Origin of the sequence: Paenibacillus albicereus (genome assembly GCF_012676905.1) — a bacterium.
In the GTDB taxonomy this organism is placed as follows: domain Bacteria; phylum Bacillota; class Bacilli; order Paenibacillales; family Paenibacillaceae; genus Paenibacillus_O; species Paenibacillus_O albicereus.
The window spans coordinates 1,906,339-2,018,373 of the sequence record NZ_CP051428.1; the positions used below are offsets into that span (position 1 = coordinate 1,906,339).

Sequence of the window (112,035 nt, forward strand, 5' to 3'; positions counted from 1 at the left end):
AGCTCGCTGCTCGACAACAGCCCGCTGGAGCTCAGGCGGGTCGACGACTTCTACATCGCCGGCAACGGCGCTGGCGAGTCCTCGGTGCCGGGTCTTTACGCGGCGGGGGACATCCTCATGCAGGAAGGCAAGCTCCATCTGATCGCGGGCACGTTCCAGGACGCGGCCAACGCCGTCAACCGGGCCAAGATGCACCTGAATCCCGAGGCGGACAGCTACGCCATGGTCTCCTCGCACAACGACGTGTTCAGCAGCCGCAACAAAGAAATCGTCAAGCAGCTCCTCGGAAGCTGATCGCTCCTCCCGCTTTCGCCAAGGCCGTCCGCATCTTCAAGCGGACGGCCGTTTTCGTTTTGCCCGCTTCTTCGTTAAGCGATAAAGGCTTCCTGCCCGTCCCTGCTTTTAACGTTCCGTTGACGAATCGCGCGGCTGGTTTTAACCCGCTTTGCGTAGACTTGAGCCACTCGAGAGCAAGCAGGACTTCAGAGGGGGAAGGCATGATGAGCTTATTCAGGATAAGCGGCTGGAGGGACATGCGGGCGAGGCTGATCGCCAGCTTCGCGATCGTCTCGCTGCTGCTGGTCGGCCTGGCGCTGTATCAGTTCGAGCGGATCGACGAGGTCCGCAGCTCGATGACGGAGCAGAAGCGAGAGATGGACAAGCGGCTGTCGAGCGCCAAGATCAGCCAGTTCCTGCAGGAGCTGGATCGGCTGGAGGGCGAGCTGAAGCGGGAGAACGACGCCGAGCGCGCCGAGCCGTTCCGCACGATCCACCAAGCGATGGAGGCGGAGCTGAGCAGGCTGGATTTTGCCGGCAGCACCGCTGCCCAGGAGGATCTGTTGGCGCTGCGGGAGAAATCGGCCCACTATGCCGGCGAGGTGGAGAAGATGGCCGCGCTGCTGCTGGACGAGAATGCCGATCCGCTGGAGCTGCTGGAGCAGATGGATGCGCTCCATTCCCGGACCGCCGCGGAAAATCAGACGATGCTCGACATCAGCGGACGCTTGAGCGCGGCGGCCGACCGCAATGCGGCTGCCGCGCAGGCACGTTCGTTCGAGCGGCTGCAGGATACGCTCACGATGACGGGCGCCGCCGCGCTCGCGGTCATCGCGCTCACCGCCATGGTGGCGTTCCTGCTCGTCCGCTCGTTCGGCGGCAGCGTCGGACGGCTGGAGCATGCGGTCGGACGGCTGGCCGAGGGCGATCTGCGGGAGCGGATCGGGTCCGGACGGACGGACGAGCTCGGGCGGCTGAGCCGTCAGTTCGACGTGATGGTCGACCGGGTGCACGCGATGCTGCAGCGCAGCCGCGGCGTAGCCGCCTCGCTCGAGCGCCAGTCCGGCGCATTCCGGGAGTCCGCTCGCGTGACGGCCGGGGCGAACGAGGAGATCGTGCGGTCGATCCGGGACATTGCCGCCGGGGCGGAGATGCAAAGCGGACTGTCCGAGGAGACGAGGAGGCTGATGGACGGGCTCGGCGCGGATATGGAAGCGATCGCCGGCCTGGCCGACGGGATGCTGAAGCTGCGCGGCACGGCCGTGAGCGATACGCGAAGCGGGCAACAGACCGTCGCGCGGCTGCAGGAGACGTCGGTGCAGACGGAGGAGGGAATCGCCCGCATGTTCGAGGAGCTGGAGCGGCTGGACGGCTTCTCGCGGCAGATTTCCGGCATTACCAAGTCGATGATCGACCTGTCGTCGCAGACGCATGTGCTGGCGCTCAACGCATCCATCGAAGCGGCTCAAGCGGGCGCATACGGCAAAGGCTTCGCCGTCATCGCCGAGGAGGTGCGGAGGCTGTCAAGCCAGACGAAGGATTCGACCGCCGTCATCGGAGGGCTGATCGGCCGCCTGCAGCAGGGCATGGAGCAGTTCCGCGCCTCGATGGAAGGCAGCCGCAGCCTCCTGCGGGAGCAGCAGGAGCAAGTCGCGGCGACGCTCGGCAGCTTCGAGGCGATCGGCGGATCGATGACCCGCATCAGCGCCAGCATCGGCGAGGTGCATGCTCAGGTCGACCGCACGCGCGAGGCATGCGGCGGTCTCCGGCAGCTCGCCGCCCAGGTGTCCGGCATCGCCGAGAGCGCGGCCGCGGCGGCGCAGCAGGTGCTCGCGTCCGGGACGCTGCAGGACGAGGAGATCCGCCGGATGGCCCTCCAGGCGGCGGATGTGCACGAGCTGTCGGAGCGGCTCGCGGCAGACATCCGATTGTTCCTGCTGCGCGAGGAGGAGAGCCGAGAGGAAGCGGAAGGCGGCGGACGGGCGCAGCCGGACGGAGACGGCGAAGCGGCGGCATGACCGCTGCCGAGTCCGAAAGCCGATCAGGCACGCGGTCCTGGACGCGGACGCGCATCCGCCTGCGGCTTCGGCGGCCGATTCATCCGCCGATCCCAAGCCTTGCGTCATCATCAGCAAGCAGCCCGCCCCGGATTCCTGGGCGGGCTGCTTGCTCGATGCGCATGTGAGCCGCTTAGCGGGCGGAAGGAATCTCCACGACCGGATCGGCGTCCTGCTCATAGTCGACGCCGTCCGTCTCGAAGCCGAACAGCTGGAAGAATTCCTTGCGGTAGCCTTCGAGATCGGTCAGCTCCCCGATGTTGGCGCTGTCGACTTCGGCCCAGATGCGCGCGACCTCGTCCTGCACGTCGCCGCGCAGCTCCCAATCGTCGATGCGGATGCGTCCCTTCTCGTCGAGCGGGGTGCCGCCATCCGCATAGAGCAGCTCGAACAGGCGCGCCGTCTGCTGGATCGTACTTTCGTGCAGGCCTTTGTCCTTCATGACCTTGTAAAGCGCCGACACGTACAGCGGCACGACCGGGATCGCCGAGCTGGATTGGGTGACGAGCGCCTTGCTCACGCTGACGTAGGCGCGGCCGCCGAGCGGCGCGAGCTGCTGCTGGAGCTCGAGCGCGGTCGCCTCGAGGTCGTCCTTGGCCTTGCCGATCGTGCCTTCCCGATAGATCGCCTGCGTGATCGAGGACCCGATATAGGAGTAGGCGATCGTAACCGCGCCTTCGGCCAGCACGCCGGCCTGCTGCAGGCGGGAGATCCAGCGCTGCCAGTCGGCGCCGCCCATGACGGCGACCGTCTGCTCGATGTCTCCGTCCTCCGCGGGCTCGATCGTGACCTCGCTCACTTCGCCGGTATGGAAGTTGACGGTCTTGTTCGTATAAGCATCGCCGATCGGCTTGAGCGTGGAGGTGTACGTCTCGCCGGTATCGGGATCGGTGCGGCGAGGAGCGGCTACGCTGTAGACGACGAGGTCGACTTGTCCGAGCTCCTCTCGGATCGTCTCGATGACCTTGTCCTTGGTCTCGTCGGCGAAGGCGTCGCCCGTCACGCTGATGGACGTCAGGCCGGCTTCGGCGGCCAGCTGCTCGAAGGCGGCGGAATTGTACCAGCCGGGCGAGGCGGTGCGCTTGTCCGTCGCGGCGGACGGACGGAATACGCCGACGGTCGCCGCTCCTGCGCCGAAGGCGAGGGCGATGCGGGCGGACAGGCCGTAGCCGGTCGAGGCGCCGAGCACGAGCGCGCGCTTGGGCCCTTCCCATTTGGGCTGCTGCTGTATGTAGTCGATCTGCTCCTGAACCTGGCGCGCGCAGCCTTTCGGATGGGCGGTCGTGCAGATGAAGCCGCGTGTTCTCGGTTTGATAATCATGAATCAGGCATCCTTTCTCCTAGCGGCGGGATCAAATGGATCGAAAAGCCGATGAAGCTGCGTTCCGACTTTCATTGTAAGGGATTCGCGAGAAAAGGGAAACCGTGCGGAATCGCCTGATGGAGAAGCGGGGCGCAGGGCAAGCTACCGGATGCGGCGCCGCGGCCCTGCGGGGACTGCGGGTTCAAGCCGGGGGAAGGAGGCGGAAGGGAAATGGCCAAAGGTGGCAAGCACGGCTTCGAGAGCAAGCAGCAGTCGCTGGCGCAGCGGTCCAAGGAAGCGGAAAACAACGCGGCGGCCGGCAGCGAGGAGAACCGCAATCAGAAGGGACATGTGCCGAACCAGCCCTCGACCGGTTAGAGCGGAGGCATGACGGGGCGTTGGCCGGCGGAGGGCCATGGCCGCATGCCGGTCGATAGAGCGGCGGGGCAACGGGGTATAAAGGTACATCCCCCGGGCTGCCTCGCGGCGAGCCCGATGCGAAAGCGAGGACGAGATGGAAATGAACAATAGCATGCGGAGGGCGGACAGGACGGTCATCACGGGAGCGGGTTCCGGCATCGGCAGGGCGCTTGCCCAAGCCTATGCCGGCAAAGGAGACGAGGTGCTGCTCGTCGACCGCGACCGGAACGGGCTGATGGAAACGCTGCGCCTGATCGAGGCGCCCGGCGGCAAGGCTGCGGCCCACGAGGCGGACCTGAGCCGTCCGGAAGCGGTGAAGGAGCTGTTCGGGCGCGTCCGGGAAAGCTGGGGCGCAGCCGACGTGCTGGTGAACAATGCCGGCATCAGCGCCTTCAAGCCGCTCTGGGAGCTGGACGTGGAGGAATGGGACGACGTGCTGAACACGAATCTGCGCGGGACGTTCCTCTGCAGTCGCGAGGCGGCGGTCCAGATGCGGGAGAAGAGCGTGCGAGGACGGATCGTCAACATCGCCTCGACGCGCGCGTTCATGTCCGAGCCCGGCTCGGAGGCCTATGCCGCCTCCAAAGGGGGCATACTCGCGCTGACGCATGCGCTCGCCCTCTCGCTCGGACCGCACGGCATCCGGGTCAACTCGGTCAGCCCCGGCTGGATCGAGACCGGCGACACGGCCAAGCTGAGCGTGCGCGACCACGAGCAGCATCCTGCCGGCCGCGTCGGACATCCGGACGACATCGCCCGAGCCTGCTTTTATCTGACCGATCCGGCCAACGACTTCGTCACCGGCGAGAACATCACGGTCGACGGAGGCATGACGCGCAAGATGATCTATGCCGATTAGCCTTCGGGCGATCGCGACACCTGGCCTTTCTTTCCCGTCGCACGGGAGAGGAAGGCTTTTTTGCCGCCTCTTCGTGTGGATAAAGCTTCCGATCCAGGGAAAATCTATCCTTGAAAGAGGTGAGAAGAGATGAACTCGAACGCTGTATTCGGAAAGCTGCCCGCGATCAGCATCCTGATCCTCTCGGTCGGCCTGGCCAACCATGTCCTGATCGTCCCGCTGATCCTTCAGGTCGCGTCGAGGGACAGCTGGATGAGCCCGCTGCTCGTCTGCCTGATCGGCTTGCTGTGGGTCACGTTCCCTCTGTTCGGGACAATGAAGCGGCTCGACGAGCCGTTCTGGTCCGTCGTGGACCGGGTTATGGGGAAGAAGGCGGCCTGGCTGCTCAAAGCGCCGATCCTGCTGCTGCTCGTCTGCGTCGCGTTCAACACGCTGGTCGACTCGGTCTCGTGGTCGAAGACGACGTATCTGCCCTTGACGCCCAACTACGTATTCGCGCTGGCCATGCTCGGCGTCTCGCTTTATGCCGTAAGCAAGGGGCTTCGGACGATCGCGTTCACCTCCGCCATCCTCCTTCCGTTCGTCCTCCTGCTCGGGGACTTCGTCATGTCGGCGAACATGCCGCACAAGGACTATCATTACTTGAAGCCTTTCCTCGAAGAAGGATGGATGCCGGTGCTGGCCGGCGCGGCCCTCTGCGCCTGCACGATGCTGGAAATAAACACGCTCGTGCTCTTCCAGCATCACGTGCGCAATAAATTCAAGCTGCCGCAGCTGCTGCTGCTCATGCTCTGCCTCGTCCTGCTGACGCTCGGCCCGCTTACGGGCGCGATCGTTCAGTTCGGACCGGATGAAGCGGCCAAGATGCGCTATCCGGCGTTCTCGCAGTGGCGGCTCGTGCAGATCGGCAAGTTCGTGGAGCATCTCGATTTCTTCGCGATCTACCAGTGGCTGTCGGGCTCGCTCATCCGCATCTCCCTGAGCCTCTACCTCGTCAAGGAGATGCTCGGCATCAGCAAGCCGAAAGCCAGCGCGTGGTACGGCTGGACCTTTCTCGCCGGACTGACGCCGCTCGTTCAGTTCGTGACCGACCATATGGTGCCTTACCGCAAGGTCATGAGCCTGTACTTCCCGATCTCCGGCCTGGTCGTCCTGATCGTCAGCCTCGCGGGATGGCTCATCGCGGTGCTTGCCGCCAAGCCGCGCAAGGACGCGCCGCGGCGGCAGCCGCAGGAGCAGGCGCCATGAGCGCGCCGACTTCGGGCAAGGGCCGTCCTTATCGCTCGGCTGAGGAAACGGTCGAAGAGTCGGCGTCCGGAACGGCTTCCCCGGGCCTGCTGAAGCGGCTGCTCGACAAGCTGGAGGGCTGCGGAGACGTCGAGCGCATCGAGACGGTGCTGGTCGACGAGCACGGCCGCGACGCCGGGATGACGCTGATCTACTGCCCGGCGCTGATCGACGCCACGATCTTTCAGCTGTCGCTGCTGAAGGAGCTGCGCGGCAACGGGGAGAGCCTGCAGCGCGGCTGGGATACGGAGCTGCTCCATATCCAGCCCGCCGGCGACGAAGGGCTGTACCAGGCGCTGTTCAGCGGCGCCGTGCTCATCTTCGTCCAAGCGGACGAGGAGGAGAGGATTTATCGGAGCGACATCTGCAGCCTGTCGGTCCGCCAGCCGGACGAATCCGTCATGGAGGTGTCGCTCAAAGGACCGCGGGACGGCTTCGTCGAGAACATCCATCAGAACGTCAGCCTGGTGCGGCGCCGCCTCAAGACGCCGGACCTGCAGGTCGAGCTGATGGTGCTGGGCTCCCAGTCGCAAACGCAGGTGTCGCTGCTCTACATGGCATCGCTGGCCGATCCGTCCGTCGTGGAGACGGCCAAGAAGCGGCTGAAGCAGATCCAGGAAAGCCGCGTGTCGATTGAAAGCAGCACGCAGATCGAAGCGCTCGTGTCGGATGTCCGGACGACGGTGTTCCCGCTCGTCCACTATACGGGGCGGCCCGATTTCGCGGCGTCCGCCCTCATGTCCGGCCGGGTCGTCATCATCGTCGACGGCAATCCCGCCGTCATCCTCGCGCCGGTGAACCTGGCCTTCCTCATCAAGTCGCCGGAAGACCTGCACATGCCGTATTATTTCGTGTCGCTGGAGAGGATCTTGCGGTTCTTCGGCCTGTTCATGAGCATCTTCGCGCCGGGCTTCTGGATCGCTCTGTGCGCATTCAATACGGACCAGCTTCCGTTCAGCCTGCTGGCGACCATATCGATCTCGCGCAACGGCCTGCCGCTGTCGACGACGATGGAGATGTTCCTCATGCTGACGATGTTCGAGCTGTTCAAGGAAGCCGGGGTCCGTCTGCCGCGGGCCGTCGGCCAGACCGTGTCGGTCGTCGGCGGGCTGATCGTGGGCAATGCCGCAATCGATGCCGGCTTGACGTCGCCGACGATGCTGGTCGTGGCCGCCGTCACGGCGGTCTCGACGTACGTGCTCGTCAACCAGACGCTGAACGGCTCGGTGCTCGTGCTTCGCTACGTCGTGCTGATTCTCAGCTCCGTGCTCGGCATGTTCGGCTTTTTCATCGGCATGTTCCTGATCGCGGTCCACGTATGCTCGCTCGAGAGCTTCGGACGCCCGTACATGGCCCCCCTCGCGACGGTGGACTTCAGCCAGATGCTGCCGAGCTTCCTGCAGCTGCCATGGAAGAAGCGCCGCCTGAAAGGGGGAGATCAAGGTGCGGAAAAAGCATAAGCGAATTCCTCTGCAAGCGCGGCTTCCGCTCCTCCTGCTGGCGGCCTTGTCCTTCTGCCTGCCGATCTCCGGCTGCTGGGACGAGATCGATCTGACCGAACAAGGCTATGTATCCGCCATAGGCGTGGACTACAGGGACGGTTTTTACGAGATCTACGCCCAGCTGATGCAGTTCGCCTCCATCGCCAAGACGGACAGCCAGACCAAGGAAACGCAGGTGTGGGTCGGATCCGGCCGAGGACGCTCGGTGCTCGGCGCGATCGCCGACCTGCAGCGCTCGGCCCAGTTCGTGCTCAATCTGGAGCATCAAAAGGTGCTGCTCGTGCATGAGCGGGCGATGCCGCACATGGAGGACATCCTCGACGCCAACAACCGGCAGCGGGCGTCGCGTTACACGAGCTTCGTGTTCGGCACGAAGGAACCGATCGAGGAGCTGTTCAAGTCCAGCACATTTTTCGGCCATTCCCATCTGATGAGCACACTGTACAACCCGAAGGCGCAATACGAGCAGCGGAGCTATATCCGGCCGCTGAGCATGCAGGAGATGGTCCGCCACCTTCACGAAAAGGGCTTTACCGCGCTCTTGCCCTCGCTCGGCATGACGAAGGCCGACTGGTCCAACGCCAATCAAAGGCTGAACGTGCAGCAATACGACGGGCTGTTTGCCTTCACCCAGAAGCGGTTCATGACATTCATGCCCTTGTCCCGCACCAGCGGCATGCGCTGGCTCGATCCCCGGTTCAAGCAGTTCACGCTGGAAGTGATGAAGGAAGGAAAGGAAGAAGAGACGATCGCCACGGTGACGATCGACGGCGTCCACCCCCGCTATCGGCTCGTCTCCGATGGGGAAGGGAGCCTGAAGTATCGGATCGAGCTCGGACTCAAGGGGCATGTCGTCGAGCTGAACGCGCCGATCGATGCTGCGATCATTGAAAAAGGCGTCGAGGAGCAGATTCGGCTCGACGTCGAGAAGACGTATGCGTACGGCTACGCCCAAGGCGTGGACCTGTTCTTGATCCTGGAAGACCTCTATCGGAACCACCTGCGCGAATGGCAGGAGTGGCAGCGGTCCGGATCCCGGCTGGCGAAGCCGGAGGATGTCGAGGTCAAGGTGAAGTTCGATCTGGTCCACACCGGCAAATTCGACTTGACTTGATTGCGGCGGACGGGCGGACGAACAAGCCTTTGGCGGCATGCGAGCATATCCTGTCCTATCCCCAGAGATAGAGGAGGAATGCGCCATGAAAGACGGATTGGCCGTGCCGCTCGCCGCCGTCATCGGCTCGATCGTCAGCTTTGCCTTCGGCATCTGGCACGAGTCGCTGACGCTGCTGCTCGTCTGCATGGCGGTCGATTATATCACCGGCATATCCGCTTCGATCAAGGAAAGGCGGGGGCTCAGCAGCATCGTCGGCTCCTGGGGGCTCGCCCGCAAAGGCCTGACGCTGCTCATCATCCTGATCGCGCATCGCATCGACGAGCTGCTTGGCGGCGGAAGCGCGGTCATGAGCGCGGCGATCTATTTCTACATCGGCAACGAACTGCTGTCCATCGTGGAAAACTGCGGGCGAATCGGACTGCCGATGCCGGAAAAGCTCAAATCGGCGATCGAAATCTTCCGCCGAAAAGACGAGTGATCGACACGATTTGTTCAATGAATTGTCAAATTCTTGCCTTCCGTGTCCGCATGGAAACGGTTAAAGCTTGTGAACGCCCCCCCTTATTCGGTATAGTATCAGTAGTTATGGACAAAACTGGATCATCATCAATGCACAAAGGGGAGCAAGAACCTCATGAAATGGATTATGTCAATTCTGCTCGTCATCGCCACTGGCCTCGGCATCTACATGCTCACGCTCGGCCTGCCGGAGGGTCCCAAGGATGAGACGGCGGATCTGCCGGAGGGCGTGGAGCTGCTCAAGGTGACCGCCTCCAACGACTTCGTCTTCGACAAGGAAGAGTACGTCGTCAAGGCTGGCCAGAAGTACAAGATGGTGCTGCATAACAAGAGCGGCATCCACGGCGTCGGCATCGAGGAGCTCGGCATCGACCTGCAGGGCGATACGATGGAGCAGGAAGTGACCTTCGACAAGCCCGGCCGCTACGAGATGCACTGCTCCGTCATGTGCGGCATCGGACACACGGACATGAAGGCGGTTCTCGTCGTCGAATAGTCCGGCGCGCCGGAAAAAAGCGTTCCCCTAGGGGAACGCTTTTTTTTTATCATTCGATCCTCCGACGCGGCGGGATGGAGCTTTCGCCTCGCGGTCCCAGGAAAGATCCGCGAATGACGGCCGCGAGCCTCTCCGCCATCCGCTGAAAGCCGAAGTCGGTCGGATGGATGCCGTCCACGGTGCAGTCGTGATAATCTTCGCCCAGCAGCTCGCCGCCGTCGCAGAAAAAGACGTTGGGATCGCCGCCCGCCCGGCAGGCGTCCACGACGGCACGCTGAATCGCTTGGCGATCCAGCCGGAGCGCGAGCAGCTCCGGCTGGAAATGCTCCTTCGCGAACCGAATCTGCGAAACGATCCAAATCGGCACATCCGGATGGCGGCGGCGAAAAATCCGAATGAACTCCGGCAGCGTGGCGCGGAGAGAGTCGGAGCTGTCGCAGTTGGCTTCATAATCGAGCACGAGCAGGCCGGGATTGGCGATGCCGCTGATGACCTCGGCGACTGCGGCTTCGCCCTTTCCGCTGCCGGAGAAGCCGAGATTGCACAGCTCCGCGTTGATGGCGCGGCTGACGATGTTGGAGTAGGCCATCCCGGGCCGGGACGCGCAGCCGCCTTGCGTGATGGAGGTGCCGTATAGGAGGATTCTCCGGTCGCTGGCATAAGGCAAGGGAGGGAGGACGTCCGCGCCAGGCTCCAGCCCGATCTGCACGTCCTCGATCCCCATATAAAGCGGGAAGTACAACGTGATGGAACGAAGGCGGCCGTCGAGGTTCTCGCATACCTGGACCTCGTAGTCCCGCTTGGAGCGGTCGTACACGGTCGTCCCGTAATAGCGCTGCTCTCCGGGGCCGCCGATATAGCAGTCGAATGCGCATTGACCCGTTGCCGGCATATGGTTCATGTTGGCGACGCCGCTCAACCGGACGTTGACGGACAAGCTCGCCGAGTTCGTCTGAAAGCGGATCTGCCCGCCCGCCGTATGGTTCGCCAGCTGGTCGACCATCGGCGGGATCGGATGCGAAGGCGTCCTCGGCAGCCTCCGGTACAGCTTCTCTTCGTCGAACCAGGCGAATCCGGCGATGTGAAAAGGCGGTGCAAGAGGCGAATGCCACTCCAGCGTCATCGTCTGCTCCTCTCTTTCATCATGCTCCATAACGACGGACGGCCTCGCAGGCTGTTCCGGCATGCCGTCGCTCCTCATGCTTCCTCGTCGTAGACCGTCGTCCCTTCCGTCACGATGCCCAAGTCCGCTTGTCCCGGATGCTCGCCTAGCCACGCTCCTTGCTCGATCAGCCTGCGCTGCAGCTCCGGTACGCGGATGCCTCGGAAGCCGACGCCGGCTGCGGCCGACATGGCCGCGGCCGTGCCTGCCGCCTGACCCATGGCAAAGCAGTTCGGCATGACGCGCAGCGAGCCTTGGACCGGGCGGTCGGAGGAGACGGAACGGCCTGCGACGATCAGATTCGATCGGCCCGCCGGCAGCAGGCAGCGGTAGGGAACTCCATGCGACTTGCCTTTAGGCAAATATTTAATCGCCATCGTACCGGAAGCATGGGCTAGATGGAGATCGATGTAATACGAATTGCGGGCGATGTCGTCCTCGAACGAGCGCATGGATAGGAAATCCTCGATCCTCAACGTATAGTCGCCCTGGATGCGCCTCGTTTCGCGGATGCCGATCTGATCCCCCGAATGGACGAGCTGCGCCTGCTCGAAGCCCCGCACATGCTTCTGCAGGAAAACGAGCTGCCGCTCGATCAGCCTGCGTCCTTCGATCGCCGCACGCGTCAGATCCTCCGCCTTGGTGCCGTCAATGCCGAAGATATGGCCGAAATTAAATCCGGCCACGGATTCCGACAGCCACGAAATGCCCGAAATCCGCTTGCGCCCTTCCGGCAAATCCCCGCTTCGCTGCGCTTCCGCCAGCGTCTTTTCGAGCCCGGCGCTCTGTCCGGTATCGTCCAGGAAGCGCAGGAATCGAGACTTGTCGGCATGGCAGACCAGGAAGCACATCGTGCCGGGCTGAAGCTCGCCCGCTTCCCCGCCGAGCTGGAACGGCACGCCGGCCAGCGCGGCCAGATCCGCGTCGCCCGTCGCGTCGACGTATGCGCTCGCCTGCACGACCGACCGTCCGCTCTTGTTGCTGACGACGATGCCCGCAATCCGGCCTTCGTCCGTCAGCACCTGATCCACGAACGTATGGAACAGCAGCTCCGCGCCGCTCGCCAGCACTTCTTCGTCATACACGCGCTTCAGCGCCTCCGCGTCGATCGGCACCCAATCGAGCTGCTCTTTGTACGCGCGAAGGAAGGATTCTCCGGATGCGAGCTTCATCTTCTCCATCAACTCAAGCCCGATGCCGCGAATGACGGGCTTCTCGCCGTCCGTGAACGGACAGAAAGAAGGAACGAGCGCAGCGGTGGCCATGCCGCCTAAATAGCCGCGCTGCTCGATCAGCAGCGTTCGCGCGCCGCTCCGCGCAGCGGCGATCGCGGCCGCGACGCCGGCGGCGCCGCCGCCGGCGACGACGACGTCGGGAGCATGCGACAGGGGCAGCGTCTGGGCGGGAATCGTGAAAGCGGCTTGCGGGAATTCAGTTTTCATTACCGTCTCTTCCCTTCTGATGATGTGAGTTAAACATTTATTAAACCGGTTTAGAAGAGATGCTAATGCAGGGTTTCGCAAAAGTCAATCCTTTCCTATTCCGCATTGCGAGCCGGCTCTGCTGTCCCTTACAATGAATGGATACAAAACCGGAAGAGGGGGATTCGCTTGCCGACACTGAAAGATATCGCCAAGCTCGCGCAGGTTTCCAAAGCGACGGTCTCGCTGGCTCTTGCCGGGGACAAGCGCGTTTCAGCCGAGACGCGCGACAAAGTTGCGGCGATCGCCAAACAGCTCGGCTACATTCCGAACCGGATGGCGCAAGGCTTGAGCCGCGCGCGGAGCCAGTCCCTCGGCGTGCTGTTCTACGGCGGGCTGACGAATCCGCTGGAGGATTTTTTCAGCGACACGCTCATGGGCATCGGCCACGAAGCGCTGCAGCTCGGCTACAACGTCGTCTTGCTCGGCTTTTCGCGTCAGATGGACGGGGAACGGACGGACTGGACCGATCACGTGATGCGCTCGGGAGTCGACGGCGTGATCGTCATCAGCATGACCTCGCCGCTCTATGGATTCGAGAAGCTGCTCGCCATGCGCTTTCCGATCGTGTTCATCGGCAAACGCCAGGTATCGGGCTCGTCCACGCTCAAACTGAACGAGGTGTCGACCGACCATTACGGCGCGGGTAGGGCCGCTTCCGACTATTTGCGTCGTCTGGGCCATTCGGAGCTGGCCGTAGCGGCGCCTGAATCCGCCTCCGCCTGGATGGAGGAGCGCATTCACGGGTTCTTCTCCGGCGACCGCAAGCTGCTCGCGGAAATGAATGAACGCGTGTACGATGTCTCGGAGGGGAAAGAGGGGGAAGCGACGTTCTCGCGCATGCTCGCGCAAGGCTACACCGCTTTTTTCGCCATCGCGCCGCATCTTGGCCTGTCCTTGCTGCAAGCGCTGCATCGGCAAGGAATTCGAGTCCCCGAGGACGTCTCCTTGCTCGTCTATGACGATTTTCCGTCCGCTGCCCTGCAGCGCCCGCCGCTCACCGTCTTGAAGCAGGATATGAGAGCGCTCGGACGCCTCGCCTTCCAACGGATGATCGAGTTGATCGCCGACCCGGAAGAGGAGCCGAAGCAGATCCTCCTCTCGGCTACGCTCCTGGAGAGGGAGTCGTGCGCCGTGGCTCCTCGCGCAGACGGATGATCGCGCGCGAGGCTTGAAGCGGCTTTCGCCGTCGAATCCCCGTTCATCCGCCTCGATCAGGGCCGTCCATCGCGACCAGGCTCGATCGGGGCTTTTCAGGTTGATCGGATTTCGCGGGGCAGACTCGTTTTTTGATGCATTCCTTAAAAGAGTTGTGTGTCCCACTCCTCATCCGCGGAAGTAGAATGAGAACAGAAAGTCCACAAGAACGTTCAAGGGGGAGTGGAAGTTGAACCAGATAGGGAAGCGCTTTCTTGGTTCCATGGCGATTATTCTGGCCTTCTCGGCTTCGCTGGCTGCATGCTCGTCGGACAACAAGCCGAGCGGAGGCGGAGATGCGCGAAACAAGACGCCGGAAACCGTATCGCCTGCAGCGGAAGAAGTGAAACCGGTCGATCACGCGCAGCAGGCCAAAATCAAGTTCGATCCGCCGGTGACGATTACGACGGCGATCGTGCAGGAACAGCTGGACAATGCGTTCAAGCCTGGCGAAACGATCGAAAACAATGTGTTTACGAAGTGGATGAGCGATCAGATGGGCATCGAGGTCAAGTTCGACTTCATCGTCGGCAAGCAGGCAGACTTCGATACGAAGCTTCGCCTGCTCCTCGCCAGCGACGAGAAGCTGCCCGATGTCTTCACGGGATCGTTCGCGGCCGATCTGATCGATGCCGGCAAGCTGCTCCCCTTGAACGACGCGATCGAGAAGTATGCCTCGCCGAATTTGAAGCAGCTGTTCGCCAAGTTCCCGCAGGCATTCGAGCCGGTCACGCGCGATGGCGTCATCTACGGCATTCCGCGTTTCCTGTCGGCGGACGAGGGCGGCGTCATGTGGGTCCGCGAGGACTGGCTGCAGAAGCTCGGCGCAAAGGCCCCGACGACGATCGAGGAGCTGGAGAAGCTGCTGGAAGCCTTCACGAAGCAGGATCCGGACGGCAACGGCAAAGCGGATACGTTCGGACTTGCCGTATCGCTGAAGGACGGCATGTATACGTGGATGGCCAGCGCGGACCCGATCTTCGGGGCCTACAGCGACTATATGGCGCCGGAATTCCGCTCGATTACGCAGTTCTGGAATCCGGACGCGGATGGAAAGCTGGTCTACAGCGCCGTCGATCCGTCCGCCAAGCCGTTCCTGGAGACGATGGCCAGATGGAAGAAGAACGGGTATATCGATCCCGAAGCCGGCGTCAAGGATGCCATGAAGGCGGTCGAGCCGGCGGCGAAAGGCACGGCCGGAGTCGTGTTCGGGCCGAACTGGATGGGGCAATGGCCGCTGGAGGATACGTTGAAGGCGAATCCAGCCGCGGCATGGAAGGCTTACCCGATTCCAGCCGGTCCGGCCGGCAAAGTCGGGCGGGTCGTGAACTTGACGGGCGGCTCCCTCGTCTTCAGCAAGGATTTCGAGCATATCGACGCCTGGTTCGCTTACTTGAACAAAATGTATGCGCGTCAATTCGGCCCTGCGGATCCGTATTATGATCCGGCCTTCGACGTCGGGTTCTTCGAGGGCTACGATTACGTGAAGCACGACGGCAAGATCGTCAAGAATGGCTTCGAAGAGAGCGGCGTCCCGCAGGACAAGTGGCCGCTGGCCAGCGGCAAGTCGATGGAAATGAAATATGCGCTGTACGCCTTGCATGGCGCATTCACGCCGACCGTGCCCTATCTGGGCGATCCCGGATATTCGAAGTTCGCCGCCGATCCGAATGCGCCGGCCGCCAACTCCGCGGAAGAGCGGGTGAAGAGCTTGACGAAACCGCAATTGGAAGCCGGCAACGTGCGCCAGACGCAGTCTGCGGCCGACAGGTTCAACGCCTTCCAGGGAGCGCCTAGCGAGACGATGCAGTCGAAAGGGGCGCTGCTGAACAAGCTGGAATCGGAGACGTACCTGAAGATCATCTACGGGGAAAAGCCGGTAGACTACTTCGATGAATTCGTCCAGGAATGGAAAGCCAGCGGCGGCGATCAGGTCATCGCCGATGCGAACGAATGGTACGAGAGCACGAAGAAAAAGTAACACGGACCGAGGGGCATAGGAGCCGGCGGGCTGCATGCTCCGACCGCCCCTTCGGCCTATAGGAGAAGAGTGAAGAGAATGAACGAGACAAGCAAACTCGCTTCCTATTGGAAGAGAACCTGGCCGCTCCACCTTCTGCTGCTCCCCGCATTCCTGATTACGCTCATTTACCACTATGTTCCGATGCTTGGCGCGGTCATCGCCTTCAAGGACTACAAGCCTTGGGTAGGCATCTGGGACTCGCCATGGGTCGGATGGGACCACTTCGAATACTTGTTCACATTTCCCGACAGCAAGCAAGTCATCTGGAACACGCTGGTCATCGCGTTCAGCAAGCAGATTTTCGGCGTCATCGTGCCGGTCCTGTTCGCGCTGCTGCTCAACGAAGTAGCCAAGACGGCGTTCAAGAAGACGATTCAGACGCTCGTCTACATGCCTCATTTCCTGTCATGGGTCATCTTGGGCGGAATCTTCGTGGACGTGCTTGCCGTCCAGGGAGGCATCGTCAACCGGCTGATCGGCCTGTTCGGCGCGCAGCCGATCTTTTTCCTGGGCAGCAACGACTGGTTCCGGGCGACGGTGGTCGTCACCGACGTGTGGAAGGAATTCGGCTTCGCCGCGATCATCTTCCTGTCCGCGCTGGCTGCGGTCAACCCGAATCTGTACGAGGCGGCGGAGATCGACGGAGCGAACCGGTGGAAACAGACGCTCCATATCACCCTGCCGGCCATTACGCCCATCCTCATCGTCGTGGCCACGCTCGCGCTCGGCAGGATCATGAACGCGGGCTTCGATCAAATCTACAATCTGTACAATCCGCTCGTATACGAGACCGGGGACATTATCGATACCTTCGTCTACCGGGTCGGACTCGAGGGAGGCCAATTCAGCTTCGGCACGGCGGTCGGATTGTTCAAATCGGTCATCGGCTTCACGTTGATCGTGGCCTGCTACCGCATTCTTTACAAGCTGGCCGATTATCGGATTTTCTAAGGAGGTGTGGCGACATGCGGCATCGATCCCCATCCTATAAGCTGTTCTCGATCTGCAACGCGGTTGCGCTTGCCGCATTGGGCTTGCTGTGCGTGCTGCCGGTGGCGCATGTATTCGCCGTCTCGCTCAGCTCCAGGGCGGCCGCGACGGCCAATATCGTCAATTTTTGGCCGATCGGCTTTACGCTGGACGCGTATGGGCAGACGCTCGCGAACACCCATTTTCTCCGCGCCTTGGCCAACGGCATCGGGCGGACCGTGCTGGGCACAGGCATTTCCATCGTCATCTTGATGCTGGCCGCCTACGCGCTGTCCAAATCCGACCGGAAATTCGCGGGACGCAGCGTTTATGCCTGGTTCTTCGTCGTCCCGATGCTGTTTGGCGGAGGCATGATTCCGACCTACCTGGTCGTGAAGGAGACCGGGCTGCTCAATACGATTTGGGCGCTGGTCATCCCGGGCGCAGCAAGCGCCTATCTGCTCATCCTGATGCTTAATTTTTTCCGCACGGTTCCGATCGAGCTGGAGGAAGCGGCCTTGATCGACGGAGCGGGGCATTTCACCACCTTGTTCCGCGTCTATCTGCCGGTGTCGATGGCGGGCATCGCGACGATCAGCCTGTTCGAGATGGTGGCGCATTGGAATTCCTGGTTCGACGGGATGATCTATTTGAAGAATCCGAAGGATTATCCGCTCGCGACGTTCCTGCAGTCCGTCATCGGCAAGGAGAACTTCCAGGAGGCCGGCATCCAGGCGGAAGACGTCGCGAACATTTCCAGCCGTACCGTCAAAGCATCCCAAATCTTCATCGGCGCTCTGCCCATTCTCGCGGTGTATCCGTTCCTGCAGAAGTACTTCGTCAAGGGCATTGTCCTCGGTTCCGTCAAAGGCTAACATAAACAAACAAGACGGATAAAACGAGGGGATGCGAGACGTGCCGTTCAACCTGAGCATATTCAAGAAGATGCTGATCCTGCTGTGCCTGCTGCTCGTGCCGATCGTGCTGCTGTACAGCTATTCCCATCAGGTCAGCACCGAGGTCATCGAACGGGAAATCAACCAATCGAACGGCAGCCGGCTTTCGTTCTTCATCGGACAGCTGGATGCGACGGCGGACCAGCTGTGGAAGGCCGCGTTCAATCTCGGCAGCGATCCGGACGCGGCGAAGCTCATGTTCAAATCGATCCGCAACGCCTCGTACGACGTCCTCGTCACCAAGGAATTGATCGCGGCCAAGGCCGACCTGCAAAGTAATACGTTCGGCTGGAACAACGAGCTGACGATTTTCGCGCCGGGCACGGGCCAGACGATTACGACCAATTCATCCCTTAGCTACGACGTTCATGAATTGCAGTCCGATCAGACCCAGACGTGGACCTATCGGCGCATCGCGACCGACCATGGAGAAGGAGATCACTTCATCCGCTATCTGACGGAGCCGTACATGAAGAAGCTGGACTTGAACAAGGCGAATCTGATCGTGGAGGTCGCCTTCTCGGCGGACAACATCTCGAGCATGCTGGACCAGCTGCGTCAAGGCAGCAGCGGCAATCCGATCCTCTATCATCCGGATTACGATCCGATCGCAGGGACCGCTTATGATCGCGTGCTGCTCGGACAGGTCGTCGAGAAGCTGCATGCGCTTCAGCTCGATTCGTCCGGCCATGCCGAAGTCGACATCGACGGAAAGCCGTACCTGTTGACCTACCAGAAGTCGAATGCGCTGGGCTGGCATCTCGTCGACTACGCTCCCCTCGACGAAATGCTCCAGCCGATCACGGACAGCCGGAATCTGTTCTACGCCTCTACCGGGCTGCTGCTCGCGCTCAGCCTGCTGGCTGCCGCTCTGCTGTACCGCAACGTGCAGATGCCGATCCGCGAGCTCGTCCTCAGCGTGAGGAAGCTCAAGCGGGGCGACTACTCCGCCCGAGTCTCGGCCAAGACGAACAATGAATTTCAGTACTTGTTCGACCAGTTCAACCACATGATCGAAGAGATCCAGCAACTAATTGAAAGCGTTTTCTCGGAAAAGCTTCGGGTTCGGGAGGCGACGCTGAAGCAGCTCCAATCGCAGATCAACCCTCATTTCCTCTACAACAGCTTCGCGTTCATCCAAAGCATGGCCCAGCTGGAGAACAAGGAGGCCATCATTGCCGTCACGCAGCGCCTGAGCAAGTATTACCGCTACACGACGAGGGTGGACAACCAGACGGGCAGCTTGGGCGAAGAGCTCGACCTCATCCGCAACTATCTGGATATCCATGCCATGAAGATGCACCGGCTTCACTACGAGATCGACATGCCGGACGAGCTGCTGTCCATGACGCTTCCCCGGCTGCTGCTCCAGCCGATCGTGGAGAACGCGATCGTGCACGGCATCGAGCGCAAGCCCGGGACGGGGCGGATCCGCATCACGGGGGCGAGGAAGGACGGGATGACGGAAATTATCGTGGACGACAACGGCGCGGGACTCGATCCGGATCGCCTGATGCTGCTGAGCGCCAAGCTCCAGAAGATGATCGAGGAGGACATGGGCTGCGGGCTATGGAACATCCGGCAGCGGCTCGTCCATCAGTTCGGAGCGGGGTCGGACCTGAGCCTGGAGCCTTCGCCGCTCGGCGGGCTCCGCGTCGCGATCCGCATCATGTAAGCGGCCGGCATTCGCCCGAAAAGGCTGCGGAGAGGGAGGACATCATGTTTCATGTGCTGATCGTAGACGATTATCCGGATCAGGTGGAGAGCATGGTCTCCACGATTCCATTCGAAAATCTCGGCATCGGCGAGGTCTATAAAGCCTATTCGGGCATGGAAGCGCTGGAGATTGTCCAGTCCTGCACCGTCGACATCGTCATCACGGATATCCGCATGCCCGGCATGAGCGGCTTGGAGCTGCTGCAAAGCATTCGGGAAAGCTCCGGCAAGACGAAATGCATCTTCATTTCCGGCCACGCGGATTTCGACTACGCCCAGCAAGCCATCCAGCTGCAATCATCGCATTATCTGCTCAAGCCCGTCGAAACGGAGGAGCTGATCCGTACGCTGGCCGGCGTCGTGGCCGAGCTTCATGCGGAATGGGAGGAGGTCGCCTCCTATCGGCAGGCGGAGCATGCGTTTCGCGAGCATATGTCGCTGCTCAAAGGCGAGCTGCTGAACCATCTGCTGCAGGACAGACGGTACCCGCAGCCGGTGATCGCCGGCCGGATGCGCAGGCTTGATCTCCCGTTCCGAATCGGCGATCGGACCGGCATGTTCCTGATTCGGCTGGAGGACGGCTTCGAAGGCTTCGATGATTACGAGCTGTCGCTGATGGAGTTCGCCGTGGCCAACATGGCCGCGGAGCTGTTCGGGGACCGCTATCATCTCTGGCACGGCAAGGATGCCTACGATCATCTGGTCTTCCTCCTGAAACCGAAGAAGGAAGAAGAGGCGGACGAGGCGCAATGGCGGCAAGTCGAAAAGCTGGCGGCGAGCCTCCATCGAAGCGCAGGCGCCTATCTGAAGCGGAGCGTATCGATCGCCGTTTCCGAACGATTCGAGGCGTTTCCCGAGCAGCTCTCCCGCATGCATCAAAGCTGCCTTTCCGCCATCCGGCGGCAGATCGGAGACGAATCCGGCTTTTTCGTCACCGCTCGGGACGACCTCGACCAGCCGATAGCAGGCGGCCTTCGGGTCCCCTATCAGCCGCCGCTGCTCCTCCATTTGCTGGAGACAGGCAGCTGGGAGAGGGCGGCCCGCAAGCTGGACGAGATCTTCGCGGAGCTCGCGGAAAAGTGGACAGAGTCCCCCGAGTACGCCCAGGAAGTCTTCTTCTCTGCGATGGGCTCGTTCCATTACATCGCGCATAAGAACGGAAGGCAGCTCGGCGAGATGATGGGCGGCGGACCCTACGGATGGAAGGAGGGCGCTTTTGCGGTTCCGACCTACAAGCAGCTGCGGGACGCGGTCTATCTTTCGTTTGCCAGGCTCGCGGAGGATGCAGAGCGCAAGACGAAGGACTCCCGGAAGCGGCTCATCAAACGCATCGATCATTTCATCGAGGACAACATCGCCAAGGATTTGACGCTGCAGGCGATCGCCGATCATGTCAAGCTGCATCCCGCCTATCTCTCCAAAGCCTACAAAACGGGAACCGGGATGACTGTGGGCGATTACGTGCTGAAGCAGCGGATGGCGCTGGCGGCAAGGCTGCTTCAGGACGGAAACGATAAGATTTATGAGATCGCCACGAAGACCGGATATTTGACGACCCATTATTTCAGCAAGGTGTTCAAAAGCCATTTCGGCATGACGCCGCTGGAATTCAGGGAAAGGAGCAGCTCATAGAGGGGGTGGTCGGCTGCCCTGCGAAGCGGCGGAGGAGAGAACCGGCACGATGCGGAACGCTCTGGTCGTGCGCGAGCATGTATCGAGTCTAGGAGGGATGAAGGATGGAGATTCAAATGGGTTCATGGAGACGGAAGCTGAGCGGCTTCCTCGCCTGTCTGGTGCTGATCGCGGCATGCGGGTGGGGCCCGGCAGCCGCCTATGCCGCTCCGCAAGAGGGATACGAGTGGCAGAACGTGCGCATCGGCGGCGGAGGCTTCGTCACCGGCATGGCCATTCATCCGACGGAGCCGAACCTGGTCTACGTCCGCACGGACGTCGGCGGCGCTTACCGATGGGATGAAACGAACAAGAAATGGGTGCAGCTCTTGAGCGAGCTGCCCAGAGAGAAGTACAACCTGTACGGCATCGACAGCATAGCGATCGACCCGTCGAATCCCGATATCGTCTATGCCGCTGCGGGCAAGTTCAATTGGCCGGGCTCGCTGTCGGACATCTTGAAGTCGACGGATCGAGGAGAGAGCTGGACGCAGACCGGATTCTCGCCTCCGAATTTCGGCAACGGGACCGGACGCGATGCAGGCGAGCGGCTCGCGGTCGATCCCAACAACGGGCAGATCATCTACATGGGAACCCGAACGGAAGGGCTGTGGAGAAGCACGTCCGGCGCCAGCACGGGCTCTTGGCAGCGGGTCGCCGCCTTTCCGGCCGTCGGCACCTCGCCGTTCGGATTGAATTTCGTCGTGTACGACAAAACCACGGGCGCCTCGGGCAGTCCGACCCAGACGATCTACGTCGGCGTCGAGGACGGAGGCGTGTACCGCAGCACGGACGGAGGCGCGTCATGGGCCCAGATGAACGGCAGCCCGCTGAAGCCGAACCGAGCGGTCGTGGCGACGAACGGCACGCTGTACGTCAGCCACGAGACGGGCGTCGCCAAGTTCGCCGGCGGCGCGTGGACCGACATCACGCCGCCGTCGGCGGGGAAATACAACGGAATGACGGTGGATCCCGGCAATCCGAACGTCATCATGACGGCGATCGCGACGGGAACGAATTTCCCCGCGCCGATCTACCGATCTGCGGATGGCGGAGGGAACTGGACGCAGGTCGCGTTCGCCAAGCATCCGGATGTTCCATGGTGGACGTCGAACTGGTTCGCGGCCAACACGGCGAGCTTGACGATCGATCCCGTGCAGCCGAACCGAGTCTGGCTGACCGACTTCTTCGGCATCTGGCGCACGGACGATATAACGGCCAGTCCATCCCACTGGTATTCGTACGAGGAAGGCCATGAGGAAGTGGTCAACTTCGCGCTTCGCAGCACGCCGATCGGCGCTCCGCTGCTGAGCGGGCATGCCGATGTCGACGGCATGCGCCATACGTCGCTCTCGGCATTCCCAAGCGCCAAGTTCGGCGGTCCGACTTTAGGCGATACCGTCTCCATCGACTTTCAGGAGAGCAATCCGAATTTCGTCGCCCGGGTCGGCTCCACCCGCTATCAGAACTCGGGCGGCGGCGGCTACAGCACCGACAACGGCGCGACTTGGACGGCGTTCCCGAACCCTCCCGGCATCGCAGGCCGCATCGCCGTGTCGGCAGGCAGCGAGACGATGGTCTGGGTGCCGCAATACGGCAGCCCGCTCTACTCTACCAATCGGGGATTGACGTGGACGCCGAGCGCGGGCGCGCCGTCCGGCTTGATCCATGACTTCTGGGTCTGGTACCAGCCGCTTGCCTCCGACAGAGTCAGCAGCGATACCTTCTATCTGCTGGAACGCGCGACGGGCAGATTCCTTCGCAGCACCGATGGCGGGGCGAATTGGTCGCAAGCGTCGATCCTGCCGTCGTCGACCGCGAATCTGGCGTTCTTCAGCGTGAAGGCAGCCCCCGGCATCGCGGGCGAGGTGTGGGTCAGCTTGGATTCGGGCGGTCTCGCCCGTTCGAGCAACGGCGGCGACAGCTGGACGCAAGTGGCGGGTGTGCAGCAGGCGAAATTGTTCGCCTTCGGCAAAAACCGGCTCGGTTCTCCTTACCCGACGGTATTCGTCTATGGCAAGGTCGACCAGGAGACGGGAATATTCCGCTCCGACGACTTCGGCGCCACGTGGGTGAAGATCGACGTGCTCGATCCGGCGATCGGAGATGAGGCGAATACGATGGAAGGCGACCGGCAGAAGTGGGGCCGCGTCTATATCGGCACGAACGGCACCGGCGTGTATTATGGGGACACGCTGGCGAGCGAAGGAAGCGATGCCGAAGCGCCGACGGCGCCGACGAACGTCGCTTCGCCTTCCCAGACGGCTACGACCGCAAGCTTGTCCTGGACCGCTTCGACCGACAATACGGGCGTCGCGGGCTACAACGTCTATAACGGAGGCGTGTTCGCAGGTTCCACCACGTCCCCGTCGAGCACTTCCTTCGTCGTGCGCGGACTGACGCCGAGCACCGCCTACTCGTTCACCGTGAAAGCGAAGGACGGCGCGGGCAATCTCTCGGCTGCGAGCGCCGCGCTCAGCGTGACGACGGCGCCGCCGCCAGCCGCGCCGACGAATGTCGCGGCAACGTCGGCGACCATGACGAGCCTTGGCCTGAGCTGGAGTCCGCCGTCCAATCTGTCCGGAGTGGCCGGCTACAACGTCTACAGCGGCACGACGCTGGTCGGCTCCACGACCGGCACGGCCTATACGCTGAACGGACTGCTGCCGGACCGGACCTACTCGCTGACCGTCCGATCCTTCGACAGCGCGGGAGCCTTGTCGTCGCCAAGCGGCGCGCTCTCCGCCTCGACCGCGCCCGGCCCGGGCACGCCGGCTTTCAGCGACGACTTCCAGGACGGAGCGGCAGACGGCTGGACCGCTGCGAACGGAACGTGGGCTGTCGTCAATTCAGGAGGCTCCAAAGTGTACAGGCAATCGGCCTGGACGACGGTGAATGCGTTCAGCACGGTGGATGCCAGCACGCATGCCGACTACAGCGTGGAGACGAACATCAAGCTGACGCAGAACGACATCGACTTGGCCGCAGGCATCACGGCGCGCTACCAAGACCCGAACAACTTCTACTACTTCCGCATCAAGGCCGGCAAGCTGCAGATCGGCAAGTCGGTGAACGGGACGGTCACGATTCTCGCGCAGAAGAGCTTCCCGATGGCCACGAACGTCGGCTACGTCTTCACGGCCGTCTTGAACAACCGTACGCTGGACTTCTATGTGAACGGGTTCAAGGAATTGTCGGTCGTGGACGGCAGCCATGCCGCGGGCAAGATCGGCCTCTACGCCTTCAAGACGGGCGTCGAGTTCGACAATGTCAAGGTGGTTCACGACCGCGACTTCGCGCCGCCGACCGCGCCGGGCAACGTGACGCTCGCAGCCAAGGAAGAGACGACGGTCGAGTTGTCCTGGCAAGCGTCGACGGACAATGTCGGGGTCACTCAGTACGAGGTATATAAAGGCGGCGTGCTTGCCGGAACGACGGCTTCGACCTCGCTGGCCGTGACCGGACTTGCCGCGGATACGGCTTACGCCTTTACCGTCAAGGCGAAGGATGCCGCAGGCAACCTGTCCGCAGCCAGCGCCCCGCTTGCCGTCACGACGGAGCCGTACCTGCTGCAAGCGAAAAAGACGCTGTCCGCCGTCACGGTCGACGGGGCGTTGAACGAGAATCTATGGTCCATGTCGAAACAGGCGAAGCAAGCGATCATCGGGTCCCCGAACAATACGACGCGATTCGGCGCGCTCTGGGATGACCAGTACCTGTATGTCGGAGTCGACGTCATCGACGGCACGCTGCACAACGCCGCCGCCCTGCCCTATTACGACGATTCCGTCGAGCTCTATATCGACGGCGACCATAATAAAGGCTCGGCCTATGACAGCAAGGACCGCCAATATGTCAAGGGCTGGAACGACAGCTCGCTGTGGGAGCAGGGCGGGCGGACCAGCGGCGTGCTCCATGGATGGGCCGCCCGTCCGGGCGGCTACAGCGTGGAGCTGGCCATCCCTTGGAGCGCGCTCGGCATAGCGCCGACCGCCGGCATGACGATCGGCTTCGACGTTGCAGGCAATGACACGGACACCGGCAGCGGCCGGCAAAGCCAGCAGATGTGGGCGGGCACGAACGACAACTGGAGGAATACGTCCGCCTTCGGCAGCCTGGTGCTCTCCTCCGGCACGGTCGGGGATGCGCAGCCGCCGACGGCGCCGCAGCATCTGGTCTCGCCGTCGCATACCGACCGGACGGCGGCGCTGTCCTGGACCGCGTCGACGGACAATGTAGGCGTCACCGGATACGAGATTTACGATGGCGCCAATGTAGTGGCGACAGCAACCTCGACGACCTATACGGTCACGGGCCTGACGCCGGGCGCAAGCTATGCGTTCAGCGTCAAGGCCCGGGATGCGGAGCACAACCTGTCCGCGGCCAGCAACACGGTCAACGTCGCTCTGGATGCCTCGTATACGATCATCGAGGCGGGCAAGGCGACCTCCGCGATTGCGATCGACGGATCCTGGAACGAACCGGCATGGTCGTTGTCCAAGCAGGCCGGCAAGGCCGTGAGCGGAACGGCGAACAATACGACGAGTTTCGGCGCGCTATGGGACGACGATTACCTCTATGTCGCGGCGAGCGTCGTCGACAGCCAGCTGTTCAACAACTCGTCGGAGCCGTACGCCGACGATTCCGTCGAGATCTACATCGACGGCAATCGTAATCAAGGCGTCGTCTATGACGCATTCGACCGGCAGTTCATCAAGGGCTGGAACGACAGCTCGCTGTTCGAGGCCCGCAGCCTGACGAGCGGCGTGCTCCATGCCTGGTCCGCGACGACCGCCGGCTACAGCGTGGAGCTGGCGATTCCGTGGAGCTCGCTCGGTGTGACGCCGACGGCCGGGATGACGATCGGCTTCGACGTGGCCAACAACGACGAGGATGACGGCAACGGCCGGCAGAGCCAGACGGTGTGGGCGGGAACGGCCGACAACTGGACGAATACGTCCGCCTTCGGAGAGCTGCGTCTGCAAGGGCCGTAAAGGATTGCGCTCGGCCAGAGCGGAACGGGTCCATGGAAGCTCCGTTGAAACGACGGGGCTTCTTTTTTTACGCGAGGAAACCAGGCGCCGGGAGGGAGCTCCCGGAAGGCTTCTACGGCAGGGAACGGCTAGAACAGGGAGAGGTGGAAAGCTCATGGCGACAGCAACGATCAAGCTCGACCGCTTTCCGGGCGGACGGCGCAAAGCGGCGGCGTTCAGCTTCGATGATGGAAGGGACTGCGACCGCCGGCTCGTGGCGATGATGAACCGATATGGGTTGAAGGGGACGTTCCATTTGAATTCCGGCGTCCTCGGGAGGGAAGGGCATGTCCGCGCGGATGAGGTCGCGGGCCTGTACAAGGGGCATGAAGTATCCGCCCACACGGTCAGCCATCCGTTTCTGGAGCAGTCTCCGGACGATCAGATTGTCCACGAGATCATGGCGGACCGCCAGACGCTCGAAGGGCTTGCCGGCTATCCGGTGCGCGGCATGAGCTATCCGTTCGGCACGTACGACGACCGGGTCGCGGCGCTGCTGCCCGCGCTCGGCATCGAGTATGCCCGCACCATCCGGAGCCACGGCGGCTTCGAGCTGCCCGCCGATCCGCTGCGCTGGCATCCGACCTGTCATCACAAAGGAATGGTGGAAGCGGCCGAGCGGTTTCTGCGGTCGCAGCCCTACCGCGAACGGATGGAGCTGCTGCTGGTCTGGGGCCATAGCTTCGAATTCGAAAGCGACGGCAATTGGAGCTTGATGGATCAGGTCGGCGCACTGCTGCAAGGCGAGCCATCCATCTGGCATGCCACGATGAGCGAGATTCTCGCCTATATGCAGGCGCTGAAGGCGCTGCGCTTTTCCGTCGACCGCAAGCTCGTGCATAATCCTGCCGCCACCTGCGTCTGGTTCAGCGCGGATGGCGAGCCTGTGAAGGTGGAGGGCGGAAAGACGGCCAGCCTGTAGAACAGTCCGCATCCGATGTAACCGCCGGTTCACGCTCCGTTCATACGCCGTCCCTAAGCTGAAGGCATAGAGACAAGGAGGCGATGAAGGATGTTTTTGGCGCTTCGGGAGATGAGGCATGCGAAGCTGCGCTATGCGCTGATGGCGGCGATTCTGATCCTGGTGTCGTTTCTCGTGCTGTTCGTGACGGGGCTGGCCCGAGGACTGAGCTACGCGAACGCGTCCTCGGTCGTCCACATGCCGGCGGACGGATTCGTGCTGTCGGCCGATGCCGAGCATCGGCTGGCGCGGTCGGAGCTGGACGCGGCGCGCACGGAGCGGATCGGCGAGCTGGCCGGGGCGGGACATGCCGAGGCGCTCGGCGTACGGATGGCTACGGTCGCGGTCGATGGGGGCGGCAAGGCCGACGCGGCGGTGCTCGCCGTCGACCCGGACGGCTGGCTGGCTCCGCCGGTCGCGGAGGGCGCGCCGCTCGGACCGGACGATACGGGCCTGGCCGTTGCCGACGCCAAGCTGAAGGATGCGGGAGCGCGGATCGGCGGCGTGATGACCGATGCGTCCAGCGGACGCAGCTGGAAAATTATCGGCTTCACCGAAGAACAATCGTTCAGCCACACGCCGGCGCTGTTCGTCAGCCCGGCCGAATGGGAGCAGCTGGCGCAGTCCGCTCGCGGGGGCACAGGCGCAGAGGGCGGCGAGCCGGCGTTCAACGCGATCGCCCTGCAGGGCGATCGGGAGCGGCTGGAGGCGATCGCGGCCGAGATGCCGGACGCAGTGCTTTTGAGCAAGCAGCAGGTGATCGAGGCGATCCCCGGCTATTCGGCCGAGCAAGGCTCCTTGACGATGATGATCGCGTTCCTCTACGTCATCTCGGCATTCGTGCTGGCGGTATTCTTTTATGTCATGACGCTGCAGAAGCTGGGCCAGTTCGGCATCCTCAAGGCGATCGGCGCCCGCACCGGCTATCTGGCGCGCAGCGTCGCGGGACAGGTGCTGCTGATCGCGGCGGCGAGCCTGGCCGCAAGCCTGCTGCTGATCGCGGGCTTCCGCGCCGTGCTGCCGGACGCGCTGCCGTTCCGGCTGGACGAGTCGACGCTGCTCGCGACCTGCGCCTTGTTCCTCGCGACGTCGGCTGCCGGCTCGCTCCTATCGGTCATCAAAGTCGCCCGCGCGGACGCGCTGGAAGCGATCGGGAGGTCTGCGGCATGAAGAAGATCGGGGCTAAGCTTGTTCTGGACGGGGTCACGCATGCGTTCAAGGACGGGGAGAAAGATAGAACCATTCTGGACGGGCTGTCGCTGGAGGTGGGAGAGGGCGAGCTCGTCGCCGTGACCGGGCCCTCCGGCTCCGGCAAGAGCACGTTCCTGTCGATCGCGGGGGCGCTGCTGTCGCCGGACGGGGGCGAGGTGCGCGTCGACGGGCAGCCGCTGTCCGGCATGGATGCGGCTCGGCTCGCGGAGCTGCGGCTAGTCAAGCTCGGCTTCATCTTTCAATCGGCGAATCTGATTCCGTACTTGAAGGTGGAGGAGCAGCTGCTGCTCGTCGCCAAGCTGGCCGGGATGCCGCGGACGGAAGCGGCGGCGCGCTCGCGGGAGCTGCTGGAGCGGCTCGGCCTCGGCGGCCGGCGCCGGGCGTACCCGGAGCGGCTGTCGGGAGGGGAGAAGCAGCGGGCGGCGATCGCCCGGGCATGGATGAACCGGCCGGAGGTCGTTCTCGCCGACGAGCCGACGGCGAGCCTGGATGCGCCGCGCGGAGCGGACATCATGGAGATGCTGCAAGCAGAGGTCAAGGCGCAGCGCAAGGCGGGGGTCGTGGTGACGCATGACGAGCGGGTGCTTCCCTACTGCGACCGGGTGCTCGTGCTGGAGGCGGGCAGGCTGAGGCCGGCCTGAACAACGGGAACCAGCCCGGCAGCGCGCTCCTTCTCGCGAGGGGAGGAGCATCGCTGCCGGGCTGCTTCGCGCGTCATGCGCGGCACGGCGAGGGTCGGACGGCGCCTGGACAGGCGGGCGGGTCAGGCGCGCCGGCGCCTGCGGCCTTCCGCGATCAGCCGATCGCAGACGTAGCCGATGACGGCGTAGCACAGCACCGTCAAAGCATACATGACGAGAATCGGCGTCTGATGGATGTCATAGAAGACGTCGGAGATCCAGGCGACCGGACTGAACATGAAGAAGAAGACATTATGGGGGTCATAGCCCGTCGAGCTGAACAGGCACAGGATCAGGCCGAGGGCAGTCGCAGCAAGCGTAACCGGATAGCGCATATGGGCAAAGCTCCCTTCTGCCGGCATTGCCGAATCGTACGGCTTGCGTTATTATGGGTCAAAAGGGCGCCGGACATGCAGACGGCGGACAAGGCCCTTCCGCCTGCGGGCACAACTGGATTGGAGGATACGCGGCAATGTTGACTCACATCGTCTTTTTCCGCCTGAAGGACCGCTCCCCCGAGAGCGTCGAGGCCACGGCGGCCGTACTGCGCGCCATGGAGGGCAGAATCGAGGTTCTTCGCCACCTGGAGGTCGGCAAGGACGTCGTCCATTCGGAGCGCTCCTACGACATCGCGCTCGTGACGAAGTTCGATTCGCTCGAAGCTCTGGGCGAATACCAGGTCCATCCGGTCCACCAGGAAGTCATCCGCCATATGAACGAGGCGCGGGAGTCGTCCGCAGCCGTCGATTACGAATCCTAAGCGGAGCCGGGGAGGAAGCATTCATTCATGGAAGAGCAGCAATCGCTCGGGGAAGACTTCTATATGATGATTACCTATCTGTTCGTCGTCGTCATCAGCAGCATCGTCATGATCGTCTGGCTGAAGCGTCGCGGCAGGAAGAAGAAATAAGCAATCATGGAGGCGCTTCATGTATTATGTGAACGTGCAGGACATCCGGCTGCGGCTGGATGCGATACCGGACTTGGCCGAGGCGTTGGACAAGCTGTCGGCGGACTGGAACGGCTCGACGCTCCAGGGGCTGGCGCAGGAGCGGCTGCTCCATCTGGCGATCGAGACGGTGACCGACGTCGGCAGCTGCCTGATCGACGGCTACATCATGCGGGATGCGAGCAGCTACAGCGACATCATCGAGATCATCGGCGGCGAACAGGTGCTGGATGCGGAGCTGGCCGAACGGCTCAAGGCGCTGACCGCGCTGCGCCGTCCGCTCGTGCAGGAGTACTACAGCTGGCCGCGCGGCGAGCGCCATCCATACACGCCGGAGCTGGCGGGCTGGCTGCGGCGGTTCAGCGAGCAGGTCGAAGCCTATTTAAAAAAAGAACAGTAGCGGCGCTAGGCCGCATCGACGTTCCGCGGAACGTCGATGCGGCTTTTTTGCGCCCTCGGACCCGAGTTTCGTTTTTTTTGACGCTGCCGAGTGTCACTCGGCGCCCATGGCGCATCTACTGAGAGCAGGAACTGGGCTCCCGCCCGGTCCGGAATCCGATTGCAGCGGGGAGGCGAGGCGGAATGGAATGGTGGTATGCGGGCTGCGCGGCGCTGCTGTGCCTGTCGGCGGCTGCGGCCGCGTGGCAGGCGAGGGCGCTGATGCGGCGGCTGGCCGAGACGGCGGCGGAGCTGGAGAAAGCGGCGGCGCGGACGCTCGGCGAAACGGCGGAGCTGGCCCGCGAGCTGCGCGGAGCGGCCGGCAGAGCGGAGCAGGCGGCCGCCGAGGCCGGCCGGCAGCTCGGCAAGCTGGCTCCGCTGGCGGATGCGGCCGGTTCGCTGCAGGCAGCGGCGGACGCGGCCGGCTCGGCCGCGCGGCGGATCGCCGAGCAGGCCGCCGGCACCGCGGAAGCGGCGGCCGAGCGAGCCCGCTTGGCCGCAAGCAAGTACCGCCCCCGGCTTGAGGAAGCGATCGCCATCGCCGACGCCGCGCTCGAGGGCTGGATGTACGTGCGCTCGGCGGCCTCCCGTCTTCGATCGCCTGCATGTTCCGACGGGCAACAAGGGAACCCTACTCACGAAAGGAGAGATTGAACATGGTCAAATGGCAAACGAAGAAACGCGGCGGGGGCTTCCTGCTCGGAGCTCTGGCCGGGGGCATCATCGGCTCGGTCACGGCGCTCCTGTTCGCGCCGAAGTCCGGCAGCGAGCTGCGCAGCGATATCGGCGATCGCGCCACGCGCGCGGCAGACAAAGCGGGCGAGATCGGCTCGCGGATCGGCAGCTCGGCGGCCGAGGCGGCCCGGCATACGGCGGACAGCGCGGCTGTGCTGAAAGAAAAAGCGATTCACACGGCCGACCAGCTCGCTTCCGGCATCAAGTTCTGGGAGCGCAAGACGGAGGAGCCGATCGTATCGATCGCCTCGGTGAATTCGACGTCCGTGATCGAAGCGGCGGATACGATCGGGGAGCGGAGCGTTTCCCTGCAGCCGGAGGATATCCTGGACGAGGAAGAAGCGTCCGCCTTTCTGACGGACGAGGACAACAAGGCGTAAGACGGCAGCGGAGCCGCGCATCGGCAGCCTGCGGCTCCGCCTGACCCAACGCCGGGCCAAGAGAGAGGCCGAGCTAATCCGTTCGGCTGACGTAGCGGGAGGGCGGCGCGCCGTGCGCGCGGCGGAATACCCGCTGAAAATAGGACACCTCCCCATAGCCGAGATAATCGGCTATTTCTTCTATCGTCAGGAGCGATTCCGACAGCATGTAGACGGCCGTCCGCATGCGCTGGGCATGCACGTACTCGCTGATCGTCTGTCCGGTACCCCGGCGGAACAGCGTGGCGGCATAGTTGGGCGTGCGTCCGATGCAGCGCCCCAGGTCTTCTTTGGTGATCTTCTCGCGGTACTTGTCTTGAATATAGGCTTTCATCCGCTCCAGGTGGCGGGCCGCGACGGGAGCCGGCTGGCCGGCTCGGGCTTCGCGGCTCCAAAGCGCGGCGATCTCGAGCGCGATCCCTTCGCCGCGTACCCGGTAGCCCGGCTCGCGGTCGCTGTCTTCCTCGAGCAAGGTCCGCAGCCGTCCCATCATCCAGTCGAGCCTCTGCGTGCGCAGCGAGGCTCCTTCCTCGGGCAGGCGCAGCTCCCGCATGGACGGGCTGCCCGCTTCGAGCCCCAGCACGAACAGCTCCTGCATGCGCCCGCTTCCCGCGTGCAGCGTAGGACGCGAGCCCGGCGGCGCGTAAGCGACGTCGCCTCGCTTCAGCTCCAGCTCGGTCCCGTCCGGCTCCATGCGCAGGATGAGGCTGCCGTAGGCCATCAGCAGCAGCAGTCCCATGCCGGAGCCGGCTTGCGTCGGTTTGCCGGAGCTTGCGTGCGGCGGTTTGCCGGAGCTTGCGTGCAGCGGTTTGCCGGAACTTGCGTGCAGCGTTTTGCCGGAGCTTGCGTGCAGCGTTTTGCCGGAGCTTGCCTGCGGCGGCATGCCGGAGCTAGCGTGCAGCGGTATGCCTTCGAGCTTTCCCTGCAGCCTCCTGATGGTCCACTCCACCCCTGTCATCTCCATTCCAGCATCTGAAATCGTACTATAGGTTTTTTATTATACTATAGCATGTCGAATCCTGGCGAAGGGAGAGGTACAATAGGAGCAGAAGAATGAGGAGGCTGTATCTGTGACGTTACGCAAAACGAAAATTGTCTGTACGCTCGGCCCTGCGAGCGAATCGCCGGAAGTGCTCGTGCAATTGATCGAGGCCGGCATGAACGTGGCGCGCATCAACATGGCGCACGGAGAGCTGGAGGATCATGCCGGGCGCATCCGCGCCGTGCGGGAGGCTTGCCGCGTATCGGGCGCTGTCGTTCCAGTGCTCATGGACATCAAAGGTCCCGAGGTCCGCATTGGCAAGCTGAAGGAGCCTTACGTGACGCTCGTGCCAGGCGGAGAGCTGACGCTCACGACCGTGGAGCTCGAAGGCGACGCCTCGCGCATCTCCGTCAACTACGCCGGACTGCCGGATGATGTATCCGAGGGCAGCACGATCCTGATCGACGACGGCCTCATCGAGCTGTCGGTGCTGGAATCGGGCGGCACGGACATCCGCTGCCGCATCATCAGCGGCGGCGCGCTCAAGCCGCGCAAGGGCGTCAACCTGCCCGGCGTGCGCACCCGCCTGCCCGGCGTGACGGAGCGCGACGTGAAGCATATCGGTTTCGGCATCCGGGAGCAGGTCGACATCATCGCCGCCTCGTTCGTCCGCAAGGCCGAGGATATCATGGAGATTCGCCAGATTCTGGAGGAGCAGGGCGCGGGCCACATCCAGATCATCTCCAAGATCGAGAACGACGAGGGCGTCGAGAATCTCGACGCGATCATCGAGGTGTCGGACGGCATCATGGTCGCGCGCGGCGATCTCGGCGTGGAGATTCCGGTCGAGGACGTGCCGGCGCTTCAGGAAGAGATGATCCATAAATGTAACCTGGCCGGCAAGCCGGTCATCGTCGCGACCCATATGCTGGAGTCGATGCAGGTCAATCCGCGTCCGACGCGCGCCGAGGTGAGCGACGTCGCCAACGCCGTCATCCAGGGCACGGACTGCATCATGCTGTCCGGCGAGACGGCCGCAGGCAAGTATCCGGTGGAGTCGGTGCGCCGCATGGCCTCCATCGCCGCCAAGACCGAATCGCTGGCGGATCACCGCGTGCAGTTCCGCACGCGCCAAGTGCTGCATGCGACGACGACGACCGAGGTCATCAGCCAGGCGGCGGTCGGGTCTTCCCTCGACCTCGACGCCAAGGCGATCCTGACGCCGACGGAGTCGGGCTTCACGGCCCGCATGGTGTCCAAATATCGGCCGAAGGCGCCGATCATCGCGATTACGCCGGAGCCGACGACGATCGCCAAGCTGTGCCTGCTGCGTGGCGTCATTCCGGTGCTCGGCGAGCGCGCGGAGTCGACCGACGCGATGTTCGAGTCGGCTGTCGACGGCGGACGCCAGACCGGCCTGCTGCAGGACGGCGACTTCGTCGTCATCTCCAGCGGCGTTCCGGTCGGCAAGGCCGGCGCGACGAACCTGATTAAGATCATGCAAGTGTAAGACGCTCGGATTGCTTTTTGCAGCGAGTTAATGGAAAGCCCCTCTCGATCGATGCGAGCCGTTTCGGCTAGCAGATGTCGAGAGGGTTTTTTTCGTTGCAGACTAGCGACTGCTTCGCCGAGCTGAACCGCTGTGGACGAACAGGCCGCTGCTCGAGCCGAGCCTTCCTGGGCGAACAGGCCGCTGCGGGAGCCGAGCCTTTCTGAGCGAACAGGCCGCTGTGCGAGCCGAGCCTTTCTGGCTGAACAGGCCGCTGTGCGAGCCGAGCCTTCCTGGCCGAACAGTTCGCTGCGGGAGCCGAGCTTTTCTGGACGAACAGGCCGCTGTGCGAGCCGAGCTTTTCTGGCCGAACAGGCCGCAGTGCGAGCCGAGCCTTTCTCCGATTCCACTGGAAGCCGGATGCCTGGATTGCCCAACCTCCTATTCGGAGGGCATCCGTCTTCCAAGAGGACCGCTGCCGCTTCTCCGAAAGGCATCGGCTCGCTCCGCTTCTTTCGTCCCGTCGCCTCCGAATCCCCCCTTTTTTTGAGGGAGAGGAACATCTTCCTATACCTAGAAGATGGCAGATTCCTCGACAACAGAAGTACATATTGACGGAGTCGTGACTACCGTCGCAAGTTCGAAGCCAGTTGAACCGTCCGAACGAAGGGGTCGGGACCACCTTCATGAGCGAGAAGCTGGCCGCCCCGTCCGAACGAAGGGGTCGGGACCGCCTTCATGAGCGTGAAGCTGGCCACTCCGTCCGAACGAAGGGGTCGGGACTACCTTCAAGAGCGCGAAGCTGGCCGATCCGTCCGAACGAAGGGGTCGGGACCACCTTCAAGAGCGCGAAACTGGCCGCTCCGTCCGAACGAAGGGGTCGGGACCACCTTCAAGAGCGCGAAGCTGGCCGTTCCGTCCGAACGAAGGGGTCGGGACTACCTTCATGAGCGCGAAGCTGGCCAATCCGTCCGAACGAAGGGGTCGGGACCGCCTTCATGAGCGTGAAGCTGGCCGCTCCGTCCGAACGAAGGGGTCGGGACTGCCTTCATGAGCGTGAAGCTGGCCGCTCTGTCCGAACGAAGGGGTCGGGACGACCTTCATGAGCGTTTTATATGCAAGGTTATGGAGCGACGGGAGCGAGCGCGAGCTTTTAATGAAACGGGGAGCGTAGCGGACGGGGAACTCGTGGAGAAGCGACAGCGGTTCCCTTGGAGGCTGGATTTCTTCCACTTTGGAACATAAAATCAAAGAAATCTGGGCTCCAGGGAGATCGGAACGAGTCCCCGCTCCGCGAAGCGGAGCAGGTTTCATCGTTGCTCCCCGCTCCGCGAAGCGGCAGCAAGTTTCATCGTTGCTCCCCGCTCCGCGAAGCGGCAGCAGGTTTGATCGTTGTTTTCCGCTCCGCGAAGCGGCAACAGGTTTCCTCGTCCATTCCGCTCCGAGAAGCGGCAATAGGCTAAGCCTTCATCCTCATCCGCGGACTTATTCCAGACCCTGCCGGTAAGCCGTAGGCGACAGGCCGAAGCTGCGGCGGAAATGGCGGGAGAAATAGAGCGGGTCGCTGTACCCGCACGAAGCCGCCACCTGCTCGATCGTCAGGTCGGTGGCGAGCAGATCCTTGGCCTGGCTCATCCGCAGCTGTCCCAGATACTGCATCGGCGAAAGGCCAGTGAACGCGCGGAACAGCTTGGACAGATGCGTGCGGTGGTAGCCGAGGCGCCGCGCCAGGTCCTGAATGGACACCGGCTCGGCATAATGCGTCTGCAGCCAGCGCACCGCCTGATCGATCTGGCGCATCGCCGCGTCCGATGAGCGGGCAGGGGGCCGCACGCGCTCCGGCTGAAGCCGCGCCAGCTCGCACAGCAGCAGCCGCAGCCAGCCGCCCGCCTCCAGATCGGACAACGCCGCGCTGCTGCCGCCCGCCAGCGCCTCGCGCAGCCGGCTGTACAGCAGGGCCGCCTCGCCGCAGCCTCGTCCGGCCACCACGGGGCTCGACGGGTCCAGTCCGGCGGCCGCCAGCAGAGGCAGAACGGCATAGCCGCGGAAGGCGACCCATTGATACGTCCAAGGCTCGTTCCCGTCGGCCTCATAAAAGAACAGCTCGCCCGGGAAGATGACGAACGTATCGCCCGCTTGCAGGCGGTACTCCGTATTTTTCCAGCGGAAGCATCCGTGTCCGCTCGTAATCGTGTGGATCAGCGCGTAGTCGTGGATGCCGGGTCCGGTGCGATGTCCTGGCAAAGGGCTGCCTTGGCCGCTGAACAGCACGGACAGCTCGCCCGCCGATGCTGCGCTCGGATTGTCCCACACCTGAAAGGAATAGTGGTCGGGCATAATGGTCGTCTCCATGGCTTCCCCTCCTGCTTCGGCCAAGCGGCCGGGTTTCTTCTACAGTAGCGAAAAGGAAGACATCTGTCCATGCCGATCCTTCTTCCAGCCCTATCCACGGCATCGGCGGTTCCGTATGATCGAAGGGAGGCGCAAGGCGTCAACGGCCGAACGGAATGCGCTCTCAATCGGCGTGGATCAGAGGCGGGAAAAACGGATTCCAGGCGGCTCGCAAGAAGCCGGAGCAAGGCCGATGCAAGACAATCATGAAGGTCAGGGAGGCTGGATCATGAAAGCGAAGATTACGTTTTTAGGCGCGGGCAGCACGGTGTTCGTCCGCAACGTGCTGGGCGACGCGATGCTGACGCCGGCGCTGCAGGAGTTCGAGCTGGCGCTGTTCGATATCGACAAGCAGCGGGTGAAGGAGTCGGAGCAGCTGCTCCGCGCGATCAAGCGGACGAGCGGCAGCCGCTGCGACATCAAGGTGTACGCGGACCGGAAGGAAGCGCTTCGCGGCGCGAAGTACGTCATCAACGCCATTCAAGTCGGCGGATACGAGCCCTGCACGGTGACCGACTTCGAGATTCCGAAGAAATACGGTCTGCGCCAGACGATCGCCGATACGATCGGCATCGGCGGCCTTTTCCGCAGCCTGCGGACGATTCCGGTGCTGGACGGCTTCGCCGCCGATATCCGCGAGGTGTGTCCGGACGCGCTCTTTCTCAACTATACGAATCCGATGGCCGTCCTGACGAACTACATGAATACGTACGGCGGCGTGCGGACGGTCGGGCTCTGCCATAGCGTGCAGGTATGCGTGCCGCATCTGTTCCGGGACCTCGGCCTCGATCCGGCCGGCGTCCATACGCGCATCGCCGGCATCAACCATATGGCCTGGCTGCTGGAGGCGACCCGGGACGGAGAGGATCTGTATCCGGAGATCAAGCGCCGCGCGGCCGAGAAGCAGAAGGAGAAGCACCACGACATGGTCCGCTACGAGCTGATGCTGAAATTCGGGCATTATGTGACCGAATCGTCGGAGCACAATGCGGAATACCATCCCTACTTCATCAAGAGCCGCTACCCCGAGCTCGTCGAAAAGCTCAACATCCCGCTCGACGAATACCCGCGCCGCTGCGTGGAGCAGATCGCGAACTGGAACCGCCAGCGCGACGAGCTGCTCGGAAGCGCCGGGCTCGAGCACGAGCGCTCGCATGAATACGCCTCCTACATCATGGAGGCGATCGAGACGGACGTGCCGTTCAAGATCGGCGGCAACGTCATGAACACGCACGGCCTCATCCCGAACCTGCCGCGGGAAGCATGCGTCGAGGTGCCTTGCCTCGTCGACCGCGGCGGCATCCAGCCGCTGCAGGTCGAGGCGCTTCCGCCGCAGCTCGCCGCGCTCAACCGGACGAACATCAATACGCAGCTGCTGACGCTCGAGGCGGCCGTCACCCGCAAGCGCGAGCATATCTACCATGCGGCACTGCTTGACCCGCATACGTCGGCGGAGCTGTCGATGGACGACATCGTCTCGCTGTGCGATGATCTGATCGAGGCGCATGGAGAGTGGCTGCCGGAGTACCGCTGAGCCCGCGAGTCCAACTTCCGTTCACATAGGCGGGGTAGACTTTGGGCATCCGCGCGATAAAAGGAGAATGTCATCATGCCCCATCTGCTCATCGTCGACGACGACCGCCATATCCGCGAGCTCGTCGTTCATTTCATGGCCAAGGAAGGCTTCGGCACGTCGGAGGCGGCCAGCGGGTCGGAAGCGCTGGCGCGGCTGGAGGAGCGTCCGGCCGATCTGGTCATCCTCGACCTGATGATGCCGGGCATGGACGGCTGGGAGCTGTGCCGGCGGCTGCGCGAGGACAGCCGGGAGCTGCCGCTGCTCATGCTGACCGCCAAGGGCGAGACCGTGCACAAGGTCAAAGGCTTCGAGCTCGGCACCGACGATTATGTCGTCAAGCCGTTCGACCCGCCGGAGCTCGTCGCCCGCGTCAAGGCGCTGCTCAAGCGCAGCCGGATCGCCTCGTCGAGGCAGGTCAAGGCCGGGACCGTCGCGCTCGACCGCGAGACGTATACATGCCGGATCGGCGGCCGGGAGGACACGCTGCCCCGCAAGGAGTTCGAGCTGCTGTTCCTGCTCGCCAGCTATCCGGGCCGCACGCTGCCCCGGGAGCAGCTGCTGGAGCAGATATGGGGCTACGACTACGAAGGCGACGAGCGCACGCTCGACACGCATATCAAGCGGCTGCGCGACCGGCTGGCGGACGGCTCGGGCGTCGAGATCCGCACGATCCGCGGCCTCGGCTACCGGCTGGAGGAGCGGCCGTGAGCGGACGGAGGATGCGGCCTTACGCAGCGGAGCCGGGCAGGGAAGGCGCTGCCGAGCGGAGCAGGCGCGGCCCGCGCGCAAGGCGGTCCGGAGGCCGGAGGATCATCAACAAGCGGACCTCGTTCATGGCGACGGTCGTATTGTGGATGGCGGTCTGCTGGACCGGCTCGTTCTATGCGGTGGAGCATTCCGGCTGGACGCCGGCGCCGCTGGTCGGCTATCTGGCTGCGACGTCGGGCGGATTCCTGCTGTTCGGCTTGTCGATGGCGATCGTCGGCCGCTTCATCCAGCGGCACAACATCGAGCTGTTCAAAGCGATCTTCGATGCGCTCAGCCGAATCTCGCGCGGCGACTTCTCCGTCCAGGTGGCGCTTCCCCGTCCATATGACGAGTACGACGAGTTCAGCCGCCTCGTCCAGGGCATCAACGACATGGCGGCCGATCTCGGCCGGATGGAGACGATGCGGCAGGACTTCATCTCGAACGTCTCGCATGAGATCCAGTCGCCGCTCACCTCGATCCGCGGCTTCGCCCGCGCGCTGCAGGACGAGCAGCTGCCGCCGGAGCAGCGCCGGCGCTATCTGGCCATTATCGAGGAGGAAAGCGAGCGCCTCTCGCGGCTGTCGGACCACATGCTGCGCCTCGCTTCGCTCGACTCCGAGCATCATCCGTTCCGCCCGGCGCGCATGCGCCTCGACGGCCAGCTGCGTGCGGCCGCGCTGACGCTCGAGCCGCTCTGGAGCGCCAAGGAGCAGGAGCTGGAGGTGCAGGCCGATCCGCTCGAGATCGAAGCGGACGAAGACCTGCTGCGCCAGGTGTGGACGAATCTGATCCACAACGCGGTCAAGTTCTCGCCGGAGCGGGAGCGCATCTCGATCTCGCTCGTCCGCGACGGCGACGAAGCCGTGGCGGAGGTGGCGAATACGGGCGCGCCGATTCCGCGCGAGAGCTTGCCGCATCTGTTCGAGCGCTTCTACAAGGTCGACAAGTCGCGCACCCGCGAAGGCGGAGGAAGCGGCCTCGGGCTCGCGATCAGCCGCAAGATCGTGGAGCTGCACGGCGGCTCGATCGCGGCGAGCAGCGACGAGGAGGCCGGCACCGCGCTGACGGTGCGGCTGCCGCTCCGGCAGCCGCCGCAGGGCGCATCGGGCGTGCCGGACGGGCATCCGCCAGCTTGAACCGACTCTAGCAATCCGCTAAGATGAAGGTACGTTCGGCAGCCCGGATTCATATGCTGTCTTAGCGAATAGCTGACGTCAATTCGTTCAAGGAAAGCGGTGTGTACGTGCAAAGACCGATAGCCATCCTGGATTCCGGAGTGGGGGGCCTGACTGTCGTGCGCGAGGTGATGCGGCAGCTGCCCCGCGAGAAGGTCATCTACTTCGGAGATACCGCACGGACGCCCTATGGACCGAGACCTGCGGAAGAAGTGGTCCGGTTCACGGATGAAATCGTAACCTATCTGATGCAGTTCAAGCCTAAAATGATCATCATCGCCTGCAACACGGCGACAGCGGTCGCGCTGGAGCATATCCGCAGCCGCGTCGACATCCCGGTCGTAGGCGTCATCAATCCCGGCTCGCGCGCGGCGATCAAAAGCACCAAATCCGGCATCGTCGGCATCATCGGCACGATCGGCACGGTGCGCAGCCAGGCGTACGAGGAGGCGCTGAAGCGCCTCAACCCGAACATCCATGTGGCCAGCCTGGCTTGCCCGCTGTTCGTGCCGCTCGTCGAGCAGGGCAACTTCCGTTCCGAGCAGACGTTCGAGACGATCCGCAGCTCGCTGGAGCCGCTCAAGGAAATTCCGCTCGATACGCTCATCCTCGGCTGCACCCACTATCCGTTCCTTGCCGACACGATCGGCGAGGTGATGGGGCCGGGCGTGAAGCTCATCAGCTCCGACAGCGAGACGGCGCGGGAGATGAGCGCGATCCTGCAGGAGACCGGCAAGCTGGCCGCGCAGCCGGAGCTGCCGGTGCATCAGTTCTTTTGCAGCGGCGATCCCCGCCTGTTCAAGCGCATCGCCCAGCAGTGGCTCGGCGAGCAGATCGAGCTGACGCCGGTCGTCTGGCAGATTCCGCAGATCGGCTAAGCGCTGTCCCCGTCCGCGCCGCGGACGGGGATAGCTGCGTTTGCGGCCGCATATACATCTTCCATCGAGATCGGAGGAGGCGAGCGCGAATGGCGAGCGGCAGAGCGATCGTACGGCCGCGGCCGTACGGCCCGGCGGAGCTGGAAGAGGATCTGGAAGCGCTGCAGCGGCGCTATCCGGAGCTGCAGCGCCAGCCGGCGGGCGCGAGCGTCATGGGCAAGCGGCTGGAGCTGCTGCGGATCGGCCGAGGCCATCGGCATGTGCATCTCAACGCTTCGTTCCATGCGAACGAGTGGATCACCAGCCTGGCGCTCATGCGATGGGTCGAGGAGCTGCTGGAGCAGCGCTCGGCGGGCCGCGACCCGGCGGACGGGCTGTCGCTCTGGCTGCTGCCGATGGTCAATCCGGACGGCGTGGAGCTCGCGCTGGGCGGCTTGCCGGAGGGGCATCCGTACGGGCGCCAGCTGCTGGAGTGGAACGGGGGCAGCGCCGACTTCAGCGGGTGGAAGGCCAACATCCGCGGCGTCGATCTGAACGACCAGTTCCCGGCCCACTGGGAGGAGGAGCGCAGGCGGCGGGGCCAGGAAGGACCGGGGCCGCGCGACTATCCGGGCGAAAGCCCGCTCAGCGAGCCGGAGGCGCGCGCGGCGGCGGCGTTGACGGAGCGGGAGTCGTTCGATGTCGTCGCGGCCCTGCACACGCAAGGCGAGGAGATTTATTGGAACTATCGCGGCTTGGAGCCGGCATGCGCCAGGGGCATGGCCGAGTGTCTTGCCCTCGCCGCGGGTTATGCGGCTGTCGAGCTGGCCGACAGCGACGCCGGCTACAAGGACTGGTTCATCCAGCGGTTCCGCCGGCCGGGCTTCACGATCGAGCTCGGCTGGGGCGTGAACCCGCTGCCGCTGGAGCAGCAGGAGGACATTCTCGCCCGGCTGCGTCCGCTGCTGGAGGAGCTGCTGCGGCTGGCGCGCGAGGACCAGGCCTGAGAGGACGGGACCCGCAGGGAGACGCGAGCCTGCGGGCTCTTTTTTTGTGGGCGCAACCGCAGGGAATCTCTGTTCGTATAAAAATAGGCCGGTTTAAAAGCAAGCTTGGCCGGCGAAGCTGAACCGAGGAGGAATGACGATGCGCAAGCTGCTCTCGCTTCGCCATTGGAAGCATGTATTCGCCCGGATTTTCCGGCTGCTGCGCTCGCGGGACGTGAAGCCCGTCCATAAGCTGCTGTTCCTGGTGCCCGTCGCGCTGTACTGGGTGCTGCCGGACGTCATGCCGTTCATGCCGATCGACGACATCGCCGTCACGATGCTGGCCGCCGAGGGCTTCACCCGCTGGATGGAGGGCAAGTACCCGGCGGGTTGAAGTTTCGGCGGGCTTTCTATAAAATGATAGAGACAAAAACCGCGAGATTCCCCCGCCTGCCAGGCGGTCGGATGACATAGACCCAAGGAGGACATCCCGATGAACTGCAAGATTACCCGCAATGCCGCCAAGATCCTCAAGGCAGAGCTGGACAAGCCCGAGCACGAAGGCAAGTTCCTGCGCGTCTACATCACGCATGCGCACGGCGACCATGCGCACTACGGACTCGGCATCGACGACCGCAGCGACAAGGACGAGCTCGTCTCCACCGACAAGGAGATCGACGTGCTGCTCGAGAAGGGCGTCGAGCTGCTCGACGGCGTGAAGGTCGACTACCTGTATTCTCCGGAGGAGGGCTTCGTCGTGACGAATCCCGCCAAGGGCAACCACGGTGACCACTGAGGCGCTGGAAGCTCCGCTCGGGACGGAAGGTCCGGCCTCGCTGAACGACATCCGCATTTGCGACAAATGCAAGTTCACCCGCGTCAAGACGCTGCTGCCCAAGCTGCAGAAGCTGGACCCGGAGGCGGACATCAAGGTCGGCTGCAAGTCGTACTGCGGCCCATGCGGCAAGCGGGCGTTCGTCTTCATCAACGGCCGCTACGTGACCGCTCCGACCGAGGACGAGGTGCTCGAGAAGGTCAAGCCCCATGTCAAAAAATAAAACCGGCGCCGCCGGCGGGACGCTTCAGTCCTGCCGGCGGGAGCCGGTTTTTTTCATTGGGGGGGCTAGCTGCGGGGAGGCAGCGGGCCGAGATATTGGTACAGCTGGCACTCGATGCGGCCGTTGAACAGCTTGCGCTTCTTGTCCGCCGAACGGCCGTAGCTCTGCTCGAACGTCTTGGACGGGCTGAGGGCGAAGACGGACCAGTCCTTCTTGACGGCGTCGATGAAGCCGAGCTGGCGGATGACCTTGTCCGCTTCCTTCTCCGTGCCGAGCCGCTCGCCGTAGGGCGGGTTCGTAATGATGCAGCCGTACTTGCCGGCAGGCTGCGCGCGCGCGATCGGCAGCGTCTGCAGCTTGATGTCGCGGGCGAAGCCGGCCTTGCGCACGGCCGCCTCGGCCACCTCGATCGCCTCCGGGTCGATGTCGGAGCCGGCGATCTCGAGCGGGACGTCGTCGCGCACCGCGTCCATCGCCTCCTCGCGGGCAAGTTCCCAGCGGCGCTGGCCCATGATGTCCCAGCTGCTGCTGTTGAACTCCCGACGCAGGCCGGGAGCGACGTTCCAGCCGATCATCGCCGCTTCGACGAGGATCGTGCCGGAGCCGCAGAACGGATCGTACAGCGGCCGCGACGGGCTCCAGCGGCTGAGCAGCACCATCGCCGCGGCCATCGTCTCCTTGAGCGGAGCCTCGGTCACGAGCTTGCGGTAGCCGCGCTTGTGCAGGCTCGCCCCGGTCGTGTCGAGCGTGATGAGCGCGACGTCGTTCAGCAGGCTCACCTCGATGACGTAGCGGTCGCCGTCCTCGGCGAACCATTCCGTGCCGTAGCTGTCCTTCATGCGCTCGACGACCGCTTTCTTGACGATCGACTGGCAGGCGGGCACGCTCGACAGCTGCGACTTCTGGGAGCGGCCGTTCACCGGGAACTCGCCGTTCTCGGGAATCCAGTCCGGCCAGTCGACGGCGCGCACGCCCTCGAACAGCTCCTCGAAAGTAAGGGCGGGGAATTCGGCCATCTTGACGAGGACGCGGTCGGACGTGCGCAGCCACAAGTTCGTGCGCGCGATGTCCTCCAGGCCGCCTTTGAAGGTGACGCGGCCGTTTTCGGTCTTCACCTCGCTGTAGCCGAGGTCCTTGAGCTCCCGGGCGACGACCGCCTCGAGGCCCATGGGAGAGGTTGCGATCAGTTCTAGCTGTTGCATCGGTTTGCGTTCACTCCATATCCGGCCGGGCGTTTGTGTCTCCCGGCCTGTCATCATACAATCAAGTATAGGCGATCGTACCGATCCAGCACAACGAGGAAGGCAGGAACCGAAGAATGAAGGAACGTTTGCTTGGACCTGAAGAGATGGAGCGCTACATCGAGGAGCTGTTTCCGCCCGATCCCGATCTGCGGCGGGTGCTGGAGGGCATCCGCGAGCGCGGCATGCCGGAAATTTCCGTGCCGACCGGCTACGGCCGGCTGCTGACGCTGCTCGTCGCGATGAGCGGCGCCCGGCAGGTGCTGGAGATCGGCGCCCTCGGCGGCTACAGCGGCATCTGCCTGGCGCGCGGGCTTGGCCCGCAAGGAAGGCTGACGTCGCTGGAGCTACTCCCGGAGTACGCGGAGCTGGCGGCCGCGCAGCTGGAGGCGGCCGGATTCGGCGGGCGCACGGAGTACCGGGTCGGAGACGCGGGACGCAGCCTCGAGGCGCTCAAGGCGGAAGGACGGCGCTTCGGCTTTTTCTTCATCGATGCGGACAAAGGCGGCTACCCGCGCTATCTGGACGCCGCGATCGAGCTGGCGGAGCCGGGCGCGGTCATCGTCGCCGACAATACGCTGCTGCGCGGCCGCGTCGCCGATCCGGCGCGCACCGGCCCGTCCGTGCTCGCGATGCGGGAGTTCAACCGGCGTCTCGCCGAGGACCCTCGGCTCGCGGGAACGCTGCTGCCCGCCTATGACGGGCTGGCCGTCATGCGCGTGATCGGCTGAGCGAAGCGCAGCCGATCACGTGCTCGCGCGCAGGACGAGCTCCGGCACGAGTCCGACGCGCTCGACCGGGGCGGCCGGCCGCGCGCTGCGGCGCTCGAGCGCCTCGACGGCGCGCTGGCCGAGCTGCTCCTTGCCGAGATCCATCGTCGTCAGCGGCGGCCGCGTCCACGCGGAGCCTTCGATATTGTCGATGCCGGCGACGCGGCAGCGGCCCGGGACGTCGATGCCCCGCTGCTGCAGCAGCTTGAGCAGCTCGGCGGCGATGTCGTCGTTGGCGCAGATGAACGCGTCGGGCAGCTCCTCCGCGCGGATGCGCGCGACGCGCGCCTGCAGCGCCTCGATCCATTCGCGCGAGTACGGGATCGTCCAGCGGCGCAGCTCGCCGTCCTTGCGCTGGGCGAACGTCTGCTCCAGCGCCGAGCGGCAGCCGAGCCAGCGCTCGCGAAAGCTCACCGAGAAGCGGTCGCTGCCGACGAACACGAAGCTGCGGCAGCCTTTGTCGAGCAGCAGCCCGCTGATCATGCGCGCCGCGGCGATGTTGTCGTTGGCCACGCTGTCGAGTCCCGAAAACGGCTCCTGGTGGTCGACGAGCACGACGGGGACGCCGATGCGTTTCATAGCGGCAAGCTGCTTGAGCGGAAACGCGCCGACCGCGAGCCCGCCGACGCAGCGCGTCCGGTCGAGATACGGCGGCAGGATGTCGGCCGCCTGGCCGTCGTCAAACGGCGCGAGCACGACGGCGCCCCAGCCATGCTCGCGGCAAGCCTCCTGGATGCCGCCGAGCACGCGCTGCCAGTACATCGGCTCCTCTTGATGGATGCGGGACATCCAGACGACGACGTAGCGGCCGTCGGCCTCGGCCTGGCCTTGGGCGGCCGGGCGGGCGTGCGCCGGATCGAAGCCGTTCGCCCCGAGCGCGGCTCGCGCGGAAGGCGCCTCGTAGCCCATCGCGCGGGCGGTTTCCATGACCCGCTGGCGGGTCGCCTCGCTGACGCCCCCCTTGCCGGCGAGCGCTTGGGATACCGTATATTTGGATACGTGCAGCCGGTCAGCGATCTGCTGCATCGTCACTTTTCCCCCTCTTGACATCGAACCACGCACCCTCTAAAGTTTGGTTGAAATTCGGATGCTTTTAGCCTAACAAACCTAACGAATTCAAGCAAGCCAAACTTTTGCATAGAGAGGAAGATGGGTTCATGGCGACATGGCTGGCATTTTACGATGGAGGCTTCCCCTTTCCGGGAGTCCGTCCGGAGCAGGAGCAGCTCGGCGCGCTGAGCGGGTCCTTGACGGGAGCGGGCGAGCTGGCGGAACGTCTGGACCGGGAGCGGCCGGACGCGCTGCTGATGCTTCACGGACCTTATTTCCCCAAGGCCGCGTGGCCGGCGATCCTGAGCCATCTGCAGCGCGGCGGCGGCCTCGTGACGATCGGCGGCATTCCGCTGCGCATTCCGGTCTCCGGCGACGGCCAAGGCTGGAAAGAAGAGCTGGAGCAGACGAACTACCATCAGGCGATCGGCATCCACGAAGCGCTGCGCGCCGATACGTCCAAGGTCGTCCGCTGGAAAGCCTCGTCCGCGATCCCGCTGCTGGCGGGAGCGGAAGAGCTGTTCGACGGAGCGCCGACCTACGGCCTCGCGCTGCATGTGACCCGCAAGCATGACCATCCCGGCGAGAACGGCTCCGGCGGTCCGATGGACGCCAACATCTACCCGCTGCTGACAGGGGAGGACAAGGACGGCCGCGAGCGCTGCGCGCCGGTCGTGCTGCTCGAGAACACGAAGGGAGACTTTGCCGGCGGACGCTGGATCTTCGCCTGCCGCGAGGCTGGCGCCGGATTCTGGGCGGACGGCCGGGGCGCCGAGGCGCTGGCCGTCTGGGGCGGCTATGCCGCGCGCGGCGTGACGGAGTGGTGGCTGAAGCCGAACTATGCCTGCTACGAGCCGGGCGAGAAGCCGGTGCTGACGTTCCAGCGCCAGCGTCTGAGCGAGCGCGCCGACGGCGCCTGGCAGGTCCGCTACGAAGTGAGCCGCGAGTCCGCCGGAGAGCGCGAAATTGTCGCCGGCGGCGAGCTGGAGCTGACCTCGGGCGAGCTGGCCGATTATGAGCGCGTCGCGCTGCCGATAGCGGCGGAGCCGGGCTTCTACCGGGTCGAGGCCGAGCTGACGGCAGCCGGCAGCGGCGAGCGGCGGCGGCTCGTCCAGGGCTTCTGGGGACGGGACGATGCGCTGCTGCGAGAGGGCGGCATGCTCCAGGCCAACCGCGATTATTTCGTGAAGGATGGCCGCCCGCTGCCGATCGTCGGCATGACGTACATGACGAGCGACGTCGCCCGCAAGTACTTGCATCTGCCGAACGCGGCCGTCTGGGATCGCGACATGGCGCAGATGGCGAACGCCGGCATCAACTTGATCCGCACGGGCTTGTGGACGGCGCTGCGCAAGATGGCGTTCGTCGACGGCCATGTCAGCGAGGAGATGCTGCGCGCGGTCGACGCGCTCATCCTGACGGCGAAGCGCCACGGCCTCGAGCTCGTGTTCAACTTCTTCGCGTTCACGCCGGAGCTGTGGGAAGGGGAGAACCCCTACCTCGATCCGCGCAGCGTCGAGGCGCAGAAGCGCTTCCTGACGGCGGTCGTCTCCCGGCACAAGGACAGCGCGCACGTGCACTGGGACCTCATCAACGAGCCGACGATGTTCAATCCGGCGAAGCTGTGGAACGCGGCCAGCACGCTGCGCGACCGCTTCGAGATCGCCGCGTACCGCCAGTGGCTGCGGGAGCGCCACGTCGACATCGAACGCCTGCAGGAACGGTGGAACATGTCGCCGCTCGACCTGCCGTCGTTCGACAGCATCCTGCCTCCGCTGCCGGAGGACATCGGCTTCTCCACGACGGAGCTGGTCGAGAAGCGCAGCGGCCAGTGGCTCGACTACCTGCTGTTCTCGCAGGACATGCACAACCGCTGGGCGGCGGAGCTGCGCGCGGCGATCCAGGCGGTGCAGCCGAAGCAGCTCGTGACGGTCGGCCAGGACGAAGGCCTGCAGGCGCAGCGTCCGTCTCCGCTGTTCTACGAGCAGGCCGTCGACTACACGACGGTGCACTCTTGGTGGAAGAACGACCAGCTCGTGCTGGACGGCATCTTCGCCAAGACGCCGAACAAGCCGAACGTCATCCAGGAGACGGGGATCATGTACGTCGAGACGCCGGACGGCTTCGCCAAGCGCACGGAGGAGGAGCTGCGCGCGATCCTCGAGCGCAAGTACGCCTACGCCTTCTCCACCGGCGGAGCGGGCGCGGTCCAGTGGATCTGGAACATCAACTTCTACATGCACAACGTGAACGAGTCGCATATCGGCGCGCTGCGCGCCGACGGCACGGAGAAGCCGGAAGCGGACGTCTCGTACGACTTCGGGCGCTTCATCCGCGAATGCGGCCATCTGTTCGAGGATCGCAGGCTGGAGGAGGTCGCCGTCGTCTATCCGTACAGCAGCGACTTCTCGAACCGCTCCAGCGTCGAGGAAAGCACGTCGCGCCTGGCGCGCTCGCTGGCGCATCGGATGAACGTCCCGTTCCGCTCGCTCGGCGAGTACAGCCTGGATATCCTGAGCGATCCGTCGTACGAATCGCCGAAGCTCATCCTGCTGCCGTCCGCGCACGCGCTGAGCGACGAGGCGTTCGCCGCGCTGACGCAGTGGGCGGGGCGGACAGGCGGCACGCTGCTTGTCACCGGTCCGCTCTCGCTCGATGCCTACTGGCATCGTTCCGGCCGCGCCCATGGGCTGATCGGGGCGACCGCCGTCGGCAACGTCCGCCGCGAGGAGGCGCTGGAGCTGGACGGCGAGCTGCTGGCGGTCGGCTTCGGCGGCGATGGCATCGCGCGCCTGAGCAAGGAGTCGCCGCTCGGCGAGGACGGCAAGCCGGCCGCAGCGGCCAAGCTGCACGAGATCGCGCTCGGCAAGGGACGCCTGCTCTGGTGCCCGCTGCCGCTGGAGCTGGCCGAGAGCTGGATGCCGCTCGAGGCGGTCTACGACATCGCGCTGGAGGCGGCCGGAGTGGAGGCGGAGCTGCGCTGGGAGCAGGGCGGCGAGCTGGCCGGCGTCTACGGCCGCAAGCTTCAGTTCAAGGACGGAGCCGTATTCATCTTCGTCTCGGAGTATGCGCTTGACGCCGACGTCCGCGTCGTCGATCCGGCGACCGGCACGTCGTATTCGTTCCGTCTCGAGGCCGAGCGCTCCGTGCTGTTCGCCGCCGGCAAGGACGGCTCGCTCGTCAGCGTCTATCGCCCGGACGAGGTCCAGGTGGCGGTCCGCGCGGCCGCCCGGAGCTGAGCGGCGCTAGGAAAGGCTGAAGCGGGCTGAAGAGAGGGGCTGAGCCCTCGATGGAGGGCGGAGTCGATCCGCGAAGAGGAGCGGCCGCTCGCGGACCTGAATGCGCCTGCCACGGCGATGCAGCCGGCCCGCGAACGCAGCCAACATCAAAGGGGCAGCCCCGAGGTCCGTATCGGACCCCGGGGCTGCCCCTTTGATCATTCCTTATCCTTGTCCTTGTACTCTACGATCGGGCGGATCACCTGGGAGATGAGCCGGATCTTGTCGGGCGAGCAGCCCTCCAGCATCTCGATGATCTCGCCTCGCAAGAAATCCTGGGAGGAGCGGTTCGCGCCGCTCAGCAAATATTCCGGCGTCTCCTCAAGGACGACGCACAATTCGGAGAGACGGTCGAGATTGATCGGCGTCCGGCCTCGCTCGATCTTGCTGATGTAGGCGTTGGATACGTCAAGATGCTCGGCCAGCGCCTCCTGGGTCAAGCCCTTTTCCTCGCGGGCCTTGCGGATCCGCTTGCCGATTACGGAGTAGTCATAAGCCATATCGTCGATCACCCTAATCCAAACTATAGCAACGATGAACGCCGCCTTACATGGACTAGGATTCCAATTGAACCTATCATTCCATTCCTGGCATGCAGGAGCTTTTTGTATCCAGCCGCCCAGGCTCACTCCCGCATGCGGTCCAGGCCGTAGCCGCCGGAGACGAGCGTGCCGAGCACGCGCGCCACCTCGGACGCGAAGACGGGCTTGGCGATGAAGTCCTTCATGCCGGCTTCGAGGCACTTGTCGCGGTCGGCCTGGCGGACGAACGCCGTCACGGCTACGATCGCCGGCTGCCGCTCCGCCGGGATGCGGGCATGGATCGCCCGGCTCGCCTCCAGGCCGTCCATGACCGGCATCTGCAGATCCATGAAGACGATGTCGTAGCGGCTTTCCTCCAGCGCCTGGAGCGCTTCCTGGCCGTTGGAGGCGCTGTCGACGGAGCAGCCCATCTTGCCCAGGACGGCATTCAGCAGCATGCGGTTGACCTGGTTGTCGTCGACGACGAGCGCCCGAACGCCGCTGAAGCGGGCCGAAGCGGCGGGCCCGTCCGCCTCGAGCAGGCTCGTCTCGGACGTCTGGGCTTGCGCGTCGAGCCGCTCCTCCTGCTCGATCTCGAGGCGGATCAGCACGCGGAACGTCGAGCCGTCGCCCGGCGTGCTCTCCACGGCGATCGAGCCGTCCATCAGCTCCACGAGGCGGCGGCTGATCGCCAGGCCAAGTCCGGTGCCTCCGTACTTGCGGTTGAGGCCGGGATGCAGCTGCGAGAACGATTGGAAGAGCAAGTTCTGCTTGTCGAGCGGGATGCCGATGCCGGTGTCGCGCACCGCGAGCTCGAGCATGGCGGCGCCGCGGTCGCGTCCGAGCAGGCGCGCCGCCAGGCAGACCCGGCCCTCGTCCGTGAACTTGACGGCGTTGCCGACGAGATTGACGAGCACCTGCCGGATGCGGCCCTCATCGCCCAGCAGCGCCGGCGGAATCGACTCGTCCAGCCGCAGCTCCAGCCGCAGCCGCTTTTCCGCCGCGACGGCACCGAACAAATCCATGACCTCCGACGCCAGCTTCGGCATGGAGAAGCGTTCCTTTTCCAGTACCATCTTGCCCGCCTCGATCTTGCTGAAGTCGAGAATCTCGTTGAGCAGGCGCAGCAGCGACTCGCCGCTCTGGATAATCATGTCGGCGTAGCTCTGCTGCTCGTCGTCGAGCTCCGTGCCGGCCAGCAGGTCGGCCATGCCGAGGATGCCGTTCATCGGCGTGCGCAGCTCGTGGCTCATGATCGCGAGGAACTCCGACTTGGCGCGGTCCGCTTCCTCGGCGGATTCCTTGGCCCGGATGATCTCCTTCTCGTTCGTCATGTCCTGGAAGACGAGCACGGCGCCGCGATGCTCACCCCGGTCGTAGATCGGCGTGACGCGGAATTCCGCGAGGAAGCTCGATCCGTCCTTGCGCCACAGCAGCGCCTCCGGACTATGGTAGGACCGGCCTTCGCGCAGCGCCTGATGGATCGGCGACTCATGGCGCTTGTAGGGCGTTCCGTCGGCGCGCGTCTGCTCGATCAGGTCCAGATAGGAGCTGCTGCTCGATTCGGCGGCCGTCAGCCCGAGCATCGCCGTCGCCGCCGGATTGACGAACATCGTCCGCCCCTCGTTGTCCAGCCCGAGGATGCCTTCGGAGACCGCGTTGAGGATGAGCGTGTACTGATGGCTGAGCTTCTCGATCTGCTCGACGTAGCGCGCCCGCTCCGAGATATCGCTGGAGATGCCGTAGACGCCGACGACCTCGTCGTCCACGATGATCGGGATGTTGATCGTTTGGATGAGCAGGTCGTGGCCTTGCTTGTGGCGGATCTTGAGATCGTAGGACTGGGGCTGGCCCTGGCAGGCGAGTCCGAAATGATGAAGCGTCTTTTCGGCATATTCCTCCGGAACGATCGGTCCCCAGTTCATCCCGATCAGCTCGTCCAGCGAATAGCCGGTCAGCTTCTCGAGGTTCTCGTTGGCCGTCAGATAGTCGCCCTGCAGATTCATCGAGTAGACCGCCTGCGGGCTGTGCTCGAACAGCGACTTGTAGCGCTGCTCGCTTTCCTGCAGCTTCTGGCTGACGAGGATGCGCTCGGAGATGTCGCGCGAGAGGGCGACGATCTCCAGCGGCTCGCCTCTTCCGTCGCGGATGCAGCTGCATGTGACCTCCAGCCAGACGTAGGAGCCGTCCTTGCGGAGGAAGCGGTATTCCACCGTCTGCGAGCTGTCGGTGCGCAGCTGCTGCTCGATGTAGCCCTGCACCCGCTGCCGGTCGTCCGCATGCACGTACGGGAGGACGCCGCGCCCGAGCAGCTCCTCGGCCGTGTAGCCGAGCAGCTTCTCCACCGACGGGGAGAGGAAGGTGAACTCGACCTTCGGGTCTCCCTGGTGGCGCGTGATGAGGTCCGGAGACGTTTCGGTGATGAGGCGGTAGTTGCGCTCGCTCTCCAGCAGCTGGCGCTGCAGCTGGCGCTGCTCCGTGACGTCGCGCACGATGCCGATGAACCGCTCGGGCTTGCCCTGCTGGGTCAGCCTCGGCTCGCAGCGGACCTGGAACGTCTTGGCCGAGCCGTCGGGGAGGTCCAGGGCGTATTCCCATACTCTCTCGCCCGGAGGGTTGTCCTTGCCGAGGCGGAGGAACTCCTTCAGGCTGCGGTCGACCGGCCGGTCGACGAGGTTCAGCAGGTCGATGAGTGCGTCCTCGGGCGCCGCTTCCGCGGGCAGCAGATAGGCGAACATGCGCCTCGCGTCCTCGGAAAAGGTGATGAGGCTGCGGTCGATGTCCCATTCCCAGGCGCCGATCTTGGCGATGCGATGGACGGCGGCAAGCATTTCCTCGTATTTCTTCATGCCGGTGACGTCCCGTCCGAAGGTCAGGATCCGCTTGCGGCCGTCGGCGAGCCGGATTTCCCTGGAATAGGTCTCCATCCAGATGAAGCGGCCGTCCTTGTGGCGGACGCGGCGCACGAAGTTGCGGTCGGTATCGTACATCCGGCCCGGCGTCATCTCCTTGGCTTCCTGCTCATGATAGTAATCGCGCCGGCTGCGTCCGATCATCTCGCTCACGTCGTACCCGAGAATCTCCTTGATGGAAGGAGCGCAGTAAAGGATGATGCCCTCCGGGGTGCTGCAGGTGATGAGATCGAGCGTATGGTCGACGATCAGCTCGGCGATGTTCTCCTCGACGAGCGGCTCGCCGCTGGAAGCCCCGTCCTCGAGGACATGCAGCGCGACGCAGGCGCTGCCGCCGGAGGAGGCGTCCGTGAAGACGGCGCGGATCGGCAGCGAGCCGGCCCGCGCCGTCCGCAGCATCGCGCGCCGCTCGCAGGAGCCGCCGCTCATCGCGGCTGCGGCCGCCTCCGCGAGCGAGCCGTCCGGCAGGTCGACCATGCGCGAAGGAGAAGGAGGCGAGGCGCCTGCATCGTCGCCGTATCCGGTCAGGCGGAGAAAGGCCGCGTTCATGCCCTCCCACTGCATCGCCTCCGGATCGAGGAGGGCGACGGCGAAGGGCGAACGCTCGAGCGCCACGGCAGCCCGGTCGGGGCGGAGGGAATCTAGAGTCATAGGTTCAAAAGTCTCCTTCTCGGTTAAAACGGCAATGGGCAAATTGAGGTCATTTAACCTAGTATAATCGTTTTGCCGAACCCTTGAAACGGCTTTGTCATAGGATTGTCATAGCCGTCGCGGAGCGAAGGTTGTTAGCCATTTTGAAAACGGGCATAATGGAAGCGATGGGAAATTCATAGAGAGCGAAGGGGCGCGCACATGATCAACAACGACACCTTCCTCCGGGCTCTGCGGAGGGAGACGGCCGGCCATGTTCCGGTCTGGTACATGAGGCAGGCGGGACGCTACGATCCGGATTACCGCAAGATCAAGGAATCGTACAGCCTGCTCGAAATCTGCCGCCAGCCCGAGCTGGCCGCGGAAGTGACGCTCATGCCCGTGCGCAAGCTCGGCGTGGACGCAGCCATTTTATATTCCGACATCATGAACCCGGTCGCGTCGATCGGGATCGATTTCGATATCGTGGCCGGCACGGGGCCGGTCATCCACAACCCGATCCGCAGCGCGGAGGACGTGCGGCGGCTCAAGCCGATCGACGTCGAAGGCGATCTCGGGCATGTGCTGGAGACGATCCGCATCCTGGACCGCGAGCTGACGGTGCCGCTCATCACGTTCGCCGGCGCGCCGTTCACGATCGCCAGCTATCTGATCGAGGGCAAGCCTTCGCGCAGCTACTTGAAGACCAAGGCGATGATGTACGGCGATCCGGAAACCTGGTTCCTGCTCATGGACAAGCTCGGCGACATGGTCATCGCCTACCTGCGCGCGCATGCGGCAAGCGGAGGCAAGGCATACCAGCTGTTCGACAGCTGGGTCGGCTCGCTCGCTCCGGCCGATTTCCGCCGGTACGTGCTGCCGACGATCCGCCGCATCTTCGCGGAGCTGTCCGACCTGGAGCAGCCGGGCATCTACTTCCCTGGCGTCAGCTCGGGCGAGCTGCTGCCGGAGCTGCGGGACCTGCAGGCAAGCGGCATCGGCATCGATTGGCGCGTCAGCATCCCCGAGGCGCGCCGCCGGCTCGGCGGCGGCTTCGCGATCCAGGGCAACCTCGATCCGGTCGTGCTTACCGCGCCGATGGACGTCATCGAGCGCCATGCCGCCGCGATCATCGATCAGGGCATCCAGGAGCCGGGCTACGTGTTCAACCTCGGCCACGGCCTGTTCCCCGAGGCGTCGCTCGACAAGCTGCGCGAGCTGACCGTTTTCGTGCATGACTACTCGTCCAAGGCGCTGTCCGGCGCGCAGCCGGCGGCCGCTCATCCGGGAAAGGAGCTGCCTCATGTCTAACGCAGCCATCGGCGTGCTCGTGATGTCGTACGGGACGCCCGAAAGCCTCGAGTCCGTCGAGGAATACTACACCCACATCCGCCGCGGCAGCGCGCCGTCGGCCGAGCAGCTCAAGGAGCTGACCGACCGCTACGAGGCGATCGCCGGCGGCGTCTTTCCGCTGCGAGAGAACACGGACCGCCAAGTATCCGGCCTGCAGGACAAGCTCGATACGGCCGAGCCGGGCCGCTTCCGCTGCTATCAGGGCCTCAAGCACGCCCGTCCGTACATCGAGGACGGCGTCGCGGCCATGGCCAAGGACGGCGTGAAGCGCGCGGTCGGCATCGTGCTGGCGCCCCATTACTCCACGATGAGCATCGCGAGCTACAACAAGCGCGCGCTCGCCGAGGCGCAGAAGCACGGCATCGAGCTGGTATGCGTGGAGTCCTACCATCTGCATCCGAGCCTGATCGAAGCGCTGGCCGAGCGCGTGCGCGAAGGCGTCGAGGCCGTATCCGCCAAATCCGGCGGAGCGGACGTCAAGGTGCTGTTCAGCGCGCACAGCCTGCCGGAGCGCATCCGCGAGGCGGGCGATCCGTACGAGGAGCAGCTCCTCGAGACGTCGCGCGCGGTGGCCGAGGCGGCCGGCGCGCCGCGCTGGCAGTTCACTTGGCAGAGCGCGGGACGCACGGCGGAGCCATGGCTCGGACCGGACATCCTCGAGACGATGGATCAGCTGGCGGGTGAAGGCGAGCGGGCGCTGCTCGCCGCTCCGGTCGGCTTCGTTTCGGATCATCTGGAGGTGCTCTACGACCTCGACATCGAGGCGATGGACCACGCGGACAAGCTCGGCGTGGCGTTCGGACGCATCCGCATGCTGAACTCCGATCCGCTGTACATGGAGACGCTCGCCGATTGCATCCGCGAAGCGGCGGCGAAGCTGCCGTCATGAGGACCGGGCGGACGCCCGTCATCGCCGTGGCAGGCGCCGGTCTGACCGGCCTCAGCGCGGCGTTCTACCTGCAGCAGCAGGCGCGATGGGCGGGGCGGGAGGCTCGGATCGTGCTGCTGGAGGCGAGCGGCCGCCTCGGCGGACGCATCGAGACGCTGCGCAAGGACGGCTTTACGATCGAGAAGGGCCCGGATTCGTTTCTCGGCCGCAAGACGGCGATCCTGGAGCTGACCCGGGAGCTCGGCCTGCTCGACGAGCTCGTGACGACGAACCCTAAGGCGGCCAAGACCTACCTCTACCAGGGCGGCCGCCTGCATCCGATGCCGGCGCGGCTCGCGCTCGGCGTGCCGGGGGACATGGCCAGCTTCCTCCAGACGGAGCTGATGGACCCGCAAGACAAGTTCCGTGCCTCGCTGGACTTCCTGACGCCACCGCGTCCGGACGACGGCCGGGACGAGTCGGTCGGCAGCCTGCTGGAGCGGCGCTTCGGACGGGCGATGGTGGAACGCATCAGCGAGCCGCTGCTGGCGGGCATCTACGCCGGCGATCTGTACAAGCTCAGCCTTGCCGCGACGTTCCCGCAGTTCCGCGAGGCGGAGCTGGGCCATGGCAGCCTCATCCGCGGCATGCGCGCGCCGAAGCCCGGCGGCGCTCCATCCGCGCCTGCTTATGTGCCGGCGGCGGCCCGAGGCGGCGTATTCATGACGTACCGGCGCGGGCTGCGCACGCTCGTCGACGGACTGGACGAGGCGCTTGCCGGCATCGAGCGGCGGATGGATACGCGCATCGAGGCGATCCGCCGGTCTTCCAACCGGGAGGCTCTCCCGTATGCGCTGCAGCTTGCGGGCGGCGAGCTGCTGGAGGCCGATGCGGTCGTCGTGACCGTGCCGAGCGAGGCGGCGGCCGGGCTGCTGGAGCCGCTGACGGATACGTCCGCTCTGCGCGCCGTCGATTACGTCTCCGTCGCCAATGTCGTCATGGCGTTCCGCGAGGAGGATATCGCGGATATGGCGTTCGACGGCTCGGGCTTCCTCGTGCCGCGCTCCGAGGGACGCACGATCACGGCCTGCACGTGGACGTCGTCCAAGTGGCTGCACAGCAGCCCCGACGGCCGCGTGCTGCTGCGCTGCTACGTCGGACGCGCGGGAGCGGAGGAGGGCGCGCTGCTGCCGGACCGCGAGCTGATCGCCGCCGTGCGCCGCGACGTGCGCGACACGATGGGCGTCGAGGCCGAGCCGCTGTTCACGGAGATCACGCGCCTGCCGCGGTCGATGCCGCAGTACCCGGTCGGCCATGTCGAGGCGATCGCGCAGCTGCGCGCCGCGATGCGGCGAGACTGTCCGGGTGTGTACGCGACCGGCGCCGCATTCGACGGCGTCGGGCTGCCGGACTGCATCCGCCAGGGACGCGAGGCCGCGCGTGCCATCTGGGAAACGTTGGATTAAATTGAAGCAGCTCCTTTCCGAGCGGGTACAGAATGGTATAATGGCGAAAGGCCCGTCCTCCGGCCGGGACTGTCGTTCTTGTTATCCATTCCTACCCGTCTTCGCGAGAGGAGCTGTCTTTTTTTGTACCGCAACCGCAGCCAAGCCAGACAGCAGCAGCGCCAGCGCCGCAAGCGCGCCGCGCGCCGCCTGCTTGTCTTGAACTTCATCTTGTTCGTCCTGCTCCTCGGAGCGGGCTCCCTTCTGGTCTTCGGCAACAAAAACCAAGGCCCGCCTGCTGCTTCTGGCGGAACCCCGCTGGCGGAGGCGAGTCCATCGCCATCCGCCCCGGCTCCCGCCCCGTCGGAGCCCGCAGCGCCGACGGCATCGCCGAGCGCAGCGCCGACGCCGACTCCGACTCCGTCCGCAGCGCCAACGGCCGCTCCGTCGGAGTCCCCGAAGCCGGCCGCATCCGAGTCGCCTTCTCCGGATCCCGATCAAGGGGCGGAAGCGCAGCCGACGGCGGCTCCGTCCGGCTGGAGCGGTCTCGCGCCCAAGGATGCGCCGACGATCCGCCTCGCCTTTACCGGCGACATCCTGCTCGCGTCCAAGGTGGCGGACCTCATGGAGAGCAAGGGACTGGACTATCCGTTCACCGGCGCGGCCGACCGGCTGTCCAAGCCCGATCTGACCGCAGGCAATCTGGAGACGCCGATCACGGCGCGCGGCAACCCGGCCACGGACAAGCAGTTCGTGTTCAAGGGCAAGCCGGCGTACGTGAAGCCGCTGCGCGACGCAGGCTTCGACGTCGTCACGCTCGCCAACAACCACACGCTCGACCAGGGGGTCCAGGGGCTGCTTGATACGATCGGCCATCTGGACGACGCCGGACTGCCGCATGTCGGCGGCGGACGCGACGACAAGGAAGCGTACGCGCCGGTCATCCTCGAGAGCGGCGGCGTCAAGGTCGCCTACCTCGGCGTCAGCCGGGTGCTGCCGGTCGTCGAGTGGAAGGCCGGCCCGACTCGCGCCGGAGTCGCGGAAGCATACGATCCGGCGCGAGCGCAGGAGGCGATCCGCATCGCCCGCAAGAAGGCGGATCTCGTCGTCGTCATGGTCCACTGGGGCCGCGAGCGCGCCGATCAGCCGGTCGACCATCAGCGGTCGCTCGCCCGAGGGTTCATCGACGCGGGAGCCGACCTGATTATCGGCTCGCATCCCCATGTGCTCCAGGGCTTCGAGCTGTACAAGGGCAAGTGGATCGCGTACAGCCTCGGCAACTTCATTTTCACGTCCAATGCGAATTCGAACACGAGCGAGTCCGGCGTGCTCGACGCGGTCTGCTCCAAGGACGGGCGCTGCGGCCTCCGGTTCCATCCGATGAAGATCGTGCAGGCGCGGCCTGCGCCCGTCGCGGGCGAGCAGCTCGCCGCCCAGCTGAAGCGGCTCAACGGCATCAGCAAGGCGGCCTCCATCGGAGATGACGGAACGGTGAGGCCGCGTTGAGAAGTCCACGGGACGGTGAGACCGCGTTGAGAAGTCCGCGGGACGGTGAGCCCGCGTTGAGAAGTCCGCGGGACGGTGAGGCCGCGTTGAGAAGTCCGCGGGACGGTGAGCCGCGTTGAGGAATCCATGCGTCGCGCATCGCGGCTGGTCCAGCCTCGCGCCGGAAAATACGCTTGCGGCGCTGCGGCTCGCCGCCGATGCGCCCGATATCGGATGGGCCGAAATCGACGTCCAGCTGTCCTCGGACGGGGTGCCGGTGCTGCTGCATGACCGCCGGCTCCGCCGCACGGCCGGCGGCAGCCGCAAGGAGCCGGGCGACCTGACGGCCGCTCAGCTCGCCCGGCTCGACGCGGGGAGCTGGTTCTCGTCCCGGTATCGGGGCGAGCCTGTGCCGACGCTCGCGCAAGTGCTGTGCGAGCTCGGCGGTCGGCTGCGCTTCAACATCGAGCTCAAGCGCCACGGCGGACCGGACGGCCTGGAGGAAAAGGTGCTCGCGGCGGTGCGGGAAGCCGGCATGGAGCAGCGCTGCGTGCTCACCTCATTCAGTCGCGGCGCGCTGCTCCGGCTGCGGGAGCTGGGCGGCACGGTCCCGACGGGCCTCATCGCGGACAGCTGGAGCAGCCGCTTGCCGGAGGAGCTGCCGGCGCTCGGCTGCAGCCTGCTGTCCATCGACTACCGCGCCTTGAACCGCGAGCGGCTGCGCAGCCTTCGCGAGCGCGGACTGCGCGTCATGGCATGGACGATCGACGATTACCGGATCATCCGGCAGTACGCCTTGATGGATGACCGGCTCATGATATGCACCAACGATCCGGCGCGCTGGCGGGAGGCGATGCGCAGCCTGCCGCAGCCGGACCGGATCGAGGACTGACCGCGAGCCGCGAGCGTTCGCGGCTGCGTGAAGGGAGGAAGAGGATGGACGCATGGAGCCTGCTGGACGGCCAACCGCTGCTGAGGCTGGCCGCGGCGGCCGCCGGAGCGGCGTTGATCGCCGGCGCCGCCTGGCGCCTGCGGGCGCTGTCCGGCTCGGGAGCGATCGCCGCAGCGGGGCTCGGCACCGGTTATGTCGCGCTGGGCGGACCGTTCTGGTTCGGCCTGCTGCTGGCGTTTTTCGTCAGCTCGACGTTATGGTCGAAGTGGAAGAAGCATCACCGGGCCAAGGCGGGCGCGGAGCGCAACTATGCCAAAGGCAGCCGCCGCGACGCCGGGCAGGTGCTGGCGAACGGAGGAGCGGGCCTGCTGGCTTGCGCCGCCTATGCGGTCTGGCCGGAGCCGTGGCTGGCGCTCGCCTATGTGGGCGTCATTGCGAGCGTCAACGCCGACACCTGGGCGACCGAGATCGGCGCCCTCAGCCGCAGCCTGCCGCGGTCCGTGCGCACGCTCCGCCGCGTGCCGGCGGGCACGAGCGGCGGCATCACGCCGCTCGGCACGACGGCGGCGCTGCTCGGCGGCGCCTTTATCGGCGCGGCCGGCGCGCTGCTGGCGGCCGCCGCGCCGCTTGGCTGGGGCGCGGCGGCGGCCGCGCCGTCGCCGTCGCCCGTCGCGCTGCTGGCCGCCGGCGCGCTGGCCGGCCTGGCCGGCGCGCTCGCCGATTCCTGGCTCGGCGCGACCGCCCAGGCCATGTACCGCTGCCGTTCCTGCGGCAGCGAGACGGAGCGCGCCGAGCATTGCGGCCGCCCGGCCGAGCGCGTGCGCGGCTTCGCCTGGATGACCAACGATGCGGTCAACCTCGTCTCGTCGCTGCTTGCCGGCGCGCTAGGAGCGGCGATAGCGCTGCTGGCGTAGGACGGGCTGGAGCGCATAGGCGCAGCCGCCGGCGGACGGTTCCCAGACAGCGGCCCGAGCGATCCGGCTTTTCCCGGAGCGCTTCCGTTGCAGAATAAAAAAGCCTTTCCCAAGCATCGAGGCTCGGGAAAGGCTTTTCGGCTTTTTCGCGGTTAGTTGCCCGAAGAGTCGACGAGCTCCTCGAGCTGGCGGATGACGTCCTCGAACACGCTCATGGCCTGCTCGATCGGCTCCGGCGAGCTCATGTCGACGCCGGCCTTGCGCAGGATGTTGATCGAGAAGTCGCTGCCTCCGCTCTTCAGGAAGCCGAGGTAGCGGTCGACCGCCGGCTGGCCTTCGTCCAGGATCTGCTTGGCGAAGCTCGTCGCCGCCGAGAAGCCGGTCGCGTACTTGTAGACGTAGAAGCTGTTGTAGAAATGCGGAATGCGCGCCCATTCCATCTCGATGTCCTTGTCGACCGTCATGCCCTTGCCGTAGTACAGCTCGTTGAGGCCGTAGTAGATCTTGGACAGCTCCTGCGGCGTCAGCGACTCGCCGGCTTCCGCCTTTTCGTGGATGATCTTCTCGAACTCCGCGAACATCGTCTGGCGGAACACGGTCGTGCGGAACTGGTCCGCATAGTACGTGAGCAGGTACATCTTTTCCTTGCGGTCGGTCGACTTCTTGAGCAGGTGGTCCATGAGCAGCGCCTCGTTGAGCGTGCTGGCGACCTCGGCGAGGAAGATCGTGTACTGCGCGTCGCGGTACTTCTGATTGCCGTCGGAATAGTACGAGTGGAGCGCATGGCCCATCTCATGCGTCAGCGTGAACATGCTGTTGAGGTTGTCCTTATGGTTGAGCAGCACGTACGGGTGCGTGCCGTAGGCTCCCCAGCTGTAGGCGCCGCTGCGCTTGCCTTCGTTCTCGTAGACGTCGATCCAGCTGTCCGTATAGCCTTGCTGCAGCGCCTTGCCGTAGTCCTCGCCGAGCGGCTTCAGGCTTTCAGCCGTAATCTTCTTCGCTTCGTCGAACGTGATCTTCATGTCGAACTCGTCCACGAGCGGGGCGAACAGGTCGTACATGTGAAGCTCGTCGACGCCGAGCAGCTTTTTGCGCAGCTCCATGTAGCGGTACATGAGCGGCAGCGAGCCGTGCACCGTGTCGATCAGGTTCGTGTAGACCGTCTTGGGGATGTTGTCGCCGTAGAGGGACATCTCGAGCACGGACGGGTATTTGCGCGCCTTGGCGTAAAAGACGTTCTTGGTCACGTTCGCGCTCAGCGTCGAGGCGAGCGTATTCTTGAGCTTGCCGTATGTATCGTACATCGCCTTGAACGCCTCGCGGCGGACGTTCTGGTCGCGGCTTTCCAGGAATTCGATGTAGCGGCCGTGCGACAGCTCGACCTCCTCGCCTTGCTCGTTCCGGACCTTTGGAAACTTGAGGTCGGCGTTGTTGAGCATGCTGAAGATCGTGTTCGGCGCGCTGCTGATGTTGCCGACCTGGGCGAGCAGCGACTCTTCGCTTTTGGAAAGGATGTGGGCCTTCTGCCGCTTCATCTCCTCGAGCGTATGCTTGTACGGAGCAAGCTGAGGATCGGCGATGAACGCCTCGAGCTTTTCCTCCGGCAGCGCGAGCACTTCCGGCGTCAGGAAGCTGAGGGCTTCTCCGGCCTCGACGCTGAGCTTCTGGGACTTCTCGGACAGCGCCTGGTATTGCGGCTCCGCCGTATCTTCATGATGCTTCATGTTGGCGAACACGTACAAGCGCTCCACGTGATAGCCGATGTCGTCCTCGAGCTCGAAGCATTCCTTGAGGCGGGACGCCTCCGAGAGCGTTCCTTGGAACGAGGCGGCCGAGCGGATCAGTTCCTTGGCCTTGTCGTACTCTTTGGTCCAGGCGGCTTGATCGGAGAAAATGTCTTCGAGCTTCCAACGGTACTCCGGTGCGGTTTCGGAACGTTTCGGTACTTGGCTCATGATAGCCCTCCTCGGAAGGTTCGGTAGTGGAGCCGCGTCCGCGGTCCCGGAGACGGGGCGGACCGGCGCGGCGGGCGGAGCGCCGGCAGCGACGCGCGGCGCGGTCCCGCCCAGCAGGCTCAGCGACAGCAGCAAGGGCAACCAGTTCATCGGGGGCAGGCCTCCATCGGGAATAAGAATACCCTGTAGTATGCCTGCCTGCGGCTTGCCTTATGTTCCCATGCGGAACAAGGAAGCGACAAGGAAGATGAACGCGATGGAGACGAGGGCGATCGTGCTGATCGCGAGCGGCCTGCGGACTCGGTCCGGCAGCGACGACCGGTTCATGAGGACGATCGCGGCCAGGCAGAAGCTGGCGATGATGAAGATGACGGCATTGGTGGTGTCCATCCGGGCAAGGCTCCTCCATTTTATGGGAATAAATCGATGGATGCGTGTTAGCTTCGCGAAGGGCGGCGTCGAATCCTGCCGCCAGCCGGCTAAACGTCGCGCAAATTTTGCAGGATCGCTTCGAGCTCTTCCTCGCGGCCTTCGAACTTCTCCGGACGGAAGCGGTTCTCCGCCCAGTGCATCAGCTCCGGCCGGCTCAGGAACGTATGGCACTCCTCGCCCCACTGATCGGAAATCTCCCTGGCGATGATCGTCTTGCCGTGGACTTCCACGTTCAGCATATTGTATTTGTCGGTCTTGTAGATCAGATGCTTTTTAATCATAGGTTCAAACTCCCTTTCTCTGTCGGACTTGCTATCCCTTCATCATAGCGTTAGAAATCGTTGCAAAGCAACCGGGAGTAGGGTTAGGATGGAAAGGCATCCAGTTCATGAGAAAAAAAGGATGCTCCGCCGTCGCCGCGAGAGCGGCGGGGAAGACGAGAAGAGGAGAGATGAACGAATGAATCCATCCACAGGTGAAGGCCGCGTTCCCCGATTCGAGCCGGGATCGTTCAGCCGGGAGCAGTACGAGCAGGCGGGCGTCGCGATGACTTGCCGCAGCTTCTCGGAGTACGCCGCGATGTTCGAGCTGGACCCGCAAGCCTTCCGAGGCCTCGTCGTCGCAGATGCGGCCGCGGGGGCATCTTCCTTCTGCGCGGGAGCGAGGGCGGCAGGGGCGGATGCCTACGGCTACGACCCGCGCTTCGGCGAGCCGCTCGGCAGCTGGGCGCTGTCGGCGCAAGAGGAGATCGAGCTGTCCACGGCCAAGCTGCACGCGCTGAAGGACAAGTTCGACTGGAGCTACTACGGCTCGCTGGAGCGCCACCGGGCGGAGCGCGTCGCCTCGCTGCAGTCCTGCCTGGCCGATCGAGCCTCGGCGGAAGGGGAAGGGCGTTATGTGCAAGCTGCCTTGCCGGTCTTGCCTGCTCCGGACGGGAGGTTCGACCTCGTGCTCTGCAGCCATTTCCTGTTCCTCTATGCGGAGCAGTTCGGCTACGGCTTCCATCGCGACGCGATCCTGGAGCTGATGCGCGTCTGCCGACCGGGCGGGAGGGTGCTGATCTACCCGCTGCTGTCGCTTAGGAGCGAGCCTTATCCGGAGCTGGACCGGCTGCTGGACGAGATCCGAGCGGCCGGCGGGCGGCCGTCCCTGAGGAGCTCGAAGCTGCCTTTTCTGCCCCGGTCGACCCAGTTCCTCGACATTGCCCGGTAAAGAACGGCTATAGCCGTCTCGACCTCATTGCATTCAGGGAACGGCAAGTGTATAATGGGCTTATTCGCTGCTTCAAGCAGCGTCATTTTAGGAGGTTGTTCATTTGAAAGGAACAGTTAAGTGGTTCAACGCAGAAAAAGGCTACGGCTTCATCCAGGTTGAGAACGGCGAAGACGTATTCGTTCACTTCTCTGCGATCCAAGCAGAAGGCTTCAAGTCCCTCGACGAAGGCCAAGAAGTTGAATTCGACATCACGGACGGCAACCGCGGTCCTCAAGCTGCGAACGTAGTCAAGCTGTAAGATCCGCTTCGTCGGATTCGCTTATCATAGAGCAAGATAAGGCCCCTTTCGAGGGGCCTTATTTTTTTTTCATAGCGTAGCGCAAGCCTCGGCATCCGTCTTCCAGAAGCGGAGGGAGCGCTTGCGCCTGTTTTGTCCATGCGTTTTGTCTCTGCCTCCGGACTTCAAGCCAGCCCTCGCCCCGTCTGATTAAAGCTTTCGCGGCGCCGGCCGTTTTCCGCTTCGACACTGGATTTTAAGGCATCAGGATGGTAAAGTATCAATGGAGGTTTACCATGAGGGACCGTTACTTCGCACCGGACGCCAGGCTCGGAATCGACCTGCCCAGGCTGGATCGGAATTGGGATGACTATGACGCCGCGGAGCAGATGGGGATCGTGGAGCAGTGGGAGCTGATCCGCGGCCGCATACCGGACGTCATCTTCGGTCTGGAGAGACGGATCGTCCTTTTGCAGCGCGAGCTGGACGACGAAGAGGACTTCGTCCGTTCCTGCCGCCTCAATTCCGATATCGCCGAGCTGGCTAGCCGCATCAATGACCTGCATATTTGGTACCGCGTCAATCAGGAGATTGAAGCGCGGCGCCATTCCTGACGACCGCTAGGAGGGCGCCTCGAATGAACGACAGGACGATCGGAGCCGTCAAGGCTCCATCCAAGCCGATGAACTTGATGTACCGCGTGTACCGCTACGTGCTTCCCGGAGTATCGGCGGAGCTGGATGCCCTGCGCCGCCGGGCGGAGAGGATTCCCGATCCCGAGCTGCGGACGCAAGCGCTCGCGAGCATGAAGGACAAGCGGTTCCACTGCCAGGGGGGCTGCGTCTACGCGATCCTCGATCCGTCCAAGCGGCATCTGCTCATTCCGCTTATCGTCGCGCTGCAGACGATCAGCGACTACCTGGACAACCTGTGCGACCGCAGCACCTCGCTCGACGCGGACGATTTCCGCCTGCTGCATCGCTCGATGCTCGATGCGGTCGATCCGGAGGCCGAGCTGACCAATTACTATGCGCTGAGGGCCGAGCAGGACGACGGAGGCTACCTGCATCATCTCGTGCGGACCTGCCAGCAGGCCGTGCGGCAGCTGCCGGGCTACTCGGCCGCGCAGCCCGAGGTCACGCGGCTCGTCTCGCTCTACGGCGACCTGCAGGTGTACAAGCACATCCGCAAGGACCTGCGGGAGGAGCAGCTGCTCGCCTGGTGGGAGCGGCATCGGCATCTCTGCCCCGAGCTTCGCTGGAACGAGTTCGCCGCCGCGACGGGATCTACGCTCGGCATGTTCGCTCTGTTCACGGCGGCCGTAGATCCCGGACTGACGGCGGAGGGAGCCGCTCGCGTGCGGAGCGGCTATTTCCCGCATGTATGCGGCCTCCACATTCTGCTCGATTATTTGATCGACCAGGAGGAGGACCGCGCCGGCGGCGACCTCAATTTTTGCAATTATTATCGGGATACCGGAGAAGCGGCGGCCCGCATCGGAGCCATCGTCGAGCAGGCGCGCGCGGATGCGAGAGCTCTGCCTGACCCCGGCTTCCACCGCCTGATCGTCGAGGGGCTGCTAGCCCTGTATCTGTCCGATCCCAAGGTGGGCGGGCAAGAGGACGTCAGGCAGGTATCCCGGACGCTCATGAAAGGCAGTCCGCTCGCCAGGCTGTTCTTCCTGCTCAACAGCGTCTGGATTCGCCGGATCCGGGCTTAGAGAGCTTCCCGTACCGGCTTCGCTTTCCCCTAGAACCTATACTAACGCGTCATTGGAGGACCTACTATGTCAGCAGTCAAATCCATCGCCGTCCTTACGAGCGGCGGAGATTCCCAAGGGATGAACGCGGCGGTGCGCGCCGTCGTGCGCAGCGCGCTTTATCACGGCCTGGACGTATACGGCGTGCAGCGCGGCTATCAGGGCTTGATCAACGATGACCTGCGCCCGATGGACCTGCGCAGCGTCGGCGACATCATCCAGCGCGGCGGCACGATCCTGCAGACGGCCCGCTGCAAGGAGTTCATGACTCCGGAGGGCCAGCAGAAGGGCGCCGAGGTGCTGCGCGAGCGCGGCATCGACGGACTCGTCGTCATCGGCGGCGACGGCTCGTACCAAGGAGCCAACAAGCTGAGCAAGCTCGGCATCAAGACGATGGGGCTGCCGGGCACCATCGACAACGACATTCCGTTCACAGACTTCACGATCGGCTTCGATACGGCGGTCAGCATCGTCGTCGACGCCATCAACAAGCTGCGCGATACGATGACGTCGCATGAGCGCTCCTCGATCGTCGAGGTCATGGGACGCCACTGCGGCGACATCGCCCTGTACGCGGGACTGGCGAGCGGAGCGGAGACGATCCTCGTGCCGGAAGTTCCTTACGATCTGGACGAGGTCTCCCGCCGCATGCAGGACAACTTCCGCCTCGGCAAGCGCCACAGCATCATCGTCGTGGCCGAAGGCGCAGGCAAGGGGCAGGACGTAGCCGACCACATCACGGGCTGCTGCGGCATCGATCCGCGCGTCACGGTGCTGGGCCACATCCAGCGCGGAGGCGCGCCGACGCACAACGACCGCGTGCTGGCGAGCCAGCTCGGCGACTTCGCCGTGCGCCAGCTCATGGCGGGCGAGTCGGCCAAGTCCTGCGGCATCATCAAAGGCGAGCTGACGGCGACGGACATCGACCTCGTCGTCAACACCAAGAAGCCGTTCAACATGGACATGTACAACCTGGCCCTTCGTCTGTCCCAATAAGCCGCAGAGGAGGGCGAGCCCCTTGTTCCTGTACAAAATCGAGCTGCAGCTGCCGGAAGGCAAGCAGGCGCATCTGATCGTGCTCGCGGCGAGCGACGAGAAGGCGTTCTCCTACGTCGAAAGCCATGCGCAGCGGCATTTCCTGCATACGCCTGAGCTCCAGTCGATCGCCATCATCGAGAAGAAGCGGCCCGAGCCGGGCAGCGGCTATCTGATCGAAGGCTGATCTGCATCCAATGCCGAAGCGGCCGCAGCGTCCCCACCGGGGGCGCTGCGGCCGCTTTTTGGCGTGGCACGGCAAAAAAGCGGGAGGAGGCAGGTTTCCCTGCCGCCTCCCGCTCGCAGAATGAAGGCGAGGATGAGTCCGTCGTTACTTATAATCCGCTTCCGTGTAGTTGTTGCCGGCGTTCCAAAGCAGGTACTCCTTGACTCCGGTGTCTCGGAGCGCCCGGATCTGCGCCTCGACCTCGGCCTTGCCGTATTGGATATAGTTGCCCTTGCCGAGCCAGCTTGCCGTGAAGTCCTGGATCCAGGGGCGGATGACCGGCTTGAAGCTGCCGATCGGATCCAGCTTCTTGTGCGTGTCCACCATCGAGCCCTTGATGACGTCGTAAGGCTTCGTATCCGGCGCGTCGGCGCCGTACCAGCCGGTCGAATAATGGCTGGGATAGACCATCGGGCTGATGACGTCGACGTACTTCGAGATTTTGACGAAATCCTGTCCGATGCCCTCGGCAGCCGGGACGGAGGCGGCATAGCCGAAGATGTCGACCGATACCCGTACGCCGAGATCAGCCATCTGCTCGCGCGCGTACTTGACGAATCCGGCGACCGCGTCGACGCGGCTGATGTCGGTCTTCTCGTATTTGAGCGAGTCGGCTTTCTTTTCGAAGCCTTCCGGAAAGCGCACGTAATCGAACTGGATTTCCTTGAAGCCGAACTTGACCGCTTCCTTGGCGACGGCGATGTTGTAGTCCCATACTTCCTTGGCGTAAGGGTTGACGAAGCTGTCGCCCTTGCCGTTCTTCCACACGCTGCCGTCGGCGCGCACGAAGCTCAGCTCCGGATTTTTCGCCGCCAGCACCGTGTCCTTGAAGACCACGATCCGGGCGATCGGGTAGACTTTATTCTGCTCCAGCGTCTTCATCAGTGCTGGAAGGTCCTTGATGTATTTCTTGGCCGTGCCCATCTTCAGCAGCTCCGGATTGTCGGTCGGATAGGTGATGTAGCCGTAATCGTCCTTGATGTCGACGACCATGCTGTTGAGCTCGGTCCGGTTGAGCAGCGAGAGCAGCTTCTCGAGCCGGGCTCCGCCGGCGCTGTGGGCCGTCGCGTAGATTCCCTTGACCTCGGGCGCGTCCGGCTGGGGATCCTTCTTGACGAACTCGCCGCCGGCGTCCGGAGCTTGCACCTCCTTGGCAGGCATCGCGATGACCGGCTTGCCCGCCGCAGCGTTCACGTAGGACGCCATCATCTGATGGGAAGCGTCCGACTCCGGACCGTTCCCGCCCGACATCAGCTGCATCAGCAGCAGCATCGTTGAATACACCATTTCCATTCTGTTCTCTCCCTATGTACTCTTCTCATGAGATTATAAAACAAGTTCCGACAAGCTGACACAAGAAATTTCAACTAAAAAAGGCCCGCCAGCGGCGGGCCTTCGGCCTTCTCGGGTCGAGAAGGGTCAATGCAGAAGCGTCAGCTTCTGGTATTCGCAAATGCTGTGCTGCACGATTTCCATCGCGTCGGACGGCTCCAGCACGGACAATCCGTCCCGAAGGACGATTTTGAGATCAAGCTCAGGCGCCGTAAGGAAGGAATGAAGTTCGGGCGCCAGCTTTTCCACAATCCTCGAAAGTTTGACCGTTTCCACTTCCACCTTGCATCACCCTTTCTCAACTAGATAACAGGGCAGATCGCTGGGGCATGAAACAATGAACTACGGGATAGACCCAGTATACTCCAAGGAGCGGGCCGAGGAAAGGGAAGGGGGATAAATCCGCTTCCGCCTGCCTGTCAGGATCAGCCGTTGCGCCGGAAGTCGCCCATGACTCCGACCGTCTCCACGATGTTCACGAACGCTTTGGGATCGAGGCGGCGGACCATCCTCTTCAGCTCGTCGAGCTCGTAGCGCGTCGTCACCGTCATGAGCATGTCGCGCTCCTCGGACGAAAAGGCGCCTCTCGTTTTCACGATCGTCACGCCGCGCGGGCGGGAAAGCATCTGCTGGAGCAGCTCCTCCGTCTTCTGCGTCACGATGAAGGCCGTCACCTTGAGGTGGCGGATGTGGATGAGATCGACGACTTTGCCGGCGGTGAAGATGGAGATCAACGAATACAGCGCGATGTCCCAGTTGCCGGTGAAGACGACCAGAATGCCGATGACGAGGCCGTTCAGCACAAAAATCATCATGCCGACCGGAAGGTCGCGGCTGCGGCTGATGATCGACGCGATGATGTCGAAGCCGCCGGAGGAGCCGCCTGCCCGCAGGCAGAGGCCGGTTCCGAAGCCGAGCAGCAGCCCGCCGAACACCGAGGAGAGCAGGATGTCCTGCGCCAGCGGCTGGACCGGAACGAGCTGCATGAAGGCGCTGGCGGCGGCGACGGAATAGCTGCTCCAAAAGACGAAGCGGCGGCCGAGGGTGAACCAGCCCCAAGCGAGGACGGGGACGTTGAGCGCCAGATACAGCCAGCCGATGTTGCTTTTCGTCAGGTAGCCGATCATCATGGCGATTCCCGAGATGCCGCCGCTCAGGAGCTGGTCCGGAATGAGGAGGATGTTGAAGGCCGCTGCGATGAGCAGCGATCCGGTCGAGACGGCAAGCCAGGAGGCGAATGCTTGGTAGGGCTTCATGCTTCCTCCATTTCCGCCGCCGGCAGGGCTTGTCCCCGGGCGGCCACTCCGTTTGCACACGCCCGTAGTATGGCTATTTGCCTGCGACTGGTATTCACCCGGATCTTTGTGCTATACTTAACAGGATATTTTTGAAGCGAGCTTCGCAAAGAGAAGGAGTTTGAATAAGATTTGAAAACATTTGCAGAATTTGGCCTCGACGCTAAGGTGTTGCAGGCAATTACAGAGCTGGGGTTCGAGGAATCCACGGCAATTCAAGATAAGGCCATCCCGATCGCCCTCGCCGGCAGCGATCTCATCGGCCAGGCCCAGACGGGCACGGGCAAGACAGCCGCATTCGGCATCCCCCTCATCAACAACATCCCGACGAGCGAGGACCGCATCGTGGCGCTCATCATGACCCCGACCCGCGAGCTGGCGATCCAGGTCGCCGAGGAGATCGGCAAGCTGTCCCGGTTCAAGGGCATCCGTTCCCTTCCGATCTACGGCGGACAAGAGATCGGCCGCCAGATCCGCGCTCTCAAGAAGCGTCCGCAAATCATCATCGGCACTCCGGGCCGTCTGCTCGACCATATCAACCGCAAGACGATCAAGCTGGACGACGTGCAGCATGTCGTGCTTGACGAGGCGGACGAAATGCTCGACATGGGCTTCATGGAGGACATCACGTCCATCCTGAGCCTCGTGCCGGAACAGCGCCAGACGATGCTCTTCTCGGCGACGATGCCTCCGAACATCCAGCGTCTCGCCCAACAGTTCCTCAAAAATCCCGAGCATGTCTCGGTCATCCCTAAGCAGGTCACCGCTCCAACGATCGCCCAGGCCTACATCGAGGTGCATGAGCGCCAGAAGTTCGACGCCCTCAGCCGCCTGCTCGATATGGAAAGCCCAGAGCTCGCCATCATCTTCGGCCGCACGAAGCGCCGGGTCGACGAGCTCAGCGAAGCGCTGCAGAAGCGCGGCTATTCCGCCGACGGCCTGCACGGCGACCTGAGCCAGAACCAGCGCGACAACGTCATGCGCAAGTTCCGCGACGGCAGCATCGACGTGCTCGTCGCGACGGACGTCGCCGCCCGCGGCCTCGACGTATCCGGTGTGACGCATGTCATCAACTTCGACCTGCCGCAGGATCCGGAGAGCTATGTCCACCGCATCGGCCGTACCGGCCGCGCCGGCAAGGAAGGCACGGCTTGGAGCTTCGTCACGCCTCGCGAGACGGATCACCTGCACTTCATCGAGAAAGTGACCCGCCAGCGCATCAACAAAAAGCCGGTTCCTTCCATCGCGGAAGCGATCGAGGGCAAGCAGCGCATCACGGCGGAGCGCATCATCGAGATCGTGCAGACGGACAGCTTCCAGGAGTACAAAGGCATCGCCATCCAGCTGCTGGAGCAGTACGACTCCGTCAACGTGCTGGCATCGGCCATCAAGCTGATTACCGGCGAGAAGAAGGATGTCAGCATCGAGCTGACGCCGGAGGATCCGATCCGCGCCAAGAAGCGCCGTCCGGACGTACGTTCCAGCGGACGCCGGTTCACGGGCAGCGGCTACGGCGGCAATCGTGGCGGCAGCGGCGGCGGCAGCGGAAGCGGCAGCGCTCCTCGGGGACGCAGCGGCTACGGCAGCGGAAGCGGCAGCAGCTATGGCGGCAACCGCGGCGGCAGCCGCGACGGCTACAAGCCGAGAGGCGAGAGCGGACGCAGCTACGAGAACCGTGGCGAGAACCGCGGCGGCGGCGATCGTCGACCGACTCCGAAGTTCTCGTCGGACGATTTCGTCAACCAATAATTGTCGCGCGACGCGCGACAACGAAAAAGCCGGGACGACCGCTCTTGCGGTTTTCCCGGCTTTTCGCTTGCGAAAAATAGGTGAGTCGCCGTTTCATGCCTTGCCCGATCCGGCGGACATGCCGTGAGGACCGTGCTTATCCTGGCAGCCAGGAATCCCGTAGTCCGGTCCTGGACGGCATCAGCGGATCAGTACCAGAATGCACGTGCGATGATGACCAAAAGAATGAACAGGACCAGAATGGCTCCCGTGCTGTAACCGCCGAAGCCGCCACCGAATCCTCCGTAAGCTGCGCCCATATCGACACCTCCTGTGAAATGGATTGATTTGGGTGAAGCTGATGTCATTGTATGCAAGGGACGCCTGTACGGACAGGACGAACGCCCGGGTGCGATATAGTTGGGCTTCCGAGGGGATCCAGGTTATAATAGAAGGGACTAGTCAGCTGGGGGGATTGAATTACACATGGAAATGAGAGGCATCATGGGCGGCTTTTACCGCCTTTCGGAATGGATCATGAGGCTTGCAGTCATCAATCTGCTGTGGGTCGTCTGTTCCATCCCGTTCGCGTTTCTGGTCCTGACCGCGTTCCTGTCCACCGGGATCGAGAATATCGACGTGGCTCAGAGCTTCTTCAGCTGGATGTTCCTCGCGCTCGTCGTTGCGCCGTTTACGCTGTTTCCGGCTACGGCCGCGATGTTCGGCGTCGCCCGCAAGTGGGTCATGGGCGATCTGGACGTGCCGCTGTTCAAGACCTTCTTCCGGAACTACAAAGAAAACTATGTGCAGAGCATGGTCGGCGGCATCTTGTATGCGCTTCTTTTCGCCATCATGATCGTGGACTACCGGGTGTACATGAACAATCCGAGCCTGCAGATCGTTTCGTACATCTTCATCGGGCTCATGCTTCTGCTTTCCATTTCCGTCTTCAATTTCTTCTCGATGGTCGTGCATTACCACATGAAGACGTTCCAGCTGCTCAAGAACGCCATCCTGATTACGATCGGGCGGCCGCTGCGCTCGTTCTCCACGGCGATCGTGGCCGGATTCATCCTGTACATCAGCTTCACGAAGTTCACGTTCCTCATTCCGTTCTTCATGGGCAGCGTCATCGCTTACTTCGCGTTCTGGAACTTTTACCTCGTCTACCAAAAGGTTCAGTTGCAGCTCGAGGAGAAGAACCGACTGGCTGAGGAAGAGGCGGATATCGTGGACACGGAGCTTGGGGACGGGGCCAAGAAGTAAAGCGCCGAATTTTACTTTTGCGGCCGCAAGGCTTATAATAGCTATACATCCTGCGATGCACGTTACGGCTTCAAATTGTTTTGAACCAATGGCTGTTTCCCGGGAGTTCAACATCGATGTGCGGCTGACACGCCTTCATTTCATGGAGGATCTCAAAGGCAGATCTGAGGACACCCACCTGCGAGAGCGGGTTCAGAAACAAGCGAGCCGGACGGCATTGCGGGACTTACATTTTAGAGTTCAAGACGACTCTGACAGCTGTCAGAGCCTTTTTTTTGAATCGGCATGTCAATTTGCCGGTATAGGTATATGAGCCACACCCTTATACATAGATGTCGGAGGGGGAATCATCCTTGCTGAAACGGACGCTATTCGGTTTGCTGCGCAGCTTCGAGCAGTCGGGGGACAAGGCGAAGGATCCGCTGCTCAAGTCCCATTACTACAAGCTCTCCAAGGACAAAGCTTTTGATGAGGTGCTGAGCACGCTCAAGAAGATGCAAGGCTACAAGGTGTTGCATGATGTGCCGTCGGTCGGCGAAATCGTCCTCGAAAAGCGGACCGTCACGGGCCGTACGATGGACATTACCGTTTCCGTCATCGGTACGGGGCCCGTCACGTCGGCGGTCGACATCTATTCCGCCTCCCGCGGCTCGCTTGGAGACCTCGGGGCCAACTACAGGGTCATCCTCGATATTTACCGCACCCTGGACAAAAAGCTGGCGGCCGTCAAGACGACCTCCTGAACAAGCAAAAAGCGAGCGAAGGACACGGTCCCTGCTCGCTTTTCTGTTGCCGGCCCTATAGCAGCGCGCGTACTGCTTCGACGGCGGCTTCGTAGTTCGGATGCTCGGTCATCTCGCCCAGCACTTCGACATAACGGATCGTATCGTCGGCGTCAAGGACGAAAATCGACCGCATGTCGAGGCCGAACTCCTTGATGTAGACGCCGTAGGCTTGGCCGAATTCATTGCCCTTGTAGTCGGAAAGAAGGACGACTTTGTCGATGCCGGCAGCGCCGCACCAGCGGGCTTGAGCGAAAGGCAGGTCTGCGCTCACCGTCAGCACGGCCACGTTGTCCCCGAGCTTCGCCGCTTCCTCGTTGAAACGGCGGGTCTGGGCGTCGCAAACGCCGGTGTCGATGCTCGGCACGACGCTGATCAGCTTGACCTTGCCCGCATAATCGCCGAGCGTGGCCGTGTCGACAAGCGATTTGTTGAGGGTGAATGCAGGTGCCTTGTCGCCTGCTTGTAGCTCCGGGCCGACCAGCGTGATCGGATTGCCCTTGAAGCTTGCCTGACGTTCTTGAGCCATCGGATAGGTCCTCCTTCAGTTGCAACCATGGAATAGGAAATGCCTTTTCAATTATAAACATTCGCTAACCCGGTTGTCCAATCGGGGAAGAAGGGGAGAGCCTCATGATTTTCCTGCGTTACGAAAGCTTTCGGGGATACCTGAAGTCGTATCCCGTCACGTCGATCCTGATCGCGCTGAACCTGCTCCTTTTTGCCGGACAGCTGCTGACGAACGATCGTTTGACGAGTGAACTCCTGTTCGTCCAGTGGCAGGATCTGCCGGGCTATGCCGACAACGCCTACGGCCTCCAGGAGCCTTGGAGGTACGTCACCTCGATCTTCGTGCACGGCAGCCTGCAGCATTTGTTCTTCAACTTGTTCGCCTTGCTCGTATTCGCCCCGCCGCTGGAGCGGCTCATCGGCTCCTGGCGCTATACGCTGCTCTACGTGCTGAGCGGCATCGCCGGCAATGTGCTGTCCGCTGTCGCGGTCACAGGTCTTCAGTCCTCCTTGGGCGCTTCCGGCGCCATCTACGGTGTCTACGGCGCGTATCTCTTCATGGCGCTGCACCGCAAGGGCATGATGGATGAGAGCTCGGTCAAGACCGTCTACATGATTCTGATCCTCGGGGTCGTATCGCTGCTGTTCTATTCCAACATCAACTGGTACGCTCATCTGGGCGGTCTGATCGGCGGCTATCTGATCTACGCCGCGATGGACAACAAGGAGCGCTACCGCCGAGCTCGCCATCGTTGAGGCGAACTCCGACCGTGCTGGAGCCGGCAGGCCGAACAAGATGCCGCTCGATGCGTTCGAGTAGCGGCAGCTCGCGCGCTGCCGCTACGATCGGCCTGCAACAGAAAAAGCCCCTTCCGTCGAAAGACGGAAGGGGCTTTTTGCTATGCGCTACTCGCGATTGCTGAAGAAGATCATGATGTACTTCACGAGCTCCAGCAGGGAGATGAGGGCGGCCGCGACGTAGGTCAAGGCGGCGGCGTTGAGCACTTTGGATACTCCGCGCTCCTCCTCGTTGGTGATGAAGCCTTCGGACACCATCAGCTCGCGGGCCCGGCTGCTGGCGTTGAACTCGACCGGCAGCGTGATGAGCTGGAAGGCGACGGCGACCGAGAAGAAGATGATGCCGATGCCGATCAGGCCGGTCGCCTGGAACAGGAAGCCGCCGATCAGCAGGAACGGCGCGATGCCGGAAGCGAAGTTGACGACCGGGAAAATCCGGTGGCGCAGCGTCAGCATCGGGTAGCTCACCTTATGCTGGATCGCATGACCGACCTCGTGGCAGGCGACCGAGATGGCCGATATGGAGCTCTCGTAGTAGACCGGCTCCGACAGGCGCACGACGCGGTGGATCGGATCGTAGTGGTCGCTCAGGCGTCCGGGCACCGGCTCGATCGGCACGTCGTACAGTCCGTTCGCATCAAGCAAGCGGCGTGCCGCCTCGTAGCCGGTCAACCCGCTCATCGCCGGAACCTCAGCCCAGCGGTTGAACGTGCCCTTGACTCTGAACTGCGCCCAGATCGACAGAGCGAAGGCGATCAGGATCAGGAAATCCATCGGATGAAAAAACATGCAATCCCTCCATCTTTCGTCGTTGGCTACATGAAGTTGCCCTTGTTCAGAATCAGCATCAGCGCCTCGATGCATGCCGCGGTCTGCGGGATGAGGCGCTTGACGGCCTGATTGGCCTGCTTGGGCTTCAGATTCTGAATGACGGGCTCAAGCTCCTTGACCTCGCGCTCGAGCTGCGTCAGATGCAGCTGAAGATCGCTCAGCCGCTGCGTGACATGGGACACCGATGAAACCTTGGTCCAGCTGTCCAGGGCTTGCTTGATTTCGTCCAACGTATATTTTTCTTTCTTCAACTGTTCTATACGCTGGAGGCGTTCCAAGGTTTCACGGCTATACAGGCGATAATTGCCCTCCGAACGGGCTTCCGGCTGGATCAGGCCCAGCTTCGTATAATAGTCGATCGTTCTGGAGCTGACCTCAGCCTGCTTGGACAATTCGCCGATCTTGAGCAGTTGTTCAGCCATTTCTCCTCCACCATCCTTCAATGAACCCTTGATTCTCTCTGTAAACTATGATAATCGGTAAGCCTTCATGCCGTCAAACCCAGCCATTTCCTGTTCCGATCCTTGGCCGAGGCAAAAGGAGCGTCTGTCGAGAAAGCTGACATGAGAATGAGCATCCTGCATGTTTCTTTATTTGTAAAGGATCTAGTTCCGGTTTTGCATCAAACCCGAAGTATGGCCTGCTAGGATCGTCCTCTTTTGCATAAAACGGCTCTAAAACTTAACATTCGTTACGATGTGAAAGAGGAACGTTTGATATTCTTTTCGTTTCTGAAAAATAGGTTATTGTCAAAGCAGGTACTTCTGACTATAATGGCATTAAGTCTTTCATTTTACGTTAGATAACATTACATTAGGGAGTGGTCGTAGTGGTCAAAAAGATGCTGATATCCATGAGCGCATTGCTGGTGCTGTTCCCGGCGATGGCGTTCGCAGAGGATCCTTCGGGCGCGACGCTCAACATGGGTCTGAATGCCCTGTGGGTGATGCTGGCGGCAGTGCTGGTGCTGCTCATGCAAGGAGGCTTCATCCTGCTCGAGACGGGCTCGACCCGCATGAAGAACGCCGGTCACGTCGCCGGCAAGACGATCTTCACCGTCGGCCTCTGCTCCTTGATCTACTGGGCGTTCGGCTACGGCATCGCCTTCGGCGGATCTGGCAACGACTTTTTCGGGTGGGGCGACTTCTTCTTCGATCCAGCCAAGACGTCGGTCGACAACGGCCTTCCGACCACGATCTTTTTCCTGTTCCAGCTCGCGTTCGCGGCTGTGTCGCTGTCCATCGCCTGGGGCGGCTTCGCGGAGCGCGCCAAGCTGTCGGTGTACCTGATCTTCACCATTCTCTTCACGGCACTCATCTATCCGGTCGTCGCCCACTGGATCTGGGGCGGCGGGTTCCTCGCCCAAGACGGCGCGCAGGACTTCGCCGGCTCTACGGTCGTCCACTTGACCGGCGCCCTGGCCGCTCTGGCGGGCACGATCCTGCTCAAGCCGCGCATCGGCAAGTTCAACAAGGACGGCTCCGCCAATGAGATCCTCGGACACAATCAAGTGTTCACGGCTCTGTCGGTGCTCATCCTGTGGGTAGGCTGGTTCGGCTTCAATGCCGGCTCCACGGTCGCCATCGGCGACGGCTTCTTCGGCTTCGTCGCCTTCAACACCCAGCTGGGCGCAGCCGGCGGCGCGGTCGCGGCGCTGCTCATCTCCTGGGCGGTGCTGGGCAAAGCCGACATCGGCACGACGCTGAACGGCGCGCTCGCCGGCCTGGTCGCCATCACGGCTTCCTGCGCCTTCGTCGACCCGTGGGCGGCTGTCGTCATCGGCCTGGTCGCCGGCGTCCTCGTCTTCTACAGCGTCCGCTTCTTCGAGAAAATGAAGATCGACGATCCGATCTACGCCCTCTCCGTGCACGGCGCGGCCGGCATCTGGGGCACGCTCGCCAACGGCATCTTCGCGACGGAGGAGCTCGCGTCCAAAGTCGGCGTCGGCCAAGGCGGCCTGATCGATACGGGCAACTGGCATCAGCTGTGGGTGCAGTTCGAGAGCGTCGTCATCTGCGGCGTGTTCGTCCTCGCCGCGAGCTTCATCCTGCTCGGCATCATGAAAGCCGTCATGGGACTGCGCGTCACGGAAGAGCAGGAGATCGCCGGCCTCGACCTGAGCGAGCACGGCAACTACGGCTATCCGGAGCAGCTCAAAAAACCTTCCGGCCAGAATATCCAAGCGTAGCGAAATCTGCTACACTTCATCCAGAGCTTGGATCAGGCCAGAGGGGAGAGACGCCGCATGACAGACCCGGGTTGGCATCAGCTGCTTCACGGAATCGCCCGAGCGGATGATTCCGCCAGCCTGCATCGCCTTCGCGAGCTTGTCCACGACCGCATGGTCGCCCGGCTGCCCCAGCAACAGACAGAACAATTCTATGCCGAGCTGAATGATGCGCACGACGCCATGATCCGTCGCGCCATCCAGCTGGCCCAAAGCGAAGTGGCGCGGCTCGGGATGGGAACTCCCCCCGCGCCATTCGCTTATTTGTTGTTCGGAAGCGGCGGGCGAAGGGAACAGACGTTGCTCAGCGATCAGGACAGCGGCATCGTCTACGGCGATTCGCCGGACGAGCGCGGGAAGGAAGAAAGCCGCCGCTATTTCGCCGCTCTGTCGGAGCAGGTCGTCCGGCTGCTGCTGGGAGCGGGCTATCCGCTCTGCGAGGGCAACGTGCTGAGCAGCAACGCGGAGTGGTGCCGTCCGCTCTCCAGCTGGCTCGAGAGGCTGGGCGGCTGGTTCGCGGAACCGGCGTGGGAGCCGGTGCGCTACCTGCTGATCGTGGCGGACAGCCGCTGCGTGTTCGGCGAGACGGAGCTCCATGACCGGCTCATGGCTTACTTTTATCGAGACGTCATCCAGCAGCCCGTCATCGTGAAGCGGATGCTGGAAAATACGATGAAGCACAAGGTGCTGCTCAATGTATTCGGTCAGCTCCTGCGGGAGCCGTACGGGGAGGATGCGGGCAGCCTCGACATCAAGTACGGGGCCTACATCCCGATGGTCAATGCCGTCCGTCTGCTTGCGGTCGAGGCGAACCTGCGCGAGACGGGCACGCTGGAGCGAATCCGCGCGCTGGAGCAGCGCGGTCTCGTGCAGGCGGCGGAAGCGGCGGAGTGGATACAGACGTTCCGTCTGTTCCTGCGACTGCGGATGATGACGACCGAGCGCATCGAGAACGGCCGTTTCATGACGAACGGCAAGCTGAGCTCGCGCAAGCTGTCCAAGGAAATGGCGGAAGAGCTGAAGGCCGGCCTCAAGGTCGGCAAGAAGCTGCAGCGGCGCGTGTACCGACATACGATGAACAGGCTCTGACGGGATGGAAAGGAGTCCACATGAAAGAAAGCAAAGGCGTCAGCCGAATGTGGCAGCTGTACAAGATGGGGGGCGTCACGCCGGCCATCGCGTCCATGCTGGGAGCGCAGAACGCGCAGCAGATGGCCTTTATGCGGGCGGTCAATCGGGATCTGCGCAAGCACTCCCTGCTGGACACGCCATTCGACGAGCTGGAGACCGTCGTGTTCGACCTGGAGACGACGGGATTCTATCCGTACAATGGAGACGAGATCATCAGCTTCGGCGCCGTGCTGCTGAAGGGAGGGGAGCCGGTCGAGGGAAAGACGTTCTACAGCCTCGTCCATCCGAAGCGTAAAGTCCCCCTTCATATAACAGAGCTGACCGGCATCACGAATGCGATGGCCGAGGACGCGCCGGAGCTGGCCGACGTGCTGCATGATTTCATGGACTTCTGCGGCAAGCGCCTGCTCATCGCGCATGGCAGCGGCCATGACAAGCAGTTCCTGAATGCCGCCTTGTGGAAGACGTTCAAATGCAATCTGACCCATCGCGTGCTCGACACGATGATGGTCGCCAAGTGGCTCCAGCCCGGCAGGGAGGCGTACGGCCTCGACGAGCTGCTGGCCGAGGAGCGCATCCCGATCACGCGCCGCCATCATGCCCTGGAGGACTGCTTCATGCAAGCCCGGTTGTGGCGGACGTACCTCGGGCGGATTCGCTCCCGCAACATCCACACGCTCGGCGATCTATACGCTTATCTGAGCCAGCACTGAGCGTTGGAGACCGTCTGGACCTGCTGCGTAGGCGGACAGCTCCGGGGAGGCTTCGTTTTCCAACGATACGATCCACATGCCCGGCCCTTCGGCGAGTCCGAAGGGCTCTTTGGCACGCGGGGCTCCGGTCCAGAACGCGGAGCGGCGATCTTCCTCCGAAGGCTCGGACGGACCGTAGGGATGGGAATGGTAGACGGCGACGGGACGGAGGGCGGAGCGAACGAGGCGGTAGTGCATCGCGACCCACTCGGCGGGATCGAGCCGATAGTGGCGGCGCGGATCGGGATGCGAATTGCGAAGCGGCAAAACCCGCGTGACGATGCCGCGAGGATCGTCCGCGGCCGCCGCGGCGATGCCGCAAGCCTCCTCCGGCGCCGCATGGCGGCACAAGGCGATCAGCTCCCGGTACGCGGAGGCGGAGAGGAGATAATCGGGATCGTTCATAGCGGAAGCTCCTTTGGGGAATCATGGGAGGACCGGCCTTGAGTCGGCCTCCTCATTCATGATACCATGTCGGTGACAGGAAGACGGCGGTAGCGAAGGAAGGTAGAGCATGAAAAAGGGATTAACCGTGCTGATCCTGCTGGCGGCGGTGCTGGCAGGCGGCTGGATTTGGATGGATCGCGCGGACATACCGCTCGGCGCTGGGTTGTTCGCGGGTGGAGACTCCAAGCCGAAGGAAGGCTACGATGCGCCCGCGTTCTCGCTGCCCGGCCTGGACGAGAAGACATACGCGGTCGGCGGCGCGCGCGAGAAGCCGGTGCTGGTCAACTTCTGGGCCTCCTGGTGCGGCCCGTGCGACGCCGAGGCGCCGGACTTGCAGGAGCTGTACGAAAAATACGGCGATCGGGTCGATTTTTACGGAGTCAACTCCACCGACTATGATCGCGAGCGCGACGCGCGCGCCTTCGTGGACGAAAAGAAGCTGACGTTCCCGATCCCGATGGACCGGGACGGAACGGCGACGAAGGCGTACAAGGTGAGCAACTTTCCGACATCGCTGCTGATCGGAACCGACGGCAAGGTCAAGGAACGCATCACCGGCGTCATCACCAAGAAGCAATGGGAGCAGAAGCTGGATGACCTGCTCGCGGAGCCGCCGAACAAAGGCGCTTGAAGCCGGCGCGAAGCAAAGGAAAGGGCAGCATCCTCATCGCGAGCGAAGAGGATGCTGCCCTTTTTGGAGCGGGAAGGGGTCAATGGTTGACGACGCCGGCCCGCATGCGGAGGGCGTCTTCGCCGGAATGGCTCTCAAGCCGCGCCATGCCGAGCAGGGCGTAGCGGATGCTGTCCAGCAGCGCCTCCCAGCTCGCTTCGATGACGTTGCCGGATACGCCGACGGTATTCCAGCTGCTGGAAAGGTCGCTGGATTCGATGAGCACGCGCACCTTGGCGGCCGTCGCATCCTTCTCGTCGAGGACGCGCACCTTGTAGTCGGCCAGATGGATGTCGTTGATGCGCGGATAGAACGGCAGCAGCGCCTTGCGCAGCGCGTTGTCGAGCGCGTTGACCGGCCCGTTGCCCTCGGCGGCGGTATATACGGACTCCTGGCCGACCCGCAGCTTGACGATCGCCTCGGTCACCATCCCGTGGGAGGTCTTTTCGAGAAGGATCTTGAACGATTCGACGGCGAACACCTCGTCCAAGCCCCCGAACGCGTCGCGTAGCAGCAGCTCGAGGCTGGCGTCCGCCGCCTCGAACTGGTAGCCCTGATGCTCGAGGTCCTTGATCCGCTCCATGATGGCGCGCGTATTGTCGTTGTTGCTCGTGACGTCCAGTCCCATCTCTTGAGCCTTGGAGATGACGTTGCTCTGGCCGGCGAGCTCGGAGACGAGGATGCGCTGCTTGTTGCCGACGAGATCCGGCTCGATATGCTCGTACGTCTTGGAATCCTTGAGGATGGCCGAGACGTGGATGCCGCCTTTGTGGGCAAAGGCGGCATTGCCGACGTACGGCTGGCCGACCGGCATGCTGACGTTGGCGATCTCGCTGATGTAGCGGGCCGTCGGCGTCAGCAGTCGGAGCCGGTCGCGCCCGATGGCCGAGTAGCCGAGCTTGAGCTCGAGGCTCGGCAGGATCGAGCACAGGTTGGCGTTGCCGCAGCGCTCGCCATAGCCGTTGATCGTGCCCTGCACCTGAGTCGCGCCGGCGGCTACGGCGGCGAGCGTATTGGCGACGGCAAGCTCGCAGTCGTTGTGCGTGTGGATGCCGAGGGGGGCGTCGATCTCGGAGCGGATGCGGCTCACGATGTCGGAGATTTCAGCAGGCATCGTCCCGCCGTTGGTGTCGCACATGACGAGCCAGTCCGCTCCCGCCTCGCGCGCGCGGCGCAGGACGGCGACGGCGTAGTCGGGATTGTGCTTGAAGCCGTCGAAGAAATGCTCGGCGTCGAAGATCGCCTCGAGGCCGCGCTGCTTGAGGAAGGCGATGGAATCGAAGATCATGGAGAGGTTCTCCTCCAGCGTCGTGCCGAGCGCCGTATGCACGTGGAAGTCCCAGGACTTGCCGACGAGCGTAGCCGCCTGTACGCCGGATTCCGCGATGCGCAGCAGGCTCGCGTCCTGCTCGGCGACGCTGTGCTTGCGCCTCGTGCTGCCGAAGGCGGTGATCTTGGCGCTCAGGCCGAGCTTCTGCACGCGCTGGAAAAACTCGATGTCCTTGCTGTTGCTTCCCGGATTGCCGCCTTCGATATAATGGACCCCAAGCTCATCCAGCTTGAGGGCGATCTTGAGCTTGTCGTCGGCGGAGAGGCTGATGCCCTCGCCTTGGGTGCCGTCCCGTAAGGTCGTATCGAAGATGGAGATGGCTTGGCTCATAGACGAACGAATCCCCCTTTGATGTGTTGCCGCAGTCATGCGCAGAAGTGTTGGGTGAAAGATTACTTTATTATAACACCGCGGCTGCGCAGGATAGAAGAGAAAGTGCAATTTTCCTCGCGGTTGACCCTCCGGAAGGGGGGAGGTATGCTTCTACTAGAGGAAAGAGGACAGCGCAAAGGAGGCGAGCTCATGGCGGAAGCGGAAGCCGGCAAAGAAGCGCGGAAAGGGCGGATCATCCTGCACCTGGACATGAACGCCTTCTATTGCTCGGTCCACGAGGCGGAGGAGCCGGAGAAATACGCGGGCAAGCCGACGGCGGTGGCGGGCAGCGTGGAGCTGCGCAAAGGAATCATCGTCACCTGCTCCTACCCGGCGCGCGCCAAGGGCGTGCGCACCGGCATGACCGTCCGCCAGGGGCTGGAGCTGTGCCCCGAGCTGATCCTGATCCGGCCGGACTTCGATCTGTACCGGCGCTACTCGCTCGGCTTTCGGCAGATCGCCGCCTCCTATTCGCCGGTTATGGAGACGGTATCGATCGACGAATGCTACCTCGACATCACCGGCTCGTCGCTGTTCGGCGCTCCGATCGAGATCGCCGAGACGATCCAGCGCCGCATCCGGCTGGAATGGTCGCTGCCGTGCTCGGTCGGCATCGGTCCGAACAAGCTGCTCGCCAAGATGGCATCGGATATGAAGAAGCCGTCCGGGCTGACCGTGCTGCGCATCCGCGACGTGCCGCGGCTGCTCTGGGACAAGCCATGCGACCAGCTGTTCGGCATCGGACGCAAGACGGCCGACAAGCTGCGCAAGCTCAATATCCGCACGATCGGCCAGCTCGCGGCGGCGGATGAGTCGCTGCTGCTGTCCCAGTTCGGCGTGTACGGGGCTCACATGAAGGATGCCGCTCGCGGCATCGACCGCTCGCCGGTGCGCGAGGCGAGAGAGGCGAGCAAGTCCGTCGGCCATACGACGACGCTGCCCGAGAACCTGTCGGCCCGATCGGATATCCACCGGGTGCTGCTCAACCTTGCCGATCAGACGGCCCGGCGGATGCGGCGCAAGGGCTTCGTCGCCGGCTGCGTGCAGATTACGGTGCGGCTGCCGGACATGACGACCTATACTCGCTCCCGGACGCTGGACAAGACGCTGGAAGACGCGGCGAGCATCCACCGCGAGGCCTGCCGCCTCTTCGACGAGCACTGGCCGACGCCGGTGCCGGTGCGGCTGCTCGGCATCACGCTGCAGAGCCTGCAGCCCAAGGACAGCGCGGCGGTGCAGCTCGATCTGTTCGATTACGAGCAGGAGCCGCGGCGGGAAGCGCTGACCAAGGCGATGGACGCGCTCCGGGACAAATTCGGGGAGAGCGCCGTGCTGACGGCGGGCATGCTGGGAGAGGACCCGTCGGCGCTCATCCGCAACCGCAAGCTGCGCGGCACCTCCTTGCAAATCGATGAGGATTTTGTTATAAATTGATGTGTACAGACAGGCCGATAACGGGTAAGAATACTCTTACTTGATTATGCAAGGCCACAGGCTTCATCTATTGGAGGAGGGAACACCATGGGCAAATATACATGGGTCGATAAAGATACGTGCATCGCGTGCGGAGCATGCGGCGCGACGGCCCCGGATATTTACGATTACGATGACGAGGGTCTTGCCGAGACGATCTACGAAAGCGACGGCAACACGGGCACGAAGATCATTCCGGACGATCTGTTCGACGATCTGCAGGACGCGTGCGACGGATGTCCGACCGACTCCATCAAGATCGCCGACGAGCCATTTAATATGTAATCGAGATTCTCGCTCTCATGCTGCCTGCCCGGGTTCCCGGGCAGGCTTTTTCGCGGTACGGGACCGCGGCCTCATGGAGCCGGAGCGGCAAACGGCCGATGTATATCCTAGAGGTGCGGAGAAAGGGAGCGGTCAAGTGTGAACGAGAAGGAACGAGGCCCGGGCGCGCCGCAGGAAGCGGAGCCGGCGGCGGAGCAGCGCCTGGAGGAGCTCAAGCGCTATCTGGTCTCCAACCCGTCCAATCGGATGGCGTGGTTTCTGCTGGGCAAGACATACGCCGCGCTGGGCAAGGAGGGCAAGGCGAATTACTGCTATCTTCGGTCGGGCCCGATCTACGAGGCCTACGAGAACGAGCCCCACCCGTTCGAAAATCTGGCGGCGGACGATTGGCTGGACCGCTGGAACGAGCCCCGGCGCGGCCGCATCGCCAGGACGGCTGCGCGCGCCTTGATTCTGGCTGCTGCCGGCATGGCGCTGCTGCCGGCTGCTTCCTGGGCGCCTGGAACGGCAAGGCAAGCGGCGCAGGACGCCCCGGGCGAGCGGCCGCCTGCCGTGTCCAAGCCGGAGCGGCAGGCCGAAGAAAAAATCGGCATCGTATGGGTGGACGGAAAAAGCTTTGCGGAAGGGGCGGCTGCTGTCGCTGCCGCTTTGGCGACGTCAGGCGGGGAGGAGCAGGCCGCAGCGCTGACGCTGCCGGTGACGGGAGCGCACTACCGCTGGCGCTCGGCGGCGGCCGGAGCGGCTCAGGCCAGCCGCACGGCAGGCGGGTATCTGCTGCAGGAGCCCGAGGGCAAGGAAGGCTGCGACTGCGAAAGCGGCTTGTCGCCGGCCGTCGATGAGGCCGTGCGCCGCGAAAAGGAGCTGCAGGAGCAGCGCTGGTCGGTCGTCAGCGGCATCCGGAGCTATAACGACCGTTATGGCAGATGGCCTGCCCGATTGGAGGAGCTGCTGCGCCCTTACCCGGACAACGTGCTGGCAGGAAGGGCGGAAGGCATGGAGGCGCGGTTCGCCGAGTGGCTGCAGGAAGCGCAGGAGAAGAAGACGGCGGCCGCGCAAGGCTCGGCCGGCGGTGCCGCTCCTGAGGCGGAGCCGGGCCGCGGGCGGCTCGCGCAGGCGATGGAGGACCGCTACCGCATCGTCGTCGATACGAAGTCCCGCCGGCTCGCCCTATTCAGCGGTCCTGTGGCGGTTCGGGTCTATGCGGCAGGACTCGGGGGCGAACGGACGCCGCTCGGCCGCTTCGAAATCAGCGAGAAGGTGCGGAATCCGAATGGAAGCGCGACCGGCAGCTTCGGCAGCCGCGGCATGACGCTCTCCGATACCCGGTATGCCATCCACGGAACGGACGAGCCGGACTCCGTCGGCAAGGACGAGTCCCTCGGCTGCGTCCGGCTCGGCAGGGAAGAGGTGGAGGAGCTGTACGACCTGGTCCCGATCGGCACGCCGGTGACGATCCAGGAAGGCGGGCTGGAGCGGCTGCAGCCCGAATCCGGGCAGCCGAAAAAGAGCCGGTACCGGGTCGAACCCGCGGCTCTCGAGGAAAACCCCGGCAAGCGCTACGACTGGCTGTAGGCCGAGCTCCGCGCGCTTAGGAATAAACGATCAGCAGCGTGATCATCGCGACCGCGAAGATGCCGAAGACGGCCGAAAAGACGGCGATCGCCTTGCGGTTCGGCTCTTCCTTCTGGACCTGCTTCATCGTGGGAGGCTTTCGTTTTGCAGCGCTCATCGTGTTCATCCCCTTTCCTGCCGGCCGCCGCGGGCCTGTCTGTTCTTATTGTAATCGCTTGCGCGCCGGACCGGCAATAGTCCGATCCGGGCGGGGGGAAGTTCTTGTCTGCAAGCGCTCGCTTTCCGCGCCGCTCTTTCCTTTTCGGGCGGAACGCGATAAACTGAAGGGCAGAGCATTTTCTGTAGGAACGGGAGTGAAGGGGTTGCTGTATCAATCGGTTTTGAAGCCGGTGTTCTTCCGCATGGACCCGGAAAAAGCCCATCACCTGGTCATCGACGGGCTGCATCAAGCGTCCCGCGTGCCGGGCATGGCTTCGATGCTGGAGGGCTTGTACGGCGTGCCTGACCTGCCCGAGCTGCGCATGGAGCTGTTCGGCCTCGACTTCCGCCATCCGGTCGGACTGGCGGCGGGCCTGGACAAGAACGCCAAGTCCGTCCCCGGATTTTCCAGCGTCGGATTCGGATTCATGGAGGTCGGCACGGTGACGCCTCTGGCGCAGCCGGGCAACGAGCTGCCGAGGCTGTTCCGCCTCCCGTCGGACGAAGCGCTGATTAATCGGATGGGCTTCAACAACGACGGGGCAGATGCGATGGCGGGGCGGCTCGCGGCGCTGGAGCGGCGCAAGATTCCCGTCTTCGTCAACATCGGCAAGAACAAGTCGACGCCGAACGAGCTCGCCCATCAAGACTACATAACCTGCATCCGCAAGCTGCATGAGCATGCCGACCTGTTCGTCGTGAACATCAGCTCGCCCAATACGCCGGATCTGCGAGCGCTGCAGCACGGCGACGAGCTGCGCACGCTGCTCGCCGCGGTCACCTCGGAGATCGCCGCCCAGGCGTCCCGTTCCGGCGCGCGTCCGAAGCCCGTACTCGTCAAGATCGCCCCGGACATGACCGGCGAACAGCTCGCGCTGACCGCGGAGACGATCGCCGAGAGCGGCGTCAGCGGCATCATCGCGACCAATACGACGCTGAGCCGCGACGGGCTCGGCCATGCGAACCGCGGCGAAGCCGGCGGCCTCAGCGGCCGTCCGCTGCGCGAGCGCTCGACGGAGGTCGTCTCCGAGCTGTACCGGAAGACCGGCGGCAAGCTGCCGATCATCGGCTCGGGGGGCATCTTCACGGCCGAGGATGCCTACGCCAAGATCAAGGCCGGAGCGTCGCTCGTGGAAATCTACACGTCCATGATCTACCGCGGCCCGGGCATCGTCAAGGATATCGCGGCCGGACTCGTCGCGCTGCTGCGCCGAGACGGCTACGGCTCGATCGAGGAGGCTATCGGCGCCGATCATCAATGACAGACAGGAGGCGGACGGATGGACGGCCGGGATTGGAATCTTTTTTTGCAGCCTTATGAACAGGCAGTCGAGGAAATGAAGGTCAAATTCAAAACGCTCCGTTCGGAATTGAAGGCCAGGGAGTCCTACGCTCCCATCGAATTCGTCACCGGCAGGGTGAAGAAAATCTCCAGCATCCTCGAAAAGGCGCGCAGGCTGAGCGTGCCGATGGATCAGCTGGAGACGGGCATCGAGGACATCGCCGGCATCCGCATCATGTGCCAGTTCGTCGACGACATCACGCGCGTGGCCGCGATCGTCCGCTCGAGGCAGGATCTGAAGCTCGTCTATGAGAAGGATTATGTGACGAACTACAAGGACAGCGGCTACCGCAGCTATCATATGATCGTGGAATATCCCGTGCAGACGGCGCTCGGATTCAAGAAGGTGCTGGCGGAGATCCAGATCCGCACGCTCGCGATGAATTTCTGGGCGACGATCGAGCACTCGCTCAACTACAAATTCAAGGAGAGCCTGCCCGATGACGTGAAGCTTCGGCTGCGCAAGGCGGCGGAGGCGGCGTTCAACCTCGACAATGAAATGTCGAGCATCCGCAGCGAGATTCTCGACGCGCAGATCGGCTTCGAGGAAGGCTCCAACATCGTCAATAAGGTGCTGAGCGACATCCAGGACTTGTATTTCTACCGCAAGGTGCGGGAGGCGGTGCAATTCCAGCTCAAGTTCAACGAGCTGTGGGAGCAGGGGGACACGTTCGGCCTCAAGCAGCTGTCCGGCGAAATCCAGTCCTCGCTGCACAAGGCCCGCAAGAGCCCGCCGCAGGCCGAAGAGCTGGAGTAAGCCGCTCGCGTAAAAGGCAGGCAAGAAGGATCGCAGGCGGAGCCGACGAGGCTCCGCTTTTTTCTTGAAGGCAGCCGCAATAAAAGGAGGTTGAGCCATGAGCCGGAGAATCAGGCTGGACAAGCTGCTCTCGAGCATGGGGCATGGGTCGCGAGCCGAGATCAAGCGGATCGTCAAGGCTGGCCGCGTCGCCGTAGACGGGCAGGCCGAGAAGGACAGCGGTCGGATCGTCGACCCGCAGCAGGAAAAGGTCGAGCTGGACGGGCAGACCGTCCTTTTCCGCGACAAAATTTATCTGATGCTCCATAAGCCTCCCGGCGTCATCTCGGCGACGGAGGATGGTCGCGAGCGCACCGTCATCGATCTGCTCGCGCCGGAGGATCGCGTGCTGGAGCCGTTCCCGGTCGGCCGGCTCGACAAGGACACGGTCGGGCTGCTGCTGCTCACGAACGACGGCCAGCTCGCGCACGAGCTGCTCTCCCCGCGCAAGCATGTGCCCAAGACGTACGAGGCGCTCGTGCGGTCGGCCGATCCGGTCGGAGAGCGGGAAAGAGCGCTGTTCCAGACCGGAGTCGAGCTGGACGACGGCTATGTGACGATGCCGGCCGAGCTGGAGGTTCTCGGCTCGCGGGAGGCGGACTCGGCCGATCCCGGGGAGGAAGCGGACGGCGGCGTGCTGTCGTCCATCCGGCTGACGATCCGCGAAGGCAAGTTCCACCAGGTGAAGCGCATGTTCCAGGCCGCCGGAGGCCGGGTCGTCCATCTCAAGCGGGTGTCCATGGGACCGCTTGTCCTCGACGACAGGCTGCCGATCGGCTCGTACCGGGAGCTGACCGAGGAGGAGCTGGCCTCGCTGCAGGCCGACGCGCTCAAGGCGTACCGGGAGAAGCTGCGGTAAAAAACAGCTATAGCCAAGTTGTTTCTTGCCGAAGGATGGAAAGCTATGGCTTAATAGAGATGTCGGGCCGACACATCCTCTAGTGGAAGGAGGCTGATTGAAATGGATCAGGCATACGAGGTGGTCTCCGCGTAAAGCGGAGGCCCGTGCCATGAGGGAGGCCGGGAGGCCTCCCTTCGTCTTTTTTTTTTCGTCTAGCAGGAAACCCGTCGTCCGCAAACGAATACAATTGGAATGGCGATACCGCCACCCCCCATCGCAGGGGCAAATTTCGAAAGGAGGAAGCGCAAAATGAACAATCAAATCGTTCGTGTTGCTGCAAACGCAAAAGGCATCGTTGCCGCAAGCCGCCGTCTGGTCGTAAAGGGTTATGCAATCGAGGAGGTAGGAAACCTTGAACTACAAAAATGGAAAAGACGTGCTTCCCCCTAGTCTGCTGAAAGAGCTGCAGAAATACATCAACGGGGAATTGATCTACATCCCGAAGCAGCAGGAGCGCCGCGCCGCATGGGGCGAGCTGAGCGGGTCGCGCAAGCTCATCCAGCGCCGCAACGAGGACATCTACCGCTGCTATCTGAAGGGATTGACGCTGGCCGACCTGGAGAAGAAGTTCCATCTCTCCGTCGAAAGCCTGCGCAAGATCGTCGTCAAAATGCGCGCTGCAGGCGTCCGCCTGGAGACCGCCGCCGGCTCGCCGGCCATCCGCCACGAAGGCAGCGGCGTCCACTCTTGATGCGCCCGCCGGCACGGCGGCTCGCGGAGCAGCGCACCGAATGCAAGCTTAACTTAACCGCAAAGAAACCGCCCTTCCGGAGAAAGGCGGTTTCTTTGCGTGACTTGCTTTAGTACAGGAAAACCTGGGAAACGATAACGAGCAGGATGAACAGCACCAGAATCGTAGCGGTGCCGGTATAACCTCCACCGAAGCCTGCGACGGACATTGGATTCCCTCCTCTGACCAAGCGGCAGCTTTTGAGCTGCTTTGTACTTCAGTCTATGCCCGCCCGCTTGATTGGTCCGGGGCAAACGCCCGAATGTCCGAGAAATAGGCTCGGGCGAGGGGGAGGGCCGTTACCGGCCGCGCTTGCCCTGGCCGCCGGAGCGTCCGCCCGGAGAAGGCTTGCCGCTGCGTCCGCCCGGCTTGGCTCCGCCCGCGCGAGGCGAGGAGGAGCGTCCGCCGCTTGAGGCAGGCTTGCTGCCGCGGCCGAAGCCTGCGGAGCGGGTGCCGCCGGAAGTGGGCTTGCCGCTGCGCGGTCCAGCGGCCGAGCGGGCAGCCGTGCCGCGGCCGGCCCCTGCGGAGCCGCCGCGGGCGCTGCCGCCGCCGCTGCGGGCTCCGCCGCCGCCGCTGCGGGCTCCGCCGCGCGGCTCGTCGCTCCAGCTGGCGACGCGAGCTTCCGGGCGGGCGCCAGCGGAGCGGGCGGATGAGCTGCTGCGAGCCGCGTCGCTGCGGGAGGAAGCGCCGCGAGCCGTGCCGCGTGCTTCGTCGCGGCGGCCGAAGCCGCCGGAGCGGGAGGCGCTGCCAGCATGGGCTGCCGCGCCTGTGCCGCTTTTGCGGCCGCCGCCAGCACGGGAGCCGCCAGCGCGCGCCCCGCCGCGCGAGGATGCGTCGCTTGTCCGCCGCGGACGCGCTTTCCCAGGCTCGTCCTGGTCCGCCGAAGCGCCCTGGCCGACGCCGTACTTGGAGCCGGGCACATGCTTGAGCTTGGCGCGGATCTTCTGCTCGATCGTCTCCAGGCTCATCCGGTCGCGCGGAGTGGCGAACGTGATGGCGACGCCGGACTCGCCCGCGCGTCCGGTGCGGCCGATGCGGTGGATGTACGTGTCGCCGTCGGTCGGCGCGTCATAGTTGAACACATGAGTGACGCCTTCGACGTCGAGGCCGCGCGCGGCGACGTCGGTCGCGACGAGCACCTGCAGCTTGGCGCTGCGGAACCGCTTCATGACCGTCTCCCGCTTGGCCTGCGTCAGGTCGCCGTGCAGCTCGTCCGCCGGCACGCCGGTTTCCTGGAGCGCCTCGGTCAGCTTCTTGGCGCGCAGCTTGGTGCGGCAGAAGACGACGGCGAGGTAGGGATTCTCGGCATCGAGCATCGCCAGCAGCAGCGCCTGCTTGTTGCGGTCCGTCGTATCGACGACCCGCTGCTCGATGGCGTCGAGCGTGACGGCCGCGCTGCGGATGCGGATGTCCTCCGGCACGTCCATGTAGCGGGCGGCCAGCTGCTTGACCGGACCCGGCATCGTCGCCGAGAAGAGCATCGTCTGGCGCTTGAGCGAGCATTGGTCGATGATTGCCTGGACCTCCTGGAGGAAGCCCATGTGCAGCATCTGGTCGGCCTCGTCCAGCACGAGCATGCGGATCGAGCTCAGCGTCACGGTCTCGCGGCGCAGATGGTCGAGCAGCCGGCCCGGCGTCGCGATGACGACGTGAGGCGGGTTTTTCAGCTTGCGGATCTGCGACTCGACGTCCTGGCCGCCGTAGGCAGCCAGCACGGATACGCCGAGCGCCGGCGCGAGCTTGGCCAGCTCGCCGCTGATCTGGATCGCCAGCTCGCGCGTCGGCGTCAGGATGAGCGCTTGGGTGTAGCTTTTATTGGAATGGATGCCCTCCAGGATCGGAAGCGCGAACGCCAGCGTCTTGCCGGTGCCCGTCTGGGCTTGCACGATGGCGTCCTTGCCCTGGAGAAGCGCCGGAATGGCCGTCTCCTGGACGGGAGTCGGAGTCAGGATGCCTTCCTGGTGAAGCAAGGCGACAAGCTCCTCCCGGATGCCGAGGGCGGAAAAAGGGGATGACATAAGTTGAGATTCCTCATTTCTGGATAAGTGCAGCGCGGCCGATAAGCCAGCGTCTGCTTATTCCTTCAGTATAACACGCCGCCGCGGCGGGATGCACATCGCAATGACGCGTTTAGGGCCGGATTTTGCCAAGCGGAGGAGGTCTGTGGTACTCTTTTTCGCACGAGCCCCGGCGGGAAGGCGCGGGGACCGCTCAGCCAACGGGAAGGGGAGAAAAGGCACATGGCCATTCAGAAACGCATCGACATCCGCTCGGGACTGACCGTCGATATCGTGCTCAAGCAGGACCAGCGCTCCGGCAAGCTGACGCGCGGCGTCGTCAAGGACATCCTCACCAGCTCGCCGACGCATCCGCACGGCATCAAGGTCCGGCTGCAGGACGGACAGGTCGGCCGCGTCAAGGCGATCGTAGAATACACCGGGGAGGCGTAAAGAAGCCGATGGCGTTCGGCATCGGCAGAAGGGAGCTGCATGCGTGGAAGCAAGCCGTCGCGCGCGGGGAGATCGCGCTGCTGACCCATTTCTGGATCGACGAGCGCTTTCCCGGCATGACGAGCGTCACCAAGGTCGGCTGCAGCGACCTCGGCAAGCTCGAGCGATGGTGCCGGAGCCACGGCTTCGAGCCCCGCTACATCCACCGCCGCAGCGAATACCCGCATCTGGACCTTTTCGGCGCGCATCAGGAACGGATCTTGAAGGAGCTTGGACAGTCGGACCAGCTGATCCGGTTCAAAATCGGCCGCTCGGGGTAAACTTGAGCAGTCGCCGGAGGGCTGTCCCGAGGGCAGCGGTCCATGCGCGAGGAGAGGATTGCGCTGGAATTGAAAATAAGTTACACTAGAAAAGTAGGTAACTTTACTCATGCTGGGATTTGAACCTGGACTACCAACTCATGGAGGGATTCCGATGTCTTCGCAAGCATTCCTGGACGCCATCAAGAACCGCCGTTCCCTGTACGCCATCAGCAAGGAGAAAGTCGTGCCGGTCGAGAAGGTGCAGTCGATCATCGAAGAAGCCGTCAAGCATACGCCGTCGGCCTTCAACTCGCAGAGCGCCCGCGTCGTCATCCTGTTCGACGAGCAGTCGGACAAGCTGTGGGACTTCACGCTCGAGACGCTGCGCGTCGTGACGGGCGGAGGCGAAGGCTTCAGCTCCACCGAGGAGAAGATGGCCGGATTCAAGGCGGGCTACGGCACCGTGCTGTTCTTCGAGGACGAGCATGTCGTGCGCAGCCTGCAGGAGCAGTTCGTCGCCTATCAGGACAACTTCCCGAAATGGAGCGCCCACTCCTCCGGCATGCTGCAGCTCGTCGTCTGGACGGCGCTGGAGGCGGAAGGCCTCGGCGCGACGCTGCAGCATTACAACCCGCTCATCGACGAGCAGGTGCAGAAGGAGTTCGGCGTGCCGGAAAGCTGGAAGCTGATCGCGCAGATGCCGTTCGGCAAGCCGGTGGCTCCGGCCGGAGAGAAGCAGTTCTCGCCGATCGAGGAGCGCGTCAAGGTGTTGAAATAAAAACAGCCCGCTTGCGGGCCTTCGGCCGGCCGCGTTTTCGACGCGGCCGGCTTTTTTTAGTTGCGCGGCCGGCTTGCCGTTCCGTTCGGAGCGGACGATTGGTATAATACGGTCAACTGCGGACGACCTGGAGCGGGGGCAAAAACGGACGAAAAGCAGGTGGCGGCATGAAGATTGGCGTATTGGGCGCCGGCATGGCGGGATTGGCCGCTGCGGCGCTGCTCGCCCGGCAAGGTTATGCGGTGACCGTGCTGGAGAAAGCGTTCTATCCCGGCGGCAGCGCCGGATTCTACATGCGAAAGGGAAAGCGGTTCCCGGCGGGAGCGACGATTCTGTTCGGCTTGGAGCCGGGCGGCTTGCTGGACGAGCTGTTCCGTCCGCTGGAGCTCGGACTGCGGCCGCGGCCGCTGGCTCATCCGATGGACGTCGTGCTGTCCGACCGGACCGTGCGCGTGCTGGCCGGGCGGGACGAGTGGGAACAGGAGCTCCGGAGAGCGTTTCCGGAGCGCGGAGAGGCGGTGCTGCGGTTCTGGCGGCGGCTCGCCACGATCGCGGAATCGGTGCATGAGCTGACGCGCGCGGAGCCGGCGCTGCCGCTGCGGCGCGCGTATCAGCTCGGGCGGCTGCCGGTCCTGCTGCTGCGCCGGCCCGAGCTGGCGGCGCGGCTGGGCCGCTATTCGCTGTGGACGGTCGGGCAGCTGCTCCGCCGCTGCGGACTGGAGGACTACCGGCCGCTGCGCGAGTTCCTCGACCTGCAGCTGATGGACGCGGCGCAAGTCGGCGCGGAGCAGGCGGCGCTGCTGCCGGCGAGCCTGGCGCTCGACATCTACCGGCGCGGCAGCTTCGCTCTGCCGGGAGGGACGGGCGAGCTGGCCGAAGCGCTGGAGGCGCGGCTGCTTGCGGACGGAGGCGAGCTGCGCCGGCGCGAGGAGGCGCTGCGGCTGGAGCCGGCCGACGGCGGCGGCTGGGTCGCGGTCACGCGGCGCGGCGAGCATCGCTTCGACGCCGTGGTGAATGCGACCGGGCGGCTGGAGCTCGGGCTGGGGCAGCCGGACGCCGCAGCGGCAAGCCCGCCGTCGGAGGAGGCGGACGGGAGTTTCGGAGCCGAGCCTTTGCCGGAGACAGGCTTGCCCGGCCTGCCGGCCGACGTCGGCGGCTGGGGAGCGGTGCGGCTGGACCTGCGGCTGGGGGCCGAGGCTTTTGCCGGAACCGGAGCCGAGCCGCCGCCGGAGCTGGCGCATGGGCTGCCGTTCGCCTGGCAGATCAAGCCCTCGCCGGCGAATGCCGCTCTCATCGGCGACCTGGAGGGCCCGGTCTATGCGACGCTGCATCCCGAAGAAGACGGCGAGCGGCTGCTCACCGTCTCGGCCCATGCGCCGGCCGCAGGCTGGACGGGCTTGCAGCGGAGCGAGTATGCCGCTCGCAAGCGCGAGCTGAGCCGAGCGCTGCGCGAGGAAGCGGCTCGCGTCGTTCCGGCGCTGCGCGGGATGGGAGAGCCTGCCGGCGAAGCCGGAACTCCGGCGACGTACGAGCGGTTCATCGGCAAGGCCCGTGTGGGCGGCACGCCCATGACGGTGCGAGAGGCGATCTTGCGGCCGCGCGGGCTGTTCAGCGGCCAGCCGCGCCTCTATCTCGCCGGCGAGAGCGTCTATCCCGGCCCCGGGACGCTTTCGAGCGCACTGAGCGGGGGCTATGCGGCCCGCGCCGTCATGCGGGAGCAACCGCTGCGCTGAACGGCGGCGCTCCGACCACCCTAGAACGACTATAGGCATAGGAAAGAGGACTGAACCTGACATGACGCAAGCTTTCATCTGGATCGCCGCTGCTGCCGGCGCGCTCGCCGCGCTGCTGCTCGCGGTTACCGTCTACTTCTACCGCATGGCGATCCATCGCTCGCCCAAGACGTACCTGGAGGGCGACCCCGATCTGCCGCAGCTGCCGGAGCCCGAGGCGGGGGAGGGCAGCACGGCCGACCATCAGGCGTGGCTGCGCGAGCGCGCGCCGGAGGACGCGGAGCTGCTGTCGCAGGACGGCCTGAAGCTGAGGGCCATCTGGCTGCCGGCGCCGGGCGGAAGCGCCCGGACGGCGATCCTCGCGCACGGCTATTCCGGCGAGGCCAAGCAGATGGCGGGCTTCGCCCGCTTTTACGCCGAGGAGCTCGGCTGGAACGTGCTGATGCCGGACGCGCGCGGTCACGGCCGCAGCGGCGGCAGCTACATCGGCTTCGGATGGCCGGAGCGCAAGGACTATCTCGGCTGGATCAGGTGGGTGTCGGAGCGAGTCGGGACCGGCTCGGAAATCGTGCTGCACGGCATCTCGATGGGCGGAGCGACCGTCTGCATGACGGCGGGCGAGGCGCTGCCGCCGCAGGTCAAGGCGATTGTCGCGGACTGTCCGTACACGTCGGTCAAGGACGAGCTGACGTTCCAGCTGAAGCGCATGTACAAGCTGCCGCCGTTCCCGTTCCTGCCGCTGACGAGCGGGCTGACCAAGCTGCTGGCAGGCTACTCGTTCGGAGAGGCGTCGGCGCTGAAGCAGGTGCGGCAGGCCAAGGTTCCGATGCTGTTCATCCATGGCGGAGCGGACACGTTCGTGCCGACCTGGATGGGGGTCAAGCTGCATGAGGCATGTCCGCAGCCGAAGGAGCTGCTCGTCGTGCCGGGCGCGGAGCACGGCGCGGCACGGCAAAAAGCGCCGGAGAAGTATGACGCGGCGGTGCGCGGGTTTTTGGGTTCGTTGGAAATGGTCGAGATCAGGTCGGAATCAAAGCATGTGGGGGTAAAAAGTCGATGAAATGGTGGATGGTGCGGGCTGGAGACAATAATGAATTGATTTCGAAATGGCGGGGAAAGCAAGTGGCTTCAATCGGATGGCCTGAGCTTGGCGATCCAAGGCAATACGCATCTAAGGAAAGCCTATTGGCAAAAGCGGATCTCGTATATCGCGAGGAGAAGCCGGGTACAAGACTTGCGTGGGCAAGACAGGTTTGGCGATATTTCAACGAAGTTTCCCTTGGGGACCGCGTCATTACCTACTCAAAGGAAACAAGAGAATACATGGTTGGAACGGTTACGCAAACGCATCAATTTCGGCCAGACATCATTGATTCTAATTATCCCCATGTTATTTCCGTTGCATGGGAAGAAAAGAGAATTCCGAGAGACAGCCTTTCACCCGGGGCTAAAAATTCTTTGGGCGGCATTCTAACGTTCTTCAGAGTCGACAACTGGGGAGTGGAGCTGCAAGCTTTGTTGGAAGAAGCTTCGCTGGAAGGCACTTTGCCGGAGCCCATTCTCGTTCAGGACGAGATGGATGAAGTGGAAGAATACAACCATGAAGATTTTATTGAAAAAGCCAAGTCCATGGTCGAGGATCGGATCGACAAGCTTGATCCGTGGCAGATGCAGGACTTGGTAGCAGGCCTGCTGGAAGCGATGGGGTATCAGGTGACGGTGAGTCCTAAGGGACCTGATGGAGGCGTAGATATTTTAGCTCATCGAGACGTTTTTGGGTTTGAACAGCCGATTATCAAAGTTCAAGTCAAGCATAGACACGTCGCGAGCAGCGGACCGGAAATCCAGCAGCTCCTTGGGGCTAATCCAAATGGAGCCAGCTGTATTTTTGTTTCAACCGGCGGATTTACGGCAGCGGCCAAATCGTCAGCCAGACACAATGGTATGAAGCTCATCGACCTTTCCGCTCTGGTCGAGCTTGTACAGGACTGGTACGATAAGATGCCAATCGAGAAGCAGGCATTGATTCCGCTGAAACGAATCTACGTTCCTTCCTGACAAAGGAGACGAAAAAGAGGCAGCCTTGCATCATGGATGTGCGATCCATGGAGCAGGGCTGCCTTCATTTGGCTGGTTGCGATGAACTAATTCTCGAAAAACTTCGGCAAATACGCCCGGTTCGCCTCCAGCATCTCGTCCAGCATCGCCTTGGCGACGCTGACCGACGGCACGAGCGGATGATGCGCCAGCGCCTGCAGCGCGATGCTGCGATCGCCGCTGATGGCGGCTTCGATCGCGAGCGACTCGTACGTCTTGACGGCCTGGATGAGGCCGATCGACGGAGCCGGCACGGCCGTCAGCTGCAGCGGGATCGGGCCGCCGCTCGTGACGACGCAGTTGACCTCGATGCAGGCGTCGTCCGGCAGGAACGGCAGGATGCCGTTGTTCGGCACGTTCAGCGTCTGCACGTCCCCGGTGCCGTTGTGGAGCGAGCGCATCAGGTTGACCGCCGCCTCGGAGTAGTAGGCGCCGCCGCGCTGCTCCAGCTGCTTCGGCTTTTCCTTCAGCTCGGGGTCCTGGTACAGCTCGAACAGCTCCTTCTCGACGCGCTTCACGACCTCGGCGCGGTTGCCGTCCTTTTCGAACGCCGCTTTCTGGTCGGCGAGCATCGCGTCGGTCATGTAGAAGTATTTGAGATAGTAGGAGGGCAGGGCGTTCAGGCCGGAGATGAACGCGGGATCCCAGTCGGAGCCGGAGACGTTTTTGGCGGAGAAGCTGTCCTCGCCGCGGACGAGCTCGGGCAGCCGGTCGATGCCGTCGACCGTGACGCGGCTGACCCAGTGGAGATGGTTCAGGCCGACGAACTCGGCGTAGACGCGGTCCGTCGTCGTATCGTATTTGCCGGCAAGCCATTTGAGCAGGCCGATCGGGGCATTGCACAACCCGATGCTCTTGACCTTGGAGTGCTTGCGGATCGCCTCGGTGACCATGCCGGCCGGGTTGGTGAAGTTGAGCAGCCACGCGTCCGGAGCCAGCTCCTCGATGTCCCGGCAGATGTCGAGCAGCACCGGAATGGTGCGGAGCGCCTTCATCATGCCGCCGGGCCCGGTCGTCTCCTGGCCGATCACGTCGTACTTGAGCGGGATCGCCTCGTCCTGGCCGCGCGCCTCCAGCATGCCGACGCGCATCTGCGTGCTGACGAAGTCGGCGCCGGCGATCGCCGCGCGGCGGTCGGTCGTCAGATGCACCTCGATCGGCAGCCCGGAGCGTTCGACCATGCGCTTCGCCAGCTCGCCGACGATGTTCAGCTTCCAGAGGCCCGGCTCGATGTCGACGAGCCACAGCTCGCGCACGGGCAGCGAGTCATGATAGCGGATGAAGCCCTCGACGAGCTCGGGGGTGTAGGAGGAGCCGCCGCCGATGACGGCGATCTTGAGGCCTTTTTGTTCAGTCATGGTCCATGTCCTCTTTTCGTGAAAGATTAGGAATTGCGATCTCGTCGAACTCGCGGTGCTGGCGCATCCGCGCGTACATGTCCGGCGTGATGTCGATGCGGTCCGCCTCGAGCGCGCTCCAGAGGGCGCCGACGACGGGCTCGACGTCGAGCTTGACGAGCGAAGCCCGCGGAGCGGCCTCGCGCAGCATCGCGGCGATCGGGCCGCTGATCCAGCCATGGTCGCCGCGCGTCAGCAGGCTGCCTGCCAGCACGACGTCGAACGGAAGCTTTTGCATGCCGAGCCGCTCGATGACGGCTTTGACAGACAACGCGAGCTCCTCGCCCTGGTGGGTCAGGATGCGGATGGCGGCCTCGTCGCCCTCGGCGGCGGCCCGGAACAGCAGGCGCGCGGCATCGGTCGGCACGCCGAGCGAGCGGTCGAGATAGTCGTGGAACATCGCCTCGACCGTCGGGTAGCCAAGCAGCTGGAGCAGCAGCGGGGTCAGCTTCGTCGGGCCTTCGCGGCCGTCCCACGAGCGGATGACGGTGCGGAATGCCTCGACGTTAAGCCCGCCGCCGCCTCCGAAATCTCCGTACATATAGCTGAAGCCGCCGCATTGGTACGTGTCGCCGGTCGGGCTCACGCCGGCGCAGTTGACGCCCGTGCCGCAGATGACCGAGACGCCGTACGGCCTCGACGTGCCGGCCCGGAGGCCGATGATCGTGTCGCAAACGACGTCGTAGCGTTCCGTGAAGCCGATGCTGCCGAGCAGCGGGTGCAGGATGTCGAAGTCGGCTTGCCGGTCGGCTCCGGCCAAGCCGAAGCAGGAGCGAGCGAGCTGGGCGCGCTCGATGCCCGCTTGCCGCAACGCCTCGGTCACGGCGGCGTCGAGATTGCGGCGGGCGGACTCGCGGCCGTTCTGGTGGTTGCCGCCGCCGGCCATGCCTTTGCCGACGATGCGTCCTTCGGCATCGGAGATGAGCGCATGCGTCTTGGTGCCTCCGGCATCGACGCCGAGGTAGTAGCTCATGGGGTATTCTCCTTCAAGTAAGAGTGAGGCGGAGCGGTGCTCTCGCGCACGACGAGCTCGGGCTTCAGTACGATCGGCGGGGGCGCCTCGCGCCCTTCCATCTGGGCGAGCAGCCCGTCGACCGCGCAGCGGGCGATCTGCTGCACGGGCTGGGCGACGGTCGTCAGCTTCGGATGCAGCAGCGTCGCCAGGTTCTGGTCGTCGTAGCCGACGAGCGACAGGTCTCCGGGAATGGAGCGTCCCGCTTCCTGCAGCGCGTTGAGCACGCCGACGGCGATGTAGTCGTCCCCGCAGAACAGCGCCTCCGGCAGCCGTCCTTCCGCCAGCCAGCGCTTCGCGGCGTCGTAGCCCGTGTCCATGGAGTAGGTTCCTTCCTCGATGAACACCGGCTCCAGCCCGTTCTCGGCCAGCGCCTTGAGGAATCCGTTCTGCCGGTCGATCGTGCTCTTGTAGTTGCCGGGTCCGCTCAGATGGCCGATCGACTCATGGCCGAGCTCCACCAGATGCTTGCCGGCCGCATAGCCGCCGGAGTAATGCCCGACCTGTACGGCCGACAAGTCATAAGCGGGGTTCTGGTTGTCGATGATCGAGTACGGGATACCTTTTCGCTCCAGCTCGGGAATCAGCTCGTCCTCCCAGGTCGGCGACAGGATAATCATGCCGTCGACCCGATCCTTCTCCATGAGGAAGCTGCTTCCCGGCTCCCGGCAGCTCGGCGATACGGACAGCGCCAGGAAATAGCCGTGCCCGGCGAGCTCGTCGTGCACGCTCTTGACGATCGCATCGAACACCGAGTCCTGCAGCGTCGACAGCAGCAGGCCCACCACGCCCGTCTTGCCCTTGGCGAGCGACTGGGCCGCCGAGTTCGGACGGTATCCGAGCTCCTTCATCGCCTGCTGCACCTTGAGCCGGTTCTTCTCGCGGACGTTGCCGGAGCCGTTCAGCACGCGGGACACGGTGACGACGGACAGACCGGAGCGCTTGGCGACGTCGAAGATGCTTGGTTTCATGGCCAGCTCCTTTCTTGAAATTAAATCGCTTAAACTTTTGAGAAAAAAAGAGCGGTTCCGCTTCTTCGTCGGACAAGCTTGCGTTTTCGTCGTCAGACAAGCTTGCGTTCCACGGCGCAGCGAAAGCATCTTCAAAAATTAAAGCCCTTTAACTTTCCTTCGCCTATCTTACCGGAAGCCGGTCGGTTTGGCAACGCATGCCGAGGAATTTCCCGCCGCAAGCGGGAAAACGGGCCGCCGGGCGCGAAGAGGTATCGGGTAAGCACCCGCAGCGCTTGAGGAAGGAAGGCTGCATCAGGAGTGCAAAAGACGCAAGGAGGCCGATCGACCATGATTCTCGAGCATGCGCTGCTTTCCGTCATCCCCGGCAAGGAAGCCGATTTCGAGCGCGACTTCCGGACGGCGTCCGCCATCATTTCGTCCATGCGCGGCTATATCCGCCATACGCTGTCCCGCTGCCTGGAGCAGCCGTCGCGCTATCTGCTGCTGGTCGAATGGGAGACGCTGGAGGACCACACGGAGGGATTCCGCGGATCCGCCGACTATGAGCGCTGGAAGGCGCTGCTGCATCATTACTACGACCCGTTCCCTACGGTCGAGCATTACGCGCAAGTGCCGCTGCACGCAAAGGAGGAGGACCGAGCATGATCGTCCGAGACGGCGGGGACAGCTTCGTGCTGATCCGCCAGCATGACCATGCGGCAGTGTCGGAGCAGCTCGCGCGGGCGCTCGCGCCCGAACTGCTCCCGCCGGATTCTCTCCGCGCCGGCGTCGTCTACGCGGCCGCGCAGCATGACCGCGGCTGGATCGAGCTCGACGAGACGCCGATCTGGAACGACGCGGCCGGGCGTCCCTATGCGTTCGAAGATTATCCGCTGCTGCCCAAGATCGCCTACTACCGGCGCGGCATCGATGAGGTGGAAGCGGTCAGCCCTTATTCCGCGCTGCTGTGCAGCCTGTTCTACCAGGCCTTTTTCGAGTCTCTCGAAGGGGAGGCGTGCGAAGCGTTCCGGAGTGCGGAACAAGTCCGCCAGCGCAGGCTCATGATGAACCTGCGGGCGGACCCGGAGCGGACGCGTCTCGATCTGCTGCGGCTGCAGCTGCTCGACAGCCTGTCGCTGTACGTCTGTCTCAATGAGCCCGGGGCTGCCGGCCGCGACGAGCATCCCTGGTACCGGGAGGGCTTTCCCGCAGCCGACGGCTTGCTGCCGCATGGCCGCAGGCTGCGGGCATCGTGGATAGACGAGCAGCGCCTCCTCCTGTCGGAGAAGGCGCTGCTGGGCGAGACGAAGGTCGAGCTGAGGCTGAAGCGCGTGCCGAAGGCGCGGATCGCGGCTGTCGGCATCGACGAGGCCTGCCGCGCTAGCGAGCTGGAGACCGTGGAGCTGGTCTGGCGCAATCCGCCGGTGTAGCGGGACCGCGTCATGAAGTGCCGTCCGGCTGCGATTTGCGCTCGAAATGCTCAGCGATCTGCAGAATGACAATCTTGAAGATCATGTAGACCGGAATCGAGATCATGACGCCGACGATCCCGCTCACCGCTCCGGCGATGAGGACGACGATGATCGTCGTCAGCGGATGGATGTCCATCGTCCGCCCGTAGACAAAGGGCGAGATCAGATTGCCTTCGAGCTGCTGGGCGACGAGGATGATGACGAGCACCCAGACTGCCGTCGTGAACGAGTCGGTGAACGCGATGAGGATGCAAGGAATCGAGCCGATGATCGACCCGATGTACGGAATCATGTTCATCGCGCCGACGAACAGCGCGAGCAGCAGCGAGTACGGCAGGTCGACGATCAGGAAGCCGATGTAGGCGAACGCTCCGAGCGCGAGGCAGCACACGACCCGTCCGATGACGAACTCGCTCAGCATCTTGTCGACGCTGCCGAAGATTTCGATCGCGTCGGCGCGGTACTTGGCGGGCGAGAAGCGGACGAAGGACGTATAGCCCTTGCGGTCTTCCTTCAGCATATAGTAGAGCAGCACCGGCACCGTGCCGACGACGAGCGCGATCGTCGCGACGATCGAGACGGCATTCTGCACATAGGTGGACAGATAGTTGATGCCTTGCTCCAGGTAGCCGGTCAGCTTGTTCGACAAGTCGAGCTCGGCCAGGTTGAATCCGCCGAAATTCTGCGACTGCAGATAGTTGATCTGTTCCTGCACCTCTTTGGCGAGAGCGGGCAGGTTCTCGACGAAGCCCTCGGTCTGCGACTGCAGCGTCGGCCATACGAGCACGACGAGCATCGCCACGACGGCGGCCATCACGACGAACAGCACGAGCACGGCGAGCCACTTGGGCATGTTCCACTTGTGCAGTTGCGTGACGAGCGGCCGGAACAGGTAATAGAAGAAGAACGACACGACGAACGGAAGCAGCAGCATATTGAAGGCGAGCAGGATGGGGCGGTAGAGGAACTCGAGCCGGGAGAGCAGATAGAGGATGACGAGGACAAGAATGATGCTGATGCAGGCTTGATAGAATTTTCCGATTTTCAAGCGGGACGACCTCCGTTCGGACGACTGAATCCTGTATTCATTGTATACCCTGGCCTCTCGGCCCCTAACCTCTCTTCCCACCGGATGAATTCCCGCTCCGGATTCGGAAACCTTCTCGCAGCTGCTGTCGTATAAGGGAAAAGATCGAAATTGATTCACTTCAAAACCATTTACAAAAAAATATTCATTCCCTCAAGGAGGAACCCTACCATGTCTCTATTCAAGCGCCTGCGTGACCTGACCTTGTCCAACGTGTACGCCATGATCGAAAAAGCCGAGGATCCGGTCAAGATGACCGATCAGTACATCCGCGACATGGCGAGCGATCTCGAAGATGCGGAAAAGGCGGTCGCTTCCCAGATTGCCCTGGAGAAGAAGTTCAAGAAGCTGCTCGAGGAGCAGGAAGAGCTCGTCCAGCGTCGCCTGCAGCAAGCGCACAGCGCCGCGGAGGCCGGCAACGTCGATCTCGCCCGGCGCGCGCTCGCGGAGAAGCAAGCCGCCGAAGCCAAGCGGGACGAATACCGCACGGCCTTCGATTCCAACAAGGCTTCCGCAGACCTGCTTCGCGACAAGCTGGCGCAGATGCAGAAGCAGCTGGGCGAGCTCAAGAGCAAGCGCGAGTCCCTCGTTGCCCGGGCTCAGGCAGCCAAAGCCCAAGTCGAGATCAACCGTTCGATGAGCGGATTCGGCTCCGATACGGCGATGGCCGGCCTGAAGCGCATGGAGGACAAGGTGCTCGGCCTGGAATCGCAAGCCGAAGCAAGCAACGTCCTGAACGATCGGGCCAAGTCTCTCGACGAGGAATTCGAGGCGCTCGGCCGCGACAAAAAGGTCGAGGATGAGCTGTCGGCCCTGTTGAACCAATACAAAAAACCGGAATAAGGCGGCGAAGGCATGAGCTTGTTCAAACGAGTCGCAAACCTCATGCGTCGTCCGGAGCCGCCGGCGGCCGAAAAGAGCATCCTCACGCTTGGTCCGGGCGACATCTGCGAAATCTCGCTGGAGACGTACGAGGTGATCGGGCAGTCGAAAAATTTTCGGCGCAAGGAAACGTTTCTGACGCTGCAGGACGGCACGCGGCTCCGCTATCTCCATATCGAGGACCGCGAGCAGACCGAATACACGCTGTATGAGCCGATCGACGGCCGGCTGGACTCGATCGAGGAGGTGCCGTCGACGATGGCGCTGGACGGCCGGGAGTATTTCCTGGAGGAGCAGTATTCGTCTCCGGTGACGGCGCAGGGCAGGGCTCCCCATCATCCTGCGGGCGAGCTCCATGTATGGCAGTACCAGTCCGACGATCGGAAGCTGCTGCGCATCGAGTGGCAGGAAGGACGCTTCTTGCTGTACGAAGGCGAGCGGATTCCCGCAGCCGACGTCCGGACGGTGCGAGGACGATAGAGGGGCTGAGCCCTGCGTTTGCGGCATGAGCGAGAATAATCTGGGCCGGGAGGAATGATTCCTCCCGGCCTGCCGTACATCATTTACTATGAACCGCTTTCAAGGAGGGGCTGCATGGAGCGGATCGCCATCATATCCGATGTACACGGCAACATGCCGGCGCTGGAGGCGGTGCTCTTGGACATCCAGGCCCGAGGCATCGCGCGGGTCATCTGCCTGGGAGATCTGGCGGGCAAAGGTCCCGAGCCGGCGGAAGCCGTCGATGCCGTCCGCGAGCGCTGCGAGACGGTCATCCGCGGCAATTGGGATGATTTCCTTCGCTTGCCGACGGACGACGAGACGCTGAGATGGCATCAGGAGCGCCTTGGTCCGGAGCGGCTCCGCTATTTGCAGGAGCTGCCGTTCTGTACGGAGCTGCGCATCGGGGGGCGGCTCGTCCGGTTCGTCCACGCTTCTCCGCAGAGCGTCTACCGCCGCATCCAGCCTTGGGACTCCGAGGCCGACCGGTGGTCGATGTTCGATCCTCCGGACGGCTTCGAAGGTGTCGCGGACGCGCTCGGCTACGGAGACATCCACCAGGCGTATGCCCAGCATGTGCGCGGGCGGCTGCTGTTCAATTGCGGCAGCGTCGGCAATCCGCTCGATCTGAACCAGGCTTCCTATGCGGTGCTGGAAGGACGGCGGGACGCGGGCGCGGAAGCGCCGTTCGCGCTGCAGCTGATCCGGGTCCCGTATGACATCGAGGAGGCGGTGGCTCGCGCCGAGCGGCTGGCGATGCCGCAGCTGGAGCCGTACCGGCAAGAGCTCGTCACCGGGCGCTATCGGGGATTGCTTTCGTGAGAGAGGGGCAAGGAGGGGGAGTACGATGATTCGAGCGATCCTGTTCGACCTGGACCAAACGCTGCTCGACCGCACGGAGGGCTTCCGCGAGTTCGCGGGCCGCTTCGCCGCCCGCTATGCGGATGTGCCGGAGGGCGAGCGCTCCGCATGGGCGGAGCGGCTGATCGAGCTGGACGAGGACGGCTACAAGACGAAGCGCGAGCTGTTTCGCGAGCTGCCGGAGCGGCTCCCTTGCATCTGCTCCGATCCGGCCGAGCTCATGGCGTTCTACGAACGGGAATACGTCGGCAGCGCGCGGCCGATGTCCGGCGCGCCGCAGCTGCTGACATCGCTGCATCCGTATTACCGTCTCGGCATCGTGACGAACGGGACGGACGCGATCCAGCGCGGCAAGCTGGAACGGACCGGGCTCGCGCGCTGGTTCGGATCCGTCGTCGTTTCGGAGTCGGCGGGCTATCGCAAGCCTCAACGCGAGCTGTTCGCGCTGGCGCTTCGCGAGCTCGGCGTTCAGCCCGAGCAGGCGCTGTTCGTCGGCGACCATCCGTTGAACGATATCCAAGGCGCCTACTTCAGCGGGATGAAGACCGTCTGGCTGAAACGGAGTCAAGCCTGGCCGGACGAGGCGGCGGTGCTGCCCGATGCGGTTATCTCCGAGATGGCGCAGCTGCCGGCGGCGATCCGACTCGTATCGGGGCAGACGGCCGCTGCGGACTGGCGGCTCAGCAGCGGCGCCTGATACGAGTCCCTGGCAGGCGCATGAACCTGCATGAACCTGCATGAACCCGGCCTCAGCCAGGCGAGCCGGCCGCTGCGGCGGCTTCGGACCGGATAGGCAGGCTCCGGCACAACCCAAAAGGCATCCGCCGTCTTAGACGGGGGATGCCTTTTTGCCTCTTGGCGCCCGGTAGGGCTCGTTGACGATCGTGACCCGGTTCTTGCCGCTCGTCTTGGAGCGGTACATCGCCTCGTCGGCCTCGCGCACGATCTGCTCGACGCCCAGGCCCGGCCTGGAGTAGCTGACGCCGACGCTGACGGTGACGATCGTCTCTTCCTCGATCCGCCGGCGCAGCGTCTCGGCGAGCTCGGGCACGTTCTCCCTGGCGCCGACGACAAGCAGCAGCTCCTCGCCGCCATAGCGTCCAGCCGAGCCGACGTCCTGCACGAGCTCCCGCATCAGCTCCGCGATCTGCTTGAGGACGCCGTCCGCCCGGTGATGCCCCTGCGTGTCGTTCAGCTTCTTGAAGTTGTCGATGTCGCAGAAGACGACGGCGATGCCCTTGCCGCGGCGCAGCAGCAGCTCCGCCTTTTGCTGGAAGTGGCGGCGGTTGTAAAGGCCGGTCAGACCGTCGGTGATGGAGGAGCGGTACGTCGTAAGCAGCCGCTCGACGACCCACTCGAACAGCAGCAGGAACAGCAGCGTGAAGTAGACGACGGGCAGCATCCGAGAGAGCATGAGCAGCAGCGGCATGCTGCCTTGGAAGACGTAGCGGTCGGTGACGAGAGCGAGGTCCGCCGCGAAGTAGACGATCAGGCTCGCGGAATATTTGGTGCGCAGCTCGACGCCACGCGTATCGAGCAGGATGAGGAAATTGATGATGATGCCGTAGAAGTCGAGCAGCACGAGCGGCGCCGCGCGGCCGTCGGAAGCTCCGAGCAGCGCCGGATTCATCGCCAGCTCGGCCCCGGCGATCGCAAAGGCGATCGCAGCCATGATGACGAACGGAGCGCCCCGCAGCTTCGCGCCGGGATGGCTATATAATTTCATGAAGACAAAGTTTATAATAATGAATGAAAAGATTCCGAGCAGGCGCGTGGCCAGCTGGAGCAGCGGCAAGGCATCGCCTTGGTCCAGCCCGGCGAGCAGCATGACTTGCCGGATCATGAGCAGCGGCAGGGTGAGGATCAGCAGCCGGTAGACGTGGTGGCGGCGATAGCTTCGGTACAGCTTCACGCCCATGAAGATCATCAGCGCGAGCACGGTCAGCGTGCAGGCGGATGCAAAAAGTTGGATCGAGGACGGTTCTGGCCAATCGGTCATGGAAAATGCACTCCGCTCTTGTCAACATGGACCCGGCTCCCGGGACGATTCGCGAAAAGCCGGCTGACGGAAGCGAATCGCTTGCCGCCCTTTCACCGTATCGGCTGTTCCTCGTTCAACCATTAGAGGGAACATCGGTTCCATTCTATCATGGCCACGCTGGAAGGAGAGCGATCATATGGAAATTTTGCAGGCTTTGTTCTTTCCTCCCGAGCAGCCTGGAGGCGTATCCTCCATGGTTCCTTATATGCAGGACCGCTTCAACAAGGTCGGGTGGCCGACCGATCTGTTCTCGCTGCCGAAGCGGATTCGCGGCAAGGGAACCGAGCCGGTGAAGCTGCATACGTTCGACCCCGAGCCGTATCGGGACAACCCGATCGCGGCCAAGTATCTTCAGACGCTGAGCGACTATCTATGGTGGACCAAAATGCGCATCAAGCGCGGCTACGACCTGATCCATGCCCATCATCCCGTCGCCGCGCTCGTCATGAAGCAGGTCTTTCCCGATACGCCGCTCGTCGTGACGATCCACTCCAGCTACGAGCGCGAGCTGATCCTGAACGGCAGGATCGAGGAAGGCGGCCTGGAGCACCAGTTTCTCGCCTCCATCTATCGCGAACTCGAGCACGCCGCCGATCGGCTGCTGACGGTATCGGACTCCTTCCGCCGGTACATGGCTCCCTATGTCGACGATGCGGACGCCATCGGCATCATCGCCAACGGCTTCGACGAGCGGCGCTTCAAGCCGATCAGCCACGAGAACGAGGTGACGCAGCTCATCACGGTGTGCCGGCTCGTGCCCGCCAAAGGGCTCGACATCCTGCTGCGGGCCTGCGCCGAGCTCAAGGACAAGGGTCATCCGTTCGTCCTCCACATCATCGGAGACGGTCCGATCCGCAAAGAGCTGGAGGCGCTCGCGACGGAGCTCGGCTTGTACGACGACATCATCTTTTACGGCTACATGCTGCATCCGGAGGAATTCATGCCGTTCTTCGACGTGTTCGTGCTGCCTTCGCGGGCGGAGGCGTTCGGCAGCGTCTTCGCGGAAGCGGCGCTCTGCTGGCTGGCGCTCGTCGGGACCGACGTCGGCGGCATCGGCGAGCAGATCGAGGACGGGGTGAACGGACTGCTCGTGCCGCCTGACGATGCCGCGGCGCTGGCCGCGGCGCTGGAGCGGCTCATCGCCGACCAGACGTTCCGGTATCAGCTCGCCCGGGCAGCCTGGGACAAGGCCAAAAAAGCCTACTCGCTGACGAGAGTGATCTCGCAGCTGAAGCAGGTGTATCTGGAAGCGGCGCCGGGAGCGGCGGGGAGCTAATCGCTCCCCGGCCGCTTTCGCGTCTTCTTGAGCATCATGAGCGCCAGCCAGCCGAGGCTGAACAGGCCGAACAGCGGGTAGAGCGTCTTGACGAGCGGACCGAATCCGATCTGGCTGAGCAGGTAGCAGAGGACGAGGATGACCAGCAGCAGCACATCCGGGGGAACGGCCACGCGCTGCTGCAGTTGCAGCACCAAGCCGTAGATGTCGGCGATGAGCGTCGTGAAGATTTCGGAGAAGATGAGCAGGATGTAGATGAACTGGATGCCGTAGCCGAGCTGGCGCGCGATGCCGCCCATCGGAATCTCGTACTGCTGGACGCCGGGCATATGGGACGACAGCGCGATATGGCCGGCGAGCAGCATGAAGCCGATCCCGATGCCGCCGAACAGCGAGCCGAGCCGGATCGCCTTGCGGTCCTTGATCCCGGCGCCGAGCGGCACGAGCACCGCCTGCGCCATGGCCAGGTTGAACGCGGTGTACAGCAGCGGAGCGGTCCACACCCGCAGCGCCGAGTCGTCCGTCGTCAGCTCCAGCCAGCGCCCTCCGCTCGGCGAGGTGAACGTATCGTACAGCACGATCGCCGTGAACAGCAGCATGAACGGCACGACGATGCTGTTGATCGTAAGGATGGCGTTCATGCCTCGCCTCAGCATGAGGTAGCAGGCGACGAGCGTGACGAGGAGTCCGACCTGGTAGGGCAAGTTCCAATTCTCGTAAAAGATCGTCCCCGCTCCCGCCAGCATGACCGCGTTCACGCCGAGCAGGACGACGAGCATGAAGTAGCTGACGAGCCGGCCGACCGCCGGCCCGAACAAAGCCTTGTTGAGATCCTCGTAGGACTTGGCCCCGATCTCGCCGGCAAGCAGCATCATCTTGCCTCCGAGCCAGATGAACAAGGCGGTCGCAAGCGCGATCGTCAGCACCGCCCAGTAGCCGTAGCGGGTAAAGAACTGGAGGATCTCCTGGCCCGTGGCGAATCCTGCACCGACGACGGTGCCCATGTAGGTGAACCCGATCTGGAGCACGCGCAAGAAGCGCCTCTGCATGGTCTTCCCCCCGTTCCTCGCATGGATTGTCCTTACATCCTATGTGCGGCGGCGGACAGGCATGACAAGGACCCTCGTTCCGGTTGCAGGAACGGCCGGGCTATGATAATTTAACGGAAAGAATTCGCCAAGGAAGGGACCGACCCGATATGGAAATGCTCAAAAATCGAATCCTGCAGGACGCGTCGATCTTATCTGCGGACGTGGTCAAGCTGGACGCCATCCTCAACCACCAGGTCGACCCGGCGCTGACGATGGAGATGGGCCGCGAGTTCGCCCGCCTGTTCCGGGAAGCGGGGGCGACCAAGGTCATCACGGTCGAGTCCTCCGGCATCCCGGTCGCTTTCGCCACCGCCCTGGAGCTGAACGTGCCGCTGCTGTTCGCCCGCCGCAAGAAGACGCTGATCGCCGACCCCGATCATTACTCGGAGCGGGTGCCGTCGTTCACCAAGGGCATCGTGACCGATCTGATGGTATCCAAGTCGCTGCTGTCTCCGGAGGACCGGCTGCTGTTCATCGACGACATCATCGCCAACGGCGACGCGGCGCGGGGCCTCGTGCGCATCATCGAGCGCTCGGGCGCCGAGCTGGTCGGCTTCGGCGTCGTCATCGAGAAGTGCTTCCAGGCCGGCGCCAGCACGCTGCGGGAGCAGGGCATCCGCGTCGAGCCGCTCGTGCGCATCCGCTCGCTCGAGGGCGGCACGATCGTCTTCGAGGAGTAGCCGTCAAAATCGGCCCTTTCCCCTGACAGGCAGATCGCCTATAATGAAACTAGAAGATTTCTTCCAAGGGGAGGCACAAGGCGATGGAAAACGTAAATCCCGGTTTCTTCGAAGCCAAGCTGTCCGCTGCCAAAATTCATTTCGAGCGCGCGCTCGATTGCAAGCATACCGAGTTCGACGATCTGTATCCGTACATGATCGAGCATCCGCAATTTTTCTGGTACAAACGTTACGTCGCCTGGTCCGAGCTGCTGACGATCGTGAGGCTGAGCGAGGAGCTCGGAGTCGAGTGGAAGGGCCAGTTCACCGACAAGCAGGCCGACTATATCGCCAAGCGGGTCATGAGCTCGCGGGTGCTCGACGAGTGGTACGAGACCAACGATACCAAGGAGCATGTCGGCAACGCAGAATGAGCGGATCCAGCCCCGGAGCTTCCGGGGTTTTTTGATTCCGGCGGTTCAGCCGCAGGGGAGGAGGGTAATAAGATGAACCTTGCCAGCGACGATCTGCTGAACGCATTCCGGCTGTCCGGAGAAAAGGTCCGGGTCATCCGGGATGAGATGGAGCAGAACGATGTGCTCGGAATTGTCGTAGCCTGGGATGACGAACGCGTCATGATCCGCAAGGCCAGCCGGCGAGTCGTCCAGCTCAGCCGGGGCTACACGTACGAATCCGCAGCAGCTCCGCGTTCCGCGTCGTCCTGATCGACGAAGGAGGAGAGCGCGAGATGTTTTGTCCAAACGATCATATGGTGATGAACGGGGCCGAGGTCGACGGAGTGACCATATTCCGTTGTCCGGTGTGCGGCAATGTCCGCCTCGCAGGTCCAGATGGCGAGCGGCTGGCGTATGGAGGCGTGGAGGTCACGCCTTATTATTCCGGTCCGGTCGAGGAAAAGCAGGTGAACGCGACGCCCTACGGAGTCCATGAACAGCTCGAGGCCGCCGCAGGCGCTCGCGACAGCGATATTCCGTTGTACGGGGCGCCGGACGACGAGGAGAGCGGCTTCGCGCTCGCGGGCGGGCCTTACGGCTATGTTCCGGGGGACGGAGAACGGTCAGAAGCGCCTTCGCCTCCATACGGCATGCCGCCCGCGACTTGAGTGGAACGATGGCCCGACAAAAAAGTTGACAGGAACCCTCTCCGCGTGATACCTTATTAAAAGTGTCACGCGGTCATGGCGGAATTGGCAGACGCGCTGGCTTCAGGTGCCAGTGGTAGCAATACCGTGGAGGTTCGAGTCCTCTTGACCGCATTTCCTGATTCAACCATCGGCTTCCCGGCTGCTTCGGCAGGAGGGAAGCCTTTTAGGTTGCCGGCAGGCGTTCTTCAGCCACGATCCGTGCGATCCGTGCGATCGGATGAGCCCATGGGGCGGAGAGAATCCTTTTGGACCGATCTTGGCCGTACTCGTCCAGGAAGCTCATCCCGAGAAAGCGAGCTCTGTGCAAAAGGCTTGACTTCCATGCCGACGATCGGGTATATTCTTAATTGTGTTTACGCGGTCATGGCGGAATTGGCAGACGCGCTAGATTCAGGTTCTAGTGTCAGCAATGACGTGGAGGTTCAAGTCCTCTTGACCGCATTCCGATGACCCGTCCGACCGCGAGCTCTTCCATAGAGCTCGCGGTTTTTTCATCGCTCGGCATCAAGAACTTAAAATAAAATCAGTGCTTGACCCTAAGCATGGATTCATG

The 112,035-nt window shown here is 63.5% G+C and carries 111 protein-coding genes, 2 tRNA genes and 1 other RNA gene (1 of these 114 only partly in view); 83 read left to right on the forward strand and 31 right to left on the reverse strand.

The window, feature by feature from the left end; translation table 11 throughout:
* Together HGI30_RS08190 and HGI30_RS08195 are read left to right on the forward strand one after the other, a co-directional pair.
* Positions 1–294, forward strand: the 3' portion of a protein-coding gene (locus HGI30_RS08190; protein WP_235680364.1) for an NAD(P)/FAD-dependent oxidoreductase. The gene continues 780 nt to the left of window position 1, outside the view; the window shows 294 of its 1,074 coding nt (coding positions 781–1,074); the start codon falls outside the window, past its left edge; its stop codon occupies positions 292–294.
* 203 nt (positions 295–497) lie between these two features.
* Positions 498–2,294 carry a methyl-accepting chemotaxis protein gene (locus HGI30_RS08195; RefSeq protein WP_168907179.1) on the forward strand — a complete coding sequence of 599 codons (1,797 nt, stop codon included), beginning with the start codon at positions 498–500 and terminating at the stop codon, positions 2,292–2,294.
* Between the two features lie 172 nt (positions 2,295–2,466).
* On the opposite strand, the gene fabV is transcribed toward HGI30_RS08195, so the two are convergent.
* Positions 2,467–3,654 (reverse strand): enoyl-ACP reductase FabV, encoded by a 1,188-nt coding sequence (gene fabV, locus HGI30_RS08200; RefSeq protein ID WP_168907180.1) that lies wholly within the window; start codon positions 3,652–3,654, stop codon positions 2,467–2,469.
* A 213-nt stretch (positions 3,655–3,867) separates the two neighbouring features.
* On the opposite strand from fabV, the gene HGI30_RS08205 reads away from it, so the two are divergent.
* The 7 genes from HGI30_RS08205 (at position 3,868) to HGI30_RS08235 (ending at position 9,836) form a co-directional block, all read left to right on the forward strand.
* Entirely contained in the window at positions 3,868–4,014 is a 147-nt protein-coding gene (locus HGI30_RS08205) for a hypothetical protein (RefSeq protein ID WP_168907181.1), read from the forward strand.
* Between the two features lie 136 nt (positions 4,015–4,150).
* Positions 4,151–4,915, forward strand: coding sequence for an SDR family NAD(P)-dependent oxidoreductase (locus tag HGI30_RS08210; RefSeq protein ID WP_407945015.1), 765 nt, complete (start codon positions 4,151–4,153; stop codon positions 4,913–4,915).
* A 129-nt stretch (positions 4,916–5,044) separates the two neighbouring features.
* Positions 5,045–6,163 (forward strand): endospore germination permease, encoded by a 1,119-nt coding sequence (locus HGI30_RS08215; RefSeq protein WP_168907182.1) that lies wholly within the window; start codon positions 5,045–5,047, stop codon positions 6,161–6,163.
* Positions 6,160–7,662 carry a spore germination protein gene (locus HGI30_RS08220; protein ID WP_168907183.1) on the forward strand — a complete coding sequence of 501 codons (1,503 nt, stop codon included), beginning with the start codon at positions 6,160–6,162 and terminating at the stop codon, positions 7,660–7,662. The genes HGI30_RS08215 and HGI30_RS08220 overlap by 4 nt, the downstream gene beginning before the upstream one ends.
* Positions 7,646–8,818 carry a Ger(x)C family spore germination protein gene (locus HGI30_RS08225; RefSeq protein WP_168907184.1) on the forward strand — a complete coding sequence of 391 codons (1,173 nt, stop codon included), beginning with the start codon at positions 7,646–7,648 and terminating at the stop codon, positions 8,816–8,818. The genes HGI30_RS08220 and HGI30_RS08225 overlap by 17 nt, the downstream gene beginning before the upstream one ends.
* An 85-nt stretch (positions 8,819–8,903) precedes the next feature.
* Complete coding sequence (locus HGI30_RS08230; RefSeq protein ID WP_168907185.1) at positions 8,904–9,299, forward strand: phage holin family protein; 396 nt, start codon at positions 8,904–8,906, stop codon at positions 9,297–9,299.
* A gap of 156 nt (positions 9,300–9,455) precedes the next feature.
* Positions 9,456–9,836, forward strand: coding sequence for a cupredoxin domain-containing protein (locus HGI30_RS08235; protein WP_168907186.1), 381 nt, complete (start codon positions 9,456–9,458; stop codon positions 9,834–9,836).
* Between the two features lie 49 nt (positions 9,837–9,885).
* Here HGI30_RS08235 and HGI30_RS08240 read toward each other — a convergent pair whose 3' ends face one another.
* Both HGI30_RS08240 and HGI30_RS08245 read right to left on the reverse strand, forming a co-directional pair.
* Positions 9,886–11,022 carry an SGNH/GDSL hydrolase family protein gene (locus HGI30_RS08240; protein ID WP_235680366.1) on the reverse strand — a complete coding sequence of 379 codons (1,137 nt, stop codon included), beginning with the start codon at positions 11,020–11,022 and terminating at the stop codon, positions 9,886–9,888.
* Positions 11,023–11,033: 11 nt separating this feature from the next.
* The gene (locus HGI30_RS08245) at positions 11,034–12,440 is read right to left on the reverse strand and encodes an FAD-dependent oxidoreductase (protein WP_168907188.1); all 1,407 of its coding nucleotides are present in this window, start codon (positions 12,438–12,440) and stop codon (positions 11,034–11,036) included.
* Between the two features lie 168 nt (positions 12,441–12,608).
* Here HGI30_RS08245 and HGI30_RS08250 point away from each other — a divergent pair, with 168 nt between their 5' ends.
* From HGI30_RS08250 to HGI30_RS08295, 10 genes are all read left to right on the forward strand, one after another.
* Positions 12,609–13,637 carry a LacI family DNA-binding transcriptional regulator gene (locus HGI30_RS08250; protein ID WP_168907189.1) on the forward strand — a complete coding sequence of 343 codons (1,029 nt, stop codon included), beginning with the start codon at positions 12,609–12,611 and terminating at the stop codon, positions 13,635–13,637.
* A 229-nt stretch (positions 13,638–13,866) separates the two neighbouring features.
* Positions 13,867–15,657, forward strand: coding sequence for an extracellular solute-binding protein (locus tag HGI30_RS08255; protein WP_168907190.1), 1,791 nt, complete (start codon positions 13,867–13,869; stop codon positions 15,655–15,657).
* 78 nt (positions 15,658–15,735) lie between these two features.
* Positions 15,736–16,650 carry an ABC transporter permease gene (locus HGI30_RS08260; RefSeq protein WP_168907191.1) on the forward strand — a complete coding sequence of 305 codons (915 nt, stop codon included), beginning with the start codon at positions 15,736–15,738 and terminating at the stop codon, positions 16,648–16,650.
* Positions 16,651–16,664: 14 nt separating this feature from the next.
* The gene (locus HGI30_RS08265; protein WP_168907192.1) at positions 16,665–17,543 is read left to right on the forward strand and encodes a carbohydrate ABC transporter permease; all 879 of its coding nucleotides are present in this window, start codon (positions 16,665–16,667) and stop codon (positions 17,541–17,543) included.
* A gap of 40 nt (positions 17,544–17,583) precedes the next feature.
* Entirely contained in the window at positions 17,584–19,299 is a 1,716-nt protein-coding gene (locus HGI30_RS08270; protein ID WP_168907193.1) for a sensor histidine kinase, read from the forward strand.
* 44 nt (positions 19,300–19,343) lie between these two features.
* Positions 19,344–20,972: a response regulator transcription factor gene (locus HGI30_RS08275; protein WP_168907194.1), complete on the forward strand. Its 1,629-nt coding sequence runs from the start codon at positions 19,344–19,346 to the stop codon at positions 20,970–20,972.
* 104 nt (positions 20,973–21,076) lie between these two features.
* Positions 21,077–26,005, forward strand: coding sequence for a sugar-binding protein (locus tag HGI30_RS08280; protein ID WP_168907195.1), 4,929 nt, complete (start codon positions 21,077–21,079; stop codon positions 26,003–26,005).
* 154 nt (positions 26,006–26,159) lie between these two features.
* The gene (locus HGI30_RS08285) at positions 26,160–26,966 is read left to right on the forward strand and encodes a polysaccharide deacetylase family protein (RefSeq protein ID WP_168907196.1); all 807 of its coding nucleotides are present in this window, start codon (positions 26,160–26,162) and stop codon (positions 26,964–26,966) included.
* A 90-nt stretch (positions 26,967–27,056) separates the two neighbouring features.
* Positions 27,057–28,175, forward strand: coding sequence for an FtsX-like permease family protein (locus HGI30_RS08290; protein ID WP_168907197.1), 1,119 nt, complete (start codon positions 27,057–27,059; stop codon positions 28,173–28,175).
* Positions 28,172–28,858, forward strand: coding sequence for an ABC transporter ATP-binding protein (locus HGI30_RS08295; RefSeq protein ID WP_168907198.1), 687 nt, complete (start codon positions 28,172–28,174; stop codon positions 28,856–28,858). Before HGI30_RS08290 ends, HGI30_RS08295 begins: the two co-directional genes overlap by 4 nt.
* Positions 28,859–28,980: 122 nt before the next feature.
* Here HGI30_RS08295 and HGI30_RS08300 read toward each other — a convergent pair whose 3' ends face one another.
* Complete coding sequence (locus HGI30_RS08300) at positions 28,981–29,232, reverse strand: hypothetical protein (protein WP_168907199.1); 252 nt, start codon at positions 29,230–29,232, stop codon at positions 28,981–28,983.
* A 137-nt stretch (positions 29,233–29,369) separates the two neighbouring features.
* On the opposite strand from HGI30_RS08300, the gene HGI30_RS08305 reads away from it, so the two are divergent.
* The 5 genes from HGI30_RS08305 (at position 29,370) to HGI30_RS08320 (ending at position 31,399) form a co-directional block, all read left to right on the forward strand.
* On the forward strand, positions 29,370–29,657 hold the full coding sequence (locus HGI30_RS08305; protein ID WP_168907200.1) for a Dabb family protein: 288 nt from the start codon (positions 29,370–29,372) through the stop codon (positions 29,655–29,657).
* Between the two features lie 27 nt (positions 29,658–29,684).
* On the forward strand, positions 29,685–29,807 hold the full coding sequence (locus tag HGI30_RS23450; RefSeq protein ID WP_268957833.1) for a hypothetical protein: 123 nt from the start codon (positions 29,685–29,687) through the stop codon (positions 29,805–29,807).
* 19 nt (positions 29,808–29,826) lie between these two features.
* Positions 29,827–30,246, forward strand: a complete 420-nt coding sequence (locus HGI30_RS08310) for a DUF86 domain-containing protein (RefSeq protein WP_168907201.1) — start codon at positions 29,827–29,829, stop codon at positions 30,244–30,246.
* 182 nt (positions 30,247–30,428) lie between these two features.
* Complete coding sequence (locus HGI30_RS08315) at positions 30,429–30,938, forward strand: hypothetical protein (RefSeq protein WP_168907202.1); 510 nt, start codon at positions 30,429–30,431, stop codon at positions 30,936–30,938.
* A 2-nt stretch (positions 30,939–30,940) separates the two neighbouring features.
* The gene (locus HGI30_RS08320) at positions 30,941–31,399 is read left to right on the forward strand and encodes a YtxH domain-containing protein (RefSeq protein WP_168907203.1); all 459 of its coding nucleotides are present in this window, start codon (positions 30,941–30,943) and stop codon (positions 31,397–31,399) included.
* A 73-nt stretch (positions 31,400–31,472) separates the two neighbouring features.
* Here HGI30_RS08320 and HGI30_RS08325 read toward each other — a convergent pair whose 3' ends face one another.
* Positions 31,473–32,177 (reverse strand): AraC family transcriptional regulator, encoded by a 705-nt coding sequence (locus HGI30_RS08325; RefSeq protein ID WP_168907204.1) that lies wholly within the window; start codon positions 32,175–32,177, stop codon positions 31,473–31,475.
* Positions 32,178–32,508: 331 nt separating this feature from the next.
* Here HGI30_RS08325 and pyk point away from each other — a divergent pair, with 331 nt between their 5' ends.
* Positions 32,509–33,930: a pyruvate kinase gene (pyk, locus tag HGI30_RS08330; protein WP_168907205.1), complete on the forward strand. Its 1,422-nt coding sequence runs from the start codon at positions 32,509–32,511 to the stop codon at positions 33,928–33,930.
* Positions 33,931–35,394: 1,464 nt separating this feature from the next.
* Here the strand turns inward: pyk and HGI30_RS08335 are convergent.
* Positions 35,395–36,261 carry an AraC family transcriptional regulator gene (locus HGI30_RS08335; RefSeq protein WP_235680367.1) on the reverse strand — a complete coding sequence of 289 codons (867 nt, stop codon included), beginning with the start codon at positions 36,259–36,261 and terminating at the stop codon, positions 35,395–35,397.
* Positions 36,262–36,529: 268 nt separating this feature from the next.
* Here HGI30_RS08335 and melA point away from each other — a divergent pair, with 268 nt between their 5' ends.
* The 8 genes from melA (at position 36,530) to HGI30_RS08375 (ending at position 42,702) form a co-directional block, all read left to right on the forward strand.
* Entirely contained in the window at positions 36,530–37,834 is a 1,305-nt protein-coding gene (gene melA, locus HGI30_RS08340) for an alpha-glucosidase/alpha-galactosidase (protein ID WP_168907206.1), read from the forward strand.
* Positions 37,835–37,909: 75 nt separating this feature from the next.
* On the forward strand, positions 37,910–38,584 hold the full coding sequence (locus tag HGI30_RS08345) for a response regulator transcription factor (protein WP_168907207.1): 675 nt from the start codon (positions 37,910–37,912) through the stop codon (positions 38,582–38,584).
* Between the two features lie 125 nt (positions 38,585–38,709).
* Positions 38,710–39,762 carry a sensor histidine kinase gene (locus HGI30_RS08350; protein ID WP_206110045.1) on the forward strand — a complete coding sequence of 351 codons (1,053 nt, stop codon included), beginning with the start codon at positions 38,710–38,712 and terminating at the stop codon, positions 39,760–39,762.
* Positions 39,763–39,869: 107 nt separating this feature from the next.
* Complete coding sequence (racE, locus tag HGI30_RS08355; RefSeq protein ID WP_168907208.1) at positions 39,870–40,679, forward strand: glutamate racemase; 810 nt, start codon at positions 39,870–39,872, stop codon at positions 40,677–40,679.
* An 89-nt stretch (positions 40,680–40,768) separates the two neighbouring features.
* Positions 40,769–41,665 (forward strand): M14 family metallopeptidase, encoded by an 897-nt coding sequence (locus HGI30_RS08360; RefSeq protein WP_168907209.1) that lies wholly within the window; start codon positions 40,769–40,771, stop codon positions 41,663–41,665.
* 133 nt (positions 41,666–41,798) lie between these two features.
* Positions 41,799–42,038 carry a hypothetical protein gene (locus HGI30_RS08365; protein WP_235680368.1) on the forward strand — a complete coding sequence of 80 codons (240 nt, stop codon included), beginning with the start codon at positions 41,799–41,801 and terminating at the stop codon, positions 42,036–42,038.
* Positions 42,039–42,137: 99 nt separating this feature from the next.
* Complete coding sequence (locus tag HGI30_RS08370; protein WP_168907211.1) at positions 42,138–42,440, forward strand: iron-sulfur cluster assembly accessory protein; 303 nt, start codon at positions 42,138–42,140, stop codon at positions 42,438–42,440.
* Complete coding sequence (locus HGI30_RS08375) at positions 42,430–42,702, forward strand: YuzB family protein (RefSeq protein WP_235680369.1); 273 nt, start codon at positions 42,430–42,432, stop codon at positions 42,700–42,702. Before HGI30_RS08370 ends, HGI30_RS08375 begins: the two co-directional genes overlap by 11 nt.
* A 65-nt stretch (positions 42,703–42,767) precedes the next feature.
* Here HGI30_RS08375 and HGI30_RS08380 read toward each other — a convergent pair whose 3' ends face one another.
* Positions 42,768–43,904, reverse strand: a complete 1,137-nt coding sequence (locus HGI30_RS08380) for a THUMP domain-containing class I SAM-dependent RNA methyltransferase (protein WP_168907212.1) — start codon at positions 43,902–43,904, stop codon at positions 42,768–42,770.
* Positions 43,905–44,020: 116 nt separating this feature from the next.
* Here HGI30_RS08380 and HGI30_RS08385 point away from each other — a divergent pair, with 116 nt between their 5' ends.
* Positions 44,021–44,674: an O-methyltransferase gene (locus tag HGI30_RS08385; RefSeq protein ID WP_206110048.1), complete on the forward strand. Its 654-nt coding sequence runs from the start codon at positions 44,021–44,023 to the stop codon at positions 44,672–44,674.
* A gap of 15 nt (positions 44,675–44,689) precedes the next feature.
* Here the strand turns inward: HGI30_RS08385 and HGI30_RS08390 are convergent, their stop codons facing one another.
* Positions 44,690–45,739 (reverse strand): LacI family DNA-binding transcriptional regulator, encoded by a 1,050-nt coding sequence (locus HGI30_RS08390; protein WP_168907213.1) that lies wholly within the window; start codon positions 45,737–45,739, stop codon positions 44,690–44,692.
* 131 nt (positions 45,740–45,870) lie between these two features.
* On the opposite strand from HGI30_RS08390, the gene HGI30_RS08395 reads away from it, so the two are divergent.
* Entirely contained in the window at positions 45,871–49,002 is a 3,132-nt protein-coding gene (locus tag HGI30_RS08395) for an alpha-amylase family protein (protein WP_168907214.1), read from the forward strand.
* A 197-nt stretch (positions 49,003–49,199) separates the two neighbouring features.
* Here the strand turns inward: HGI30_RS08395 and HGI30_RS08400 are convergent, their stop codons facing one another.
* Positions 49,200–49,541, reverse strand: coding sequence for a helix-turn-helix domain-containing protein (locus HGI30_RS08400; protein WP_168907215.1), 342 nt, complete (start codon positions 49,539–49,541; stop codon positions 49,200–49,202).
* Between the two features lie 125 nt (positions 49,542–49,666).
* Positions 49,667–53,125 (reverse strand): PAS domain S-box protein, encoded by a 3,459-nt coding sequence (locus HGI30_RS08405; protein ID WP_168907216.1) that lies wholly within the window; start codon positions 53,123–53,125, stop codon positions 49,667–49,669.
* Positions 53,126–53,326: 201 nt separating this feature from the next.
* Here HGI30_RS08405 and hemE point away from each other — a divergent pair, with 201 nt between their 5' ends.
* From hemE to HGI30_RS08435, 6 genes are all read left to right on the forward strand, one after another.
* A complete protein-coding gene (hemE, locus tag HGI30_RS08410) occupies positions 53,327–54,415 on the forward strand; it encodes a uroporphyrinogen decarboxylase (protein WP_168907217.1) in 1,089 nt (362 codons plus the stop codon).
* Positions 54,408–55,346, forward strand: a complete 939-nt coding sequence (gene hemH, locus HGI30_RS08415; RefSeq protein WP_168907218.1) for a ferrochelatase — start codon at positions 54,408–54,410, stop codon at positions 55,344–55,346. Before hemE ends, hemH begins: the two co-directional genes overlap by 8 nt.
* The gene (hemG, locus tag HGI30_RS08420; RefSeq protein ID WP_168909799.1) at positions 55,343–56,791 is read left to right on the forward strand and encodes a protoporphyrinogen oxidase; all 1,449 of its coding nucleotides are present in this window, start codon (positions 55,343–55,345) and stop codon (positions 56,789–56,791) included. The genes hemH and hemG overlap by 4 nt, the downstream gene beginning before the upstream one ends.
* Positions 56,792–56,914: 123 nt before the next feature.
* Positions 56,915–58,276 (forward strand): CapA family protein, encoded by a 1,362-nt coding sequence (locus HGI30_RS08425; protein ID WP_168907219.1) that lies wholly within the window; start codon positions 56,915–56,917, stop codon positions 58,274–58,276.
* Between the two features lie 115 nt (positions 58,277–58,391).
* Positions 58,392–59,147, forward strand: coding sequence for a glycerophosphodiester phosphodiesterase (locus HGI30_RS08430; RefSeq protein ID WP_168907220.1), 756 nt, complete (start codon positions 58,392–58,394; stop codon positions 59,145–59,147).
* A gap of 44 nt (positions 59,148–59,191) precedes the next feature.
* A complete protein-coding gene (locus tag HGI30_RS08435) occupies positions 59,192–60,061 on the forward strand; it encodes a DUF92 domain-containing protein (RefSeq protein ID WP_168907221.1) in 870 nt (289 codons plus the stop codon).
* A 152-nt stretch (positions 60,062–60,213) separates the two neighbouring features.
* On the opposite strand, the gene pepF is transcribed toward HGI30_RS08435, so the two are convergent.
* From pepF to HGI30_RS08450, 3 genes are all read right to left on the reverse strand, one after another.
* Positions 60,214–62,016 (reverse strand): oligoendopeptidase F, encoded by a 1,803-nt coding sequence (gene pepF, locus HGI30_RS08440; protein ID WP_168907222.1) that lies wholly within the window; start codon positions 62,014–62,016, stop codon positions 60,214–60,216.
* 210 nt (positions 62,017–62,226) lie between these two features.
* Positions 62,227–62,406 (reverse strand): hypothetical protein, encoded by a 180-nt coding sequence (locus HGI30_RS08445; RefSeq protein ID WP_168907223.1) that lies wholly within the window; start codon positions 62,404–62,406, stop codon positions 62,227–62,229.
* Positions 62,407–62,495: 89 nt separating this feature from the next.
* Positions 62,496–62,729, reverse strand: a complete 234-nt coding sequence (locus HGI30_RS08450; protein ID WP_168907224.1) for a hypothetical protein — start codon at positions 62,727–62,729, stop codon at positions 62,496–62,498.
* A gap of 178 nt (positions 62,730–62,907) precedes the next feature.
* Between HGI30_RS08450 and HGI30_RS08455 the strand changes: the two genes are divergently transcribed.
* The 6 genes from HGI30_RS08455 (at position 62,908) to HGI30_RS08480 (ending at position 66,921) form a co-directional block, all read left to right on the forward strand.
* On the forward strand, positions 62,908–63,660 hold the full coding sequence (locus tag HGI30_RS08455) for a class I SAM-dependent methyltransferase (protein WP_168907225.1): 753 nt from the start codon (positions 62,908–62,910) through the stop codon (positions 63,658–63,660).
* Positions 63,661–63,763: 103 nt separating this feature from the next.
* The gene (locus HGI30_RS08460) at positions 63,764–63,961 is read left to right on the forward strand and encodes a cold shock domain-containing protein (RefSeq protein ID WP_028599500.1); all 198 of its coding nucleotides are present in this window, start codon (positions 63,764–63,766) and stop codon (positions 63,959–63,961) included.
* A gap of 275 nt (positions 63,962–64,236) precedes the next feature.
* A complete protein-coding gene (locus HGI30_RS08465; RefSeq protein ID WP_168907226.1) occupies positions 64,237–64,554 on the forward strand; it encodes a hypothetical protein in 318 nt (105 codons plus the stop codon).
* 23 nt (positions 64,555–64,577) lie between these two features.
* A complete protein-coding gene (locus HGI30_RS08470) occupies positions 64,578–65,660 on the forward strand; it encodes a tetraprenyl-beta-curcumene synthase family protein (protein ID WP_168907227.1) in 1,083 nt (360 codons plus the stop codon).
* A 66-nt stretch (positions 65,661–65,726) separates the two neighbouring features.
* The gene (gene pfkA, locus HGI30_RS08475) at positions 65,727–66,695 is read left to right on the forward strand and encodes a 6-phosphofructokinase (RefSeq protein ID WP_168907228.1); all 969 of its coding nucleotides are present in this window, start codon (positions 65,727–65,729) and stop codon (positions 66,693–66,695) included.
* A 22-nt stretch (positions 66,696–66,717) separates the two neighbouring features.
* Entirely contained in the window at positions 66,718–66,921 is a 204-nt protein-coding gene (locus tag HGI30_RS08480; RefSeq protein WP_168907229.1) for a DUF3906 family protein, read from the forward strand.
* 144 nt (positions 66,922–67,065) lie between these two features.
* Here HGI30_RS08480 and HGI30_RS08485 read toward each other — a convergent pair whose 3' ends face one another.
* From HGI30_RS08485 to HGI30_RS08495, 3 genes are all read right to left on the reverse strand, one after another.
* Positions 67,066–68,253 (reverse strand): putative glycoside hydrolase, encoded by a 1,188-nt coding sequence (locus HGI30_RS08485; protein ID WP_168907230.1) that lies wholly within the window; start codon positions 68,251–68,253, stop codon positions 67,066–67,068.
* A 126-nt stretch (positions 68,254–68,379) separates the two neighbouring features.
* Positions 68,380–68,574, reverse strand: a complete 195-nt coding sequence (locus HGI30_RS08490) for a hypothetical protein (RefSeq protein WP_168907231.1) — start codon at positions 68,572–68,574, stop codon at positions 68,380–68,382.
* Between the two features lie 143 nt (positions 68,575–68,717).
* On the reverse strand, positions 68,718–69,548 hold the full coding sequence (locus tag HGI30_RS08495) for a YitT family protein (protein ID WP_168907232.1): 831 nt from the start codon (positions 69,546–69,548) through the stop codon (positions 68,718–68,720).
* Positions 69,549–69,719: 171 nt separating this feature from the next.
* On the opposite strand from HGI30_RS08495, the gene HGI30_RS08500 reads away from it, so the two are divergent.
* Positions 69,720–71,336, forward strand: a complete 1,617-nt coding sequence (locus HGI30_RS08500; RefSeq protein ID WP_168907233.1) for a degradosome RNA helicase CshA — start codon at positions 69,720–69,722, stop codon at positions 71,334–71,336.
* A gap of 188 nt (positions 71,337–71,524) precedes the next feature.
* Here the strand turns inward: HGI30_RS08500 and yjcZ are convergent, their stop codons facing one another.
* Complete coding sequence (gene yjcZ / locus HGI30_RS23030) at positions 71,525–71,635, reverse strand: sporulation protein YjcZ (RefSeq protein WP_206110050.1); 111 nt, start codon at positions 71,633–71,635, stop codon at positions 71,525–71,527.
* A 166-nt stretch (positions 71,636–71,801) separates the two neighbouring features.
* Here yjcZ and HGI30_RS08505 point away from each other — a divergent pair, with 166 nt between their 5' ends.
* The 3 genes from HGI30_RS08505 to HGI30_RS08515 all read left to right on the forward strand — a co-directional run bounded on the left by HGI30_RS08505 (position 71,802) and on the right by HGI30_RS08515 (position 73,324).
* Positions 71,802–72,581, forward strand: coding sequence for a YesL family protein (locus HGI30_RS08505; RefSeq protein WP_168907234.1), 780 nt, complete (start codon positions 71,802–71,804; stop codon positions 72,579–72,581).
* A 44-nt stretch (positions 72,582–72,625) separates the two neighbouring features.
* Positions 72,626–72,811, forward strand: a non-coding RNA gene (gene ssrS, locus HGI30_RS08510) — 6S RNA.
* A 123-nt stretch (positions 72,812–72,934) separates the two neighbouring features.
* The gene (locus tag HGI30_RS08515; protein ID WP_028599510.1) at positions 72,935–73,324 is read left to right on the forward strand and encodes a DUF1499 domain-containing protein; all 390 of its coding nucleotides are present in this window, start codon (positions 72,935–72,937) and stop codon (positions 73,322–73,324) included.
* A gap of 55 nt (positions 73,325–73,379) precedes the next feature.
* On the opposite strand, the gene tpx is transcribed toward HGI30_RS08515, so the two are convergent.
* Positions 73,380–73,892: a thiol peroxidase gene (gene tpx, locus HGI30_RS08520; protein WP_168907236.1), complete on the reverse strand. Its 513-nt coding sequence runs from the start codon at positions 73,890–73,892 to the stop codon at positions 73,380–73,382.
* A gap of 104 nt (positions 73,893–73,996) precedes the next feature.
* On the opposite strand from tpx, the gene HGI30_RS08525 reads away from it, so the two are divergent.
* Positions 73,997–74,629 (forward strand): rhomboid family intramembrane serine protease, encoded by a 633-nt coding sequence (locus tag HGI30_RS08525; RefSeq protein WP_168907237.1) that lies wholly within the window; start codon positions 73,997–73,999, stop codon positions 74,627–74,629.
* Between the two features lie 150 nt (positions 74,630–74,779).
* On the opposite strand, the gene HGI30_RS08530 is transcribed toward HGI30_RS08525, so the two are convergent.
* On the reverse strand, positions 74,780–75,460 hold the full coding sequence (locus tag HGI30_RS08530; protein ID WP_168907238.1) for a zinc metallopeptidase: 681 nt from the start codon (positions 75,458–75,460) through the stop codon (positions 74,780–74,782).
* Positions 75,461–75,486: 26 nt separating this feature from the next.
* Entirely contained in the window at positions 75,487–75,924 is a 438-nt protein-coding gene (locus HGI30_RS08535) for a MerR family transcriptional regulator (RefSeq protein ID WP_168909800.1), read from the reverse strand.
* Positions 75,925–76,355: 431 nt separating this feature from the next.
* On the opposite strand from HGI30_RS08535, the gene HGI30_RS08540 reads away from it, so the two are divergent.
* The 3 genes from HGI30_RS08540 to HGI30_RS08550 are packed head-to-tail and all read left to right on the forward strand — an operon-like array spanning position 76,356 to position 79,573.
* A complete protein-coding gene (locus HGI30_RS08540; RefSeq protein ID WP_407945016.1) occupies positions 76,356–77,690 on the forward strand; it encodes an ammonium transporter in 1,335 nt (444 codons plus the stop codon).
* A gap of 57 nt (positions 77,691–77,747) precedes the next feature.
* On the forward strand, positions 77,748–78,818 hold the full coding sequence (locus HGI30_RS08545; RefSeq protein WP_168907240.1) for a DUF294 nucleotidyltransferase-like domain-containing protein: 1,071 nt from the start codon (positions 77,748–77,750) through the stop codon (positions 78,816–78,818).
* A gap of 20 nt (positions 78,819–78,838) precedes the next feature.
* Positions 78,839–79,573 (forward strand): exonuclease domain-containing protein, encoded by a 735-nt coding sequence (locus HGI30_RS08550; RefSeq protein WP_168907241.1) that lies wholly within the window; start codon positions 78,839–78,841, stop codon positions 79,571–79,573.
* Here the strand turns inward: HGI30_RS08550 and HGI30_RS08555 are convergent.
* On the reverse strand, positions 79,547–80,017 hold the full coding sequence (locus tag HGI30_RS08555) for a M67 family metallopeptidase (protein ID WP_168907242.1): 471 nt from the start codon (positions 80,015–80,017) through the stop codon (positions 79,547–79,549). The two genes, HGI30_RS08550 and HGI30_RS08555, sit on opposite strands and share 27 nt — an antisense overlap.
* A 109-nt stretch (positions 80,018–80,126) precedes the next feature.
* On the opposite strand from HGI30_RS08555, the gene HGI30_RS08560 reads away from it, so the two are divergent.
* Entirely contained in the window at positions 80,127–80,690 is a 564-nt protein-coding gene (locus HGI30_RS08560; protein WP_168907243.1) for a TlpA family protein disulfide reductase, read from the forward strand.
* A gap of 79 nt (positions 80,691–80,769) precedes the next feature.
* On the opposite strand, the gene cimA is transcribed toward HGI30_RS08560, so the two are convergent.
* Positions 80,770–82,389 carry a citramalate synthase gene (cimA, locus tag HGI30_RS08565; RefSeq protein WP_168907244.1) on the reverse strand — a complete coding sequence of 540 codons (1,620 nt, stop codon included), beginning with the start codon at positions 82,387–82,389 and terminating at the stop codon, positions 80,770–80,772.
* Between the two features lie 192 nt (positions 82,390–82,581).
* On the opposite strand from cimA, the gene HGI30_RS08570 reads away from it, so the two are divergent.
* The 3 genes from HGI30_RS08570 (at position 82,582) to HGI30_RS08580 (ending at position 85,761) form a co-directional block, all read left to right on the forward strand.
* Positions 82,582–83,865 carry a DNA polymerase IV gene (locus HGI30_RS08570; RefSeq protein WP_168907245.1) on the forward strand — a complete coding sequence of 428 codons (1,284 nt, stop codon included), beginning with the start codon at positions 82,582–82,584 and terminating at the stop codon, positions 83,863–83,865.
* Positions 83,866–83,952: 87 nt separating this feature from the next.
* On the forward strand, positions 83,953–84,189 hold the full coding sequence (locus HGI30_RS08575) for a ferredoxin (protein ID WP_168907246.1): 237 nt from the start codon (positions 83,953–83,955) through the stop codon (positions 84,187–84,189).
* A 138-nt stretch (positions 84,190–84,327) separates the two neighbouring features.
* Positions 84,328–85,761, forward strand: coding sequence for a L,D-transpeptidase (locus tag HGI30_RS08580; protein WP_168907247.1), 1,434 nt, complete (start codon positions 84,328–84,330; stop codon positions 85,759–85,761).
* 16 nt (positions 85,762–85,777) lie between these two features.
* Here HGI30_RS08580 and HGI30_RS23035 read toward each other — a convergent pair whose 3' ends face one another.
* Positions 85,778–85,918, reverse strand: a complete 141-nt coding sequence (locus HGI30_RS23035) for a hypothetical protein (protein ID WP_206110052.1) — start codon at positions 85,916–85,918, stop codon at positions 85,778–85,780.
* A 205-nt stretch (positions 85,919–86,123) separates the two neighbouring features.
* Between HGI30_RS23035 and HGI30_RS08585 the strand changes: the two genes are divergently transcribed.
* The 5 genes from HGI30_RS08585 (at position 86,124) to HGI30_RS08605 (ending at position 89,689) form a co-directional block, all read left to right on the forward strand.
* Positions 86,124–87,221, forward strand: coding sequence for a quinone-dependent dihydroorotate dehydrogenase (locus HGI30_RS08585; protein ID WP_206110054.1), 1,098 nt, complete (start codon positions 86,124–86,126; stop codon positions 87,219–87,221).
* An 18-nt stretch (positions 87,222–87,239) separates the two neighbouring features.
* Positions 87,240–88,058, forward strand: a complete 819-nt coding sequence (locus HGI30_RS08590; RefSeq protein WP_168907248.1) for a GTP diphosphokinase — start codon at positions 87,240–87,242, stop codon at positions 88,056–88,058.
* 97 nt (positions 88,059–88,155) lie between these two features.
* Positions 88,156–88,956 carry a pseudouridine synthase gene (locus tag HGI30_RS08595; protein WP_168907249.1) on the forward strand — a complete coding sequence of 267 codons (801 nt, stop codon included), beginning with the start codon at positions 88,156–88,158 and terminating at the stop codon, positions 88,954–88,956.
* A 291-nt stretch (positions 88,957–89,247) separates the two neighbouring features.
* Entirely contained in the window at positions 89,248–89,388 is a 141-nt protein-coding gene (locus HGI30_RS08600; protein ID WP_168907250.1) for a hypothetical protein, read from the forward strand.
* Positions 89,351–89,689 carry a CD3324 family protein gene (locus HGI30_RS08605; protein ID WP_168907251.1) on the forward strand — a complete coding sequence of 113 codons (339 nt, stop codon included), beginning with the start codon at positions 89,351–89,353 and terminating at the stop codon, positions 89,687–89,689. The genes HGI30_RS08600 and HGI30_RS08605 overlap by 38 nt, the downstream gene beginning before the upstream one ends.
* Positions 89,690–89,798: 109 nt before the next feature.
* Here HGI30_RS08605 and HGI30_RS08610 read toward each other — a convergent pair whose 3' ends face one another.
* Positions 89,799–89,897, reverse strand: coding sequence for a YjcZ family sporulation protein (locus tag HGI30_RS08610; protein ID WP_168907252.1), 99 nt, complete (start codon positions 89,895–89,897; stop codon positions 89,799–89,801).
* A gap of 130 nt (positions 89,898–90,027) precedes the next feature.
* Positions 90,028–91,746: a DEAD/DEAH box helicase gene (locus tag HGI30_RS08615; protein ID WP_168907253.1), complete on the reverse strand. Its 1,719-nt coding sequence runs from the start codon at positions 91,744–91,746 to the stop codon at positions 90,028–90,030.
* A 222-nt stretch (positions 91,747–91,968) separates the two neighbouring features.
* Here HGI30_RS08615 and HGI30_RS08620 point away from each other — a divergent pair, with 222 nt between their 5' ends.
* From HGI30_RS08620 to HGI30_RS08645, 6 genes are all read left to right on the forward strand, one after another.
* Positions 91,969–92,178: a YwbE family protein gene (locus HGI30_RS08620; protein ID WP_168907254.1), complete on the forward strand. Its 210-nt coding sequence runs from the start codon at positions 91,969–91,971 to the stop codon at positions 92,176–92,178.
* Between the two features lie 8 nt (positions 92,179–92,186).
* On the forward strand, positions 92,187–92,498 hold the full coding sequence (locus tag HGI30_RS08625) for a hypothetical protein (protein WP_168907255.1): 312 nt from the start codon (positions 92,187–92,189) through the stop codon (positions 92,496–92,498).
* 154 nt (positions 92,499–92,652) lie between these two features.
* Positions 92,653–93,258 carry a nitroreductase family protein gene (locus HGI30_RS08630; RefSeq protein WP_168907256.1) on the forward strand — a complete coding sequence of 202 codons (606 nt, stop codon included), beginning with the start codon at positions 92,653–92,655 and terminating at the stop codon, positions 93,256–93,258.
* Between the two features lie 167 nt (positions 93,259–93,425).
* Positions 93,426–94,991, forward strand: a complete 1,566-nt coding sequence (locus tag HGI30_RS08635; protein WP_168907257.1) for a phytoene desaturase family protein — start codon at positions 93,426–93,428, stop codon at positions 94,989–94,991.
* A gap of 61 nt (positions 94,992–95,052) precedes the next feature.
* Positions 95,053–96,051: an alpha/beta hydrolase gene (locus HGI30_RS08640; RefSeq protein ID WP_168907258.1), complete on the forward strand. Its 999-nt coding sequence runs from the start codon at positions 95,053–95,055 to the stop codon at positions 96,049–96,051.
* Complete coding sequence (locus HGI30_RS08645; RefSeq protein ID WP_235680370.1) at positions 96,048–97,049, forward strand: restriction endonuclease; 1,002 nt, start codon at positions 96,048–96,050, stop codon at positions 97,047–97,049. The genes HGI30_RS08640 and HGI30_RS08645 overlap by 4 nt, the downstream gene beginning before the upstream one ends.
* An 86-nt stretch (positions 97,050–97,135) precedes the next feature.
* Here the strand turns inward: HGI30_RS08645 and HGI30_RS08650 are convergent, their stop codons facing one another.
* Genes HGI30_RS08650 through HGI30_RS08660 form a run of 3 tightly spaced genes read right to left on the reverse strand, consistent with a single transcriptional unit; the run spans position 97,136 to position 100,468 of the window.
* Entirely contained in the window at positions 97,136–98,446 is a 1,311-nt protein-coding gene (locus tag HGI30_RS08650) for a 6-phospho-beta-glucosidase (RefSeq protein WP_168907259.1), read from the reverse strand.
* A complete protein-coding gene (locus HGI30_RS08655) occupies positions 98,439–99,458 on the reverse strand; it encodes an N-acetylglucosamine kinase (protein ID WP_168907260.1) in 1,020 nt (339 codons plus the stop codon). Before HGI30_RS08655 ends, HGI30_RS08650 begins: the two co-directional genes overlap by 8 nt.
* Positions 99,455–100,468, reverse strand: coding sequence for a LacI family DNA-binding transcriptional regulator (locus tag HGI30_RS08660; RefSeq protein WP_168907261.1), 1,014 nt, complete (start codon positions 100,466–100,468; stop codon positions 99,455–99,457). Before HGI30_RS08660 ends, HGI30_RS08655 begins: the two co-directional genes overlap by 4 nt.
* A 330-nt stretch (positions 100,469–100,798) precedes the next feature.
* Here HGI30_RS08660 and HGI30_RS08665 point away from each other — a divergent pair, with 330 nt between their 5' ends.
* Together HGI30_RS08665 and HGI30_RS08670 are read left to right on the forward strand one after the other, a co-directional pair.
* Entirely contained in the window at positions 100,799–101,116 is a 318-nt protein-coding gene (locus HGI30_RS08665) for an antibiotic biosynthesis monooxygenase family protein (RefSeq protein ID WP_168907262.1), read from the forward strand.
* Positions 101,113–101,880: a DUF3891 family protein gene (locus HGI30_RS08670; protein WP_168907263.1), complete on the forward strand. Its 768-nt coding sequence runs from the start codon at positions 101,113–101,115 to the stop codon at positions 101,878–101,880. Before HGI30_RS08665 ends, HGI30_RS08670 begins: the two co-directional genes overlap by 4 nt.
* 10 nt (positions 101,881–101,890) lie before the next feature.
* On the opposite strand, the gene HGI30_RS08675 is transcribed toward HGI30_RS08670, so the two are convergent.
* The gene (locus tag HGI30_RS08675) at positions 101,891–102,970 is read right to left on the reverse strand and encodes an AI-2E family transporter (protein WP_168907264.1); all 1,080 of its coding nucleotides are present in this window, start codon (positions 102,968–102,970) and stop codon (positions 101,891–101,893) included.
* Between the two features lie 210 nt (positions 102,971–103,180).
* Here HGI30_RS08675 and HGI30_RS08680 point away from each other — a divergent pair, with 210 nt between their 5' ends.
* From HGI30_RS08680 to HGI30_RS08695, 4 genes are all read left to right on the forward strand, one after another.
* A complete protein-coding gene (locus HGI30_RS08680) occupies positions 103,181–103,852 on the forward strand; it encodes a PspA/IM30 family protein (RefSeq protein ID WP_168907265.1) in 672 nt (223 codons plus the stop codon).
* Positions 103,853–103,864: 12 nt separating this feature from the next.
* Complete coding sequence (locus HGI30_RS08685) at positions 103,865–104,371, forward strand: DUF4178 domain-containing protein (protein ID WP_168907266.1); 507 nt, start codon at positions 103,865–103,867, stop codon at positions 104,369–104,371.
* A 114-nt stretch (positions 104,372–104,485) separates the two neighbouring features.
* Complete coding sequence (locus HGI30_RS08690) at positions 104,486–105,211, forward strand: metallophosphoesterase family protein (protein WP_168907267.1); 726 nt, start codon at positions 104,486–104,488, stop codon at positions 105,209–105,211.
* A gap of 25 nt (positions 105,212–105,236) precedes the next feature.
* Positions 105,237–105,947, forward strand: coding sequence for an HAD family hydrolase (locus tag HGI30_RS08695; RefSeq protein WP_168907268.1), 711 nt, complete (start codon positions 105,237–105,239; stop codon positions 105,945–105,947).
* A 132-nt stretch (positions 105,948–106,079) separates the two neighbouring features.
* Here HGI30_RS08695 and HGI30_RS08700 read toward each other — a convergent pair whose 3' ends face one another.
* Positions 106,080–107,249, reverse strand: a complete 1,170-nt coding sequence (locus HGI30_RS08700; RefSeq protein WP_168907269.1) for a GGDEF domain-containing protein — start codon at positions 107,247–107,249, stop codon at positions 106,080–106,082.
* 178 nt (positions 107,250–107,427) lie between these two features.
* Between HGI30_RS08700 and HGI30_RS08705 the strand changes: the two genes are divergently transcribed.
* Positions 107,428–108,567 carry a glycosyltransferase family 4 protein gene (locus HGI30_RS08705; RefSeq protein WP_168907270.1) on the forward strand — a complete coding sequence of 380 codons (1,140 nt, stop codon included), beginning with the start codon at positions 107,428–107,430 and terminating at the stop codon, positions 108,565–108,567.
* Here the strand turns inward: HGI30_RS08705 and HGI30_RS08710 are convergent.
* Positions 108,564–109,616, reverse strand: coding sequence for a YkvI family membrane protein (locus HGI30_RS08710; RefSeq protein ID WP_168907271.1), 1,053 nt, complete (start codon positions 109,614–109,616; stop codon positions 108,564–108,566). The two genes, HGI30_RS08705 and HGI30_RS08710, sit on opposite strands and share 4 nt — an antisense overlap.
* A 149-nt stretch (positions 109,617–109,765) precedes the next feature.
* Between HGI30_RS08710 and HGI30_RS08715 the strand changes: the two genes are divergently transcribed.
* The 6 genes from HGI30_RS08715 (at position 109,766) to HGI30_RS08740 (ending at position 111,923) form a co-directional block, all read left to right on the forward strand.
* On the forward strand, positions 109,766–110,338 hold the full coding sequence (locus HGI30_RS08715) for a xanthine phosphoribosyltransferase (protein ID WP_168907272.1): 573 nt from the start codon (positions 109,766–109,768) through the stop codon (positions 110,336–110,338).
* A gap of 83 nt (positions 110,339–110,421) precedes the next feature.
* Complete coding sequence (locus HGI30_RS08720) at positions 110,422–110,751, forward strand: hypothetical protein (protein WP_168907273.1); 330 nt, start codon at positions 110,422–110,424, stop codon at positions 110,749–110,751.
* 72 nt (positions 110,752–110,823) lie between these two features.
* Positions 110,824–111,042, forward strand: coding sequence for a hypothetical protein (locus tag HGI30_RS08725; RefSeq protein ID WP_168907274.1), 219 nt, complete (start codon positions 110,824–110,826; stop codon positions 111,040–111,042).
* Positions 111,043–111,065: 23 nt separating this feature from the next.
* Positions 111,066–111,440, forward strand: a complete 375-nt coding sequence (locus HGI30_RS08730; protein WP_168907275.1) for a TFIIB-type zinc ribbon-containing protein — start codon at positions 111,066–111,068, stop codon at positions 111,438–111,440.
* A 69-nt stretch (positions 111,441–111,509) separates the two neighbouring features.
* Positions 111,510–111,593: transfer RNA gene (locus HGI30_RS08735), tRNA-Leu, on the forward strand.
* Between the two features lie 246 nt (positions 111,594–111,839).
* Positions 111,840–111,923 (forward strand) — tRNA-Leu (locus HGI30_RS08740).
* Positions 111,924–112,035 lie beyond the last annotated feature (112 nt).

Bases quoted from the DNA above. Each gene is read 5' to 3' on its own strand.
- HGI30_RS08195 (WP_168907179.1), top strand. From the start codon at position 498: ATGATGAGCTTATTCAGGATAAGCGGCTGGAGGGACATGCGGGCGAGG.
- fabV (WP_168907180.1), bottom strand. From the start codon at position 3,654: ATGATTATCAAACCGAGAACACGCGGCTTCATCTGCACGACCGCCCAT.
- HGI30_RS08205 (WP_168907181.1), top strand. From the start codon at position 3,868: ATGGCCAAAGGTGGCAAGCACGGCTTCGAGAGCAAGCAGCAGTCGCTG.
- HGI30_RS08210 (WP_407945015.1), top strand. From the start codon at position 4,151: ATGGAAATGAACAATAGCATGCGGAGGGCGGACAGGACGGTCATCACG.
- HGI30_RS08215 (WP_168907182.1), top strand. From the start codon at position 5,045: ATGAACTCGAACGCTGTATTCGGAAAGCTGCCCGCGATCAGCATCCTG.
- HGI30_RS08220 (WP_168907183.1), top strand. From the start codon at position 6,160: ATGAGCGCGCCGACTTCGGGCAAGGGCCGTCCTTATCGCTCGGCTGAG.
- HGI30_RS08230 (WP_168907185.1), top strand. From the start codon at position 8,904: ATGAAAGACGGATTGGCCGTGCCGCTCGCCGCCGTCATCGGCTCGATC.
- HGI30_RS08235 (WP_168907186.1), top strand. From the start codon at position 9,456: ATGAAATGGATTATGTCAATTCTGCTCGTCATCGCCACTGGCCTCGGC.
- HGI30_RS08240 (WP_235680366.1), bottom strand. From the start codon at position 11,022: ATGCCGGAACAGCCTGCGAGGCCGTCCGTCGTTATGGAGCATGATGAA.
- HGI30_RS08245 (WP_168907188.1), bottom strand. From the start codon at position 12,440: ATGAAAACTGAATTCCCGCAAGCCGCTTTCACGATTCCCGCCCAGACG.
- HGI30_RS08260 (WP_168907191.1), top strand. From the start codon at position 15,736: ATGAACGAGACAAGCAAACTCGCTTCCTATTGGAAGAGAACCTGGCCG.
- HGI30_RS08265 (WP_168907192.1), top strand. From the start codon at position 16,665: ATGCGGCATCGATCCCCATCCTATAAGCTGTTCTCGATCTGCAACGCG.
- HGI30_RS08275 (WP_168907194.1), top strand. From the start codon at position 19,344: ATGTTTCATGTGCTGATCGTAGACGATTATCCGGATCAGGTGGAGAGC.
- HGI30_RS08280 (WP_168907195.1), top strand. From the start codon at position 21,077: ATGGAGATTCAAATGGGTTCATGGAGACGGAAGCTGAGCGGCTTCCTC.
- HGI30_RS08285 (WP_168907196.1), top strand. From the start codon at position 26,160: ATGGCGACAGCAACGATCAAGCTCGACCGCTTTCCGGGCGGACGGCGC.
- HGI30_RS08290 (WP_168907197.1), top strand. From the start codon at position 27,057: ATGTTTTTGGCGCTTCGGGAGATGAGGCATGCGAAGCTGCGCTATGCG.
- HGI30_RS08295 (WP_168907198.1), top strand. From the start codon at position 28,172: ATGAAGAAGATCGGGGCTAAGCTTGTTCTGGACGGGGTCACGCATGCG.
- HGI30_RS08300 (WP_168907199.1), bottom strand. From the start codon at position 29,232: ATGCGCTATCCGGTTACGCTTGCTGCGACTGCCCTCGGCCTGATCCTG.
- HGI30_RS08305 (WP_168907200.1), top strand. From the start codon at position 29,370: ATGTTGACTCACATCGTCTTTTTCCGCCTGAAGGACCGCTCCCCCGAG.
- HGI30_RS23450 (WP_268957833.1), top strand. From the start codon at position 29,685: ATGGAAGAGCAGCAATCGCTCGGGGAAGACTTCTATATGATGATTACC.
- HGI30_RS08310 (WP_168907201.1), top strand. From the start codon at position 29,827: ATGTATTATGTGAACGTGCAGGACATCCGGCTGCGGCTGGATGCGATA.
- HGI30_RS08315 (WP_168907202.1), top strand. From the start codon at position 30,429: ATGGAATGGTGGTATGCGGGCTGCGCGGCGCTGCTGTGCCTGTCGGCG.
- HGI30_RS08320 (WP_168907203.1), top strand. From the start codon at position 30,941: ATGGTCAAATGGCAAACGAAGAAACGCGGCGGGGGCTTCCTGCTCGGA.
- HGI30_RS08325 (WP_168907204.1), bottom strand. From the start codon at position 32,177: ATGGGACTGCTGCTGCTGATGGCCTACGGCAGCCTCATCCTGCGCATG.
- HGI30_RS08335 (WP_235680367.1), bottom strand. From the start codon at position 36,261: ATGGAGACGACCATTATGCCCGACCACTATTCCTTTCAGGTGTGGGAC.
- melA (WP_168907206.1), top strand. From the start codon at position 36,530: ATGAAAGCGAAGATTACGTTTTTAGGCGCGGGCAGCACGGTGTTCGTC.
- HGI30_RS08345 (WP_168907207.1), top strand. From the start codon at position 37,910: ATGCCCCATCTGCTCATCGTCGACGACGACCGCCATATCCGCGAGCTC.
- HGI30_RS08350 (WP_206110045.1), top strand. From the start codon at position 38,710: ATGGCGACGGTCGTATTGTGGATGGCGGTCTGCTGGACCGGCTCGTTC.
- HGI30_RS08360 (WP_168907209.1), top strand. From the start codon at position 40,769: ATGGCGAGCGGCAGAGCGATCGTACGGCCGCGGCCGTACGGCCCGGCG.
- HGI30_RS08365 (WP_235680368.1), top strand. From the start codon at position 41,799: ATGACGATGCGCAAGCTGCTCTCGCTTCGCCATTGGAAGCATGTATTC.
- HGI30_RS08370 (WP_168907211.1), top strand. From the start codon at position 42,138: ATGAACTGCAAGATTACCCGCAATGCCGCCAAGATCCTCAAGGCAGAG.
- HGI30_RS08380 (WP_168907212.1), bottom strand. From the start codon at position 43,904: ATGCAACAGCTAGAACTGATCGCAACCTCTCCCATGGGCCTCGAGGCG.
- HGI30_RS08385 (WP_206110048.1), top strand. From the start codon at position 44,021: ATGAAGGAACGTTTGCTTGGACCTGAAGAGATGGAGCGCTACATCGAG.
- HGI30_RS08390 (WP_168907213.1), bottom strand. From the start codon at position 45,739: ATGCAGCAGATCGCTGACCGGCTGCACGTATCCAAATATACGGTATCC.
- HGI30_RS08395 (WP_168907214.1), top strand. From the start codon at position 45,871: ATGGCGACATGGCTGGCATTTTACGATGGAGGCTTCCCCTTTCCGGGA.
- HGI30_RS08400 (WP_168907215.1), bottom strand. From the start codon at position 49,541: ATGGCTTATGACTACTCCGTAATCGGCAAGCGGATCCGCAAGGCCCGC.
- HGI30_RS08405 (WP_168907216.1), bottom strand. From the start codon at position 53,125: ATGACTCTAGATTCCCTCCGCCCCGACCGGGCTGCCGTGGCGCTCGAG.
- hemE (WP_168907217.1), top strand. From the start codon at position 53,327: ATGATCAACAACGACACCTTCCTCCGGGCTCTGCGGAGGGAGACGGCC.
- hemH (WP_168907218.1), top strand. From the start codon at position 54,408: ATGTCTAACGCAGCCATCGGCGTGCTCGTGATGTCGTACGGGACGCCC.
- hemG (WP_168909799.1), top strand. From the start codon at position 55,343: ATGAGGACCGGGCGGACGCCCGTCATCGCCGTGGCAGGCGCCGGTCTG.
- HGI30_RS08435 (WP_168907221.1), top strand. From the start codon at position 59,192: ATGGACGCATGGAGCCTGCTGGACGGCCAACCGCTGCTGAGGCTGGCC.
- pepF (WP_168907222.1), bottom strand. From the start codon at position 62,016: ATGAGCCAAGTACCGAAACGTTCCGAAACCGCACCGGAGTACCGTTGG.
- HGI30_RS08445 (WP_168907223.1), bottom strand. From the start codon at position 62,406: ATGGACACCACCAATGCCGTCATCTTCATCATCGCCAGCTTCTGCCTG.
- HGI30_RS08450 (WP_168907224.1), bottom strand. From the start codon at position 62,729: ATGATTAAAAAGCATCTGATCTACAAGACCGACAAATACAATATGCTG.
- HGI30_RS08455 (WP_168907225.1), top strand. From the start codon at position 62,908: ATGAATCCATCCACAGGTGAAGGCCGCGTTCCCCGATTCGAGCCGGGA.
- HGI30_RS08465 (WP_168907226.1), top strand. From the start codon at position 64,237: ATGAGGGACCGTTACTTCGCACCGGACGCCAGGCTCGGAATCGACCTG.
- HGI30_RS08470 (WP_168907227.1), top strand. From the start codon at position 64,578: ATGAACGACAGGACGATCGGAGCCGTCAAGGCTCCATCCAAGCCGATG.
- pfkA (WP_168907228.1), top strand. From the start codon at position 65,727: ATGTCAGCAGTCAAATCCATCGCCGTCCTTACGAGCGGCGGAGATTCC.
- HGI30_RS08485 (WP_168907230.1), bottom strand. From the start codon at position 68,253: ATGGAAATGGTGTATTCAACGATGCTGCTGCTGATGCAGCTGATGTCG.
- HGI30_RS08495 (WP_168907232.1), bottom strand. From the start codon at position 69,548: ATGAAGCCCTACCAAGCATTCGCCTCCTGGCTTGCCGTCTCGACCGGA.
- yjcZ (WP_206110050.1), bottom strand. From the start codon at position 71,635: ATGGGCGCAGCTTACGGAGGATTCGGTGGCGGCTTCGGCGGTTACAGC.
- HGI30_RS08505 (WP_168907234.1), top strand. From the start codon at position 71,802: ATGGAAATGAGAGGCATCATGGGCGGCTTTTACCGCCTTTCGGAATGG.
- tpx (WP_168907236.1), bottom strand. From the start codon at position 73,892: ATGGCTCAAGAACGTCAGGCAAGCTTCAAGGGCAATCCGATCACGCTG.
- HGI30_RS08525 (WP_168907237.1), top strand. From the start codon at position 73,997: ATGATTTTCCTGCGTTACGAAAGCTTTCGGGGATACCTGAAGTCGTAT.
- HGI30_RS08530 (WP_168907238.1), bottom strand. From the start codon at position 75,460: ATGTTTTTTCATCCGATGGATTTCCTGATCCTGATCGCCTTCGCTCTG.
- HGI30_RS08535 (WP_168909800.1), bottom strand. From the start codon at position 75,924: ATGGCTGAACAACTGCTCAAGATCGGCGAATTGTCCAAGCAGGCTGAG.
- HGI30_RS08540 (WP_407945016.1), top strand. From the start codon at position 76,356: ATGAGCGCATTGCTGGTGCTGTTCCCGGCGATGGCGTTCGCAGAGGAT.
- HGI30_RS08545 (WP_168907240.1), top strand. From the start codon at position 77,748: ATGACAGACCCGGGTTGGCATCAGCTGCTTCACGGAATCGCCCGAGCG.
- HGI30_RS08550 (WP_168907241.1), top strand. From the start codon at position 78,839: ATGAAAGAAAGCAAAGGCGTCAGCCGAATGTGGCAGCTGTACAAGATG.
- HGI30_RS08555 (WP_168907242.1), bottom strand. From the start codon at position 80,017: ATGAACGATCCCGATTATCTCCTCTCCGCCTCCGCGTACCGGGAGCTG.
- HGI30_RS08560 (WP_168907243.1), top strand. From the start codon at position 80,127: ATGAAAAAGGGATTAACCGTGCTGATCCTGCTGGCGGCGGTGCTGGCA.
- cimA (WP_168907244.1), bottom strand. From the start codon at position 82,389: ATGAGCCAAGCCATCTCCATCTTCGATACGACCTTACGGGACGGCACC.
- HGI30_RS08570 (WP_168907245.1), top strand. From the start codon at position 82,582: ATGGCGGAAGCGGAAGCCGGCAAAGAAGCGCGGAAAGGGCGGATCATC.
- HGI30_RS08575 (WP_168907246.1), top strand. From the start codon at position 83,953: ATGGGCAAATATACATGGGTCGATAAAGATACGTGCATCGCGTGCGGA.
- HGI30_RS23035 (WP_206110052.1), bottom strand. From the start codon at position 85,918: ATGAGCGCTGCAAAACGAAAGCCTCCCACGATGAAGCAGGTCCAGAAG.
- HGI30_RS08590 (WP_168907248.1), top strand. From the start codon at position 87,240: ATGGACGGCCGGGATTGGAATCTTTTTTTGCAGCCTTATGAACAGGCA.
- HGI30_RS08595 (WP_168907249.1), top strand. From the start codon at position 88,156: ATGAGCCGGAGAATCAGGCTGGACAAGCTGCTCTCGAGCATGGGGCAT.
- HGI30_RS08600 (WP_168907250.1), top strand. From the start codon at position 89,248: ATGAACAATCAAATCGTTCGTGTTGCTGCAAACGCAAAAGGCATCGTT.
- HGI30_RS08610 (WP_168907252.1), bottom strand. From the start codon at position 89,897: ATGTCCGTCGCAGGCTTCGGTGGAGGTTATACCGGCACCGCTACGATT.
- HGI30_RS08615 (WP_168907253.1), bottom strand. From the start codon at position 91,746: ATGTCATCCCCTTTTTCCGCCCTCGGCATCCGGGAGGAGCTTGTCGCC.
- HGI30_RS08620 (WP_168907254.1), top strand. From the start codon at position 91,969: ATGGCCATTCAGAAACGCATCGACATCCGCTCGGGACTGACCGTCGAT.
- HGI30_RS08625 (WP_168907255.1), top strand. From the start codon at position 92,187: ATGGCGTTCGGCATCGGCAGAAGGGAGCTGCATGCGTGGAAGCAAGCC.
- HGI30_RS08630 (WP_168907256.1), top strand. From the start codon at position 92,653: ATGTCTTCGCAAGCATTCCTGGACGCCATCAAGAACCGCCGTTCCCTG.
- HGI30_RS08635 (WP_168907257.1), top strand. From the start codon at position 93,426: ATGAAGATTGGCGTATTGGGCGCCGGCATGGCGGGATTGGCCGCTGCG.
- HGI30_RS08640 (WP_168907258.1), top strand. From the start codon at position 95,053: ATGACGCAAGCTTTCATCTGGATCGCCGCTGCTGCCGGCGCGCTCGCC.
- HGI30_RS08645 (WP_235680370.1), top strand. From the start codon at position 96,048: ATGAAATGGTGGATGGTGCGGGCTGGAGACAATAATGAATTGATTTCG.
- HGI30_RS08650 (WP_168907259.1), bottom strand. From the start codon at position 98,446: ATGACTGAACAAAAAGGCCTCAAGATCGCCGTCATCGGCGGCGGCTCC.
- HGI30_RS08655 (WP_168907260.1), bottom strand. From the start codon at position 99,458: ATGAGCTACTACCTCGGCGTCGATGCCGGAGGCACCAAGACGCATGCG.
- HGI30_RS08660 (WP_168907261.1), bottom strand. From the start codon at position 100,468: ATGAAACCAAGCATCTTCGACGTCGCCAAGCGCTCCGGTCTGTCCGTC.
- HGI30_RS08665 (WP_168907262.1), top strand. From the start codon at position 100,799: ATGATTCTCGAGCATGCGCTGCTTTCCGTCATCCCCGGCAAGGAAGCC.
- HGI30_RS08670 (WP_168907263.1), top strand. From the start codon at position 101,113: ATGATCGTCCGAGACGGCGGGGACAGCTTCGTGCTGATCCGCCAGCAT.
- HGI30_RS08680 (WP_168907265.1), top strand. From the start codon at position 103,181: ATGTCTCTATTCAAGCGCCTGCGTGACCTGACCTTGTCCAACGTGTAC.
- HGI30_RS08685 (WP_168907266.1), top strand. From the start codon at position 103,865: ATGAGCTTGTTCAAACGAGTCGCAAACCTCATGCGTCGTCCGGAGCCG.
- HGI30_RS08690 (WP_168907267.1), top strand. From the start codon at position 104,486: ATGGAGCGGATCGCCATCATATCCGATGTACACGGCAACATGCCGGCG.
- HGI30_RS08695 (WP_168907268.1), top strand. From the start codon at position 105,237: ATGATTCGAGCGATCCTGTTCGACCTGGACCAAACGCTGCTCGACCGC.
- HGI30_RS08700 (WP_168907269.1), bottom strand. From the start codon at position 107,249: ATGACCGATTGGCCAGAACCGTCCTCGATCCAACTTTTTGCATCCGCC.
- HGI30_RS08705 (WP_168907270.1), top strand. From the start codon at position 107,428: ATGGAAATTTTGCAGGCTTTGTTCTTTCCTCCCGAGCAGCCTGGAGGC.
- HGI30_RS08710 (WP_168907271.1), bottom strand. From the start codon at position 109,616: ATGCAGAGGCGCTTCTTGCGCGTGCTCCAGATCGGGTTCACCTACATG.
- HGI30_RS08715 (WP_168907272.1), top strand. From the start codon at position 109,766: ATGGAAATGCTCAAAAATCGAATCCTGCAGGACGCGTCGATCTTATCT.
- HGI30_RS08720 (WP_168907273.1), top strand. From the start codon at position 110,422: ATGGAAAACGTAAATCCCGGTTTCTTCGAAGCCAAGCTGTCCGCTGCC.
- HGI30_RS08725 (WP_168907274.1), top strand. From the start codon at position 110,824: ATGAACCTTGCCAGCGACGATCTGCTGAACGCATTCCGGCTGTCCGGA.
- HGI30_RS08730 (WP_168907275.1), top strand. From the start codon at position 111,066: ATGTTTTGTCCAAACGATCATATGGTGATGAACGGGGCCGAGGTCGAC.